At 68.6% G+C, this 115,343-nt stretch carries 99 protein-coding genes, 2 tRNA genes and 1 pseudogene (2 of these 102 cut by a window edge); 65 read left to right on the top strand and 37 right to left on the bottom strand.

Going from position 1 to position 115,343, the window contains the following annotated elements; all coding sequences use genetic code 11:
• Positions 1 to 189, bottom strand: partial view of a hypothetical protein gene (locus IT182_02490; protein ID MCC6162197.1) — the beginning only. Its footprint begins 675 nt before the window's first position; the window shows 189 of its 864 coding nt (coding positions 1–189); its start codon is at positions 187 to 189; its stop codon lies off the left edge, out of view.
• A 138-nt stretch (positions 190 to 327) separates the two neighbouring features.
• Here IT182_02490 and erpA point away from each other — a divergent pair, with 138 nt between their 5' ends.
• The 5 genes from erpA to IT182_02515 all read left to right on the top strand — a co-directional run bounded on the left by erpA (position 328) and on the right by IT182_02515 (position 3,220).
• Complete coding sequence (gene erpA, locus IT182_02495; GenBank protein ID MCC6162198.1) at positions 328 to 657, top strand: iron-sulfur cluster insertion protein ErpA; 330 nt, start codon at positions 328 to 330, stop codon at positions 655 to 657.
• A gap of 67 nt (positions 658 to 724) precedes the next feature.
• Positions 725 to 1,702: a transcriptional repressor gene (locus IT182_02500; protein MCC6162199.1), complete on the top strand. Its 978-nt coding sequence runs from the start codon at positions 725 to 727 to the stop codon at positions 1,700 to 1,702.
• Positions 1,699 to 2,397: an ATP-binding cassette domain-containing protein gene (locus tag IT182_02505; protein MCC6162200.1), complete on the top strand. Its 699-nt coding sequence runs from the start codon at positions 1,699 to 1,701 to the stop codon at positions 2,395 to 2,397. Before IT182_02500 ends, IT182_02505 begins: the two co-directional genes overlap by 4 nt.
• Positions 2,398 to 2,411: 14 nt before the next feature.
• Positions 2,412 to 3,116: a haloacid dehalogenase-like hydrolase gene (locus tag IT182_02510; protein ID MCC6162201.1), complete on the top strand. Its 705-nt coding sequence runs from the start codon at positions 2,412 to 2,414 to the stop codon at positions 3,114 to 3,116.
• Positions 3,117 to 3,124: 8 nt separating this feature from the next.
• Positions 3,125 to 3,220, top strand: a tRNA-Sec gene (locus IT182_02515).
• Between the two features lie 101 nt (positions 3,221 to 3,321).
• Here the strand turns inward: IT182_02515 and IT182_02520 are convergent.
• Entirely contained in the window at positions 3,322 to 3,528 is a 207-nt protein-coding gene (locus IT182_02520) for a cold shock domain-containing protein (GenBank protein ID MCC6162202.1), read from the bottom strand.
• A gap of 346 nt (positions 3,529 to 3,874) precedes the next feature.
• Here IT182_02520 and IT182_02525 point away from each other — a divergent pair, with 346 nt between their 5' ends.
• Positions 3,875 to 5,059 carry a S1 RNA-binding domain-containing protein gene (locus tag IT182_02525; GenBank protein MCC6162203.1) on the top strand — a complete coding sequence of 395 codons (1,185 nt, stop codon included), beginning with the start codon at positions 3,875 to 3,877 and terminating at the stop codon, positions 5,057 to 5,059.
• Here the strand turns inward: IT182_02525 and IT182_02530 are convergent, their stop codons facing one another.
• Positions 5,060 to 6,379, bottom strand: a complete 1,320-nt coding sequence (locus IT182_02530) for a trypsin-like peptidase domain-containing protein (GenBank protein ID MCC6162204.1) — start codon at positions 6,377 to 6,379, stop codon at positions 5,060 to 5,062.
• Between the two features lie 266 nt (positions 6,380 to 6,645).
• Positions 6,646 to 7,473, bottom strand: a complete 828-nt coding sequence (locus IT182_02535) for a hypothetical protein (protein MCC6162205.1) — start codon at positions 7,471 to 7,473, stop codon at positions 6,646 to 6,648.
• Positions 7,474 to 7,636: 163 nt separating this feature from the next.
• On the opposite strand from IT182_02535, the gene IT182_02540 reads away from it, so the two are divergent.
• Genes IT182_02540 through IT182_02580 form a run of 9 tightly spaced genes read left to right on the top strand, consistent with a single transcriptional unit; the run spans position 7,637 to position 17,658 of the window.
• The gene (locus tag IT182_02540) at positions 7,637 to 8,500 is read left to right on the top strand and encodes a phosphoenolpyruvate hydrolase family protein (GenBank protein ID MCC6162206.1); all 864 of its coding nucleotides are present in this window, start codon (positions 7,637 to 7,639) and stop codon (positions 8,498 to 8,500) included.
• A gap of 12 nt (positions 8,501 to 8,512) precedes the next feature.
• Complete coding sequence (locus tag IT182_02545) at positions 8,513 to 9,799, top strand: Tm-1-like ATP-binding domain-containing protein (GenBank protein ID MCC6162207.1); 1,287 nt, start codon at positions 8,513 to 8,515, stop codon at positions 9,797 to 9,799.
• The gene (locus IT182_02550; protein ID MCC6162208.1) at positions 9,796 to 10,551 is read left to right on the top strand and encodes an alpha/beta hydrolase; all 756 of its coding nucleotides are present in this window, start codon (positions 9,796 to 9,798) and stop codon (positions 10,549 to 10,551) included. Before IT182_02545 ends, IT182_02550 begins: the two co-directional genes overlap by 4 nt.
• Before the next feature lies 1 nt (position 10,552).
• Positions 10,553 to 11,869 carry a Gfo/Idh/MocA family oxidoreductase gene (locus IT182_02555; protein MCC6162209.1) on the top strand — a complete coding sequence of 439 codons (1,317 nt, stop codon included), beginning with the start codon at positions 10,553 to 10,555 and terminating at the stop codon, positions 11,867 to 11,869.
• A complete protein-coding gene (locus IT182_02560; protein ID MCC6162210.1) occupies positions 11,866 to 13,806 on the top strand; it encodes a hypothetical protein in 1,941 nt (646 codons plus the stop codon). The genes IT182_02555 and IT182_02560 overlap by 4 nt, the downstream gene beginning before the upstream one ends.
• A 14-nt stretch (positions 13,807 to 13,820) precedes the next feature.
• Complete coding sequence (locus tag IT182_02565; protein ID MCC6162211.1) at positions 13,821 to 14,984, top strand: DUF1080 domain-containing protein; 1,164 nt, start codon at positions 13,821 to 13,823, stop codon at positions 14,982 to 14,984.
• Positions 14,984 to 15,907 carry a 16S rRNA (cytosine(1402)-N(4))-methyltransferase RsmH gene (gene rsmH / locus IT182_02570; protein MCC6162212.1) on the top strand — a complete coding sequence of 308 codons (924 nt, stop codon included), beginning with the start codon at positions 14,984 to 14,986 and terminating at the stop codon, positions 15,905 to 15,907. The genes IT182_02565 and rsmH overlap by 1 nt, the downstream gene beginning before the upstream one ends.
• Before the next feature lie 55 nt (positions 15,908 to 15,962).
• Complete coding sequence (locus tag IT182_02575) at positions 15,963 to 17,123, top strand: ATP-binding protein (protein MCC6162213.1); 1,161 nt, start codon at positions 15,963 to 15,965, stop codon at positions 17,121 to 17,123.
• A 52-nt stretch (positions 17,124 to 17,175) separates the two neighbouring features.
• Positions 17,176 to 17,658 carry a GNAT family N-acetyltransferase gene (locus IT182_02580; GenBank protein ID MCC6162214.1) on the top strand — a complete coding sequence of 161 codons (483 nt, stop codon included), beginning with the start codon at positions 17,176 to 17,178 and terminating at the stop codon, positions 17,656 to 17,658.
• A gap of 25 nt (positions 17,659 to 17,683) precedes the next feature.
• Here the strand turns inward: IT182_02580 and IT182_02585 are convergent, their stop codons facing one another.
• Together IT182_02585 and IT182_02590 are read right to left on the bottom strand one after the other, a co-directional pair.
• The gene (locus tag IT182_02585; protein MCC6162215.1) at positions 17,684 to 18,913 is read right to left on the bottom strand and encodes a hypothetical protein; all 1,230 of its coding nucleotides are present in this window, start codon (positions 18,911 to 18,913) and stop codon (positions 17,684 to 17,686) included.
• The gene (locus IT182_02590; GenBank protein MCC6162216.1) at positions 18,910 to 20,385 is read right to left on the bottom strand and encodes an AMP-binding protein; all 1,476 of its coding nucleotides are present in this window, start codon (positions 20,383 to 20,385) and stop codon (positions 18,910 to 18,912) included. Before IT182_02590 ends, IT182_02585 begins: the two co-directional genes overlap by 4 nt.
• 279 nt (positions 20,386 to 20,664) lie before the next feature.
• Between IT182_02590 and IT182_02595 the strand changes: the two genes are divergently transcribed.
• The 4 genes from IT182_02595 to IT182_02610 all read left to right on the top strand — a co-directional run bounded on the left by IT182_02595 (position 20,665) and on the right by IT182_02610 (position 26,198).
• Positions 20,665 to 21,768, top strand: a complete 1,104-nt coding sequence (locus IT182_02595) for a substrate-binding domain-containing protein (protein ID MCC6162217.1) — start codon at positions 20,665 to 20,667, stop codon at positions 21,766 to 21,768.
• 194 nt (positions 21,769 to 21,962) lie between these two features.
• On the top strand, positions 21,963 to 23,207 hold the full coding sequence (locus IT182_02600; protein MCC6162218.1) for an amidohydrolase/deacetylase family metallohydrolase: 1,245 nt from the start codon (positions 21,963 to 21,965) through the stop codon (positions 23,205 to 23,207).
• Between the two features lie 161 nt (positions 23,208 to 23,368).
• A complete protein-coding gene (locus IT182_02605; GenBank protein ID MCC6162219.1) occupies positions 23,369 to 24,700 on the top strand; it encodes a response regulator in 1,332 nt (443 codons plus the stop codon).
• 250 nt (positions 24,701 to 24,950) lie between these two features.
• A complete protein-coding gene (locus IT182_02610; GenBank protein MCC6162220.1) occupies positions 24,951 to 26,198 on the top strand; it encodes a RidA family protein in 1,248 nt (415 codons plus the stop codon).
• A 41-nt stretch (positions 26,199 to 26,239) separates the two neighbouring features.
• Here the strand turns inward: IT182_02610 and IT182_02615 are convergent, their stop codons facing one another.
• On the bottom strand, positions 26,240 to 27,733 hold the full coding sequence (locus IT182_02615; protein ID MCC6162221.1) for an FAD-binding oxidoreductase: 1,494 nt from the start codon (positions 27,731 to 27,733) through the stop codon (positions 26,240 to 26,242).
• Positions 27,734 to 27,992: 259 nt separating this feature from the next.
• On the opposite strand from IT182_02615, the gene IT182_02620 reads away from it, so the two are divergent.
• Genes IT182_02620 through IT182_02630 form a run of 3 tightly spaced genes read left to right on the top strand, consistent with a single transcriptional unit; the run spans position 27,993 to position 32,139 of the window.
• Entirely contained in the window at positions 27,993 to 28,865 is an 873-nt protein-coding gene (locus tag IT182_02620) for a VWA domain-containing protein (GenBank protein ID MCC6162222.1), read from the top strand.
• A complete protein-coding gene (locus tag IT182_02625) occupies positions 28,862 to 29,644 on the top strand; it encodes a hypothetical protein (GenBank protein ID MCC6162223.1) in 783 nt (260 codons plus the stop codon). The genes IT182_02620 and IT182_02625 overlap by 4 nt, the downstream gene beginning before the upstream one ends.
• Positions 29,645 to 29,691: 47 nt before the next feature.
• Positions 29,692 to 32,139 carry a serine/threonine protein kinase gene (locus IT182_02630; GenBank protein MCC6162224.1) on the top strand — a complete coding sequence of 816 codons (2,448 nt, stop codon included), beginning with the start codon at positions 29,692 to 29,694 and terminating at the stop codon, positions 32,137 to 32,139.
• Here the strand turns inward: IT182_02630 and IT182_02635 are convergent.
• Positions 32,102 to 32,653, bottom strand: coding sequence for a sigma-70 family RNA polymerase sigma factor (locus tag IT182_02635; GenBank protein ID MCC6162225.1), 552 nt, complete (start codon positions 32,651 to 32,653; stop codon positions 32,102 to 32,104). The genes IT182_02630 and IT182_02635 overlap by 38 nt on opposite strands.
• Before the next feature lie 76 nt (positions 32,654 to 32,729).
• On the opposite strand from IT182_02635, the gene IT182_02640 reads away from it, so the two are divergent.
• Together IT182_02640 and IT182_02645 are read left to right on the top strand one after the other, a co-directional pair.
• Positions 32,730 to 34,109 (top strand): amidohydrolase family protein, encoded by a 1,380-nt coding sequence (locus IT182_02640; GenBank protein ID MCC6162226.1) that lies wholly within the window; start codon positions 32,730 to 32,732, stop codon positions 34,107 to 34,109.
• Positions 34,110 to 34,199: 90 nt separating this feature from the next.
• Positions 34,200 to 34,361, top strand: a complete 162-nt coding sequence (locus IT182_02645) for a hypothetical protein (protein ID MCC6162227.1) — start codon at positions 34,200 to 34,202, stop codon at positions 34,359 to 34,361.
• A gap of 32 nt (positions 34,362 to 34,393) precedes the next feature.
• On the opposite strand, the gene IT182_02650 is transcribed toward IT182_02645, so the two are convergent.
• The gene (locus tag IT182_02650; protein MCC6162228.1) at positions 34,394 to 35,350 is read right to left on the bottom strand and encodes a family 43 glycosylhydrolase; all 957 of its coding nucleotides are present in this window, start codon (positions 35,348 to 35,350) and stop codon (positions 34,394 to 34,396) included.
• 20 nt (positions 35,351 to 35,370) lie between these two features.
• Positions 35,371 to 36,549 (bottom strand): hypothetical protein, encoded by a 1,179-nt coding sequence (locus tag IT182_02655; GenBank protein MCC6162229.1) that lies wholly within the window; start codon positions 36,547 to 36,549, stop codon positions 35,371 to 35,373.
• A gap of 117 nt (positions 36,550 to 36,666) precedes the next feature.
• Between IT182_02655 and IT182_02660 the strand changes: the two genes are divergently transcribed.
• The 8 genes and pseudogenes from IT182_02660 (at position 36,667) to IT182_02695 (ending at position 40,487) form a co-directional block, all read left to right on the top strand.
• Positions 36,667 to 36,900, top strand: coding sequence for an AbrB/MazE/SpoVT family DNA-binding domain-containing protein (locus IT182_02660; GenBank protein ID MCC6162230.1), 234 nt, complete (start codon positions 36,667 to 36,669; stop codon positions 36,898 to 36,900).
• 1 nt (position 36,901) lies between these two features.
• Positions 36,902 to 37,309: a type II toxin-antitoxin system VapC family toxin gene (locus IT182_02665; GenBank protein ID MCC6162231.1), complete on the top strand. Its 408-nt coding sequence runs from the start codon at positions 36,902 to 36,904 to the stop codon at positions 37,307 to 37,309.
• Positions 37,310 to 37,767: 458 nt separating this feature from the next.
• Positions 37,768 to 37,995, top strand: coding sequence for an antitoxin (locus tag IT182_02670; GenBank protein MCC6162232.1), 228 nt, complete (start codon positions 37,768 to 37,770; stop codon positions 37,993 to 37,995).
• Positions 37,992 to 38,411 carry a PIN domain-containing protein gene (locus tag IT182_02675; GenBank protein MCC6162233.1) on the top strand — a complete coding sequence of 140 codons (420 nt, stop codon included), beginning with the start codon at positions 37,992 to 37,994 and terminating at the stop codon, positions 38,409 to 38,411. Before IT182_02670 ends, IT182_02675 begins: the two co-directional genes overlap by 4 nt.
• 108 nt (positions 38,412 to 38,519) lie before the next feature.
• Positions 38,520 to 38,705: an XRE family transcriptional regulator gene (locus IT182_02680; GenBank protein ID MCC6162234.1), complete on the top strand. Its 186-nt coding sequence runs from the start codon at positions 38,520 to 38,522 to the stop codon at positions 38,703 to 38,705.
• Positions 38,706 to 38,796: 91 nt separating this feature from the next.
• Positions 38,797 to 39,488: pseudogene (locus tag IT182_02685) on the top strand (PIN domain-containing protein).
• Between the two features lie 350 nt (positions 39,489 to 39,838).
• A complete protein-coding gene (locus tag IT182_02690; protein MCC6162235.1) occupies positions 39,839 to 40,192 on the top strand; it encodes a type II toxin-antitoxin system RelE/ParE family toxin in 354 nt (117 codons plus the stop codon).
• Entirely contained in the window at positions 40,170 to 40,487 is a 318-nt protein-coding gene (locus tag IT182_02695; GenBank protein MCC6162236.1) for an XRE family transcriptional regulator, read from the top strand. The genes IT182_02690 and IT182_02695 overlap by 23 nt, the downstream gene beginning before the upstream one ends.
• Before the next feature lie 260 nt (positions 40,488 to 40,747).
• Here IT182_02695 and IT182_02700 read toward each other — a convergent pair.
• Together IT182_02700 and IT182_02705 are read right to left on the bottom strand one after the other, a co-directional pair.
• Positions 40,748 to 40,823 (bottom strand) — tRNA-Ala (locus IT182_02700).
• A 22-nt stretch (positions 40,824 to 40,845) separates the two neighbouring features.
• Positions 40,846 to 41,937, bottom strand: a complete 1,092-nt coding sequence (locus tag IT182_02705; GenBank protein MCC6162237.1) for a GGDEF domain-containing protein — start codon at positions 41,935 to 41,937, stop codon at positions 40,846 to 40,848.
• A gap of 149 nt (positions 41,938 to 42,086) precedes the next feature.
• Here IT182_02705 and IT182_02710 point away from each other — a divergent pair, with 149 nt between their 5' ends.
• Together IT182_02710 and IT182_02715 are read left to right on the top strand one after the other, a co-directional pair.
• Complete coding sequence (locus tag IT182_02710; protein ID MCC6162238.1) at positions 42,087 to 46,133, top strand: hypothetical protein; 4,047 nt, start codon at positions 42,087 to 42,089, stop codon at positions 46,131 to 46,133.
• Positions 46,130 to 46,618 (top strand): hypothetical protein, encoded by a 489-nt coding sequence (locus IT182_02715; protein MCC6162239.1) that lies wholly within the window; start codon positions 46,130 to 46,132, stop codon positions 46,616 to 46,618. The genes IT182_02710 and IT182_02715 overlap by 4 nt, the downstream gene beginning before the upstream one ends.
• Here IT182_02715 and IT182_02720 read toward each other — a convergent pair.
• Together IT182_02720 and IT182_02725 are read right to left on the bottom strand one after the other, a co-directional pair.
• Complete coding sequence (locus IT182_02720) at positions 46,609 to 47,718, bottom strand: asparaginase (GenBank protein ID MCC6162240.1); 1,110 nt, start codon at positions 47,716 to 47,718, stop codon at positions 46,609 to 46,611. The two genes, IT182_02715 and IT182_02720, sit on opposite strands and share 10 nt — an antisense overlap.
• Positions 47,711 to 47,920: a hypothetical protein gene (locus tag IT182_02725; GenBank protein ID MCC6162241.1), complete on the bottom strand. Its 210-nt coding sequence runs from the start codon at positions 47,918 to 47,920 to the stop codon at positions 47,711 to 47,713. Before IT182_02725 ends, IT182_02720 begins: the two co-directional genes overlap by 8 nt.
• Before the next feature lie 314 nt (positions 47,921 to 48,234).
• On the opposite strand from IT182_02725, the gene IT182_02730 reads away from it, so the two are divergent.
• Genes IT182_02730 through IT182_02740 form a run of 3 tightly spaced genes read left to right on the top strand, consistent with a single transcriptional unit; the run spans position 48,235 to position 56,091 of the window.
• Positions 48,235 to 49,689, top strand: a complete 1,455-nt coding sequence (locus IT182_02730; protein MCC6162242.1) for a hypothetical protein — start codon at positions 48,235 to 48,237, stop codon at positions 49,687 to 49,689.
• 2 nt (positions 49,690 to 49,691) lie between these two features.
• Entirely contained in the window at positions 49,692 to 52,721 is a 3,030-nt protein-coding gene (locus IT182_02735) for a PD-(D/E)XK nuclease family protein (GenBank protein ID MCC6162243.1), read from the top strand.
• Positions 52,714 to 56,091, top strand: coding sequence for a UvrD-helicase domain-containing protein (locus IT182_02740; protein MCC6162244.1), 3,378 nt, complete (start codon positions 52,714 to 52,716; stop codon positions 56,089 to 56,091). Before IT182_02735 ends, IT182_02740 begins: the two co-directional genes overlap by 8 nt.
• 52 nt (positions 56,092 to 56,143) lie before the next feature.
• Here the strand turns inward: IT182_02740 and IT182_02745 are convergent, their stop codons facing one another.
• Positions 56,144 to 56,326, bottom strand: a complete 183-nt coding sequence (locus IT182_02745; GenBank protein MCC6162245.1) for a hypothetical protein — start codon at positions 56,324 to 56,326, stop codon at positions 56,144 to 56,146.
• Positions 56,327 to 56,446: 120 nt separating this feature from the next.
• Here IT182_02745 and IT182_02750 point away from each other — a divergent pair, with 120 nt between their 5' ends.
• The 7 genes from IT182_02750 (at position 56,447) to IT182_02780 (ending at position 62,036) form a co-directional block, all read left to right on the top strand.
• On the top strand, positions 56,447 to 56,995 hold the full coding sequence (locus IT182_02750) for a hypothetical protein (GenBank protein MCC6162246.1): 549 nt from the start codon (positions 56,447 to 56,449) through the stop codon (positions 56,993 to 56,995).
• A complete protein-coding gene (locus tag IT182_02755; protein ID MCC6162247.1) occupies positions 56,992 to 57,375 on the top strand; it encodes a hypothetical protein in 384 nt (127 codons plus the stop codon). The genes IT182_02750 and IT182_02755 overlap by 4 nt, the downstream gene beginning before the upstream one ends.
• Positions 57,376 to 57,443: 68 nt before the next feature.
• Entirely contained in the window at positions 57,444 to 57,821 is a 378-nt protein-coding gene (locus IT182_02760) for a DUF4870 domain-containing protein (protein MCC6162248.1), read from the top strand.
• 154 nt (positions 57,822 to 57,975) lie between these two features.
• Entirely contained in the window at positions 57,976 to 59,049 is a 1,074-nt protein-coding gene (locus tag IT182_02765; GenBank protein MCC6162249.1) for an Mrp/NBP35 family ATP-binding protein, read from the top strand.
• A 9-nt stretch (positions 59,050 to 59,058) separates the two neighbouring features.
• Positions 59,059 to 60,363, top strand: coding sequence for an insulinase family protein (locus IT182_02770; protein ID MCC6162250.1), 1,305 nt, complete (start codon positions 59,059 to 59,061; stop codon positions 60,361 to 60,363).
• Complete coding sequence (locus IT182_02775) at positions 60,360 to 61,727, top strand: insulinase family protein (protein MCC6162251.1); 1,368 nt, start codon at positions 60,360 to 60,362, stop codon at positions 61,725 to 61,727. Before IT182_02770 ends, IT182_02775 begins: the two co-directional genes overlap by 4 nt.
• Before the next feature lie 105 nt (positions 61,728 to 61,832).
• Complete coding sequence (locus IT182_02780; GenBank protein MCC6162252.1) at positions 61,833 to 62,036, top strand: hypothetical protein; 204 nt, start codon at positions 61,833 to 61,835, stop codon at positions 62,034 to 62,036.
• Positions 62,037 to 62,111: 75 nt separating this feature from the next.
• Here the strand turns inward: IT182_02780 and IT182_02785 are convergent, their stop codons facing one another.
• Together IT182_02785 and IT182_02790 are read right to left on the bottom strand one after the other, a co-directional pair.
• Complete coding sequence (locus IT182_02785; protein ID MCC6162253.1) at positions 62,112 to 63,140, bottom strand: alpha/beta hydrolase family protein; 1,029 nt, start codon at positions 63,138 to 63,140, stop codon at positions 62,112 to 62,114.
• The gene (locus tag IT182_02790) at positions 63,140 to 64,474 is read right to left on the bottom strand and encodes an amidase (GenBank protein ID MCC6162254.1); all 1,335 of its coding nucleotides are present in this window, start codon (positions 64,472 to 64,474) and stop codon (positions 63,140 to 63,142) included. Before IT182_02790 ends, IT182_02785 begins: the two co-directional genes overlap by 1 nt.
• Positions 64,475 to 64,559: 85 nt before the next feature.
• On the opposite strand from IT182_02790, the gene pyk reads away from it, so the two are divergent.
• Positions 64,560 to 65,978: a pyruvate kinase gene (pyk, locus tag IT182_02795; GenBank protein MCC6162255.1), complete on the top strand. Its 1,419-nt coding sequence runs from the start codon at positions 64,560 to 64,562 to the stop codon at positions 65,976 to 65,978.
• A gap of 3 nt (positions 65,979 to 65,981) precedes the next feature.
• Here the strand turns inward: pyk and IT182_02800 are convergent, their stop codons facing one another.
• Positions 65,982 to 66,485, bottom strand: a complete 504-nt coding sequence (locus tag IT182_02800; GenBank protein MCC6162256.1) for an SRPBCC domain-containing protein — start codon at positions 66,483 to 66,485, stop codon at positions 65,982 to 65,984.
• 256 nt (positions 66,486 to 66,741) lie between these two features.
• Here IT182_02800 and asd point away from each other — a divergent pair, with 256 nt between their 5' ends.
• The 7 genes from asd to IT182_02835 are packed head-to-tail and all read left to right on the top strand — an operon-like array spanning position 66,742 to position 72,872.
• Positions 66,742 to 67,788 carry an aspartate-semialdehyde dehydrogenase gene (gene asd, locus IT182_02805; GenBank protein MCC6162257.1) on the top strand — a complete coding sequence of 349 codons (1,047 nt, stop codon included), beginning with the start codon at positions 66,742 to 66,744 and terminating at the stop codon, positions 67,786 to 67,788.
• A 9-nt stretch (positions 67,789 to 67,797) separates the two neighbouring features.
• On the top strand, positions 67,798 to 69,186 hold the full coding sequence (locus IT182_02810) for an aspartate kinase (GenBank protein MCC6162258.1): 1,389 nt from the start codon (positions 67,798 to 67,800) through the stop codon (positions 69,184 to 69,186).
• On the top strand, positions 69,186 to 69,878 hold the full coding sequence (locus IT182_02815) for a dihydrodipicolinate reductase (protein MCC6162259.1): 693 nt from the start codon (positions 69,186 to 69,188) through the stop codon (positions 69,876 to 69,878). The genes IT182_02810 and IT182_02815 overlap by 1 nt, the downstream gene beginning before the upstream one ends.
• A gap of 19 nt (positions 69,879 to 69,897) precedes the next feature.
• Positions 69,898 to 70,806 (top strand): 4-hydroxy-tetrahydrodipicolinate synthase, encoded by a 909-nt coding sequence (locus IT182_02820; protein ID MCC6162260.1) that lies wholly within the window; start codon positions 69,898 to 69,900, stop codon positions 70,804 to 70,806.
• Complete coding sequence (locus IT182_02825; protein ID MCC6162261.1) at positions 70,803 to 71,654, top strand: 2,3,4,5-tetrahydropyridine-2,6-dicarboxylate N-succinyltransferase; 852 nt, start codon at positions 70,803 to 70,805, stop codon at positions 71,652 to 71,654. Before IT182_02820 ends, IT182_02825 begins: the two co-directional genes overlap by 4 nt.
• Positions 71,642 to 72,640 (top strand): M20/M25/M40 family metallo-hydrolase, encoded by a 999-nt coding sequence (locus IT182_02830; protein MCC6162262.1) that lies wholly within the window; start codon positions 71,642 to 71,644, stop codon positions 72,638 to 72,640. Before IT182_02825 ends, IT182_02830 begins: the two co-directional genes overlap by 13 nt.
• A 10-nt stretch (positions 72,641 to 72,650) precedes the next feature.
• Positions 72,651 to 72,872: a hypothetical protein gene (locus tag IT182_02835; GenBank protein ID MCC6162263.1), complete on the top strand. Its 222-nt coding sequence runs from the start codon at positions 72,651 to 72,653 to the stop codon at positions 72,870 to 72,872.
• Between the two features lie 258 nt (positions 72,873 to 73,130).
• Here the strand turns inward: IT182_02835 and IT182_02840 are convergent, their stop codons facing one another.
• The 5 genes from IT182_02840 to IT182_02860 are packed head-to-tail and all read right to left on the bottom strand — an operon-like array spanning position 73,131 to position 79,413.
• Positions 73,131 to 73,793: a DUF1080 domain-containing protein gene (locus tag IT182_02840; GenBank protein ID MCC6162264.1), complete on the bottom strand. Its 663-nt coding sequence runs from the start codon at positions 73,791 to 73,793 to the stop codon at positions 73,131 to 73,133.
• A 34-nt stretch (positions 73,794 to 73,827) separates the two neighbouring features.
• Positions 73,828 to 74,997 (bottom strand): DUF1343 domain-containing protein, encoded by a 1,170-nt coding sequence (locus IT182_02845; GenBank protein ID MCC6162265.1) that lies wholly within the window; start codon positions 74,995 to 74,997, stop codon positions 73,828 to 73,830.
• Between the two features lie 9 nt (positions 74,998 to 75,006).
• Positions 75,007 to 77,481, bottom strand: a complete 2,475-nt coding sequence (locus IT182_02850) for a fused MFS/spermidine synthase (GenBank protein MCC6162266.1) — start codon at positions 77,479 to 77,481, stop codon at positions 75,007 to 75,009.
• Between the two features lie 52 nt (positions 77,482 to 77,533).
• Positions 77,534 to 78,331, bottom strand: a complete 798-nt coding sequence (locus IT182_02855; protein ID MCC6162267.1) for a PhzF family phenazine biosynthesis protein — start codon at positions 78,329 to 78,331, stop codon at positions 77,534 to 77,536.
• Complete coding sequence (locus IT182_02860; protein ID MCC6162268.1) at positions 78,331 to 79,413, bottom strand: branched-chain amino acid aminotransferase; 1,083 nt, start codon at positions 79,411 to 79,413, stop codon at positions 78,331 to 78,333. The genes IT182_02855 and IT182_02860 overlap by 1 nt, the downstream gene beginning before the upstream one ends.
• Positions 79,414 to 79,624: 211 nt before the next feature.
• Between IT182_02860 and IT182_02865 the strand changes: the two genes are divergently transcribed.
• Entirely contained in the window at positions 79,625 to 81,595 is a 1,971-nt protein-coding gene (locus IT182_02865; GenBank protein MCC6162269.1) for an amino acid transporter, read from the top strand.
• Here the strand turns inward: IT182_02865 and IT182_02870 are convergent.
• The 3 genes from IT182_02870 to IT182_02880 all read right to left on the bottom strand — a co-directional run bounded on the left by IT182_02870 (position 81,528) and on the right by IT182_02880 (position 83,744).
• A complete protein-coding gene (locus tag IT182_02870; GenBank protein ID MCC6162270.1) occupies positions 81,528 to 82,586 on the bottom strand; it encodes an RluA family pseudouridine synthase in 1,059 nt (352 codons plus the stop codon). The genes IT182_02865 and IT182_02870 overlap by 68 nt on opposite strands.
• Before the next feature lie 241 nt (positions 82,587 to 82,827).
• A complete protein-coding gene (locus IT182_02875; GenBank protein MCC6162271.1) occupies positions 82,828 to 83,052 on the bottom strand; it encodes a DUF433 domain-containing protein in 225 nt (74 codons plus the stop codon).
• Positions 83,053 to 83,129: 77 nt separating this feature from the next.
• Positions 83,130 to 83,744, bottom strand: a complete 615-nt coding sequence (locus IT182_02880; protein ID MCC6162272.1) for a phosphatase PAP2 family protein — start codon at positions 83,742 to 83,744, stop codon at positions 83,130 to 83,132.
• A 28-nt stretch (positions 83,745 to 83,772) separates the two neighbouring features.
• On the opposite strand from IT182_02880, the gene IT182_02885 reads away from it, so the two are divergent.
• Complete coding sequence (locus IT182_02885) at positions 83,773 to 84,843, top strand: DUF2891 domain-containing protein (protein ID MCC6162273.1); 1,071 nt, start codon at positions 83,773 to 83,775, stop codon at positions 84,841 to 84,843.
• A 123-nt stretch (positions 84,844 to 84,966) separates the two neighbouring features.
• On the opposite strand, the gene IT182_02890 is transcribed toward IT182_02885, so the two are convergent.
• From IT182_02890 to IT182_02900, 3 genes are all read right to left on the bottom strand, one after another.
• A complete protein-coding gene (locus IT182_02890; protein MCC6162274.1) occupies positions 84,967 to 86,130 on the bottom strand; it encodes a DUF1501 domain-containing protein in 1,164 nt (387 codons plus the stop codon).
• A 2-nt stretch (positions 86,131 to 86,132) separates the two neighbouring features.
• Positions 86,133 to 87,545 (bottom strand): DUF1800 domain-containing protein, encoded by a 1,413-nt coding sequence (locus tag IT182_02895; protein MCC6162275.1) that lies wholly within the window; start codon positions 87,543 to 87,545, stop codon positions 86,133 to 86,135.
• 377 nt (positions 87,546 to 87,922) lie between these two features.
• Positions 87,923 to 89,680: a hypothetical protein gene (locus tag IT182_02900; protein MCC6162276.1), complete on the bottom strand. Its 1,758-nt coding sequence runs from the start codon at positions 89,678 to 89,680 to the stop codon at positions 87,923 to 87,925.
• A 323-nt stretch (positions 89,681 to 90,003) separates the two neighbouring features.
• Between IT182_02900 and IT182_02905 the strand changes: the two genes are divergently transcribed.
• The gene (locus IT182_02905) at positions 90,004 to 90,486 is read left to right on the top strand and encodes a peroxiredoxin (GenBank protein ID MCC6162277.1); all 483 of its coding nucleotides are present in this window, start codon (positions 90,004 to 90,006) and stop codon (positions 90,484 to 90,486) included.
• Positions 90,487 to 90,508: 22 nt separating this feature from the next.
• Here the strand turns inward: IT182_02905 and IT182_02910 are convergent, their stop codons facing one another.
• Both IT182_02910 and IT182_02915 read right to left on the bottom strand, forming a co-directional pair.
• Positions 90,509 to 91,666 (bottom strand): lytic murein transglycosylase, encoded by a 1,158-nt coding sequence (locus IT182_02910; GenBank protein ID MCC6162278.1) that lies wholly within the window; start codon positions 91,664 to 91,666, stop codon positions 90,509 to 90,511.
• Between the two features lie 29 nt (positions 91,667 to 91,695).
• Positions 91,696 to 92,574 carry an NAD(P)-dependent oxidoreductase gene (locus tag IT182_02915; GenBank protein MCC6162279.1) on the bottom strand — a complete coding sequence of 293 codons (879 nt, stop codon included), beginning with the start codon at positions 92,572 to 92,574 and terminating at the stop codon, positions 91,696 to 91,698.
• Between the two features lie 135 nt (positions 92,575 to 92,709).
• On the opposite strand from IT182_02915, the gene IT182_02920 reads away from it, so the two are divergent.
• From IT182_02920 to IT182_02960, 9 genes are read left to right on the top strand one after another with little or no spacing between them, the layout of a single operon-like run.
• Positions 92,710 to 94,401, top strand: a complete 1,692-nt coding sequence (locus tag IT182_02920) for a DUF4127 family protein (protein ID MCC6162280.1) — start codon at positions 92,710 to 92,712, stop codon at positions 94,399 to 94,401.
• The gene (locus tag IT182_02925) at positions 94,398 to 95,663 is read left to right on the top strand and encodes a citrate transporter (protein ID MCC6162281.1); all 1,266 of its coding nucleotides are present in this window, start codon (positions 94,398 to 94,400) and stop codon (positions 95,661 to 95,663) included. The genes IT182_02920 and IT182_02925 overlap by 4 nt, the downstream gene beginning before the upstream one ends.
• Complete coding sequence (locus tag IT182_02930; protein MCC6162282.1) at positions 95,660 to 97,822, top strand: hydantoinase/oxoprolinase; 2,163 nt, start codon at positions 95,660 to 95,662, stop codon at positions 97,820 to 97,822. The genes IT182_02925 and IT182_02930 overlap by 4 nt, the downstream gene beginning before the upstream one ends.
• Before the next feature lie 4 nt (positions 97,823 to 97,826).
• The gene (locus IT182_02935; protein ID MCC6162283.1) at positions 97,827 to 99,200 is read left to right on the top strand and encodes an FAD-dependent oxidoreductase; all 1,374 of its coding nucleotides are present in this window, start codon (positions 97,827 to 97,829) and stop codon (positions 99,198 to 99,200) included.
• Positions 99,197 to 99,496, top strand: a complete 300-nt coding sequence (locus IT182_02940) for a hypothetical protein (GenBank protein MCC6162284.1) — start codon at positions 99,197 to 99,199, stop codon at positions 99,494 to 99,496. The genes IT182_02935 and IT182_02940 overlap by 4 nt, the downstream gene beginning before the upstream one ends.
• A complete protein-coding gene (locus tag IT182_02945; protein MCC6162285.1) occupies positions 99,493 to 100,485 on the top strand; it encodes a hypothetical protein in 993 nt (330 codons plus the stop codon). The genes IT182_02940 and IT182_02945 overlap by 4 nt, the downstream gene beginning before the upstream one ends.
• The gene (locus IT182_02950; protein MCC6162286.1) at positions 100,482 to 101,189 is read left to right on the top strand and encodes an N-acetylmannosamine-6-phosphate 2-epimerase; all 708 of its coding nucleotides are present in this window, start codon (positions 100,482 to 100,484) and stop codon (positions 101,187 to 101,189) included. The genes IT182_02945 and IT182_02950 overlap by 4 nt, the downstream gene beginning before the upstream one ends.
• On the top strand, positions 101,186 to 101,740 hold the full coding sequence (locus IT182_02955; GenBank protein MCC6162287.1) for a hypothetical protein: 555 nt from the start codon (positions 101,186 to 101,188) through the stop codon (positions 101,738 to 101,740). Before IT182_02950 ends, IT182_02955 begins: the two co-directional genes overlap by 4 nt.
• Positions 101,737 to 102,039, top strand: a complete 303-nt coding sequence (locus tag IT182_02960) for a hypothetical protein (protein ID MCC6162288.1) — start codon at positions 101,737 to 101,739, stop codon at positions 102,037 to 102,039. Before IT182_02955 ends, IT182_02960 begins: the two co-directional genes overlap by 4 nt.
• A gap of 34 nt (positions 102,040 to 102,073) precedes the next feature.
• On the opposite strand, the gene IT182_02965 is transcribed toward IT182_02960, so the two are convergent.
• The 3 genes from IT182_02965 to IT182_02975 form a co-directional block, all read right to left on the bottom strand.
• A complete protein-coding gene (locus IT182_02965; protein ID MCC6162289.1) occupies positions 102,074 to 103,180 on the bottom strand; it encodes a sugar phosphate isomerase/epimerase in 1,107 nt (368 codons plus the stop codon).
• Positions 103,181 to 103,258: 78 nt separating this feature from the next.
• On the bottom strand, positions 103,259 to 104,182 hold the full coding sequence (locus IT182_02970; GenBank protein ID MCC6162290.1) for a VWA domain-containing protein: 924 nt from the start codon (positions 104,180 to 104,182) through the stop codon (positions 103,259 to 103,261).
• An 89-nt stretch (positions 104,183 to 104,271) separates the two neighbouring features.
• Positions 104,272 to 105,411 (bottom strand): tetratricopeptide repeat protein, encoded by a 1,140-nt coding sequence (locus tag IT182_02975; GenBank protein ID MCC6162291.1) that lies wholly within the window; start codon positions 105,409 to 105,411, stop codon positions 104,272 to 104,274.
• Between the two features lie 94 nt (positions 105,412 to 105,505).
• Between IT182_02975 and IT182_02980 the strand changes: the two genes are divergently transcribed.
• Positions 105,506 to 109,738: an NAD-glutamate dehydrogenase gene (locus IT182_02980; protein ID MCC6162292.1), complete on the top strand. Its 4,233-nt coding sequence runs from the start codon at positions 105,506 to 105,508 to the stop codon at positions 109,736 to 109,738.
• A 124-nt stretch (positions 109,739 to 109,862) separates the two neighbouring features.
• On the opposite strand, the gene IT182_02985 is transcribed toward IT182_02980, so the two are convergent.
• The 3 genes in view from IT182_02985 to IT182_02995 are tightly spaced (at most 4 nt apart) and all read right to left on the bottom strand, a layout consistent with a single transcriptional unit that may run on beyond the window.
• Positions 109,863 to 111,302, bottom strand: a complete 1,440-nt coding sequence (locus IT182_02985; protein ID MCC6162293.1) for a ribonuclease inhibitor — start codon at positions 111,300 to 111,302, stop codon at positions 109,863 to 109,865.
• Between the two features lie 4 nt (positions 111,303 to 111,306).
• Positions 111,307 to 112,785, bottom strand: a complete 1,479-nt coding sequence (locus IT182_02990; GenBank protein ID MCC6162294.1) for a DUF1501 domain-containing protein — start codon at positions 112,783 to 112,785, stop codon at positions 111,307 to 111,309.
• Positions 112,782 to 115,343 carry the 3' portion of a DUF1553 domain-containing protein gene (locus IT182_02995; GenBank protein MCC6162295.1) on the bottom strand. Its footprint extends 942 nt past the window's final position, so 2,562 of the gene's 3,504 nt are visible here — the last part of the coding sequence; its start codon lies beyond the right edge, outside the window; it ends in the stop codon at positions 112,782 to 112,784. The genes IT182_02990 and IT182_02995 overlap by 4 nt, the downstream gene beginning before the upstream one ends.

A 115,343-nucleotide genomic window follows, 5' to 3' on the forward strand; every position in this document is an offset into this window, starting at 1 on the left:
GGCCGACGTCGCGGGTGCCGGTGCCGCAGGATCGACGGGCACGGGATCGCCAGGTGGCAATGGCGCGTCTACTGATGGCGTTGCGGGACCTGCCGGTTCTGCCGGCGGTGCCTCCGGCGATCTGTTGCACGCCACCATCGTCACCAGCAGGACTACCGGAGCCATCACGCGCAGCACTGCGTGCATCACGAGTCTCCCCTCGATGAAGTGCCGCCGGACGGCCTCATCCGTACGAAGAGGGCGCGCCACGCGGCACCCAGTAAGGACGGCGGGACGGGACGGGCGGCCGGCGAGATTGGGCCGCGCAAAACGGTATACTGACTTGTCATGATCAACGTCACCGCCATCGCTGCCGAGAAGATCGAAGAACTGCTCGCGGAAGAGGGCAAGCCCAGCGCTGGCCTGCGCGTGTTCGTGCAGGGCGGCGGGTGCTCGGGCTTCCAGTACGGCCTGATGATCGAAGACGGCGCGCCGACGGCCGACGTCGACAAGGTCGTCGAGTCCAACGGCGTGCGCCTGTTCGTGGATCCCATCAGCGTGCGCTACCTGAAGGGGGCCGAGGTGGACTTCGTGGACAACCTCTCCGGCGGAGGTTTCACGATCAAGAACCCGAACGCCAAGTCCACGTGCGGCTGCGGCTCGTCGTTCTCCGTCTGACCCAGCGCCGGCGCGGGCGGCCTGGACGAAGCGGCGCGGGTCGTGCGGGCCCGCGCGAGCGCGAACCATGACAGAGCAGTCAACGACAGCAGCCTATATCGACAGCCTGCGCCCGCCGGGCAGCAAACGGTCGAGCAAGCGCGATCGGATCGTCGACGTGTTCCTGCGTCAGAACGGTCACCTGACGGCCGACGACCTCGTGGACCTGATCCGCAAGGAAGACCAGCGGATCAGTCGGGCCACCGTGTATCGCACGCTCGCCTGGATGGAGGCCGCCGGCATCGCCAGGAAGGTCGACTTCGGCGAGGGCCGTTTCAGGTTCGAGCACAGCTATCGCCACCCGCGCCACTTCCACCTGATCTGCAAGAACTGCAACCAGTCGATGGAGTTCCTCAGCTCCGACATCGAGCAGATGATCGAGGAGGTTGCCGAGGCGCGCGCCTTCACCGTGTCGCAGGCCGTGGTCCAGTTGTACGGCACGTGCGAGGCCTGCCGCACCGGCCGTGCGCCAACGCGACGACTGGCGTCCACCGAATCGCTCTTCGCGCGTGACGCACTGCGGATTGCCATCGCCACCGAGCGCTCGGGCCGGGAGTTCTACCTGCGAGCCGCCGCGATGACAAACGACGCGCGTGCCCGCGCCATCTTCGAGCAGTTGTCGACCGACGAGGACGACCACCTGGATCGGCTCGAGCGCCGCTATCGCCAGCTGCTTGCCGCCGAACCGGACCTCGAGGACCAGCCGCAGTTCCTCTTCTTCAAGGGGGCCGCGAACGGGCTGTTCTCGGCCGGTGTCGACGCACTGCGCAACGTGACGAGCGACAAGGAGGCGCTGATGCTCGGCATCAAGTGCGAGCGTGGCTCCCATCGGTTCTTCAAGCGGTATGGCCAGAAGTTCGAGGACTCCGAAGGCAAGCGCATCTTCCTCGAGTTCGCCGACGAGGAGCGCGACCATCTCGAGTTGCTGATCCGCGAGTACCGCATTCTCACGCGCAAGAACAAGGGCGAGAACGCAAGCACGGCCAGGGGCCAGGCCGGCGCGTGACGGCGCCGGACCCCGTCGTCCGCTGCAGCGGCGTGGTCAAGGACTACCGCGGACTGCGACCGCTGCGCCTGCTCGATCTGTCGATCGCGGCGGGCGAGCGCGTGGTGCTGAGTGGCATCGACGTCGTGGGTGCCGAGGTCGTGACGAACCTGATCAACGGCGCGACGCTACCGGACACGGGAGAAGTACGCGTCTTCGGCCAGCCGACGCAGGCGATCGTCGACGGGGACGCGTGGCTGGCCGGCCTCGATCGCTTCGGCGTGATGACGGCGCGAGCCGTGCTCCTCGAAGGCATGACGGTGCGCCAGAACATCGCCCTGCCGCTGACGATCGAGATCGATCCCGTGCCGGATGCGCTCGTGCCGCAGGTCGACGCGCTGGCCGAGGAAGCCGGCGTCGATCCCGTCTGGTTCACGAGTCTGGCGCACGCCGCGCCCATCCCGGTACGGATGCGCATCCACCTGGCTCGCGCGCTCGCGCTGGCACCGTCGCTGATGCTGCTCGAACATCCGACGGCGGCGCTCGACGCACAGGATCGGCCGTCGCTGGCCGACGATGTGCGGCGCGTGTGTGAGGCGCGCGGGATGACGGTGCTGGCGTGCAGTCAGGACCGCGAGTTCGCCAGGCGCGTGGCCACACGGCACCTGCAGTTGCACCCCGGAACGGGCGCGCTCACCTCCCTCGCCCTCGCATAACGGAACGCTCACGCATGCCTACGCTCCTGCTGTTCGACATCGACGGCACCCTCATCATGACCGGCGGTGCCGGGTTTCGCGCCATCCAGAAGGCCGTGGACCTGACGATGGGCGTGGAACGCGGTCTGGACGGCATCCCCGTGGCGGGACGCACCGACAGCATCATCCTGCGCGACGCGGTGAGGGCCCTCGACGGAAGCGACATCACCATCGACCTGCGCGATCGCATCCGCGACACGTACATGGGGACGCTGCGCGACGAGATCGACAAGGTGCAGGGCGGTCCTGGCGTGTTGCCCGGCGTACGGGCCCTGCTCGACCTCCTCGCCGGCGATCCCGCGTTCCATGTTGCGCTGCTCACGGGGAATTTCTCGCAGACGGCCGCCATCAAGCTCGGATACTTCGACCTGTGGCGCCATTTCGACTGGGGGGCGTTCGGTGAGGACGCCGTCGACAGGAACGATCTGCTGCCGGTGGCGCTCGATCGCTATCGCGCCCGTACAGGACACGACATCGCGCCAGCTGACGTCGTGGTGATCGGAGACACGCCCAACGATGTCGAAGTGGCGAAGGTCGGCCGGACCCGTTCGGTGGGCGTCTCGACAGGGCACTTCGACAGGGCGTCGCTCGAGGAGGCCGGGGCCGACGTCGTGTTCGACGACTTCAGCGACGTGGCGGCGGTGCTGCGGGTGCTGCAGGGACGGGTGCCCGGCACGTGAGTTCGCCTGGAAGCCAACGGGGCCCGGTGGCCCTCCCGGTCTTCAAAACCGGTGGTGTCCCGCCATGCGGGATGGCTGGGTTCGACTCCCAGGGGCTTCCGCCATCACGACGAAGGGCCGGCACCGTGAATGGTGCCGGCCCTCTGCGACGCCAAATGTCGAATGCTTGCCGCGCCGCAGCGGCGGCAGGCCCGGCGGCGGGCTGCTACGCGTCGAGCAGGCGGACGTCTCCCGCGCGCGGACCCTTGCCGGAGTCCTCGGCGGTGAACTCGACGCGCTGACCCTCGCGCAGCAACTCGAAAACAGCGCCGCGGACGGCGCTACGATGGAAGAAGTGTTCAACACCTGCTTCATCGCGAATGAAGCCGAAGCCCTTGTCGATGAGCAGGCGAGCAATGGTTCCCGACGGCATACCGTGACCTCCGATTGTCCGTCGCCGCGTCCAGCAGCGACAGGCTCCGCGCGACTGTGGGCAGCCCCACGAAGATGGTGGCCGGAAGACTGGCGCGTCCCGTACGCGCTCCCCGCGGTTCTCCCGGCGTGGTCGAGGCAAGACGCGCCCCGCCTGCCTTGACGATATGGATAGGACGCGCGAAGGGCAAGGACAGTTCCTCTCTATGCCATGAATCCGTCCTGCTGGGAAGGGTGGCGGCACGCTGGACGGCCCGCGGCTGGTGAACCGGGAGGGACCGTGGTAGCACGTTCTGTTCAGGAAATCGCACTTTGACGCCGCATCGTCGGCTTACCATGGTCGCGGCATGACTGAACCAGAGCAGGACGAGTTCGCGGCACTCTTCGAGGCGTCGACCCGGGCGGCGTCGTTCACCAGAGGCCAGACGATCGAGGGCACCATCGTCGGGATCGGCGCGGAGGTGGCGCTCGTGGACATCGGCGCCAAAAGCGAAGCCGTTCTCGACGTCGCCGAACTGCAAGACGAGGCCGGCGCGCTCGAGGCGGCGGTCGGCGACCGCATCCAGGCCGTGGTGATCGAGACGGCGGGTGGCATCAAGCTGTCGCGCCGTCTCGCCCGCAAGGCCGCCACCGACAAGGAACTGGAAGACGCCTTCCATGCCCGCCTCCCCGTCGAGGGGACGGTCCAGGGCGTGGTGAAGGGCGGCTACGAGGTGCGCGTCGCGCGCACGCGCGCCTTCTGCCCGTTCTCGCAGATCGACATCTTCCGCACCGAGGATCCGGAGGTCCACGTCGGGCAGACCTACACGTTCCGCATCACCGAGTTCCGCGACAGCGGCCGCAGCATCGTGCTGTCGCGCCGGCAGATCCTCGAAGTGGAGCAGCAGGCCAGGGCGGAGGAGGTCAGGCGTTCGGTTGTGCCGGGAGCGGTGCTCACCGGCCGCGTCGTGTCGGTGCCCACGTTCGGGGCCTTCGTGGATCTCGGCGGAGGCGTGCAGGGGTTGCTGCACGTGTCGGAGATGGGCTGGTCGCGCGTGGCCGCCGCGTCGGAGGCCGTGAAGGTGGGCGACACGCTCACCGTCAAGGTGCTGCGTGTTGACGAGGCGACGCAGAAGATCGCGCTCGGTCTCAAGCAACTCGCCGAGGATCCGTGGACGAAGGTGGCGGGCGAGTACGCCATCGGACAGGTGCGGCCGGGACGCGTGACGCGCATCGCGGAATTCGGGGCGTTCATCGAACTGGAACCCGGCGTGGAAGCACTGGCCCATGCGTCGACGTTCGCCCCGACGGGGCAGCGCGACGGCTGGCGCAGGACCATCAAGGTGGGCACGGCGGGCACGTTCCAGGTGCTCGCGATCGACGCCGACAAGAAGCGCATCGCCGTGCAGATGCTGCCCGAAGGCACTACCGAAGCGAGCCTCGCCGAGGAAGCCGCCGATCAGGCGGCCGCGACATCGAGAGCCACGGTCACGAAGGTCGAGGGATTCGGATCGCTCGCCGACAAGCTGCGCGGCGCGCTCGGCCCCCGCTGATCATCGCGCTGGGGGCGGCTCGCGGAACGGCGCCATGTCCTGCCAGATGCGTTCGAGCATCGGCCCCGTGAGGCGTACCGACTCCGTCTTGTCGGGTGTCTTTTCAGAGGCGATCTCCAGCGTGATCGTTCCGCAGTGCGGTCCGAAGGCGTCGGGCGCGAACACGTACAGCCCTTCCCTGATGGCGGCGGTCTCGGAGATGCGGCGCTCGACGATGAAGGGGTGGATGGGGATGATGTCGCCGGTGCCGCAGCGCGCGCGCAGGTTGGCGAACCCCGGTTCGTATCGCTTGATCGGCGGCAGCGCGATGCCCTGCGTGAGCGCCGCGCCTCTCGCCACTTTCATCCACAGGCTCTCAACCTGCCGCGGCGCCGCGCGCACCAGCAGCACGGCCGGCTTGTCGGCGACGTAGCGCGACCACTGACCGAAGTCCATCGCGTACTCGCTGGCGTAGGCCGTCACCGGCGTGATCAGGTCCACGTCGAACCCCGACGAGGAGACGCGCGGCGACGTGAGGCTGCCCGTACGCTGCTTCACGCCCTCGCGCACCACATCGTCTGTCACCACCTGCACGGGTTCCACGGGCAGCGCGATGCGGGATGGTGGCGGTGTCGGCATGGCCGCTCGCGCGGCAGTGAGCACCTCGCACAACGCGCCGATCCGCACCACGCGGATCGGTGGATCCGATTCACGTACCGTTTCGACGGGCGACGTGAGCCCGACGAGCGTGCCGTCGGTGGCAAAGGCCGGCCCGCCGGGACTGTCGAGGGGCACATCGAAATCAGCGGTGACAGCCCCCGGTTCCAGGCGGAACACGACGCCCCGCGCCGCGGTGGGCTGGCGGCGCATGGGCATGCCGATGGCGCCGAGCACCTGTCCGCGCGACACGTCGCGCGCGGGCGATGCGCAGTCGAGCGGCACCTGTCGGCGCGACAGCAGCAACTCTGGATCGACGCGGAGGATGGCGACGTCACGCTCCTCGTTCGAGGCGACCACTGTTGCCGCGACCTTCGTGAGCGGCGTGACCTGTACTTCGACCTGCGTGGCGCCCTTCAGGACGCGTTGTGACGTGGCGATGAATCCCGTGGTGTCGATCACCAGCCCCGTGGCGTGCATCAGCGGCGTCCACACCTCGACGACGCTGTCCTGCCATTCCACCAGGATGTCCCAGTGGTCCATGGTCGGCGGCGCGCCAGGCGTGCCGACCGACGGAGCCGCCGTACGTGTCTCGGCGTTGTCGGCTGTCAGCGCGATCGTGGCGGTCGCACCAGCCGTCAGATCGACTGTCTCGCGCCACTCGTACGTCCTGCCGCGCAGCACGAGCGGTTGATTCGACGATGTAGTGGCCCGCGGGAAGCGTGAGCTGACCCGTGCCGTCGAGCGCGGTGACCACGCGCCACGGCGACCGGCTTGGCGGGTCGTCGCTGACGAGCAGCGCATGGCGGCGGCCCAGCGATGGTCCGCCGTCCTCGCCCGGCAGCATGACGGTGACGCGCAGCACGCCCGTCGCCTGCGCGGAGACCGTCTGCACGGACGCGAGCAGGCACGCCACCGCGAGGAGTCCCAGCGCGAGAGCGGACGGGCGGTCAGCGGCCGTCTGCGTGTGCGGCATATGTCGGAAGCCCATGTGCGTCGGCGATGCGCGCCCACCAGGCCACGACGTCCTCGTCCGGCGCGTCGGGCCTGTGACGCTCGACGCCCCAGAGGCCGACGCGCAACGCCTCACCGATGGTACTGACGCGAATCCGGCGTGCGTGGGCGGGCACGCCGTCTGGCGCGAGGGCCATGGGCCGCCAGTTGCTTCCGGTACTGTCGGCCACCAGCTCGAACGCGATCGGTCGGCCGTCGCCGAACGCCACGGCGAGTTCGTCGAGGTACCACTCCGCGTTCAGCAGTCCGTCCGGCGGGATCAACGTATTGAATCTGTGAGCCGCCACTGACGGATCCGGGCTCGCCATCTCGTCGAGCCAGATCACGAAATACGGATCGAGCGGACGCCACGCGAGCACGCCGCTCCCGTCGAGCGGCAGTTCCAGGGCGCGCGCCGCGGCCGCATCGATCGCCGCGATCGCGTCGTGCTCCTCGCCGTCGACATCGCCGATCGAGAGAAGCCGGCTCGCCGCGCGAATCACGGAGTCCCTCGCCGGGTCGTCGGGATCGAGCGTGTGCACCAGGCGGACGAGCGGCATCAACGTGTCGCGCCTGACGGGCCGCCGTTCCAGGATCGACACGGCCAGCCCGCGCAGCGTGGCGCCACCCGGCGTGCGGTGCGCGACTTCCTTGCTGAGGAGCATGGCGGCGAGCCCGTCGACGCCGCCGGCCATGTACGCCGCACCGATCACGCCGGCGATGAGCAGGACGGCGATCGTCGTGAGCCGCCCGGGCAGCTTCGCCAGCCACGTCGTTGCCGTCATGGCAGGGATGATACAGAGAATGACGAATGACGAATGACGAATGCCGGTGCCCGGTGTCCGGAACGTGCCCTGAGCGAGCGAAGCGAGTCGAAGGGTGTCGGGAATGCGGATCCCGTAACATGCATCGCGTTGCACAGACTCGAATGGTCGAGAGGAGTAGTCAGTGATCGTCCCGCGTACGTCCCGTCACGAGATCCTGCAGAAGCTGCGCGCCAAGGTGGCGCGGCGCCTGCCCATCCACATCGCGAGCGCCGGCAGCGGCCTCGTGGCCCGACTGCTCGAATCGGCAGGCGTCGACTGCATCAACACCTTCTCCGGCGCGCGCCTGCGCGCCAACGGGATGGGAACGATGTCGATGTTGTGGCCGATCCTGGATTCGAACAGACAGACGCTCGACTACACGCGCGAGGACGTCATGCCCGCCATCAAGGGTGATGCCTTCATCTGCGCGTGCCTCAACGCCAACGATCCGCTCAAGGACATGCGCATGGTGCTCGACGACTGCCTGCGCATGGGCGTGCACTCGGTGTCCAACATCGGCCCGTCGATTTCGTACGTCGACAAGGGCAGCGAGATCCGCAAGGTGCTGACGAGCGCCGGCATCACGATGCAGAACGAGATCGATCTGCTGAAGCTCGGACGCGAGATGGACATGGTCACGATCGGCCTGGCCTTCGACGAGGAAGACTCGATGCAGCTCGTGGAAGAGGCGCAGCCCGACATCTTCTGCTTCCACGCGGGCACCACCAAGGGAGGGCTGCGCGGATACGACTCGGGCGAGACGATCGAGGAGACGGCGCGGCGCACGGAGGAGGCCAACCAGAAGCTGCGCCGGCTCAAGCCTGACATCATCCTCGTGGCGCACGGCGCCGCGATGGAGACGCCGGCCGACGCGCAGTACATCCTCGATCACACGTCGTGCGAGGGCTTCTGGACGGGGTCCTCAACCGAGCGCCTGCCGATCGAGAAAGCCGTGTCCGCCGCCGCGCGTGAGTTCCAGGCCCTGCGGTTCAGCGACAACAGGTAAGCGGAGACGATCATGGCGAAGAAGGTGATTGCCGTCCTGGCGACGCTCGACACGAAGGGACAGGAAGCCGCGTTCCTGCGTGAGCAACTCGAAGCACTGGGCAGCGGCGCGCTGCTCGTGGACATCGGCGTGATGGATGCGCCGGCCACGCGCGCAGACGTCACGCGCAGCCAGGTGGCGCGCGCGGGCGGGGCGTCGTTGAAGGCACTCCAGGCGGGCAAGTCGCGGGAGACGTCGCAACCCGTGATGGCGGCCGGAGCCACGCGGATCCTCCTGAAGCGCCTGCAGGCCGGCGAGGTCCACGGCGTCATCGGTCTGGGCGGCCTGCAGGGCACCGCGGCGTGTACCGCCGTGATGCGCGCCCTGCCGTACGGCGTCCCGAAGGTGATGGTCTCGACTGTCGCCTCGGGCGACACCTCGTCGTACGTCGGCATCTCCGACATCACGATGATGTTCTCGGTGGGCGACATCATCGGCCTGAACACCTTCATGCGGAAGGTGCTCGCCAACGCGGCCGGCGCGGCGCACGGGATGGCGCAGGTCGGCGTGTCGTTGCGCACGCGTGCACGCGGCGGCAAGCCGCTCATCGGCATCTCGAACCTCGGCGTGCTGACGCGCGGCACGCTCCATGCGCTCGAACGCTTTCGCGCACGCGGATACGAGGCCATCGTGTTCCACGCCGTGGGCACCGGCGGTCGCGCGATGGAGCTGATGATGAAGCAGGGCATCATCGGTGCCGTCTTCGATTACGCGATGGGCGAGATCAGCGACGAGTTGTTCCACGCGCTGCGCGCCGGTGGACAGGAGCGATTGACGGTGGCCGGCGCGCTCGGCCTCCCGCAGGTGCTCGTGCCTGGTGGTTCCGAGCACCTGGGCATCCTCGTGTCGACGCCGCATCAGTTGCCGGAACGCTGGAAGGACCATCGCCACGTGTGGCACAACGAGGTCGTACTCGCGCCTCGGCTGAATGCGAAGGAGCTTCGCACAGTGGCACGCGAGGTCGGCAGGCGCCTGCAGCACACGCGCGGCAACGCCGTGTTGATGATCCCCACGCTCGGCACCGGAAGCTACGCCATGCCCGGCGGTCCGCTCAACGACCCGAAGGGCGACGCCGCGTATTTCGCCGCGCTGAAGAAGGCCATGCCGTCGACGATCGAGATCGTCGAGCGTCCGCTGCACGCGGAGGATCCGATGTTCGTCGACGAGGCGGTGGATCGGCTGATTGCGCTCGTGGAACGGCAGCAGGCTGGCCGCCGTCGTCCCGTCGCGCGCGCATCGCGTAAGACGAAGCGCACATGATCACCGGAGCGCTGCCGTTCGAGATCCGCAATGCGGAGCGAGAGCGGCTCGATCACGCCTTCGTGGGCGACGCGGGTCAGGCACCCGATCTCGTCGTGGTCATCGGCCACGGCGTGACGTCGCACTGGGACCGCCCGTGGCAGACCGATCTGGCTGCCGCGCTGGCGCAGGCCGGCATCGCATCGCTGCTGGTGTCCTTCTCCGGCAACGGCGTGTCCGAGGGGGCGTTCGAGGCGAGCTGTCCCAGCAAGGAGTCAGGCGATCTGGGCAGCGTGCTCGACGCCCTCGAGGCGTGGGGCGTGCGACGGTTCGTCTATGCGGGCCACAGCATGGGCGGTGCCGTCGGCGTGCTCCGCGCGTCGGCAGACGCACGCATCGAGTGGCTGGTGTCGCTCGCGGGCATGTTTCACGTGCACGCCTTCATGGAACGCACGTTCGGCCACCTTGTGCCCGGCGAAGGACTGATGCTCGACAAGCCTGACTGCGTGTGGAACTCGACGCTCGCCGCCGACGCGCGTCGTCTCGGGTCTCTCACGTCGCAGGCAGCGGCGATCCACATCCCGTGGCTGCTGGTGCACGGCGATGCCGACGAACTCGTGCCGCTGCAGGATGCGATCGATGCACGAGCGGCGGCGGGCGGACGGCCCGATCTCGTCGTGCTGCCGGGTGTGGACCACAGGTTCACCGGCGCGATTCCCGCGATGGCGGGCGCCGTCGTGTCGTGGCTCGGAGCGGCCACTCGGAAGGAGTAGCGTGCGCAGACGGGATTTCCTCAGGTCCACGGTCGTCGCGGGGGCCTCGGCCGGCCTCGGCGTGTCCACGCGTGCGGCAGGCGCCTCTCGCGTCGCGTCCGTCGCGCCGTCCGATCGCCTGCGGGTCGGCTTCATCGGCACCGGCGCGCGCGCGCAGGAGTTGATCGAGGCGTGCAACGCCACTGGCAGCATCGACGTCGTGTCACTCTGCGATGCCTACACAGGCCGGGCCGAACGCGCGAAGGCTCGCACGGGCGGGACGGCCACAATCGTCGGCGACTACCGGACGATCCTCGACGACAAGGGTGTGGACGCCGTCTTCATCGCCACTCCGGACCACTGGCACAAGGCGATGGCGGTGGCCGCGCTCGGCGCGGGCAAGGACGTCTACATCGAGAAGCCGCTGACGTACGCGGTGGCCGAGGGCCCCGAGATCATCGCCGCCGTGGACCGGCATGCGGGCATCCTTCAGGTCGGCAGTCAGGACATCAGCACGCCGCGGCTCCACAAGGCGCGCGACATCGTGCGGAGCGGACGCCTGGGGCAGATCACGCTGGTGCGCGCGGCGTTCAACCGCAACACCGCCGGCGGCGCCTGGCTCTATCCGATTCCACCCGACGCCAGTGAACGGACGATCGACTGGCCGCGCTTCCTCGGGCCGGCGCCCGCGCGAGCGTTCAGCCCAGAGCGCTTCTTCCGCTGGCGCTGCTACTGGGACTATTCGGGCGGCCTCGCGACGGATCTCTTCGTCCACCTCGTCACGGACATCCACTTCATCATGGACGTGGAGCATCCGTCGCAGATCGTGGCCTCGGGCGCCACGCACCGATGGAAGGGCACGCACGAAGTGCCCGACACGATCGACGCCATCCTCACCTATCCGGAGGGTTTCACCGTCACCCTGAGCTGCACGCTCAACAGCACGGGCGGCGAAGAAGGCGTGCACATCTACGGCACCGAGGGGGCGCTCCACATCGTGGGCGATGGGCTGCGCGTGGCGCCGGAGCACGCGCGCAACTCGAACGGGTGGGTGGTGAGCGCCTGGCCGGAGGCCCTGGAACGCGCGTACTACGCCGATCCGGCGAACCGGGCCGACGAGCGCCCCTCGTCGCTGCCCGAGCAGGTGTTGCCGGCCGAGGAGCGATGGACCACCCGCGGCGAGGACCCGAGTGTCGCGCACGTCCGCGCGTTCGTCGCCGCCGTGAAGTCGCGAACCCAGCCCGTGGAGGACGCACGGTTCGGCCATCGCGCAGCGGCGTGTGCACACCTCATCAACCGGGCGATACGCGAGACCGCCGTCATGAAGTGGGACGCATGACCCGCCGGACCGTGCGCGTCCTGCTGCTGGTGCTCGCCTGCCTCGGCGTGTGGCCGGTTGATGCGACCGCGCAGCGGCGGGTCGTCTGGGACCGGCTCGACGTCGAGGCCCACATCGACGCCACTGGTGCACTGACGGTGACCGAAGCGCATTCGATGGTCTTCACGGGCGACTGGAACGGTGGCGAGCGTACGTTCAACATTCGCGGGCGCCAGCGGCTCGAATTGCGTGGCCTGTGGCGCGTGAACGGCAACGAGCGCATCGCGCTCACGGAAGACGCCGCCCTCGGCGACGTGGACGACTACGCGTGGGCGGACCGCCAGCGCCTCCGATGGCGCAGCCGGCTGGCGTCCGATCCGCCATTCGCCGACACACCGCTCCGGTACGAGATCACGTACGTGCTGCGCGGCATTCTGGTCGACGAGGGCGGCACGTTCCGTCTCAACCACGACTTCGCGTTTCCCGATCGTGGCGATACCATCGAGGACTTCTCGCTCGATCTCACGTTCGACCCGGAGTGGCGCGCGCCCGACGACTTCCCCGGCACGTTCACGCGCACCATGATCGGCCCAGGTCAGGGACTCGTGGTGAACGTCCCCCTTCGCTTCGTGGGTGCTGAACTGCCTGTCGCGCTACAGCCGCAACGGCAGAGTCCGCTGCTCGGCCCCGCGGCGTGGGCACTCGTCGTGCTGACACTGGCTGGCATCGGCAGGTACTTCGCGATCGAAGGCGCGAGCGGACGGTTCGCGCCGCTCGAGACCGACATCGACGAGGCGTGGCTCGAGGAGCACGTGCTGCGCTACAAGCCCGAGGTCGTGGGCGCGGCGTGGGACAACAAGGTCGGCATGCCGGAGGTGCTGGCGGTGCTCGCGCGCCTCGAACGCGAAGGCAAACTTCGCAGCGTCGTGGGTGACGGTGGGGCCAGGTTCTCGCTGCACCTGACTCAGGGACGCAATGTCTTCGTGGACTACGAGCGCGGCCTCATCGACGCCCTGTTCGCTGCTGGGCGCACGGAGATCACACCGGAGATCGTCCGCGCGCACTACCGGCACATGGGCTTCAATCCCGTCGAGTTCATCTCGTCGGGTGTGACCTTCGAGATGCGAGGGATCCTGCCTCCCGGCACGCCTCGTCCAGCGCCGCAGGGTTTCGTCTCGGCAGGTCTCATCTGCCTCGGTGTCGTCCTGCTCGGCGTCTCGGCGTGGTCGACGGGTCTGCCGCCGGCGGTGTGGCTCCTGCTCCTTCCCGCGATCGCCGCGGCCATCGGATTGTCTGTCGCGGCCTCGGTCTTCCGGCCGCGCCTCCATCTCGGGCGCATCGCCGCACTGGTGGCCCTCTTGCCGGCCGTGTTCGCGGCATGGGCGACGGCCTCGTGGCTCTGGCGTCTCGCGGGCAGGGTCCACCTCGATGAGCCGCCGCTCACGACGCTCGGCCTCGCGGGTGTCCTCGTCCTCGCGCTGGCCATGATCAACATGGCCCTCGTCGGGCCCCGATCCCTGGAAGTCCCGGAGGTCATCGCGTTCCGGCGGCGCCTGGCTGCGGCGCGGGGGTACTTCGCGCGGGAACTGCGCAAGCCCCGGCCAGCCCTGCGCGACCAATGGGCGCCGTGGCTGCTGGCGTTCGGCCTCGGTCCGCAGATGGATCGGTGGTCCACGAGCCACCCTCGCGCGACGCACACCAATGACGACGAGCGGCACGCGTCACGATCCGACGACACGTCCGAGTCGTCGAGCAGCGCGCCCGCGTGGACGGGTTTCGGCGGCGGTCGCTCCGGCGGGGCGGGTGGTGGCGCCGCGTGGGCGACGGCGGCAGCGGCCCTCGCCGCCCCCATTGCGACACCGGGCAGCAGTTCGAGCGGCTCCGACAGCAGTTCCAGCTACTCCAGCAGCGACTCGAGCAGCAGCAGTTCCGGCGGCGGCGGAGGTGGTGGCTGGTGACGTAGACTTCGCTCATGATGCGACGCGCCTCCGTGCTGGCTGCCGCGGTGCTGTGCCTCGGCGCAGCCCCGCAGGACGAGACGTTCACGCCCCTGTTCGACGGCACCACGTTGAACGGGTGGGTCAACATCAACTGCGCTGCCGACACGTTCACCGTGCGCGACGGCATGATCGCGTCGACGGGCGCGCCGATCTGCGAGATTCGCACCGAGCGCATGTACGAGAACTTCGTGCTCGAGCTCGAGTACATGCACCAGCAGCCGCGCGGCAACGCCGGCGTCTTCGTCTGGGCCGACGCGCTGCCGGCGCGCGGCCAGCCGTTCCTGCGCGCCATCGAGGTGCAGATCCTCGACGGCCGCAACTCCGAGACGTACACGAGCCACGGCGACGTCTTCGCGATCCACGGCGCCGTGCTCACGCCGGACCGCCCGCACCCGCGCGGGTCGATGCGCAGCCTCCCGAGCGAGCATCGCGCGAAGGGTGTCGGCGAGTGGAACCACTACCGGATCACCGCCAACAACGGCACGCTCAAGCTCGCCGTCAACGGCAAGGAAGTGTCGGGCGGATACGACATCTCGCCGCGCAAGGGATACATCGCGCTGGAGTCGGAGGGAGCGCCGACGCTCTTCCGCAACATCAGGATTCGAGAACTGCCCTCGTCTGGCGCGCTCGACCCGAAGCACGTCTCCACCGCGTACGACGGACACAAGGCGCGGTACGACGGCGCGAGCCTCGATGGCTGGCTGCTGCCCGCCGACAGGGCCGTGACGTGGAAGGCCACAGACTGGACGATGACGCACGAGAGCGAGCCTTCCGGCCGGCCGATGCCGTTGCTGTCGGCAGACAGCTACGGCGACGTGGAAATCGTCACGGACTGGCGGTGGGTCGACGAGGCGGAGCCTGTCGCGGGTGAGACACCGACAGCCCTGCGTGATGTCCTGCCGTCCGGCGCGCGGGCGGTGGTCGTCGCTCAGGCCGGACCCGGCGTGCAACCTGCCGGCAAGTGGAACCGCGTCGTGCAGCGCATCGTCGGCAGTCGCCTCACGATGACGGTCAACGGCACGACGGTGATCGACAACGCGGTGCAGGAGGGGCTGCCCGCGCGCGGACGGCTGGCGCTCGTGCCTGTCGGGCGGCGCGTGGAGTTCGCCAACGTCTTCGTGAAGCCGTTGCCCTGATGGCATCCGCGCGCAGTGCCGACGCGTCGCCGCACGTGCCGATCATGGTGGCGGAGGTCCTGCGCCACCTTCGTCCATCGCCCGACGACGTGGCGGTCGACTGCACGCTCGGCGGTGGCGGCCACGCGCTCGCGATTCTCGATCGAGTGATGCCGGGGGGCCGCTTCCTGGGGCTCGACGTCGACCCCGGCGCACTCGGTCTTGCGGAGGCGCGTATCCGCGCGGCAGGTCATGGCCCGGATACCGCCACGGTGGTGCACGCCGACTTCAGGCGGCTGCCGACCGTGATGGACGCGGCAGGCATGACCGCCGCGAATCTGGTCCTCGTCGATCTGGGCGTGTCGGCCATGCAGCACGACACGCCCGCACGCGGGTTCAGCTACAAGCACCCGGGCCCGCTGGATCTCCGGATGGATCAGACGACAGGCGTGCCTGCCTGGCAGCGCCTCGCGTCGTTCGATCGCGACGCCCTTGCGGCGGTGCTGACCGCCAACGCCGACGAACCACACGCCGATCTCCTCGCGCGCCTCATCGTCGAGCGGCGTCCGGAGACCACGCACGCGCTGGAGCGACTGATACGGGTCGGCCTGCGTGGCGCCCTTCCGGATCTGCCGCGCGCGGACGTCAAGATGTCGATCCGCCGCACGTTCCAGGCGCTGCGCATCTTGGTGAACGACGAGTTCGCGGCACTCGACGAACTCCTTCGCGTCCTGCCCTCGTGCCTGCGTCCCGGCGCCCGCGCGGTGTTTCTCACGTTCCATTCAGGCGAAGACAGACGCGTGAAGAATGCCTTACGCGAAGGCCTGCGTGCCGGCACCTACGCAACGATCGCCGACCCCGTCGTCAGATCGGCGAAGGCGGAGACCTTCGCGAACCGCCGCGCCGCGTCGGCGAAGCTCCGCTGGGCCGTCGTACGCGCGTGATCACGACCATGAAAATTCGGTGTGACACGCCGAATTGTCATGGTAGGGTACCGCCATGGCGATCGAACGTCGCGAGCACGCCGCGCGCGTGACCCGACTGCTGGCGCGCTTCCCCGTCGTCGCCATCCTCGGTGCCAGGCAGGTCGGCAAGACGACGCTGGCGAGGCAGGTCGCGCGGATGTCAGGCCGTCGCACCGTGTGGTTCGACCTGGAGGATCCCGCCGACAGAGCGCGCCTCACGGATCCGCGCCTCGCGCTCGCCGGGCTTCAGGGGCTCGTCGTGCTCGACGAGATCCAGTTCCGGCCCGAGCTGTTTCCGGCACTTCGGGTGCTGGCAGACAGGCGCCCGCGCCGAGTTCGCTTCCTGGTTCTCGGGAGCGCGTCGCCGTCTCTCCTGCGGCAGTCGTCCGAAACGCTGGCCGGCCGGATCGCCTACCACGAACTTCCCGGCTTCTCTCTCGACGAGGTCGGCGTCAGCCGACTCGATCGACTGTGGCTGCGCGGCGGATTCCCGCTGGCGTTCCTCGCGCGCTCCGATGCCGACAGCCTGACATGGCGACAGGCGTTCGTGAGGACGTTCGTCGAACGCGATCTGCCGTCGCTGGGTGTCGGTGTCGCCGCCGAGACGATGCGGCGATTCTGGTCGATGATCGCGCACCGCCATGCGCAGGTGTGGAACGCGTCCGAGATAGGACGTTCGTTCGGTGTCGCGGACACCACGGCGCGTGGATACCTCGACGTGCTCACCGATGCGCTCGTGGTGAGGCAACTGCGTCCGTGGTTCGAGAACATGGGCAAGCGTCAGGTGAAGGCGCCGAAGGTGTTCATCCGTGATTCGGGGCTGCTGCACACCTTGCTCAATCTCCAGACGGTGCGTGATGTCGAAGGTCATCCGTCGCTCGGCGCGTCGTGGGAGGGATTCATCATCGACCAGGTCGTCCAGCGTCTCGGAGCCGGGTCGAACGAGATCCATTTCTGGCGGACGCACACCGGCGCCGAACTCGATCTGCTCGTCGTGCGCGGCAAGCGGCGGCTGGGATTCGAGGTCAAGCGGACGTCAGCACCCGGCGTGACGCCGTCGATGCGCTCGGCGCTGAGCGATCTCGGACTGACGTCGCTCACTGTCGTACACGCTGGGGATGATTCGTTCCCGTTGATGCCGCGCATCAGAGCCGTCAGCGCATCAGCCCTGATCAGTGAACTCCACCCGTTGTAGGCAGGCGAGCCGACCAGGACGGGCGACAGGCCAAGGAGCACCCTACATCGTGATCACGATTCGTGCGGCAGGGACGCAGGATGCCCCGGCCATCTGGTCGATGCTCGAACCCGTTGTCCGTGCGGGTGAGACGTATGCGCTCGACAGGGACATGAGCGAAACTGACGCGCTCGCGTACTGGATGGGGCCTGACAAGGAGACGTTCGTCGCTGAAGACGATGGGACCGTCGTCGGCACGTACTACCCGGGACGCAATCAGGCCGGTGGCGGCAGCCACGTCTGCACCTGCGGTTACGTGACCGATCCAGCGGCGACACGACGTGGCGTGGCGCGACGGATGGGCGAGCACTCGATCGCGCATGCGCGCGCCGGGGGCTATCGCGCCATGCAGTTCGACTTCGTCGTGTCGAGCAACGAGCGAGCCGTGCGGTTGTGGCAGTCACTGGGATTCGACGTCGTCGGACGACTGCCCGGGGCTTTTCATCACCCAATGCTCGGCCCTGTCGACGCTCTCGTGATGTTCCGGTGTCTCTGAAGGAGCGGTGACGTCAGCGCATCTGTCAAAGCAGCAGCTGACAGAACAGCGCGCCGACGATGGTCATCGACATGCCCCAGGCGAACAGCGCCCTGAAGAGCCGTGTGGCATCCATTCCCTCGGGCAGGGCGGCGATGCACAGCGCGCCGAGCGTGGAGAGTGGCGACACGTCGACCAGCGCGGCGCCGACGTTGATGCTGAGTGCGATCTGTAGCGGATCGCCACCGCCGAGTCGCGTCACGAGTGCAGGAATCGTCGGCAGGAACGTCGGATAGACAACGCCCGATGTCGAGCTGTACGTCGAGATGAGCCCGGTGATGAACGCGATCGTGCCGTTGATCGAGGAAGGCGTCGCGACGGCGGCGAGCGCCGCGCTGAAGAGGTCGAGCCCGCCCGTGCCTTCGAGCACACCGACGAGTGTGCTCACGCCGCACACCAGCACGATCACCGACCATGGCACCTGCCGCAACATCGCCGCGTCGTCGGCTGCGCCGATGAGCACGAGCACGGCGGCCGTGGCGAACGCCGCGAGCCCGAGGTTCGCTCCGAACGCGACAACGGCCACGACCCACAGTGCCCCCGCGACCAGCGTGATCGCGTGACGACGCTCGAACGCCTCGGGTGGCGGCATTGCTGCTCTCTCCGTGGATCGCAACAGTCGCATGCCGCCGAACAGCCCCCATGCCAGGCCGCCGCACATGACGTGTGCCGCGAAATTGGTGGCCCACACCGTCCACCCATGACCCGCCAGCCCGATCTTCGTCATCGCGGCGTCGACGATGACGCCGACGGCGCTGAAGGGGGAGAGATTCCCGGCGTTGGCGCCGTTGCCGATCATCAGCGCCGCGAGCAGCGCCGGCACGCCGGCCCTCACGCCTGCGGCCATGCCGAGCGGGGCGAGCAGTGCCACGCTGGCGATGGCGCCGGGTCCGAGCGTGCTCACGACACAGGCGACGACGAACAGCAGCGGCGGCAGCCAGCCCGCGCGTCCGCCGCAGAGGCGGAGCGCGCGACTGGTGAGGACCGCCATCGTGCCGTTGGCCGTCATCACACCGAAGAGCAGCGTCACGCCGAGCAGCGTGAGGAAGAGCGACGACGGGAAGACGGCCATCAACGCGTCGACGCGCCAGCCCGCGGCGTACACGGCCAGCGGCCACGCCAGCGCGATGGCCAGCACGCCCACGTTCACGCGTGTGCCGAGGCTCGCCAGCATGACGAGCACCAGTGCGGCCACCGACAGCGCGGCCGGGCTCATGACTGCATCGCGATGAGGATGTGGCGCTGCACCTTGCCGAGCGCGGTCCTGGGCAGCGCGTCGACGCGGATGAAGCGGCGCGGGACCTTGAACGACGCGAGTTCGCCGCGCACGCGCGCGTCGAGTGCCGCGAGGTCGACGCCCTCGTCGCAGACGATGTAGGCCACGGGAAGTTCGCCACGAGTGTCGTCGGGCACGCCGACGACCGCCGCCTCGCGTATGCCTTCGTAGGTGGTCAGGAGATCCTCGATCTCGCGCGGGTACACGTTGAACCCGCCGCTGATGATGAGGTCGCTGCGTCGCCCCTGGAGCGTGATGTACCCATCCTTGTCACGCACGCCGATGTCGCCGGTGCGGAACCAGCCGTCGACGAACGCGGCCGCCGTGGCGTCGGGGCGGCGCCAGTATCCGGGACAGATGTTCGGCCCGCGCACCCACAGTTCGCCCGCCTCGCCATCGGCGACGACGATGCCGTCTTCCGACCGGATCTCGACGTCGATGAGAGGCAGCGGCAGGCCGACCGTTCCCGCGCGCCTATCGCCGATCAGCGGGTTGCTGACGTTCATCATCGTCTCGGTCATGCCGTAGCGCTCGAGGATCACGTGACCGAAGCGTTCCGCGAATGCCGTCAGCACATGTGCCGGGAGCGGTGCCGATCCCGAGACGAAGAGACGCATGCGTTCACCGATCGCCCGCGCGCGATCCGGCGGGGCATCGAGCAGGCGGACGTACATCGTTGGCACACCGAAGAACAGCGTGGGCCGGTAGTCGTCGAACCAGTCGAGTGCCTTGGCGTACTCGAAGCGCTCGACGAGCCGCATGTGGCATCCGCTTGCGAGCCAGCACTGCACGCCGTTGCCGAGCCCGTGTACGTGGAACAACGGGAGCGCGGCGAGGTATCGGTCGCCCGCGGTGATCCCCCACGTGGTGACGAGCGTGAGCGCGTTGGCGGCGAAGTTGCCGTGCGTGAGGATCGCGCCCTTGGCCGTCCCCGTCGTGCCTGACGTGTAGACGAGTGCCACGGGCGTGCCCGCCGTGCTGCGCACGCGTGGCGGCGTCGCGGCTGCGGCGTCGGCGTCACGCTCCAGCGCGTCGGCATCCCACACGGGCGTACCGTCCGGTACGTCCCCTGCGTGATCGGGCGTCGTGATCACGGCGACAGGAGCGGCGTCGCCGACGATGTGTCCGACCTCGCGCGCTCGATAGAGCACGTTGATCGGCACGACGATGGCGCCGAGCTTCACTGACGCGATCCAGAGATCGATGACGAGGAGACGATTGGGCAGGCAGAACGCAATCCTGTCGCCTGGGCGCAGTCCTCGCGCGTGCAGACTGGCGGCGAGGCGGTCGCTGCGGGCGTCCAGATCGCCGAAGGTGAAACTCCGGCACGTGCCGTCCTGCTGTATGACGTCGAGCGCGGGCGTCGCCGCCCGGCCGCGCAGCGAAAGGTCGTAGAGATCGAGCAATGACACGGTTCAGCGCTCCATGTAGTCCCGGTGTGCGCTCGCCTCGGCTGTCGCGGCGGCCACGTCACCCTGCAGCCGTCGAAGAGCACCGAAGAGCAAGGCACACAGAACCCAGGCTTGTCGGGTCGGCACGAGGGGTGTCGCGTTCATCGCATGAACACCAATGGGCCAGTTGTGGTTATCTGTATGCCATATTAGGCAGATGAGGCGCGATACTGCGTCTTGTGGTGACCTGTGTCAACACCAGCGAAGTTCAGAAAATGAACTTCAATAAGGTGGGTGCTGATGATTGCGAAAACGCGCGACATGCGAGGGTCGAGCACGCTGGCCAGGGGGCTCGCCGTGCTGCGTCACGTGGAAGGGATGGCGCGCCCGGCCTCGGCGACCGAGATCGCAACTGCCGTCGGCATGCATCGCGTCAGCACTCTCCGCCTCCTGCACACGCTGGAGAGCCAAGGCTTCCTGCGTCGCGATGGCGCACGACGCTACAGGCCCGTCGAGCGCCAGCGGACCGCGCGCATCGGCTATTGCGCACCACTCGCGGGCACCGCCTTCCGTCGCGCGATTGTCGAGAGTCTCCAGCGATCGGCTGCCGATGCGGGTCTCGATCTCACGACGCTCGACAACCCGGACGACGATGCGGAGACGGCGCGACACAACGCGGAACTGCTCATCGATCTTGGCGCGCGAGTCGTCATCGTGTTCCAGCCACAGCAGCGCGTGGCACACGCCCTGGCCGACGTGCTCCATCGTGCTGCCGTGCCGTTCATCTCCGTCGACTCACCCATCCCCGGTGGGTTCTACTTCGGTGCCAACAACTTCGAGGCCGGAAAGCTGGCGGGCCGTGCGCTCGGCGATTTCGCGCGGCGCACCTGGCAGGGGCGTTGTCACAGGCTCGTGCTGCTCGAAACGCATCTCGCGAGTCATGACGTCGAAGCCCGACTCAGTGGCGCGCTGGCCGGCGTGCGGGAGGTGCTGCGCGGATTCCCGGAAGAGCGTGTGCTCCACCTGGACGGCGAGGGCCAGCACGACAAGAGCCTCCAGTCGCTGCGCGCCACGCTGGAGGGATATCGGCCCGGGACGAAGACGCTCGTGTCATGTGTCAACGAGCCCGCGGCCCTGGGTGCCATCGACGCCGTGCGCGCGCTCGCGCGCGAGGCCGATGTGGCCATCGTGGGACAGAACGCGACGGCAGACGTCCATCGCGAACTGGCAGATCCTGCCAGCCCGCTGGTCGCCTCCGTGGCGTACTTCCCCGAGCGCTACGGCGGAAGACTTCTCGATCTCTGTCAACGAGTGCTCCGACGGGAGGCGGTGCCGCCCGCCGTGCTCGTCGAGCACGTCGTGCTCACGCGCGAGAACTGGCGCGAGTACTATCCGCCCGCCTGACCGACCATGGCGTCGCGGCTTGAACCGCGTGATGTCCATGGGCGCATCGGAGCGACGCGGACAGGCGATGGGCCTGGTGGCGCGGCGACACACGCCGCACAGGAACTGTCCCCATGCCTCCGACGATGCCATGTCCAGTACACCGTCCCGCAACGACTCCGATGCTTCCGATTGTCCGAAAGGTGAGGTGCTTCATGCTTCGAGCCACTCTACTCGTGCTTGTGTTCGCACCGGCGCTCCTGGCCCAGACCAGCTACGACCTGCTGCTGAAAGGCGGCCACGTCATCGATCCGAAGAATGGCATCAATGCTCTGATGGACGTGGCGGTGAAGGACGGGAGGATCGCCCGCGTGGCGGCGAACATCCCGGCCGCCGACGCCACCAGGGTGGCGGATGTGACAGGGCTGACGGTGACGCCTGGACTGATCGACATCCACGTACACGTCTATCAACGGCCCGACAACAGGGCCATGGCACGGGACAGCAACGTGCAGGCCGACGCGCACACGTTCCGCAGCGGGGTGACGACGATTGTGGACGCGGGCTCATCCGGATGGCGGGACCTGCCGGAGTTCCGCAGGCGCGTCGTGGAGAAGTCACGGACGCGGGTGCTGGCGTTCGTGAACATCTCCGGCTCCGGCATGGGACTCGACAAGGAGGATGACCTCGGCGAACTGGATGTCGAAGCGACAGTGCGCGCCGTGAAGGAACACCGTGACATCGTCGTGGGCATCAAATCGGCGCATTTCGGCGGCCCCGGCTGGGAGTCGATCGACGCGGCCGCCAGGGCGAGCCGGGCCGTCGAGATGCCGGTGATGGTGGACTTCGGCTATATGAACGACGTCCGCAACCTGACCGGTCTTCTTGCTGACAAGTTGCAGCGAGGCGATATCTACACGCACTGTTATTCCGGGCATCGTGAGGAGCTGCTTCAGGACGGCAACATCAATCCGGCGATGTTCACCGGCAGGAAGCGAGGCATCTTCTTCGACGTCGGGTTCGGCGCAGGCAGCTTCTATTGGTATGTCGCGGCTCCGGCGCTGCAGCAGGGCTTCCCACCGGACTCGATCTCCACCGATCTTCATACGGGCAGCATGAACGCCGGCATGAAGACGATGAACAACTCGATGTCTTCCGTGCTGAACCTTGGCGCCTCCCTCGCGGACGTGATCGCCATGTCCACCTGGAATCCGGCGAGACAGATCAAACGTCCCGAACTGGGCCACCTCGATGTCGGCGCCGGAGCCGACATCGCCGTGCTCCGTGTAGACGAAGGGCGGTTCGGATTCGTCGACTCCGCCGGTGCGGTGTATCCGGGCCGTCAGCGGATTGTCACCGAGCTCACGATCCGGGACGGGCGCGTGGTCTGGGATCTCAACGGCAGGACCAGCACGAGCTGGAAGGAGTTCCCGTACGACAGGAAGAAGTGGACGAAGTAGACCGTCGCCTCGCGCCGCCGCGCAGGCGAGGCCGTGAGCACGCGCGCGCTGTAGACGATGGAAACCCGACGAGCCGCCGCGAAAGTTCGTTAGGATGGACTATCGCGCGCGTGCTCCCCGGCAGCAGCGTCGCAGGGATGCCACGGTAAGCAAGGTCCTTGATGTCCGCCAAAGTCAAGCCAACGGTTCTCGTCGCCGACAACAATCTCCATACCCGCATGACCACGACGCGGGTGCTCATGCGCGACTTCGACATGGAGGTGAGCGAAGTCACCAACGGGATGGACGCCATCGAGCGTCTCAGCACGCGGGCGTTCTCGTTCCTCGTGCTCGACCTCGATCTCCCGATGATCGACGGCCTCCGCGTGCTCGAGATCCTGCGCCAGGGGCCCGACGATGCGGCGATGCCGACAGTGATCATCGCCGAATCCCCTGACGAGAGCACGGTGCGCCGCCTCATCGAGCTCGGCGTCGGGGACCTGATCCTGCGCCCGGTCGACCCGCGCGTGCTGAGCCAGCGGCTCGCCACGTTCATCCAGCGGCATCGACATGCGCTCGGGCGCGACGAGTACAAGGATGGTGGCAAGCTTGCCAAGCCCGGCGCCACGCGCGTGCTCATCGCCGACGGCGACGCGAACTTCCGCGAGTTCGTCGTGTCGACGCTTCGAGAGAAGGTGACGACCACGGAAGCCGAGACGGGCGTGGCCGCACTCAAGGCCTGTCTCGAGTCGCCACCGGATGTCGCCCTCATCGGACACGATCTCGGCCTTCTCAAGAGCGACCTGCTCGTGGCGGAGCTCCGACGCGTGCCCGCATTGCGGGGCACGCGCGTCGTGGCCATCGCTCCGCAGAATCATCTCGAGAGCGTGGTGAAGTCGGCCGCCTACGACGGCGTGCTCGTGCGGACGTACATTCCGAAGCTGTTCGGCGATCAGTTCGATCGCCTGCTCCAGCGGGCGGACGGCCTGAATCGCGCCCTGGCCCTGTATCCCGCGCTGCAGGCGCGGTTGACGAGCGCCGTCGAGCAGGTCTTCGGCATGATGCTCGGCGTCGACGTCACGCCGCTCGACGCGTCGCCGGGCAAGGAACGCGACGGAGACGCGATCTCGTGCCTGGTCGAGATCGAGGAGCTCAGCGAGCAGCTGGTCCTGCAGTTCCAGCTCACCATGCCGTTGGAACACGCGCGATTTGCGGCTGCCAGGATGCTCGGGACCTCGGACGCCGTGATCACGCCCACCGAACCAGACGCAGCTGTCAGCGAGATCGCCAATATCATCACGGGCCGCCTGCGGACGGCGTTGAACGAGCGCGGCATCAGCGTCCGCTGCGGATTGCCGACGATCCGTCATCACGCCGTGCGCGGCTGGGCGCCACCCGCCGACGGCGACGCCATCGTCGTCTTCTTCGAGGCGCACGCGCACGACCTCTGTATCTGCACGACCCTGTCCGGCAGCAACGCCGCCGGCGACAGCTCGCCCGACACGCCCGCCTGATCGTCGTTCGTCCGCTTGACGCGGCGATCGCGCCGTGCCACTGTCTCCACTATGTCAGCCAGTGGAGAGACAGGGCGTCTCGATCTGAAGTGCCTTGGGAGCAGGATCTCACCACGTCGGCTGCCGAGATCGAGATCGCAAGGTTACCTGCTGCCGCTGGACGGGTGGAACTCTGGTATCCGGGACCGATCAAGCGGCATTTACGTGCACCCGAAGACGGGCGTGATTGGCCAACAGCGCCGGCCGCGCCATGAACGCTGACGCCCTCGCCGCCATGCTGGCCGGTGCGCTGTCGGTCACGAGCGCGGCCGTGCTCGTCGCGCAGGCTCAGGTGCCGATACGAGTCATCTCGCCGCCGGGCACAACGGTTGCCGGGCCGTACAGTCCCGGCGTGTTCGCGGGTGGCTTCCTGTACGTGTCGGGGCAGGGTGGACGCGATGCGGACGGCCGGCTGCCGGACACCATCGAAGGCCAGGTGCGCCAGGCGCTGCAGCACGTGAAGGCCATCGTGGAGGCCGGCGGGCTCACGATGGCGCATGTGGTGTACAGCCAGGTCTATCTGACAGACATGGCCGACCACGACGTGATGGACCGCGTGTGGCGCGAGTTCTTCCCCACGGCGCCGCCGGCGCGCGCGGTTCTCGGCGTGTACAGCCTGCCGGCCGGCATCGCCGTCGAGATCAACGCCGTCGCGTATCGGGACCTCGAAGGCAGGCGACCGATCGTCCCACCCGGATACCCGCCGTCGTGCTCGTGGTCGCCGGGCGTGATGGCCGGCACCCGGTTGTTCCTGTCGGGATCGCCTGGCGCCGACGTGGCGACGGGGCGCGTGCCGCCGGACCCCGACGACCAGGTGCAGCTCGCGCTCGACAACATGCGGCAGATCCTGGTCGCCGCCGGACTCGACTTCCGTCACGTCGTGTTCGTGAACCCTTACATGACGAGCGCCGCCTCGCGCCGGATGAATCCCATCTACGCGAAGCACTTCGAGTTCGGCAACACGCCGGCGCGCGCGACCATCAACGTGACGAGCCTGCCAGGCGGCAACACGATCCAGTTCACGGGCGTGGCGATCGCCGACCTCTCGCGCCGCCGCGCGTTCAGGCCGAAGAACATGGCACCCAGTCCGACGGCGAGTCCGTGCGTGCTGGCCGACGACACCTACTATTGTTCGGCCAAGGGCCCGTTCACGCCTGGCCCCGCCAGACTTCAGGGCATCTGGGTGGGCAGCGTCGATGCGCAGATCCGCCAGACGATGAGGAACCTGCTCGACGGGCTTGAAGAGGCAGGGCTGGCGCTCCCGAACGTCGTCGCGACGAACGTGTATCTGGACGACATGGACGACTACGCGCGCATGAATCGCGTCTATGCCCAGTACTTCCCGGACAATCCGCCGACGCGGACGACCATCGCGCAGGTGGCCCCGACCGACCGCACGTCCAGTAGCGGCGACACGTATCCAGGCCTCGAGCAGATTTCGCTGATTGGGGTGAAATGACGTACGCCCCGAGATGCGGATCGCCCGCGCGGTTCCAGCGATCAGGCGGGCAGCACGTTCGCGTTGAGGCGGAACAGGTTGTCCGGGTCGTACTGCTTCTTGACCGCGACCATGCGGGGAAAGTTCTCTCGATAGTTCGCGTTCAGGACGGCGCGTGTCTCGTCGTTGACTTCGTTGATGTAGAAGCCGCTGGTCAAGGGCTCGATGGCTCCCCAGTACTTGCGCGCCCACCCCATGTGCGGCGCGCCATCGTCGCCGACCTTCCATGACACGGCGGCCATCAAGGCGTGTTGAGCATGGCGGTGCGGAAAAGCCGCCGCGCCGACCGGCTGCCTGCCGATGGCACCGCCGGCGTGCTGGGTGAAGACGGCGGTGGAGCGGACCGGATGTCCCTCGAACCCGTCGATGATGCCGGAGATCAGTTGCTCGCTGATGCCGGTCGTGAACCCGCTCTTCATGTACTCGCCCATCCCGCGCACGTCGGTGTCGTCGCCCGAACGCTGGACGTCCACGTAGCGCTGCGCCTTGATCGTGTCGGCGATGGGCGTCCCGAGCGTGCGCAACGGCGCGAGGTCGCGATCGGCGTTGTCGCCGCAGTAGCAGACGTGCAGCAGTGCGATGCCGTCCTTGCCGCCGGGAGGCTGCGCCATGACGAAGTCCACGTAGACCTCGTCGGACGCCCTGGCGGAGAACTCGGCGTAGAAGCGCAGCACCTCGCGCGCCTTCGCGATCGGAAAGACCAGGTCGCCGGCCGTGACGGTGCCGCCGAACGGATGCAACTGGAACTCGAAGCTGGTGACGACGCCGAAGTTGCCGCCGCCGCCGCGTACACCCCAGTAGAGGTCGGCGTTCTCATCCTTGTCTGCGTGACGGACAGAGCCGTCGGCGCAGACCACGTCCACACCGACAACGTTGTCGACAGCGAGGCCGTACCTGCGCGCCAGCCGGCCGAACCCGCCGCCCGTCGTGAGGCCGCCGACGCCGGTATGCGAGACCGTGCCGAGCGGCGTCACCATGCCGTCTGCCGCTGCTTCGTGATCGACGAGACCGAGCAGCGAACCACCCTCGACGTACGCACGCCTGGTCCTGGTGTCCACCCTGACGCCACGCATGCCGGACAGGTCGATCATCATGCCCTTGTCGCACGTGGACAGACCCGAGAAGCTGTGGCCACCGCACTTCACGGCCACGAGCAGGCCGTGCGCGGCAGCAAAACTCACGGCCGTGCGGACGTCGGCGGTTCCAGTCGGCCGGACGATGAGCGCCGGACGCCTGTCGATCGCCGGGTTCAGCACGCGCCGGGCGGCCTCGTACCCGGGAGACGACGACAGCAGCGTCGGGCCACGGAGGCTTGCGGCCAGATCCTTGATGGCTGCCGCCGGCAACGTGACGGCACGACCGTCACCACGCACCGCATCGAGATCGGCCATCGTCGCCGGTGCGGCCTGATATGCACGGCTGAACGCAAGGCGTGGGGCGAGCGGAACGAACCCGGCGACAGCCGCGGCCGACTGAAGGAATGCGCGTCGATGCATGGTGGGGCTCCCGATGAGTCAACGCTGCGACCCAGGCAACCGAACGGCTGAGCTGCGGACCTTGTCCGGCGAGGGGCGCATGTCCGGATCGCGCCGTGCTTTGCGTATCCACCGATAGAGGAGGGCTGTCACGGAGACGGCCCCGCCGGAGACCGGAATGCCTTACGTACGAACCACTGCGGCGGGCCTGCTGACTGCAGTCACGCTGATTGTCTCGACCGTGAGCCTGACAGGCTCACAGCAGGATACGTCCAGCACCATGCTGGTCCTCGATGCCTCGGGTTCCATGTGGGCCCAGGTCGGGGGCCGCACGAAGATCGCGATCGCACGCGACGCCGTCGATACGATGGTCTCGACGTGGCGGGGCGGTGACCTCGGCCTCATGGCGTACGGTCACAATCGCAAGGGCGACTGCAACGACATCGAAGTCCTGCACCCGATCGGCCGTGCGGACGCGGCCGCCATGCGCCGCACCGTCGGGGGCCTGAATCCCAGGGGCATGACACCCATCTCCGCCTCGGTCCGCCAGGCGGCAAACCTGCTGCGCTTGTCCGAACGGAAGGCGACAGTGATCCTGATCAGCGACGGCGAAGAGACATGCGGCGCCGATCCCTGCGCCGTCGGCAAGGAACTGGAAGCCATCGGTGTCGATTTCACCGCCCACGTCGTCGGCTTCGACATCGCCCGCGGCAGTCGCGCACGCCAGCAGCTCGAATGCCTGGCGGCAAGCACGGGCGGGCGCTATCTTGACGCGCGCGACGCGCGTGAGCTCTCCGAGGCCCTCGCTGACGTCGCCGCCGCGTCGAGTGGCCCGCTGACCGGCGCACAGGAGTGGTTGCCCGGGTATTCACTGGGGTGGGTGGCGGGCACGGTCGTCGACGGCGTCGAGGACAACCACGCGACGCGCAGCGTAGCGTTCAGCGTCGAACAGACCGCCAGGGACTGCCAGACGCTGTGCAACGGCGAGGCAGGTTGCGCCGGCTGGCACTATGAGCCCACCGGGAGCTATTTCATCGACCATCCGCGCTGCTTTCTCAAGGGGTACACGGCCCCTCTGCGATTGGAGAAGCAGGACGACAACTGGATCGCGGGCGTCAAGCCGGGCGCCAGGATCGTGATGGAGCAGCCATGAACCTGTGGCGGTGCTTTCCGATCGCGCGTCGTGCCGTGCTCGTCGTGGCGTTGACGGGCGTTGCGTGCGGAGCAACGGGATCGGATGCAGGCAGTGTCACCGACGCCGGTGTGGCCGATGCAGCGGCAAGGGTCGCGGCGCCAGTCGAGGCCGCACTGCAACCCGGCCAGCGCGTGCAGGGAACCCTCGTCGTGGACTGGGGGGCTGGTGACGTCATGTATCGGTCCGTTGCGACGGTCATCGATGCCGATCTCGGCCGCAAGACAGCGGAGCGATTGCAGACCGCGGAGGGACAGCGCGATCTGGACCGCGCGAAGGAACGGGTGGGTGGCGGCGTGCGCGTGGGTGCCGATGACGTGCAGGCCATTGCCGAACAGTTCGCCGGGACGACGCGATACACCTCCGAGATTCGCGCTGTGTCGATCATCAAGATGCGTCAGGTGACGCTCAACGGCACGGCAGTAGACGGGACGCAGGTCACCCTGACGTTCAGCGTCGGCCTGACTGACGCGACGGTACGCGCCGCGGCACTCGACTACACTCCGGACGCACGACGCCTGACGCAGTCGCTCACGAGCACCGTCGACGGTGGTGGACCCGTGACCGTGGAGATCGACCGATTCGAGCGGGTGAGCGACGATACGTGGTCGATCGCGGGGCGATTCACGAGCGGTGTCCTGCTGCCCGGCGTGCTGGCACGCGACCTGGCAGGCCGGCGCATCGAAGGTGTGCGCGGCAGGTTCGACGTGACGGAGGTGCACGTTCGCGCCGGTTTGTAGCGCGCGTGCGGCCCGTGCCGCGGGTCCGTGAGGCGGCGACCAAGACCATGCAAGAGAGCGACGTGCGAGACGAGACGTGGGTGCGAATCGAGGCGCTGTTGGACGCGGCCCTCGATGTGCCCACCGACATGCGTGAGGCGTGGTTGCGAGGGCAATCCGCGCCATCGGGCATCGTCGCCGAGGTCGCTCGGCTGCTGCAGGCCGTCGAGCTCGGACGCGACTTCCTGGAAGCACCCTCGTCCGGGCAGGCCTCCAGCGATGCACGGCCGTACAGCCTCGACCCAGGCGACAGGGCGGGCGTCTGGCGCGTCGTGCGCGCGATCGGGCGCGGTGGCATGGGCGAGGTCTACGAAGTGGCGCGCGACGACGGCCAGTTCGCGCAGCGCGCCGCGCTCAAACTGCTCGGCCACGTCGCGCCAGGTGCCTGGGAACGCTTCGAGACCGAGCGTCGCATCCTCGCCAGGCTGGAGCACCCCGGCATCGCCCGTCTGATCGACGGCGGACATCTCGACGCCGGGCGGCCGTACATGGTGATGGAGTACGTGGACGGCGTCGCCGTCCACGAGTGGTGCACGGTGCATCGCGCGTCGGTCGACGATGCCGTGGCGGTCGTGCTCGACGCGTGCGACGCGCTGGCGTACGCGCACAGTCGACTGGTCGTGCACCGCGATCTCAAGCCCTCGAATCTGCTCGTGGACGAGCGCGGGCGTGTCCGGCTCATCGACTTCGGGGTTGCGTTGCTGACCGACGCGGTCGATGGCGACGACCGTCGTGCGCCGCTGAGTCTGGGCTACGCGGCTCCCGAACAGTTGGCGGGGCGTCCCGTCGGCACGGCAGCCGATGTCTACGGGATCGCCGCCGTGCTCCATCGACTGCTCACCGGCCAGGCGCCGTACGGCAGCGGCCTGCCGTCCGCGCTGGCCGCCATGCAGGGCGCGGACCTGCGCGTCGCGCCGCTGCGTGAGCGAGCCGTGGCGCGGCCGGACTCGCGTCGCGCGCGCCGTCTGCTCGACGACCTCGACGCGATCCTCGCGCGGGCGATCCAGCCGGACCCGGCCGATCGGTATCCGACACTGGAGGCGTTGGCCGGCGATCTGCGGCGCGCCCAGCGAGGCGCCGTGGTCGACGCCCGGTCAGGCGAGTCAGGCTATCGGCTTCGGCGGGTGGCCTATCAGTATCGGTGGCGATTCACGACGCTGGCAGCCGTCATCGGCAGTCTTGGTGTGGGACTGGGCGTGGCCGTGTGGCAGGCACGAGAGGCCGCGCATCAGCGCGACGCGGCACTGCGCGAGCAGGCGCGCCTCGAGGCCGTGCAGCAGGCGGTGTTCCACATGTTCCGCAGCGCTGGTGCACTCAAGGGCAGCGATGCGAGCGCCGCCGATGTGCTCGACAACGCGGCGCAGCGCATCGTCCACGAGTTTGCGCGCGAGCCGGGCGACGCCGCGCCGGTGCTGCACACGCTTGGTGAACTGTACTTCCTCATCACCGACTACGAAGCGGCCGAACCGCTGCTGCGGCGTCTGGCCGACGCGGATCCTGCCGAGGTGGACCCGGCGTTGATCGCCGCTGGCCGCTACGACCTGGCGCAGGTACGCCTGCAGCAGGGACGTGCGGATGACGCGCACGCGCTGCTTGCCGAGGCGCAGGCGTTCTGGTCGGCCGACTCCCGTCGCTGGCGATCGCGGCTCGTCGACAGTCGCCTGCTCGAAGCGCAGTTGCTGCGCCAGGCCGGTCGGGCCGACGAAGCGGTGCAGTTGCTGCGTGATGGCCTGATCGAGCGCATCGCGCTGAGTGGAGCCCATCATCGGGAGACAGGTGTGTTCCACAACAACATCGGCGTCGCGTTGTTCGGCCAGGGACGGCTCGACGAGGCCCGGGAGGCATTCGTCGCGGCTGGTGGCGTGTGGCAGGCGAGCGGACTCGATCAGTCGCCGGACGCCCTGAACACGCTGAACAACTGGGGCGCTGTCGAAGTGGCGTCAGGACACCCGGCCGCCGCCGAGCCGCTGCTGGCACGCGCGGTGGACCTGCGCCGCCGCCAGTACGGACCCTCGGCAGCCACGGCGGCCCTGCTCAGCAATTACGGCAAGACGCGCCTGCAGCGCGGCGACGCGGTGGGCGCGCTGCCGCTGTTGCGTGAAGCCGAGACGATGGGCGCGCAGTACGCCGGCGTCGGCAGTCTGCATCATGCGGCTGCCGCCGCAGGCGTTGTCGAGGCGTCACTGGCCGTGGGAGACGTTGCCGGGGCCGAACGCACCGCACGTGCGGCACATGCCGCGGCCCGGAGTACGCTCGGTGCCGAGCATCCCGGCGCTGTGATGGCGACGCTCGCGCTCGCGCGCGTGAGGGCCGCCCAGGGACACGTCGGGGAAGCGACGCGACGTCTCGCCGACGCCGAGCGCGCGTCAGCCGGTCTCGGTGCGCAGGGGCAGCGCTTCATCGCGCAGGCGGCCGACATCAGGACGCGCTACCGTCTGACGGCGACAGCGCCGTGAACAGCCACGCCTTGGCCTTGACCCAGTCGCGACGGACGGTCCGTTCCGTGACGCCGAGGACGCGCGCGGTTTCGGCATCGGAATAGCCGCCGAAGAACCGGCACTCGACCACGCGGGTCAGGCGCGGATTCAATGCGGACAATCGAACGAGCGCGTCATCGAGCTCCACCAGCCGCTCGTCGCTCTCCCAGAATGGTTCGGCGTCGGGATGGTCCTCGAGTGCGTCGACCATGCCGGCGCCGCGCTTGTGCGCCAGCTTGCGCCGTGCGTGATCGACCAGCGCCTGGCGCATGGCCAGGGCCGCCGCGTGCAGGAAGTGCCGCTCGTCACGCCAGCCCGGACCCGCCTGCAGACGCAGATAGGCTTCATGGACGAGCGCCGTCGTGCGGAGCGTCTCGCCGGCGCCAACCCGACGACGCTCGCGCCGAGCGGACGTCCGAAGGGCGTCGATGAGCATCGGCATCAACTCCGCGGCAATCGCCAGCACCTCCGGTGGATGGGTCACAGCCGGCATGCGGATGGGATTCTACGTCGTGCCCCGGTCGTGCCTGGTCAGATAGACTGGCGCCTTCGATCCGTGAGGAGGTGTCATGCACTCGACCGACAATCGTGGCCGTGTGGCCGCGCTATTTCTTTCTGCCGCTCTCGCCACCGCGGCGTGCGGCGGCACGCCCACCCCATCCACCCCGCGCAGCGCGGATCTCGCGCTCGTGAACGTGAACGTCCTGCCCATGGACGAGGAACGCGTCCTCACCGGACAGACGCTCCTCATCGAGGCCGGCCGCATCGTCGAGATGGGCCCGGCGGCGGATGTCGTCGTGCCTGATGGCGCCCGGGTCGTGCAACTCGACGGCAAGTACGTCCTGCCCGGGCTCGGCGAGATGCACGGGCACCTGGCAGGGCCGAATGCCGAGATGAACGACCGCATCGTGCGCCTCAACGTGGCGCACGGCATCCTCACCGTGCGGAGCATGCTCGGCCACCCGGCGCAACTCGAATTGCGTGACCGCATTGCGCGCGGTGAGGTGCCGGGGCCGCGGATCTACACGTCGGGGCCGTCTGCCAACGGCAACACGGCGACCACCGCCGAACAGGGCGCGCAGCTCGCCCGCGAGCAGCACGCCGCCGGCTACGACCTCATCAAAATCCATCCCGGCGTCACGCGCGAAGCGTTCGACGCGATGGCAACGACCGCGAAGAGCGTCGGCATTCCGTTCGCCGGACACGTACCCGCTGCCGTCGGCGTCCACCATGCGATAGCATCTGGTTACAGATCCATCGATCACCTCGACGGCTACGCGGAGGCCGCCGTTCGCGATGGTGTGCCGCTCGAGGGCGTGCCTGTCGGGTTCTTCGGCAGTCAGATCGCCCAGCATCTGGACGATGCGAAGATCCCGGCGCTTGTCGAGAAGACCAAGGCGGCCGGCGTGTGGGTGGTGCCGACCGAGACGCTCCTCATCCGCTTTCTCGACGAGCGCTCACCCGAGGAGTCGGTGTCGCGGCCCGAGATGGCGTGGCTGCCCGCGGAGATGGCGACCAACTGGGCCAACGCGCGACGCAGCTTCCAGGCGGGGCCGCAGTTCTCGACGCGCGAGAACCGTGCGCGCCTCATGGCGTTCCGCTCGACATTGATCAAGGCGTTGCAGGCGCAGGGTGTCGGCATCCTGCTCGGCGCCGACGCGCCGCAGGTCAACAACATTCCCGGGCTCGCGACGCACGAGGAACTGCACGCGGTGGTGCGCGCCGGGCTGACGCCCTATCAGGCGCTGGTGTCGGGCACCCGCAACGTCGCTGTGTACTTCGGCACCCAGGCCGACAGCGGTACCGTGGCGACGGGCAAGCTCGCCAACCTGCTGGTGCTCGACGCGAACCCGCTCGACGACATCACCAACTCGCTCCGCCGCACGGGCGTCGTGTTGAACGGCACATGGCACGACCGCGACGCGCTGGACCGCCTGCTCGAGCCGTAGCGCATCGGCCGGCGTCCCTCGCGCACGAGGACGCCGGCTCTCATCCTGCATGATGTCGACTGGCGTCCCGTCTGCGTCACCGTCGGGCGCGTGCGGTCGCGCCAGACGCCACTCACGCAGTCGCACCGCACGCTCCGCCGGCGGAACGCCCTCGCGGATGAGCCGCAGCTCGACGAGCTGTTGGCCGACGTCGAAGAGCTCCAGCGCCAGGCGAAGGCGCGCGGCGGGGGAGCCACTCATGGCGCCATGTAGTGGCCGGAGGCCTGGTCACGTGGCTGGGCGAACTATCGCATCGTGACGGGCACTATCGAGCGATCCGCTCGATACTCCAGCGGCTGAATGGCGATCTGCCGCTGTCCGCGATAGGGGCCGTCTCCGTCATGGCCTTCCCAGCGGTGATAGGCGATGTGCCAGTGTCCGTCCGCAGGGTCCTTCAAGAAAGCGTGATGGCCAGGTCCCTTGTAACGGACGTCACTGACGAGGATCGGTCCTTGATATGTCCACGGGCCGATCGGTGAGGCGGCGGTGGCGTAGTGGACCGAGTAGGAAGCGTGCCGCCACGAGCCTGACGAATAGGACAGGTAGTAGAGCCCACCGCGTTCGTGCATGAACGCGCCCTCGGTGAACCGGGGCGGGGTTGCCACCGGCACCTCGCGGTCGATGGTGACCATGTCCGGCTTCAGCACCCAGACGCGCAGCGTCGCACCCGCGCTGCCGCCGGCGTACAGATAGCGGACGCCGTCTCGGGGATCGATGAAGACCGCCGGGTCTATCGCTTCGAATCCATCGCCGCCGGTGACGAGCGGTCTGCCGCTGTCCGAGCAGGGACCACCAGGTCCGTCGCAGACCGCGACGCCGATCCGACTGGGCGTCGGGTTCTGCGGGCCGACCGAGAAGTAGAGATAGTGGCGGCCGTTGGCGGCGATCATGTCTGGCGCCCACAGCCAGTGCCGCTCCGCGCCATCGTCCCTGATCCAGCGAATGGCGTCGAGCCGAAGCAGCTCCGGCCCCCGCCGCCACTCCTTCATGTCGGTGGAGGTCCAGGTGTACAGGCGTTCCGCGCCGCCTTCGCCGCTGTTGGTCGGGTATATCCAGTAGCGGCCGTCCGCGACCTCGATATCCGGATCGGCGCCGGCGAACAAGGCGGGCACGGCTTGTCCCCCGAAGCCCGGAGGGCGAAGGGGGATCTGCGCCACCCCAATCCCCACCGCACCGGCGAGCGTGGCCGCGACGACGGCCATCCGTGTGCCGCCGCAGTTTCTCAGCGATCCAGCCATTGCTCGAGCAACGTTGACAGTCGCGTACCCGCGTGGTCGACCGCATCCGGGAACGACCGGCGCGTTTGGTCGGCGAGGCGGAGGGCATCGTCGCGCTGGCCGGACTCGGCGTAGTGGCGTGCGAGGAGCGCGCGGGCGAGCGCGCCGGTCTGGACGCCGTCGCCATACCAGGATTCATTGAAGTCGGCGATGACACGCTTCAGGAGGGCTTCACGTTCGGCGCCGCGTGACGATTGGGCAAGATAGAGCAGGGCGCAGCCCGCGCGGTTGGAGGCGGGATACTTCTCGACGAGATCGAGCAGGCTGGTGCGCGCCTCTGGTGATCCCGGGCTGCGGCTGGCGCCCTGATACAGCCTCTCGATCTGACGGAGTTCGTCGGTCGTGAACCGCTTCGTGTCCAGGCGCATCCGCGTCTGCGCCTGTTCGTGCAGGCGTGTCAGATTCGCGATGTCGGCCGAGGAGAACCCCGTGAGCCGCGATTCGAACTCGGTGACCATGCGGTCGAAGTCGTCGCCGTAGATCGCACGCGCCTCCTCCGGAGTCTGCCGTGCGAGCAGACGCAGGAAGCGCTCGCGTCCGCCACCCCGCACGAGGTGCTCGACGAATGCGCCAGCGATCGGATACACGACGTCCTCCGGCAACGACCCGCCCCGCGACCACAGGGACGCGATCACCGGAGGCCGTGCGCCCACACGTTTCGCGGCGGCCTGTGCGGCGGCGACGCGATCGCGTCCCGAGAGGTCGAAGGCGACCGCGGTGCCTTCCTCGAGAAAGCGCGACGTCTGCGCAGGCTTCGCCGCGTGGTAGGCGAGCACGTGGGCGAGCTCGTGTCCGCGTGTCTGGTTCACTGCGGCGTGGATGAGCAGTTGCTCCGGTTCTGCGAAGCCGACCGGCCGGCCGAGGATGCGGCGAACGTCGGCGCCTTCATTCCAGGCATAGAACTCGATCCTGCCGGGCAGGGTGACCGCGAAGAACCGCTGCAGTTCGTCGAATGCCTCCTGCAGGCGCTTGGCGAATGCCTGCGGTTCGACGCTCGTGTCCGGCGGGACATGGAGACGGACGTGTTCCGTCTCGACCGTGGACCAGCCGGTGAACGTCTGCTCGGCTGCGGCATCGGCGCGCGCGGTCACCAAGGTGAGGAGCAACAGAGCGGCGACGCGCATCGCGGAGAGTATAGCCACAGAGCCGAGATGCACTTCCTCGAGCCGGACGGGCCCTTGATGAGGTCGCGCGAGCGCTGTAGCCTATGTAAGGCATATGCTCACGCGAAGGAGGACGTCATGACCATCGAACGTCACGTTCGCCTGTTCCGGAACGGTCGCAATCAGGCGTTGCGCATTCCGCGCGACCTGGAGCTGCCCGGTCGAGTCGCCACGCTTCGGAAGGAAGGGGACCGGCTGATCGTGGAGCCGGTGGCCGGGCCATCGCTGCTGGCGGTGCTGGCCGCGCTCAAGCCTCTGCGCGAGGACCTCCCACGCGTCGCACGTCCGGAAGCCGAGCCTGTCGACCTCTGACATGGCGCGCCTTTATCTGCTCGACACCAACATCCTCTCGCATCTGATCCGGCTACCGCAGGGACCTGTGGCTCGGAGGATTGCCGACGTCGGCGAGGCCAACGTCGTGACGAGCGTGATTGTCGCGTGCGAGCTGCGCTATGGCGCGGCCAAGCGTGGCAGCCGCAGATTGACGCGTCAGGTCGAGGCCGTGCTCGGTGCCTTGACGATTCGACCGCTCGAGTCCGACGTCGAGGCCGTCTACGCCGCGATTCGGGTCGCCCTGGAGAAGAAGGGGACGCCCATCGGTGCCCACGACATGCTGATCGCTGCGCACGCCCGTGCCATCGACGCGGTGTGTGTCACGGACAACATCGCCGAGTTCGAGCGAATCCCGGCGCTCGAGGTCGAGAACTGGCTGAGAGAGTGATGGCGACGTCCACCCTCGAACAATCGCGGGAATCAGCGACCCGCGACGATCCCTGATTTTCACGATCGAACTGGGGGTGTGAGGCCCACCTTCGCTCCTGCGGAGCTACGGAGGGCGTCCCTTCACGTGAGGGCGACTCGTTCGAAAGGCTCGCCACTGATCACGTGGCTCGCCATCCGAAGCTCGGCGAAGCCGAGCGAAGGATGGTGGACCAGATTTTCCCCAGTTGGACCCGGATGTCCGATTGGCTGCTCGAAGCGGAGGGCTACGCTGCTGCAGCCTGAAGGTCCAAAGTCGCGCGTCCGCTGCGGTTTGCGCGCGATGTGGCCCCCTCCCTCGATGAACGCTGACCAACGGTAGAACCTTACAGGCGTCCGGTAAGGGACCGCGAACCCCAAGCCCCGTCGCTCGCAGCCCAGCAGTTTCGATACGTATCAATTCAGTGTTGCGATACGTATATGTCGAAGCTGACGCTGAGCGTTGACGAAGAAGTCGTCCGGGACGCCAAGCGGTATGCCGCAGCCCGAGGGACCTCGATCTCCAGACTCGTCGAGCGGTACGTCGGCTTGCTGTCCAGGCTCCCCAAGTCCGAGGATCAGACGCCGGTCTTGAGAATGCTCCGAGGAGCGGCGCGCGGCGCATCCGCTGACGCCTACCGCGAGCACCTCGACCGGAGGTATCGGTGAAGCGGTTCCTGCTCGACCTCAACGTCTTCCTCGACGTCATCCTCGACCGGCAACCCGAGGCTGATGCCTCGGCGGCGCTGTGGGCAGCCATCGAGCAGGGGCATGGGCAGGGGCTGGTTCCGGCCCACGGCGTGACCACCATCTTCTACATCCTGGAGAAGGCCCGCGGAGCGTCTTTTGCTCGCCAAGGCGTCGAGCGGCTTGTCGGCGTATTCAGCATCGCGCCCGTCAACGACGATGTCGTCAAGAGGGCACTGACCTTGGCTTGGCCGGACTTCCAGGATGCCGTCTGCGCCGCCGCCGCAGAGACGAGCAACTGTGACGCGCTCGTCACACGCGATCCCGATGGCTACCCTGATCCGCCACTGCCGGTAATCGATCCAGTTGCCGCCCTCAGCTTGTTGATAGAGGGATAGGCCCATCGTCAGCATGTTCGACCACTCGAACTTCAAGCACTACGCGTTCTCTGAAGTCCCGGCGGGTCTGGATCTGTACCTGATCGACGTGAAGGACATGCCAGAGTTTTGAGCGGGAGTGGCTGGAGCTCTTGGGTGGCCAAGGTGCTGCGGGTCACGCAGCCTCGCGTCAGCGATCTGCTCAGCGGTCGCATCGACCTGTTCAGCCCGGACACCCTGATCGACATGTTGGCCAGGCTTGGTCTTGGCGTGCGACTGGTGGTGAAGACTCCTCGCTCCCGCAACGTGGCATGAGTATCCCACTGAGTTCGGTCCAGGATTGTTGCCAAGAAGTCACGACCTCTGCCGCTGTGGACTGCACGTATAAATACGTGCAGAGGCTCCGATGGCAACACCCGGGTCCGCGACCCAGAACATCACCGTCCGCCTGAACCGGCGCACCCTGCGAAGGCCAAGATTCTCGCAGCCAAGCGGAACACTTCGATCAGTGGCCTGCTGGCCGAGCAGATCGAGGCGCTGGTCGGTGAGGACGACGCCTACGAGCAGGCGCAGCGGCGGGCGCTCGCGCTCCTTGACCAGGGGTTCCATCTTGGCGGCCGGATCGAATCCACGCGCGACGAGTGGCACGAGCGATAAGGCGTTCGTCGACTCGAACGTCCTGATCTACGCCCACGACGTGGACGCCGGGCGGAAGCGCGAGGTGGCCAGGGCGCTGCTTCGTGAGCTGTGGCTCGCGCGAACCGGCGTCCTGAGCGTTCAAGTCCTTCACGAGTTCTACGTCAACGTCACGCGCAAGATCCGGACGCCCCTGTCGAAGGCGGAGGCGCGGCGGGTTGTCGCGACATACATCCCGTGGTGCCTCCAACCGGAGACCAGCGACGTCAACGAGGCGTTCCGGATCGAGGACGAGGCCAGCATCAGCTTCTGGGACGCCCTCATCGTTGCCACGGCGGCGCGCGGCGGTGCCACGCGCGTGCTGTCTAGGACCTGGACCCTGGGCAGATCATCTCTGGCGTAACTGTGATCAACCCGTTCACGGACTCACCGGAAGCGCTCCCGCGGGCCGATGACCACTGACCATCGTCCCCCGATCACCTCGGCTGGCCTGCATCTCCGGTTGCGGCATGAACTGCTTCATCCACACGTCTCTCGAATCGAACCGCGCAACCTGTGCGTGTTCAAGCACTTACAGAGAGTTGTGAGGAATCGGAAATGTGGTGGCCCAGATTTTCCCCAGATGGAACCGGCTCGAGGATTGGCTCGGCGAGGCGCACGCCTATTCGAGGGCGGCGTGATGACGGACTCCGCGATCCCGCCCGTCCGTAAGACGTTGACAGACAGGCGCTTGTTGGGCCGTCCAGCGGCCCGTCCACAGTGGCCCGCTGCGCTGCGATACAAAAATTTGTATAATCGGCAGGCGTAAACGGATGGTGGACAAGACGCTGGTCTGGCTCGGCAGCTCTCTCAAGGACCTGCAGGACTTCCCCGCGCTGGTGCGGCGCCTGGCGGGCTTCCAGTTGCGGCGGGTGCAGCAGGGGCTCGATCCCGACGACTGGAAGCCGATGAAGACGGTCGGACCAGGAGTCCGAGAGATTCGGATTCACGTCGAGGGCGCCCACCGCGTCTTCTACGTGACGACGCGACCAGAGGCCATCTACGTGCTCCATACATTCGAGAAGAAGACGCAGAAGACGAGTGCGGCGGACCTGAAGATCGGTCGCGAGCGGTTTCGGGGTTTGGAGAAGTCGAGGCAACAGGATGGCAAAGAACGACGCGCTTGAGGTCACTCCGTCCACTGGGAACGTCTTTGGGGACCTCGGGTTTCCGAAGGCGGAGGCCGAGCACCTCCTGATCCGGGCTGACCTCCTCATTCAGTTGCAGAAGGCGATCGCCTCTCGAGGGCTCAGGCAGGCGGAGGTGGCCAAGGTGCTGCGGGTCACGCAGCCGCGCGTCAGCGACCTTCTGCGCGGCCGCATCGACCTGTTCAGCACGGACACTCTGATCGACATGTTGGCCAGGCTTGGTATTGGCGTGCGACTGGTGGTGAAGATTCCTCGCTCCCGCAACGTCGCATGAGTATCCGACTGAGTTCGGTCCAGGATGTCACGGCTCCAAACTCGAAGCCCTTGACGTCGAGGGCACGCTGAACTTCGCGGAGCGCATCCTGCCGCGCGCGGCCGACCTCTGGGTGCAGTCGTCACTCGACCAGCGCCAGCGGTTCCAACAGCTGTTCTTTCCCGAAGGAATCGCGTTCGACGGTTCCACGTTCGCTGGAGCCGCCGCAACCGCCACGGCTTTCAGCTACTTGCGGGGAGTTGGGACGGGAAATGAAGGTGTGGTGGACCTGACCGGGATCGAACCGGTGACCTCCTGAATGCCATTCAGGCGCGCTCCCAGCTGCGCCACAGGCCCACGCAAGAAGTAGAAGTATAGCCTAGCCAGCTGACGAAAGCCAGTTGACGAGGCGGCCGAAACCACTCGATTCGGCTTCGAGTTGCGCGAGGCCGTGCATCTCCGAGGCCTGACGCTCGGCACGGGCCAGAGCGTCCAGCGCCTCATCGTTGCCCTTGCCGTGCGTGTGGCTGACGGCGGCCGAGAAGGTGAACACCACTCGCCGTGTCACACCCTGACGCTCGTACTCGTACTCCGCTGCGACGCGGGCCTGCACCTTCCTGATGACCTGCGCCACCTGCTTCGGCTGAGCACCCGGCAGGAACATTGCGACATGGTGCGTATCAGTCCGATACACCTTCGCATCGTCGCCGAACGTCCCGCGCAGCAGCTGTCCCAGAGCCAGCACCACGCGCTCGAACACCACCAAGCCATGACCGTCCACGATGGCTTTCGGCTCGTCGACGCGGCACACCACGACGCTTGCCGGCCCCAGCGGAGACATGGCCATGTCGCGCAGCAACGCCGCACGCGTCAGCGTATCGGCCGACGACGATGACTCCCGCGTGGCGGTCGCCTGAGCGAGGGTTTCGTCGGCTCTCTTGAGGTCCGTCGCCACCTGCGCCAGTCGTGACGCCTCCTGGCGCTCGACCTGTTTCACGGAATGCCGGAGCTGGTCGACCTCCCGGTTCAACTCGCGCCGCAGCGTCCGGATGTCCTCGATCCGCGTGAGGTCGGCCACGCGCGTGCTGCTGGCCATGAGATCCTGGCGGAACGCCGCCGCATCGCCGCGGAGGCCGTCAACGAGTTCCCGCAGCAGCCGAATCACGCCGCCGAACTCGGCTTCACGGGCCGAGACATGGCCGGCCAGTCTCGCGTACGCTTGCGAGGCGTCGCCGACGAGACGAAGTCCGGCGTTGGACACCTCCTTGGCGGGACCGCTGCCGCGGAGCCGCTCGCGTGCCTGCATGAGGCGGGTGCGCAGCGCCTCGGAGGGGAACTCGGGTGCCGCGGGGAACTGCGCTTCGAGCAGCACGACCAGGTCCTCGACGACACCGAGCAGGGCGTCTCGCTGATTGGCACCGTCGGTCGCGTCGTCCTGGGAAAGTCCTAGGGAGATGGGCCTGTCTGTCATCAGGGTCAGATGTCCTGCCGGGAATCGGCGCGATCGCACCGGACCTTGAAACATGCCGGGAGCGGCCCGCCGATTGCATGACGTGCAGTGGGGTCTCAGAGACAACGCAGGTTCAGGAGAGCGCCTACACCGGCGCTCGGAGGGGCAGCATGCACGGGTGGCGAGCAACAGGGGGCGCGATGGTCATCGCGGTCCTCGCGGCGACTGGGAGTGCGTCAGGGCAGACGACCGAGCGCGTGAGTCTCTCCGCGGCAGGGGCGCAGGCCATTGGTGGTCGGTACGCGCCGAGGCCGTCCATCGGTGCCGAGGGAACCACTGTCGCGTTCGAGAGTCCCATCGCGACGCTCGTGACAGGCGACACCAACGACGCGGTCGACATCTTCGTCGCCGCCGGCGGTGTACTGACGCGTGTCATGGGCACCGGCAACGTCCAGCCCAACTGCACGTCGCAGCGGCCCTCCGTCTCGGCAGACGGGCGCTACGTCTCGTTCGACTCCTGCGCCACCAACATGGTGGCGGGTGACACGAACAACCTCAGTGACGTCTTCGTGCTCGATCGCAGCACGAACATCGTCACGCGCGTGTCCGTGTCGACAGCCGGGACGCAGGCCACCGGCGGGCCGAGCTACGCGAGCGCCATCAGCCCGAACGGGCGGTACGTCGCGTTTCTCAGCCAGGCGAGCAACCTCGATGGGGCCGTCTTCGGAACGTACGCCTATCTGCGCGACACCGTCGGCGGTACCACGCACCTGGTCTCCCGGATGCCCGCGGGCAACCTGATGACGTCCGACGTGCGTCCGAGCGTGGCCGACAACGGGACCGTTGCCTTCGCGTCGGCCACCAACGTTCCAGCACTGGACGATTCGAACGGCGTCTCCGACGTCTACCTTCGCGTGGGGGCGACAGGCGGATCGCCGACCACCGTGCGTGCCAGCGTGTCGGCGACCGGCGCGTCGCTGGCGGCACTCTCCACGCGTCCATCCATCAGCGCCGACGGCCAACTCGTGGCCTTCGAAACGGCGGCGCCCGCCGTGCCGGCCGATACGAACGGGCTCACCGACATCTATGTCCGCGACATCACGCAGGCGACCACTGTCCTGGTGTCGCGTACGGCAGGAGGCAATGGCGGCAACGGCAACAGCATGGAGGCCTTCATCGCCGCAGGCGCAGGCAGCGGTCACGTGTCCTTCACGTCCAATGCCAACGACCTCGCCGGAGCCGCTGACGCCGTGACGGATGTCTTCAGGGCCAGCCTCTCTCGCGCGCCACTCGCGGTGACGGGCGTGACGCGCGCAAGCGTGCCGGTCGGCTCGGCCACCGGCTCGTCCAGCGCGTCTGGCGTCGCGCTCGGAGGCCGCGTGGCGTTCGCGTCGGATGAGCCCCTGGTGGCCAATGATGTCAACGGCGACACCGACGTCTACACCTTCGACGGCACGGCAACCCGCATCAGCGTGACAGCGCCCGGATCCGACCCCACGTACTCCGGCAGAAGCCTTCGCCCGTCGCCCAGCTACGCGGGGACCTTCGTGGCCTTCCTTTCGTCGGCGACCAACCTCGTCGATGGCGACAGGAACGGACGGACCGACGTCTTCGTGCGCAATCGCACCACGGGGGAGACCGAACGCGTGCCCGTGCCGCTCGGTCATGAATCCACCGACGCCGACTGGGTGACCATCAGCCATGACGGCCGGTTCGTCGCCTTCAGCCGCGGTGCGGCGTTTCTGTACGACAGGTTCGATCGCGTGCTCACGCCCGTCAGCACCGCCACTCCGGGCGGCACGGCCGTGGCCGCGGCCCAGCCGCGCGTGAGCGCCAGCGGCCGCTACGTGGTGTTCCTGACCCCTGCCCAACTGGAGCCGGCCGACACCAACGCCGTGGTCGACGTCTATCGGTTCGACCGCCTCTCGGGTACCAACCTTCTCGTCAGTCGTGGCGCGACGGCGGCCAACGGCGGCTCGTCGGCTCCGACCATCTCGGGTGACGGCTCGCGTGTCGCGTTCTCGTCGCTGGCCAACAATCTCGTGGCCGGGGATACCAACGCGCGGTCGGACGTGTTCGTCAGAGACATCGCGGCCGGTACGACGATGCGCATCAGCACGAACGTCGACGCCCAGCCCACGACGATCGACGCCCGCGATCCGTTCATCAGCACGGACGGCCTGCACGTGGGCTACCTGCTCTCGAGCAACGTCCTCACGAGTGAGGCGACGGCGTCCTCCGACGTGTATGTCGCGCGTACCGACGGCAGCGTGATTCGGGGGCCGCTGAACGGGATCAGTGAGGGCACCGGCACCACGGAAGGCGCCTACGATCCGACACTCAGCATGTTCGGGCGTTTTCTCGTGTTCCGCTCGTACGCGCCGACGCTCGCGGCGGGCGACACGAACGGCGCCGCCGATGTGTTCGGCCGTCAGATCATGGCGGACCCCCTCACGCCGGCGTTCGGCGCGGCCCAGCTCCTCACGACGCCCTCGGCAGGAGGGACGGCCACGGGTGGCACGGGCTTCGACTCCGAGAACCCCGAGATCGCCGGCACCGGCACATTCGGCACCTACCAGTCAGGGTTCACCAACCTCGTGCCTGGTGATACCAACGGGATGGTCGACGTATTCGCGCGAGCCGGAATCTTCGGCAACGGCGAGTGCGACTACATCGAGGCCACGCTGTCGGGCTATGCCGCCTGGCTTGCCCAGTTCGGCGTCGATTCGTGCTCGGATAGCGGATCGCCATACGCCGACCCCGACGGTGACGGTGCGACCAACGAGCAGGAACGACAGGGCGGTGGCGACGGCAATCCCGTGCACGGCGTGTTCACGCGCTACTTCGCGGAGGGGGCGACCAAGACTGCGGCGCTCGACTTCGACACGCGGATTGCGCTCGCCAACCCGAGCGGCGCGACGGTGACCGGAGAGATCACGTACCAGCTGCCGTCGGGGACGGCGGTGCCTCCGACGCCTTTCACGCTCCTGCCGTACGAGCGCAAGACGGTGCTGCTCGACGAGCAGCCCGGCATCGCCGAGACGGGCCCCGACGTCGCCTACGAGTTCTCGACCACGGTGAAGGCGAGCGCGCCCATCGGGGTCGATCGCACGATGACGTGGGACAAGTCCACGTACGGCGCGCATGCCGAGACCGGCGTGGTCAGCCCGTCGCGCAAGTGGTACTTCGCCGAAGGAGCGACGATTTCGGGATTCAACCTGTTCTACCTGCTGCAGAACCCGTCCAATGCCCCCGTCACGGTGGAGGCGCGGTATCTGCTCGGCACCGGAGTGGTCCACAGCAAGTCCTACGAACTCGAGCCCAACAGCCGCTTCAACGTCTGGGCGAATGTGGAGGTGATCAACGGCGATCGGCCGTTGCAATCGGCGGAACTGTCTGCCGAGTTCACTGTGACGGCCGGCGCCGCGATCATCGCGGAACGCGCCATGTACCGGGGCAGCAGTCCGCTCTTCAAGGCCGGTCACGAGAGCGCCGGCATCACCGCGCCGGCGACGGAGTGGTTCCTCGCCGAGGGCAATGCCGGCGAGTTCTTCGACGATTTCGTGCTGATCGGCAACACCATGCCGCGCGCCGCGCTCGTCCAGGCCGACTTCATCGTCGGGAACACGGGCACGATCTACTCGAAGCAGTACACGGTGGACGGGAACTCGCGGTTCAACATCTGGGTGGATCAGCAGGAGGTGGCGCCCGGTCAGTTCCCGTTCAGGACGGGCAATACGGACGTGTCGGTGCGCATCCGTTCGCTCAACGACGTGCCGATCATCGTGGAGCGTGCGATGTGGTGGCCTGGCAGTTCGAGTACCTGGTACGAAGCCCACAATTCACCCGGGTCCACGCAGACGGCCTCGCGCTGGGTCCTGGCTGAAGGTGAGCACGGAGGGGCGATCGGTTGGCGCACGTACATCCTGGTGGCCAACACGGGGGCGTCCCCCGGCACGATTCGTGTGCGGCTGCTGCTCCCCGGCGGACAGACGTCTGTGCTCGCGGGGCTGTCGCTCGCGGCACAGTCGCGCACCACGTACTTCCTCGGCGACCTCCTCGAGGAGGCAGGTCTTCCCACCGACTCGCAGGCAGGCGTCCTGATCGAATCGGAGGGAACCCCGCTGCCCCTCGTCGTGGAACGCGCGATGTACCGCAACGCCAACGGGGTCAGCTTCCGGGTGGGGACCAACGCGCTAGGTACGCCGCTGCCGTGATCGAGCCTGACGCACGAGGAACCGGCGGCACGCTGCGCACGCGTGCCGCAGCGGCGCCGGTCTGGCGCTATCTGCTCGGTGGCGTGGTTGCCGCGGTCGCGGCCGTGGCGACCAACCTGGCGTGGCGTGGCGCATACGCCGCGTCGAGTGGACAGCCGCTGCCAGACGCCGTCAGCGAACCGGCGGTGACGGTGGCGACCGCGAGCGCCGTCCTGCTGGCGGCAGCTGTGTACCTGCTGCTGTCGCGCGCGTTCACGATTGCCACGCCGTTGTACATGCTGGGGTGCGTGCTCGCGGCGGGCGTGTCGTGCATCGCGCCGTTCGCACCCTTCATGCCCGACGGCGCGCCGCCACCGCCCGACTTCCCGCAACTCGCGGTGCCGATGCACGTCGCGGCAGGTCTGCTCGCGGCGAGCATCGTGCCGCTGGTGGTTCTGTTCGGCGTGAAGAAGCCCCGCCAGGCGGGTGCCGACGATCAGTACTGATCGAAGATGCGTTGCAGTTGCGCCGGGTCGGTGGTCTTGGTCAGCGCCACCATCAACAGGATGCGTGCCTTGACCGGCGCGAGGTCGTTGGCGGCGATGCGGGGCGCCTCAACCGGACGCAGTCCTGCTGCCTGGCCCGCGCCTCCGGCGCGCGGGGGTGCGATGCGTCCGCTGCCGGTGCGCGTCGTCGCCACGACGGCGACCTGCTTGTCGCGCGCGTAGGCAACGCCCTCGCCCTGCGTTCCCGATGTCGCGCCTGCGCCTGCCGTGGCGAGCACCACACCCCTGGCGCCGAGGTCGATGGCGGCCTTGATCAGGTCGCCAGACGCACCCTGGTACACGAGGAAGACGTCGACGCGCGGCAGTGACGTCACGGCGCTGATGTCGAACTCCGAGTCGGCCGTGTGCCGGCCTTCTGCGCGTCGGCGGAACACGACGCGGTCCGCGTCCACCACGCCGAGTGCGCCGAACCCGCGCGACGCGAACGTGTGCAGGCGGAGCGCGTCGGTCTTGGTGACGTCGCGCGCGCCGTTGATCTCGTCGTTCAGCACCACGAGCACGCCGCGTCCGGCCGCTTCCGGATCGGCAGCCACGCGGAACGACGCGAGCAGATTGGCCTGCCCCTCGTAGCCGGTCTGGCTCGGGTTGCGCATCGAGCCCGTCACCACGATGGGCCTGCTGTCGTGCACGGTGAGGTGCAGGAAGTACGCGAGCTCTTCGAGCGTGTCCGTACCGCTCGTGACCACGACGCCCGCCAGCCCGGCATCGTCGCGGAACACCGCTTCGACGCGCTTCGCGAGGCGGACCCACTCGTCCAGCGGGATTGCCGAACTGCCCGTGTTGGCGAACTGCTCGGACTGCACCGTGGCGACGTCAGCGAGGCCGGGCACCGACGCGACGAGCTCGTCAGCCGTCAGGCGTCCCCCGCGCCGATTGCTGATCGTGCCGCCTGTCGCGATGAACCTGACACGCGGTCGATCCCGATCGGTCGCTACCGCCCGCCGCGCGTCCGTGGCCACCGGGGCTGGCGCCTGCGCGACGGCCGTGGCTGCGCCGGCTGCGATGACGCACAGCAGGACGGCAATGAATCGCTTACGCATGCGCTTCGCTCTGGCGTGTGAGCCGGGTGAGCCAGTCGGCCAGCCGCTGCTGCGCCGCATCGGCAGTGTCGTCGTAGAACGGCATCAGCGCGGTCGGTGCGCCCTGTGCCGTCACGACGTGCGCGCGCCATCGCTGACGCTGCACCTGCGACAACTCGATGTGGTACAGCCGGCCGTTGATCAGTTGCTCGATTCTGTGCACGCGAGGGCCCACCGATGGCAAGGATGCGAACGGACGCGGGTTGCTCCGGCCAATCCGGAGCGACGGTCATTGTAGAGAACTGCCAGACGCGCGCAAGCGAAGACGGCCGCGAAACGACGTGCACATGGTGAGAGCCCCATTCGAAACGACGTGATTGCAGTGACTTGCGCGCGACGCCCAACGCACGTCCACACGAAATCCACCGTCCGTCCGCAGGTTTTCCACAGGGCGTCTCGCCGTGCGTCGCGGTGCCGTGGCGCGACGGCTCGCGAAGCCTCGACACCGACAGCGGAAGCAGCGAAGATCGACAGATTGTGGCGACGCGGCGATGGGGGAGCCTGGCGTGCGTGATTGCGGTGGGTCTGGCGGTGCCGGCATGGGCATCGCAGGAGACCCGTCGCGGCACGGCGCCGTCTGCTGCCGGTGTTGCCGATGTGCCGACGGCACTCGCGTGGCATCGTCTGTTCCTCCTCGACGGACAGGTCGTGAGCATCGTCGGCGAGTTCACGCGCGTGGACGACATGGTGATGGCGCAGCTCCCGGTGGGGGCGGTGGGTTCGGACGGCGTGCCGCAGGCGCGCACCGTCTCCATCCCCTCGGCCACCGTCGACTGGACGCGCACCGATGCGTATCGCGACACGCTCCGCCGCGCGCAGTTCGAACGTGCGGGCGGTGAGCGCGCCTACGCAGCGTTCACCGAAGAAGTCGCGGCGATGCTGCGCGACATCGCGCTGCTCCAGGATCCTCTCGAGCGAATCAGCCGCCTCGAACGCGCGCGTGCTCACCTTGCTCAGTGGCCGATCGCGCACCATGGCCATCGCGCCGACGATGTGGCCAAGACGCTGTCGGTGGTGGACGACCTTATCGCGGGCATGCGTGCGGCGGCCGGCGAGCAGACGTTCTCGCTCGCGCTCACCGCCGGTGCCGCATCGGCGGCGCCGCCGCCAGCGGCGGTGCTGGCGCCGCCCACGCTGCACGACATGGTCGCGCAGGCCCTCGCCCTCGCGCCGCGCGTGTCCGCCGCCGCCGAGCGCATGGTGCTCCTGCGTGCCGCCGAGTCGCTGCTGGCCGAAGCGCCCGCAGGCGAAGACTGGACATCTCTCGCGCACGCACAGGTGCGCCGTCAGATCGCGGACGAGACGCGCGTCACCAGTCGATATGCCCGCCTTGGATCGTGGATGCTCGATCGCACCGCACGACTGCTCGCCGCCGCCGATGTCAGAGGCCTGTTGCGTACGCGAGACATCCTCGTGAAGCGAGACGCGGCGATGGGACGACAGCGCCCTGCGGAGATGGCCTCGCTCCTGGCCACGCTGGACGTCCGTCTCGATGCCGCCCGCCGGCACCGCCTGCGGCTCGAACGCTGGCAGGAACGCCGGGTCGCCCTGCAGGCCTACGCCTCGGTCGTCTCGCCCTGGCTGTCGCCGAAGGAGGCGCTGGCGCGTGCTCTCGAGGACATCAAGGCTCTCAGCGGTCCGGAGGCAGCCTTGCTCGCACAGGCGGAGAGTCAGCTCGCGGCGGCGCGGTCGGCGAGCGCGACGGTCGCGGTGCCCGACGAGGCCCGCGCGATTCAGCAGGTGTGGGCGTCGACGCAACAGTTCGCTGCGCGTGCGATCGACGGTCGGCGTGCGGCCATCCGCAGCGGCGACATGCAGCAGGCCTGGGATGCGTCTGCGGCGGCGGCCGGCGCGCTGATGCTGCTGCAGCAACTGCGGACCGACGTGCCGGTGCTCCTGCGTCCTCCCGCGCCGCCCGCACCGGGGTCCTGATCGTGCCTCCTGTCGTTCGCCTCGTGGAGGGCGAGGACATCGACGCCTGGCAGCGCGCCCTGCTCGTCCTCTGCCTGCCGTCTCGCGCGTCCGGCGATTCGCCCACCGTCGACCTCGATGCGCCGACGGTCATCGTGCCCAACAGCGCCGCGGCCGAACAGTGGCATCGCACGCTGGAGCGACGCGTGCTGCTCGACGAGTGGACCGCGCCGCGTGCGCTCCAGGACGCGCTGGAGCATGAGGTCGATGCGCGGCCGCGCCGCGCCCTGACGATGCCGCGGCTGCTGACGCGCGATCAGGTGTACGACGCGTGCCATCGCACTGCCCGCATCGACGCGCGCCGCCTGCCGCCACTCGAACGCGAAGTGCTGATGGGTGCGAGCGCACGCGACGCCGCGCGCGTGTCACCGCCGCCGTTCCTGCTCCGGCCGGGTCTTGTCGCGGAGATGCTGCGATTCCACGATCACGTCGATCGACTCGGACACGACGTCGGCACGTGGCTCGCGAGCGCCATCGCGCAACTGCAGGACGAGGCCGACACGGATCGCGGCGCCGCGCGCCTCCTGCAACAGTCGCGGTTCCTCCAGGCTGCCTTCGCGCGCCTGGCCACGAAAGTCGCCGCTGCCGACGGGCTCGACGACCGCGCGCTGCGCGAGGCGCTCCATGCGTGCGACAGGCCGTGGGGACCCGCGCACCTGGTCATCGCGGTTGGCGATCACCACGCGGACGCCAACGGCCTCTGGCCCGTCGACCTGCGCCTGCTGGCGGGCGCGCCGGCCGCCAGGCGCATCGACGTGCTGGCCACGCGTCGTGTCGCGAACGGCCTGTTCGGCAGACTGCGGCGACTCTGGCCAGACGCCGTGGACGTGAGGATTCCCCGTCAGCGTCCCACCGTGACGATGCTGGAGGTGTCGTCGCCGGAACATCGATGGCTGGCGTGCCGCGACAGAAATGAGGAAGTACTCGCTTACGCACGTCGCGTGAAGGTTCGTCGCGATCGCGATGCAGCGGCGAGTGCGCTCGTCTTCCGCCGTCCGCTGCCGTACCTCTATGCGGCGCAGTCCGTACTGGGCGGCGCCGGTATCCCGTTCCAGTCGTCGGGCACGCTGCCGCTGGCTGCCGAGCCCTGGGCAGCCGGACTCGACCTGCTGATGGACGCGGCGCTCGCGGGGTACACGCGCGCGGCGCTCGTCACGCTGCTGCGCTCTCCGCATGTACGGCTCCGCCGTGCTGATGGGACGCCGATTGACGGCGCGGACATCGCCGCGTTCGACACATGGCTGTCGGGGCATCGATACCTCGGGACGCTCGCGCGGCTCGATGAACTGCTGAATCGGCCATTGCCGGCGGAGCGAGGCGGCACGTCAGCGCCATCGCAGTCGCAGGGGCGTGGACAGATCGACATCCAGCGCGGGGAACGCGTGGCGCGCGACGTCGGTCGCGCCGCATGCGGCTGGCTCTCGCGCATGGCCCCGTTCGATGGCGCGGGCCCCGGCGCAGCGCACGTGCGTGCGCTGCGCGAGACGTGGCAGGCTGCCGAACGCCTGCCCGAGGACGATGAGCCGGAGGCGAGCCGCACCAGGCGTACGCGTGCCGCATTGAACCTGTTGCTGGGGCAGCTCGAAGCGGCGCTGGCGGCGCACGATCCCGCGCCGGTGCCGGCGCGCGACACGTGCATCCTGATCCGTCGCTGGATCGAGGAGCGGACGTTCGCGCTGCCGCGCCGAGACGACGGCGTGCAGGTGATCGACGCCGATGCCGCGCCGTTCGGCACCTTCGACCACGCGCGCATCGTCGGACTGCTCGAAGGCGAATGGCCGGAGCCGTCGGCTCGCGAGATCTTCTATCCCGCGTTCATGCTCGAGCGTCTCGGCTGGGCGGAGGAACGCACGAGGACCGCGGCGCTGCGCGCGCGCTTCGCCGATCTCCTGTTGCTGCCGGCGCAGGCCGTCGGCGTATCGGTCCCCGAACTCGATCAGGACGCGGTGGTGCGTCCCTCGTCGTTGCTCGACGAACTGCTGGCATTCGGCGCCGAGCGTTGCGTACCGATCCCCGACGACGAGCGCGACATGCCGGTGACCGCCGACGATGCGCTGCTCGCGACGCCGGCGTATCCGCGTGCGCCTGTGCTCGACGGCGAGGCGCAGGCCTGGGCGTGCTGGCGCGTCGCTCGTCCCGCGCCTCCCGAACCTGGGAGGACTGCGTCGCTGCCGGGGGATCGTTACGGCGTCACGTCGGTGGAGACGTACGTGCAGTGCCCGTTCAAGTACTTCGCCAGCCGTGTCCTGTCGCTCGAAGGCGAGGCGGAAGACGAGCCGGGCCTGCCCGCGCGCGACGCGGGCATCCTGCTGCACGACGTGCTCCGTGCCTGCTTCGAGGAATGGCAGCGTCAGGGGAGAACCGCGATCGGTCCCGACGACCTGCCGGCCGCGCGCGAGGTGTTCGCGACGGTCGCCGAGCGGGCGCTCCGTCATCTGCCACCTGCCGATCGCGCCGTCGAACGCGTGCGTCTGCTCGGGTCGGCTGTGGCGCCCGGCGTGATCGAGAAGATGCTGCGCGTGGAGGCAGAGCACTTCGGTGACGTTGGCGCGCGCGCGCTCGAGCATCCGATCGATCAGCCCGTGACCCTGCCGTCGGCGCAAGGCCCGCGGACGGTGCACGTTCGGGGACGCGTGGATCGCGTCGACTGGACTGACGGACATGCCATTCGCGTCGTGGACTACAAGACGGGCCGTCGTCCGACGCAGGCGCTGCAACCGGGGGTGTATGCACACGCACTCGTCCAGCAGGAAGCGGCAGCGGGCCGCACCGTGACGATCGCACCGAGCGGCTTCGTGGCGTTCCGCGAAGAGGTGCCCTGGATCGAGTCGGTTCGCACGAGCGACGATGCCGACGGGCAGGCACGGGCGTTCGTGGAGGCCGTCGACGCCATCGAGTCGGGCGCGTTTCCCGTGAAGCCGCAGAATCCGTTCCGCTGCCAGTTCTGCGAGTACCCGGGCGTGTGCCGGAAGGACTACGTCGGCGATGAGTGAGATCGCCACGACGCCCGTCGATCAGGCGGCGCGATCCTATGCCACCGATCCGCTGCATCACGTGGTGCTCGAGGCATCGGCAGGCACGGGAAAGACGCGGGTGCTGGTCGAGCGGTATCTCGCACTGCTCACGGCAGGTGTCGACCCGCGGCACGTGCTGGCGATCACGTTCACGCGCAAGGCCGCCGCCGAGATGCGTGAGCGGATCGTCGCCGAACTGCAACGGTCGCATCCGGGTGTGTGGCAGACGTTGCGCGATCGCGCCGACGAGATCGCCGTCTCCACCATCGACGCGTTCTGCTTCTCGCTGCTCCGCGAGTTCCCGCTCGAAGCGGGGCTCGACCCTGGCTTCTCCCTGGCCGACGAGACGGAAGTGGCCCGCCTCGTGGAGACGTCGCTCGATCGGACGCTGCGCGAGTGCCGCGAACGCGCGCCGTACGACGAGGGCATTCGGCTCGTGCTCGCGCAGATGGCGCTGCCGCGACTGGCGGAAGGCCTGCGCGCGCTGCTCGCGCGCCGGTTCGTGGCGCCGGCCGCATTGCGGCACTATCTCGGTCGGCAGGCACGGCACGTCCGCTCCGAAGCATCGGCGGCCGAAGGCGCGCGCGACGCACTCCGTGCCGCGCTGCCAGCGGTGCCTGGCGGACTCCAGGCGTGGATGGCGTCCGGACCGCAGGACGTCGCCCACTGGACGTTGACGCGGATCGACATCGAGCGGCTCATCGCGCCATCCGAGCGAGTGCCCATGACGCCGGCCGATGTCCGTGCCGCGCTCGATGGCTTCTCGCGCTGGGTGCTGACGCAGACAGGCGCGGCGCGCCGCAAGCCCGCCAGTGCCAGACCGACGTTCGCGTCATCGTCTGCGTACGAGGTGCATCGCGATGGGCTGGAGGCCGTGGCGCAGGCGGTCATCGCCACGCGTCGAGGATTCGAGGCGTCGCTCAACGTGCTCCTGGCGCGCGCGATCCGGCGTGTGTTCCGGCTCGCGCACAGACGCTACCTGCAGACGCTGATGCTGCACGATGCGCTCGATTTCTCCGAGGTGCTCCATCGCGCGGTGCAACTGCTCGGCCAGATGGACGAGTTCTCGCGCAGCCGCTTCCGCCTCGAAGCCCGTTATCAGCACGTACTCGTCGACGAGTTCCAGGACACGAGCCGGCTGCAGTGGCAACTCGTGGCGTCGCTCGTGCACGCATGGGGCGATGGTGTCGGCCTGGGGCACGAGGGACCGCTGCCACCATCGCTGTTCCTCGTCGGCGATCGCAAGCAGTCGATCTACGGCTTCCGTGACGCGGACGTCGGTCTCCTCGACGAGGCGGTGGCGTTCGTCCAGGGCCTCGCCGCCGACAGCGCGCCGCGCCAGGCGATCTCGCAGAGTTTCCGTTCGCATCCGGACCTGCTCGCGTTCGCCAACGACCTCGCCGCGGGCATGGTGACATCCCGCGCGCCCGCCGCCGTGGCGTTCCGGTACGAGGAGGACGACAGGTTCCCCCTGCCAGCCGGACACGTTGTCGGACGCGAGCCGGAACCACGGCTCGGCCTGCTCGTCGGCGAGGACGTTGACGCGTGCGCCTCGGGGGTCGCGGCGGAGATCGTGCGCCTGCTCGACGAGGGCACGATCACGGAACGTGGTGCCGACGCGCCACGGCGAGTCCGTCCAGGCGACATCGCCGTGCTCTTCCGATCGCGTGAGAGTCACCGCGAATTCGAGAAGGCGCTGTCCGCACGTGCGATCCCCAGCTACGTGTACAAGGGGCTCGGTTTCTACGATTCAGACGAGATCAAGGATCTCGTGGCGCTGGTGCGGGCATTGGCGGCGCCCGAATCGAACCTGCGTGCTGCGGCCTTCCTGCGCTCCGGTTTCGTCGGGCTTTCCGATGACGCGTTGAGGCGATTGGCTCCCGAACTCGCGGCGCGTGTGTGGGCGCCAGGCGCAGACGAGGGCGAATTCTCGGAAGACGATCGTCTGGCGCTGGCGAAGGTGCGTGCGGCATGGCCGCAATGGGTCGCTCTCGTCGATCGCTTGCCGCCGGTAGACGTGCTGGACCACGTGCTGTCGGCGTCGGCGCATGCCGTGACGCTTCGCGGCCACAGGCAGGCGCAGGCGCGCGAGAACGTCAAGAAGTTCCGGGGGCTGGTGCGCCGTATCCAGAACCGCGGCTACGCCACGATGGCGCGAATCGCAGCGCACATCGATCGTCTGTCGGCAGGCGATGAGTCCAACGCGGCCGTCGACGCGGTCGGTGCCGTCACACTGATGACCGTACACGCGTCCAAGGGACTCGAGTTCCCGATCGTCTTCCTCGTCAACATGACGCGCGGCACCGGTGGTTTTCCGCCGCCCCTGCGCGTGTTGGCCGGCGACAGCGGCGAGGATCCGATCGTGGGCGTGGCGCGCTACGAGCCCGGAGCCACGGCAGCCGAGCAGGTGCGCGCCAGGGAGGAGAGCAAGCGACTCATGTACGTGGCGGTGACGCGCGCGCGCGAGCGGCTGTATCTGAGTGCGCCAGCACAGAAGCGCGGCCGCATCGTCGCTGGTCCGGGCAGCCTTGCGAGCGTGTGCCCGCCGTCGTTGCTCGAATCGTTCTCGATGGCCCTCGCGGGTGCCGAGGACGTCACGTGGGCCGGCGGGGCGCACCTTCACCGCATGCGCGTGTGTCCCGATGGTGGTGCGGTGGTCGCCAGCGTGGAACCACGAGACGTGCCGGTGCCGGTGTCCGATGAGGTCCCCGCATCCCTGCAGCCGCGTGCAAGCGGTGGCGGCACCCCTCGCACGCGCGTCACGGAGTTGGCGGCACGCGACGGGGCCTCGTCGCCCGACACCGGGCATCGGGCACCGGGCACCGGACAGCCGCATTGCGGAAGCGCGAGACCTGTCCTCGACGCCGATCTGGTCACGGGACGTGCGGTGCATCGGCTGCTCGCGCACGCTGACGCGCACGATCACGTGTCGATGCTGCTCGCGCGCATCAGGGCCGATCTCGGGGCGGACGAACAGATGGCTGTTGGCGACGTCGAGGCGTTCGCACGCGACGTCGTCGCTCTCGTTCAGAACGTGTGGCGTGAGGACTGGCTGCGACTGGCACTGGCGTCGCCGCGAGCGCGCTTCGAGTTCGCGATCGCGTACCGGATCGACGATGGCGATGTCGTGCGCGTGGTGCGCGGAACCGTGGACTGCCTGGTGCCTGTGGAAGAGGGGCTGCTGGTCCTGGAGTTCAAGACCGGACAGCGGCGACCGTCGCATCAGCGCCAGCTCGACCTGTACGTCGACGCCGTGCGTACGATATACCCCGGCACCGGCGTGCGCGGGCATCTCGTGTATGCGACGCGAGAGCCAGCGCCGATGACGGCACAGACGCTCCCGATCTAGAAATGCCGAATGCCGCGATGCCGGGGCCGCAGGCGGTGCGCGAGCCCTCGGGTCACTCCCTGTCGATCCACGCCTGGAGCTCCGGCGAGAGGTTCTCCAGTTCGCCTTCGACTTCTTCGAAGTAGTCGCAGTCGGGGCAGCGCCACTCGAGGATGTGGCGCATCGACGTTTGCATCGTACCGGCGATGCGATTGATCTGTTCGACGGGCTCGAGGCGCATCGAGTCTCCGCACATCGGGCATTCCTGGGTCACGACACGTGTCTCCCTCCCGTCAATCGGCACGCGGGACCACGCCTTGACAACCGGTGAAGGCGCTCTCCACACTACGCTGTGCCGCGCGGCACCGCACTTCACATGCACGACTACTACCGCATCGCGGAGATCTCGGGATCGTCACGATCCGGGCGGGCACGGGCCGTGCCCGGATGGGCGGTGATCGCGCACGCGCTGCCCTACGTGCCGCCGCGTGCGCCCGTCGCGTCGCTGCACCTGGTACGGGCCCTCGAACCCGAACGTCCGGCCGAGAGGCTCCTGCGGGATGAAGTCGCCTTCGACTTCCCGTCGGGCCGCCACGCGCTCGATCGCGTGCGGCGCGACTTCGCCGATACCGACGCACCCGTTCCCGTTGCCGTTCCCATCACGCTGTCGTCGCGCGACGCGAGGCGCAGCGCGCGTGTGCCCCTGTGTCTGCAGGTGCCATCGGTGTGCGAGAGCTGCGGCGGGCGCGGCGAGGTGTGGGACGAACCGTGCGGCACGTGTGCCGGCGCGGGGACCGCACGTGCCGCGCGCTACGTCGTCGTGCGCGTGCCCGCCAACTCCGTCGATGGCACCACGTTGCGCTATCGCCTGGCGCTGCCGTACGGCCCCCGCGTCAACCTCGACGTGCGGCTGACCGTCCGTTGACCCGCATCCTCCTCCACGTGCAGCTGCTCGGCCGGCTCTACGTGGTCGCCGGATGGCTTGCGGTCCTCGCCTCCATCTCCCTGCTGTTGCTCGGTATCGGTGCCGTCAGCCTGGCGATGCAGAAGGGGCCGGAGGTGGCGGCCAGTCTGGCGGCGGCCATCTTTTTCGCGTGCGCGGCGACGGCGCTGGTGTGGGGTAGCGTGCAGATCGGCGTCGGGTGGGCGCTGCCGCTGCACCAGCCGTGGGCGCGGCCGGCGGCGCTCATCGTCGCGATCATCAACGTGTTCGTGATCCCGTTCGGGACCGCGTTGTCGCTGTATGCGTTCTGGGTTCTGCTCCAGGAGGCAGGCAAGCGCCTGTTCGAACGTCCCCATTCCTGACGTTGAAGAGTATGATTCCCCCGTCCCTCTCGAGACACGGTGCATGGGGGACAAGGAGCGCAGCACGAATGAATGTCGTTGCCGACAAGTCATCCACGGGCCTTGACGCGAACATCGCGGGCGCCCTCGCCTATATCCCGATCGTCGCGATCGTCTTCCTCGTCATCGAGAAGGGCAGCCGGTTCGTCAAGTTCCACGCGGTGCAATCGCTGTTACTGTGTCTGGCCTGGATCGTGCTCTGGTTCGGCCTGACGATGGTCGGCCTCGTGGCGAGTCGTCTCCCGTTCGGGTTCATCATCAACATCCTGCTGCTGTTTGTGAACCTCGCGGTGATGTTCGGTGGGTTCGCTCTGTGGATCATCGCGGTCATCAAGGCGTTCCAGGGACAGCAGTGGAAGATGCCCTACATCGGCGACATCGCCGAGCAGCAGAGCGCGAACCTCTGACGCGGTAGCCCATGTCGCGCACGGGCGTCAGCCTGTCCGACCGACATCGTTCCGGGCGCGACGGTCACTGGCTGTCGCGCCCGTCGTGTTTTCGCGCCGTACGCGCGTCTCGCGACCCACGCCCGCCGAACGCCGGTAGAATCGAGGGGTGAACGTGCCGACCCCCGCCCAGATCCTCGACGCGCTTCGTGTGGTTCAGGATCCCGACCTCCGCCGCGACATCGTGGCGCTCGATTTCGTCAAGCGCGTTGCCGTCGCCGACGACGGGCGTGTGTCGTTCGCCATCGAACTCACCACGCCTGCCTGCCCGGTCAAGGACCTGTTGAAATCGCAGGCGCACGATGCCGTCGCGGCGCTGCCCGGCGTGACGGCCGTGGACATCGAGATGACGTCGAGCGTCCGAACGAGCAGCGTGCCCACGGGACAGCGTCAGGCGCTCCCGGGCGTGAAGAACATCATCGCGGTCGGCGCAGGGAAGGGCGGCGTCGGCAAGACGACGATGGCGGTCAACCTGGCGCTGGCACTGGCGCAGCGCGGCGGCCGCGTCGGCCTGCTCGACGCCGACATCTACGGCCCGAACGTCCCGATCATGCTCGGCGTGCACGCACCGCTCGAGACCGACGGCCAGCGGATCATCCCGATCGAGAAGCACGGCATCTGGACGGTGTCGATGGGATTTCTCGCCGGGGATTCGGATCCCGTGATCTGGCGAGGACCGATGCTGCACGGCGTCCTCAGGCAATTCCTCCAGGACGTGGCGTGGCCGGAGCTCGACTACCTGATCGTCGACATGCCGCCGGGCACGGGCGACGTGGCGCTCAGCCTGAGCCAGCACACGGCCGTCTCCGGTGCCGTTGTCGTCACCACGCCGCAGACGGTGTCTGTGGCCGATTCGCGGCGAGCCATCCAGATGTACCGGAAGCTCAACATCCCCGTGCTCGGCCTCATCGAGAACATGAGCTATTTCACCTGCCCGTCGTGCCGGCACGAGACGGACCTGTTCGGACGTGGCGGCGGTGAGCGACTGGCCGAGGAACTCCAGGTGCCATTCCTCGGAGCCGTCCCGATCGCGGAGCCGATCCGGTATGCGGGCGACGTGGGCGTCCCCATCGTCCTGAGCGCGCCGGACCACGTCGTCGCCGCGGCGATTGGCACCGTGGCCGAGCAGGTCGCGGCACAGGCGTCGGTCCAGGCGTTCCGCACCATCCCGCTCACTCCGGTGTCCTGAGCCCGCCCGATGCAGATTCCATACACGCGGCGCACGCTCGACAACGGTCTCGATGTCATCGTGCACGAGGATCACGATCTGCCGATCGTGGCCGTCAATCTCTGGTATCACGTCGGCTCGAAGAACGAACGGCGCGGGCGGACCGGGTTCGCGCACCTGTTCGAGCACCTGATGTTCGAAGGATCCGCGCACCACGACCACGGGTTCTTCGCGCCGCTGCAGCGTGCCGGGGCGTCGCTCAACGGGTCGACCAGCTCGGATCGCACCAACTACTGGGAAGTGGTACCCGACGGCGCGCTCGACCTCGCGCTGTGGCTCGAGTCGGATCGCATGGGGCACCTGCTGCCCGCGCTCACGCAGGCCAAGTTCGACAACCAGCGCGACGTGGTGCTCAACGAGCGTCGGCAGAACTACGAGAACCGGCCGTACGGTATGGCCAGCATCGCGCTGGCCGAGGCGCTCTACGACAGGGACCATCCGTACAGCTGGCCGACCATCGGCTACCCGGAGGACCTGCGCGCCGCGTCCCTCGACGATGTCCACGCGTTCTTCCGTGCGTACTACCACCCGGGCAACGCCTCGCTCGTGCTGGCAGGCAACATCACGGCGGCGCAGGCGTTCGCGCAGGCGGAGCGCTACTTCGGCGACATCCCGGCCGGGCCCGCCGTACCGGCTGTCGCGGCGGGCGTGCCGACATTGACGTCCGGCGTGCGGCTGCAACTCGAGGATCGCGTCGAACTCCCGCGTCTGTATCTGGCGTGGCACGCGCCGGCGTTGTTCGCCGACGGCGATGCCGAATGCGACCTGCTCGCGGACATCCTCGGCGGTGGCAAGACCAGCCGCCTCTATCGCGCGCTCGTCGTGGAGCAGCAGATCGCGACGGAGGCGGCGGCCATGCAGTACTCTCGCGAGTTGACGGGCATGTTCCAGGTCGTCGCGACAGCGGCACCAGGCGTCTCGCTCGACCAGTTGTCGGCCGCCATCCACGCGTGTCTCGACCAGGTGCGCACGACGCGTGTCACCGACGCGGAACTCCGCCGGAGCCAGGTCCAGGCCGAGGCGCACTTCATCTACCGCCTGCAGACCATCGGCGGTTTCTCCGGCAAATCCGATCAGTTGAACGCCTACAACATCTATCGCAAGGATCCCGGGTTCGTGACCGAAGACCTCGCGCGCTACGGGCGTGTGACGCCCGCCGGCGTGCGGGATGCGGCGTGTCGCTGGCTCTCGCAGCCGTTCGTCGCACTCGGCGTCGTGCCAGCCGGGCTGGCGTCAGCCGGGCTCACCGACGCCACGTCGGCGGTGGTCGCGTGAGCGTCGATCGCCGGCTCCTTCCCATTCCAGCACCGCCCCCCGGGATCACGTTCCCGCCGCTGACGTACAGCGAACTGACGCCCGGCGTCAGGCTTGCCACCGTCGAGCGCCGCGAACTGCCGCTCGTCTCCATGCTGTGGCTCTGGCACGCGGGCACGTCTGCCGATCGCGACGACGCGGCAGGTCTCGCCGCGCTCACGGCCGACCTGCTCGACGAGGGTACCGCGGCGCTGACGATGGCGGAGCTGCACGACGAGCTGGCGGGCATCGGGGGGCAGCTCGACACCGACATCGGTCACGACGCCACGGTGATCTCGATGCTCGCGTTGTCGAAGCACCGCGAGCGTGCCGTCGAGCTCTTCGTGGACATGGCGGAACGACCCCGCCTCGCGGCGGCTGATGTCGCACGCGTGCAGGGATTGCGGCTGAACCGCCTGCGTCAGCTTCGCCACTCCGCGTCGGCACTGGCCGACCTGCTGTTCATGCGCAAGCTGTACGGTACGCATCCATACGGCCGTCCGGGCATCGGAACCGAGGCGTCGCTCGCGGCGTTCACGCCCGATCAGGTGCGCGCGTACCACGATCGGCTTGCTACCACGCCCGCCACGGTCGTCGTCATCGGAGACATCGGTCACGAGGAGGCCGTACGCCTGGTGTCGAGGCATGTGTCGGATCGGCCGCGCGTGTCGCAACCCGATCCGGCCGTACCGCTGCCGGCGTCTGGCACGCGACTGGCGTTCGTGCCGCGCGAGGGCGCCGCGCAGTCGGAGATCCGGATCGGCCGCGTGGCACTGCCGCGGAAGACGGCCGAGTATCACGCCGCCGTCGTCACGAACATGCTGCTCGGCGGCGCGTTCGTGAGTCGCATCAACATGCGCCTGCGGGAGGAGAAGGGCGTGACCTACGGGGCGCGTTCCTCGTTCCAGTTCCTTCGGTTGGCCGGGCCGTTCTCCGTGCAGGCCAGCATCCAGTCGGAGGCGACGGCCGCGTCGGTGCGCGACGTCCTCGATGAGCTCGACGCTCTCGGTGGCAGCCGTCCGGTGACCGACGAGGAACTGGCATCGGCCCGCGATGCGCTGACGCGTGGATACGCGCGGGGATTCGAGACGGCCGAGCAGATTGCCAGGGCCGCCGCCCAGTTGGCGTTGTACGACCTGCCCGCCGACACGTTCGATCGCTTCTCCGAGAGCGTTTCAGCAGTGACGACCGCCGACGTCACGGCCCTGGCTCGTCGATGGCTGGAGAGCGGGCAGATGCGGGCCGTGGTGGTCGGGGAACCGACGACGGCCCGCGCGGGTCTCGACGCCGTCGGACTCGACCAGCCGGAGTCGCTGTCATCCGACGAGGTACTGGCGGGCGTCTGACGGGGCCGATGCGCGTGCGGTCAGACGCGTTAGGATCCGTGCGTCATCAATGAACCCGGTCGGACCGGGGGCCGTCTCACCCCTCGTCGTGGAAGGATCGCCCCGATGAGTCTCGCGAGGACCACACTCAGTCTCGCGGGCGTCGTGCTCGCCATTGCGACGACGCTCGCCGTGGCCACGCTGTGGCTGCTGCTCACCGAACCGGTGACGGTGGCCGACGCCGTGGCCCGGGGCGACGTGTCTCCGCTGATGTCGGCGCTCGCCGGCGTCCTCGCGAACGCCGTCCGCGGACTGCTGGATTACCTCTAGTGTGCAGGGGCGACGCATGCGTCGCCCCTGCACCGTGTTTCGATGGAGCGAGCGGGCTTCAGCCCGTTCGACGATTCACAGCGCGCGCATCAGGAAGCGCGTCAGCCAGTAGCCATCGAGGTACTTGAACGGCGTCTTGCCCGTGCTGTAGTGGCCGCACGGCAGGACCGCGACCTGGTGCGGAATCCCGCGGTCGCGGAACTCCTTGACGAATGCCTTGGACAGCCGCAACGGAAACGTGGTGTCGTACCGCGCGTACACCAGCAGCGTCTTCAGGTGCCGCATGCGATCCATGTAGGGCTGCGGGCTGATCGGGGCCCAGATGCGGCGCAGCGTGTCGAGGTCCACATGACCGTCGAGTCCCTGGCGCACGTGCTGTGTGGACAACCCTTCCCACACGACGTCAGCAAAGTGCGGCGAGACGTGATTGAGCGCCGCCGCCTTGATCCGCGGTTCGTGCGCCGCCGTCAGCATGGACAGGCACGACCCGAGGCTCGTGCCGCAGATGCCGATCGACGAATACCCCTGCGCGTGCAGCCAGCCCACCGCACGCCTGGCGTCGAGCACGGCCTGCCGGCACACCTGAAGCGTCCGTCCCACGTTGCTGCTGACGATGTAGTCGGCGCGCAGCAGTTCGGGGGGCATGCGCCAGTCGTGATACGGCTTGCTCAGACGCAGCGCCGTCAGGCCCGCCCTGTTGAACAGGCGGCACAGGCCCACGTGCCCGTCCGCGTCCGCGTTCCACTGCGGCAGCACCACCACCGCGCGCCCGCGATCCTCGCGTGCCTTGTACAACCGCGCATGGACGATGTTGTTCTCGGCGTGCGGCGTGACGACTTCGCTCGGGAAGCGCAGGTGGCCCTGCGCGTCGATGGTGCAGTCGACCGGGTCGGCATCGGTGCTCGCGAAGAACTGCTCGCTGTGCGCAACAGCCCACGCCGCATACCGTTCCAGCGCCTCCGCCGTGGCGCTCGCGTGAGGCGTCTCCGGCGCGTGCGGGAGGTCACGCGCCCAGTCACGACCCCAGTCGAACTCGCGAACGATACGCGTGGTCGTGCGGTTATGGAGAGACCGCTCCCACCGATCGAAGGTCCAGCGCAGCATCACGCGCGATCCTGCGTCAGCAAGGCTTCGACGCCGCGTGCCGCGGCCACGAGCGATGCCGTGTCGCGGCCGACCAGTTGCAGGCTGGCGGGCCACCCATCCGGCGTGGTCCCCACCGGCAGCACGATGGCCGGGTGCCGGGACATGTTGAACGGTTGCGTGAGGCGCAGCATCGCCACGCGCGTTGGTTCATCGTCGCGGTCCGGCCACGTGACGTGCGTCTGCCCGAGTCGCGGCGGGGTGATCGCCATGCCGGGAAGGGCGAGGACGTCGACGCGTGTCAGCAACGCCGATACCTCCTCTTCGATGCGGCGACGGACGTCGAGCGCCTCCGCATACGTATCGTCGGATGGCCGCTCCGCTGTCGACAGGCGATGGCGAACGGCCGGGGTGTAGGCCGCGCCGTGCTCGGCGAGTCGGGGCGTGTGAAAATCGAGCGCCTCTCGAATCACGATCGTGCCGTATGCGGGCGCGACGAGTGGGGCGGTGACCAGGGACATGTCGGTACGAGAAGCGCCTGCCGCGTGCAGGGCGTCGAGTGCCGCATCGATGCGACCGCCGATGGCTGCATCGACAGCCTGCCAGCCGACCGTGCGGAGGACGCCGATGGCGAGGCCTCGCACGTCGCGCGGCGGCGGGCAGGGGGGGATCGCGCGCGATCGGATGGCCTGGAGCATCAGCCACGCGTCCTCGACGCTCGTGGCAAGTGGACCCACGCAATCCAGCGTCGGGCTGAGCGGTACGACGCCTGTCAGCGACACCTCACTCCACGCGGGCTTCAGGCCGACGAGACCGCACGCGGCAGACGGGATGCGGATCGAGCCCCCCGTGTCGGAACCGATGGCCGCGTGACTCATGCCCGTGGCTACCGCCACCGCCGCGCCGCCGCTCGACCCGCCCGCCGAATGCGCTGCATCACGCGGGTGTCGTACCGGACCGAATCCCGAGTCCTCGCTGGTCGTGCCCAGCGCGAACTCGTGCATGTTGGTACGCCCGAGGAGCACGGGTCCGTGCTCACGCAGATACGCCACCGCCGGCGCATCCGTCGTGGCGACGGCCGTCATGGATTGCGATCCGGCCGTGGTGACACACCCCTGCTGGTCGAGGAGGTCCTTCAGCGAGATCGGTACGCCGTGCAGGACACCGCGATCGTGGCCGGCACGCAATGCCGAGTCGGCGGCGTCGGCGTCTCGACGCGCCCCGGCAGGGTCGACGAACGTGAACGCGTTGGTGACCGGCTGCCACTGTTCGATACGCTCGAGGCATCGTTCGACGAGGTCACGTGCGCGCACGCGACCCTCTCGCATGTCGCGTGCTGTCGTCGCCAGGGCCATCGAACCACGATACCCCAACGACCTCGCCGTGTGGCAGCCCCGATGCCGACACGATAGACTCGCCCCCCAACGTGCTCCTGAGACCATGAGACAGACTCGCATCATCGCCACGCTCGGTCCGTCGAGTGCCACGCCAGAGATGATTCCCGCGCTCGTGGCGGCAGGCGTCGACATCTTCAGGTTGAACTTCTCGCACGGCACGCACGATCAACACGCCCTGGCCATGCGGATGGTCCGTGAGTCGGCGGCGGCCGCCGCTCGGCACGTCGCCGTGCTGCAGGATCTCAGCGGCCCGAAGATCAGGACCGGACGACTCCCGGGCGGATCGCCGATCGCTCTCCCGAAGGGCTCGCGTCTCAGAATTACCACCGGCGACGACGAGGGGCGCGACGGACACGTGTTCACCACGTTCGCGGGCCTGGCGTCCTCGGTCGCCGCCGGCATGCGGCTGTTGCTGGACGATGGTGCGCTGGAACTGCGCGTGGATGGGACCGACGGGACGACGATCGACACCACGGTGCTCGTCGGCGGCATGCTCGGGCAGCACAAGGGCATCAACGCACCCGACGTGCAGCTGCCCGCATCGGCGCTCACCGACAAGGATCTCGCGGACCTGCGGTTCGGTGTCTCGATCGGTGTCGACATCGTCGCCTTGAGCTTCGTGCAGACGGTCGACGACCTCACCCGCACGCGCGATGCGCTGCGCGACGCGGGGGGCGACGAGATCGCGCTCATCGCCAAGATCGAGCGGCCGCAGGCGGTGGAGAACCTCGCGTCTCTGCTCGATGCGTGCGACGGCGTGATGGTGGCGCGAGGCGATCTCGGCAACGAGATGCCGTTGCACAGCGTGCCACGTGCCCAGAAGGTGATCACGCAGCTCGCCCAGGAAGCGGGCAAGCCCGTGATCGTGGCCACGCAGGTGCTCGAGTCGATGCGCGCCAACCCCAGGCCGACCCGCGCCGAGGTGAGCGACGCGGCCAACGCCGTCGACGACTCGGTGGATGCCGTCATGCTGTCGGGGGAGACGGCGAGCGGCCTCTATCCCGTCGAGGCCGTGCGCGTGCTCGACGCCGTCATCCGCGACGCCGAGTCGCTCGGCCCGCGCCCGCGTGCGTCCTTCAACGCGGGCATCCTGGGCGTGCCGCACAACCGAGCGCTCTGCGAGGCCGCCGTCACGCTCGCGCACGCCGGTCGCGCCGAGGCCATCGTCGCCGTCACGCGCCATGGCAAGACCGCACGCGTGCTCGCGGCCCTGCGGCCCGGGCTGCCGATCCACGCCGTCACGGCCGACGACCGCGTGGCGCGGCGGCTGATCCTGTATCGAGGTGTCTGGTCGATCGTGGTGGACAGGGCCGTGCTGGACACCCCGGATGGCATCGAGGTGGAACGGCGGCTCGTGGCGATGGGCGTGCTGCGCAGCGGTGAGCCGATCGTCTTCGTGAGCATCCATGCCGACCTCACGCGGCCGGACGCCAACTTCCTGCGGATTCGTCGCGTCGGCTGACGCTCACGCGTCGGGCGTGTCGCGCGTGGGTGCGTCTTCGAGATGCGCTTTCAGCGCCGCCAGCGCCGCCAGCCAGCGCGTGCCCATCACGCGGTAGTAGCGTTGCCAGCGCGGACTGTCGTCGCAGCCGTTCTGGTGCACGCGCAGTCGCGTGCCGGTGTCGATCGGTTCGCACGTGACGTCCAGCGCCATCGGCCCGACCGGATCGCCCTTGGGCGGAATCCAGTACGCGTCGGCGAGGAAGAACTCGCGGCCGGGGCGTACGTCGATGACCATGCCGTAGAACGTGCCGCCGAACGGACCGATCAGGGGATCGGCGCCGGCGTCGACCGGCCACTCCACGGCGAAGACACCGAGCGGCGTCGGCGTGGTGACCGAGCCGCATGTGCCCCACCACGCCCGCAGCGCCGACGCATCGAAGAAGGCCGCGTGGACGGCCTCCGGCGGCGCGCCTATCTCGATGGATGCGTCGAACGTCGATGGGTCGGGCGACGCGGCGGCGCTCATGGCGCCGGAGTATGACACGCGGCGGCTCTTGCCAGGCGGCCGGCGTCGCGGCTACGCTATATGACCGTGACGCGCCGCACCACCATCATTACCGTGACCACTCGAAAGCGGGAACTCGATTCCGCGCGCGGGTGGCTCGTGTACGCGTCCTGAGCTCGACAAGCTCTCATTCACAAGCGTACGTGCACCACGAGAACCCGCCGCGCGGCCCGCGCTGGCGGGTTTTGTCGTTGATGGCGGACGAAACGAGGATTCGATGTCGTCTCGAGTAGAAGTGGGCGTGCTCGGTGCCACGGGCACCGTGGGCCAACAGTTCGTGAGGTTGCTGGCGCGGCATCCGTGGTTCGACGCCACCTGGCTGGCCGGCAGCGACAGGTCGGCGGGCCGGCCGTATGGTGAGGCCGCGAACTGGAAGCTCTCCACGCCGATGCCTGACGCCGCGGCGGCGCGCGTCGTACAGTCGCCGGTGCCGGGTACCGGCCCGAAGCTGGTGTTCTCGGCGCTCGACGCCAACGTGGCTGGCGAGATCGAACGCGCCTTCGCCGAAGCCGGACACATCGTGGTGAGCAACGCGCGCAACCACCGGATGGATCCGCTGGTGCCGCTGCTCATCCCGGAGATCAACCCGGATCATCTCCAGTTGCTCGCACGGCAGCGCACCGACTACGGCTGGAAGGGCGGCATCGTCACCAACTCCAACTGCTCGACGATGTTTCTGGCCATGGCACTGGCGCCGTTGCGGACGTTCGGCCTGACGTCGTGCAACGTCGTGACGTTGCAGGCCGTGTCTGGCGCCGGCTATCCCGGCGTGCCGTCGCTGGACATCCTCGGCAACGTCGTCCCGTTCATCGGCGGCGAGGAAGAGAAGCTCGAAATCGAGCCGCAGAAGATCCTCGGCGGCCTCGCCGGCGATCATGTCGAGCCGCATCCCGTAGTCATCAGCGCGCACACCACCCGCGTCCCCGTCATCGACGGCCACACGGAGATGATCTCGATCGACTTTGCCAACGCTGTTGCGGCGGCCGACATCCGTGCGGCGTTCGCCGCGTTCCGGGGAATTCCGCAGGAACTTGCGTTGCCGTCGGCGCCCGCGCAGCCGCTGGTCTATCTCGAAGCCGACAATCGCCCGCAGCCGCGCCTCGACGTCGAACGCGACAACGGGATGGCCGTGTTCCTCGGCCGTCTCCGACCCTGTCCCGTACTGCAGCACAAGTTCGTGGCGCTCGGCCACAACACGGTGCGCGGCGCGGCCGGCGCCGCGCTGCTCAACGCCGAGTTGATGCAGGCGCAAGGCCTGCTCTGAGGTGTCGCCATGGTCGTGATGAAGTTCGGCGGCACGTCGGTCAAGGATGCCGATGCCATCAGGCGCCTCGCCGGCATCGTCTCGCGCGAAAGCCGGGTGAGCGGCGCGCCAGTGGTAGTGGTGTCGGCGATGTCGGGCATCACGGATCAACTGCTGGATGCCGTGGCGGCGGTGGAGCGCGGTGATGCGGCGGGCGCGTCACTGAAGGTGAACGCGATGCGCGACAGACATCGCGCGGCGGCCGAAACCCTGCTCGGTGCCGGTGAGGAGCGCGACATCGTCATCGACGCGCTCGAACGGCAGTGGCGCGACACGGCGTCGCTGCTGCACGCGATGGCGGTCCTGCGCGAGGTCTCGCCGCGATCGCGCGACGCCGTTGTCGCGATGGGCGAACTGGCCAGTTCGCGACTGGTCGCGGCGGCACTCACCGATCTCGGCGTGCCGGCGCAGTTGGTCGACGCGCGTGAGGTGCTCGTCACGAGCGATGAGCACGGACAGGCGCGACCGGATCAGGCGTCGACCGCGGCGCGCCTCCGCGATCTCGTGCTGCCGCTCTCGCGTACCGGCGTGGCAGCGGTGCTCGGCGGCTTCATCGGCGCCACGCGCGAAGGCGTGACGACGACGCTGGGGCGTGGCGGTTCGGACTACTCGGCATCGCTGTTCGGTGCAGGGATTGGCGCGGCAGAGATCCAGATCTGGACCGACGTCGACGGCATGCTCACGGCGGATCCCCGCGTGGTGCAGGGCGCGCGTCCGCTCCTCGCGCTGTCGTTCGCGGAGGCATCCGAGCTTGCGTACTTCGGCGCCAAGGTGCTGCATCCGAGCACGATCGCGCCGGCGGTCACCGACGGCATTCCGGTGCGCATCCTCAACTCGCACAGGCCCGACGTGGCGGGCACCACCATCACGGCGAACCCGCCGCTGCCCGACGCGCCGCTCACGGGCCTTGCGTGCAAGCGCGACATCACCGTCATCGACATCCGATCGTCGATGATGCTCGCGGCCTACGGCTTCATGCGCCGAGTGTTCGAGGTGTTCGAACGCTATCGCACATCCGTCGACGTCATCACCACGTCGGAAGTGAGCGTGTCGATCACGATCGAAGACCGTCGCGCCCTCGACGACATCGTGAGCGACCTCTCCGCGTTCGCGGAGGTTGGCGTCGAATCGGAAATGGCGCTGCTCTGCGCCGTCGGCGAGCGGCTGCGTCTGGAACCCGGCCTTGCCGCGCGCGTGCTCGGTGCGCTCGACGAGTTCCCGCTGCGGATGGTGTCGCAGGCGGGTGCCCGTCGCAACCTCACGGTGGTGTTGCCGCAGTCGCATCTGCAGGCGGCGATGGCGTGCGTTCACGCACGCTTCTGCCTCGAACCCGACGTCGTTCCCGAGGTCGTGGCCTGATGCGCCTCGTCCTGTTCGGGTATGGGCGGATGGGCCGCCTCGTCGAGGCGCACGCCGCGCAGCACGGCGCTCAGGTGGCTGGCGTGCTGACGCGAACGAGCAGCGCCGCAGAATGGGACGCGGCCGCTGCCGCGCGTCCAGACGTGGTCATCGACTTCGCGACAGGCGATGCGCTGCAGGCGCACCTGGATCGACTGTGTACGCTGACACCGGCGATCGTGGTCGGCAGCACCGGCTGGGCGGCGTTCGAGGGGGCCGCGCGCGCGATCGTCGCGCGGCACGGCGTTGGCGCCGTCGTGGCGTCGAACTTCTCGGTGGGAGCCTACCTGCTCGATGCAGCCGTGCGCGCCGTCGCGGCAGGCGTGGAAGGGCTCGACGACTACGAGGCGTTCCTGCACGAGGCGCACCACTCGAAGAAGATCGATGCGCCGTCCGGCACGGCCCTGTTGCTGCTCGACGCGATGCGTCAGGCGCGATTCACGCGGCATGTCGACGTATCGAGCACGCGCGCGGGTCACATCCCCGGTACGCATACGGTCGGGTTCGACGGACCAGCCGAGACGGTGACCCTCACGCACACCGTGCGCGATCGCTCGACGTTCGCGCATGGCGCGCTGCGCGCCGCGCAGTGGGTTCGCGGCCGAGCCGGCTGGTATTCCATGCGCGACGTGCTCGGCCTTTCCTCCCTTTGAAACTATCCTGTACACCACCATGACTGCTCGACGTCACTTCACCGGCTGCGGTACCGCCCTGGTCACGCCTTTCACTGCGGATGGACGCGTGGACGAGGCCGCCCTGCGTCGCCTGGCCCGCCGCCAGGTGGACGCCGGCATGCACTTCCTCGTGCCGGTGGGCACGACGGGCGAGGCTCCGACGCTCACGGCTGACGAGAAGCGTCGCGTCGTGGCGGTCGTCGTCGAGGAGGCCGCCGGTCGCGTGCCCGTGCTGGCGGGCGCCGGTGGGTACGATACGGCGGACGTGATCGAGGCCGCTCACATGGCGGCGGACGCAGGTGCCAACGGCATCCTCTCGGTGTCGCCGTACTACAGCAAGCCCACGCAGGACGGCATCTTCGCGCACTACCAGGCGATCGCGGCGGAAACGAGCCTGCCGATCGTGTTGTACAACGTGCCTGGCCGCACCGGAAGCAACATCGAGCCGGCCACCACCGAACGGCTCGCGCAGGTACCGCGCATCGTCGGCATCAAGGAAGCGTCCGGTAACGTGTTCCAGATGGCCGACGTCCGCCGGCGCGTACCGCGCGACTTTCTCGTGCTCTCCGGCGACGACACGCTGACGCTGCCGCTGATGGCGCTCGGCGGCGAAGGCGTGATCTCGGTGGCTGGCAACGAAGTGCCGGCGGAGATGGCGCAGATGGTCGAAGCGTGCGAGCGCGGCGACTTCGGCGCCGCGCGGCAGATCCACGAGCGGCTGCTGCCGCTGCTGCAGGCCAACTTCATCGAATCCAATCCCGGTCCCGTCAAGGCCGTGATGGCGCTGGCGGGACTTCTCGAACCCGTCTATCGCCTGCCGCTCGTCGCGCCGTCGAGCCATACCCTCGAGACCCTGCGCCGCATCGCCCTCGACATGGGCCTGCTGGCCGAGACCGCATCGGCATGAGCATCGAGATTCTGCGCCAGGACGTCGAGCGGCTGTGGGCCGCCGGCGCCGACGCGTCCCGCGAAGAAGGCCGCGACGTGTTCGCACGTCTGCGTGCCGCGTTGTCAGACGGTCGCGTGCGCGCGGCGGCGCCCTCTGCCGATTCCCCGACTGGCTGGGCCGTCAACAGCTGGGTCAAGCAGGGCATCCTGCTCGGCTTCCGGTTCGGCGACCTCACCAACGTGTCGATGGATCACGGCAGGTGGCCGTTCTTCGACAAGGACACGCTTCCGCTCCGCCGCTTCGAGTCGTCGAGTGGCGTGCGCATCGTTCCAGGCGGATCGTCGGTGCGCGATGGTGCGTATCTCGCGCCTGGCGTCATCGCGATGCCGCCGATGTACGTCAACATCGGCGCGTACGTGGGCGAGGGCTCGATGATCGACTCGCACGCCCTGGTGGGATCGTGCGCGCAGGTGGGTGCGCGCGTCCACGTGAGCGCCGCCGCGCAGATCGGCGGCGTGATCGAACCTGTCGGCGCGCTGCCGGTGATCGTCGAAGACGAGGTGCTGGTCGGCGGGAACACCGGCATCTACGAAGGTGCGGTGGTGAAGGCGCGGGCGGTGATTGGCGCCGGCACGATCATCACGGGATCGACGCCCGTGTACGACCTCCCGAACGGTCGCATCATCAAGCCGGAGAACGGTCAGCCGCTCGTGATTCCCGAAGGCGCCGTGGTGGTGCCTGGTGCGCGTGCCGTCTCCGATGGTCCAGGCGTCGACTGGAAGCTCTCGCTCGCCACGCCGGTCATCGTCAAGTACCGCGACAGCCGCACCGACACCCGTACCGAGCTCGAACGATGGATCCGGTAGACGTCGTCGCGCTCACGCGCCGGCTGGTGGACGTCGAGAGCACCACTGGGCAGGAGGCCGTGGTGTGCGCCATGGTCGGCGACGAGCTCGAACAGCGCGGCTACACGGTCACGCGGCAGACGGTCACCGAACGTCGCGTCAACCTGCTGGCCACCGTGGGCACGCCGGAAGTCGTGTTCTCCACGCACATGGACTGCGTGCCGCCCTTCATCCCGAGCCGCGTGGAGGACGACCGCATCCACGGGCGCGGCAGTTGCGACGCCAAAGGCATCCTCGTGAGTCAGCTCGCGGCGTGTGAGGCGCTGCGCGCCGCCGGCGAGACGCGCGTCGGCCTGCTCTTCGTTGTCGGCGAAGAGCGCGGCAGCGACGGCGCGATGGCGGCCGATGAACTGTCGACAGGCGTCACGCGGTATCTCGTGAACGGTGAGCCCACGGAAGGCAAGCTGGCGCTCGGCCATCGCGGCGTGGTGCGCGTGAAGCTGCACGCGACGGGGCGCGCGGCGCATTCGGGCTATCCGCATCTGGGCGAGTCGGCTGTCGAGAAACTCCTCGACGCCCTGCAGCAGGTGCGGACGATGCGGCTACCTGTCGACGCCGTGCTGGGACCCACGCAGGTGAACATCGGTGCCATCAGCGGAGGACTCGCGCCGAACGTCGTGGCGCCGTCGGCGTCTGCCGACCTCCTGTTCCGGATCGTGACGCCGTACGAAGAGGTGATGGCGGCGCTCGAGTCACTGCGGCCGCTCGTCGACGTGGAGTACGTGTATCACGTCCCGTACCTCCACATGTCGACGCTCGACGGTTTCGATACGGAAGTGATGGGTTACACGACTGACGCGCCGCTGCTGAATGCGTGGGGGACGCGGCTGATGTACGGGCCGGGATCGATCCATGTGGCGCACACCGATCACGAATCGGTGGCGATCGCCGATCTGCACCGCGCCGTCGACGACTACCAGCGCATCGCCCGGATGCTCCTGGCTTGAGTGTCTGCCGATGAGCGACGACGCCCCGGACGTTCCCGAGTTCGAGTGCCCCGAGTGCGGTGAACCGCTCACGCACGCCGGCACCGAGATCTCGTCGGGCGCCTTCAGGACGCAGGCGGCGTCGATGCCGCAGATGCCCATCCATTTCTACGACTGCGAGCAGTGCCGCACGTGCTGGAAGTTCGGCACGCGCCTGCTGCCCGATCCCATCAGGCAGATGCTGCGCAACTGAGCCGCCGATTGCGCTTGTGCGCGCGGGCGGACGCTCTCCGAATTCACGAAAGGCCCCGTCGAACTCCACCTTCGTCGCGACGCGGTTGTCGTCCGCCCCGGCGATGTAGTGGATCGTCACCTGCGCACCGGCCTTGAAGGGATAGCAACTGAACGCCGGTGGCACTTCGCCCGTCGGCGCTGCTGGGCTGAAATCGCGTCCCGGCGCGGGTGGCGCCGGACGGGGCCGCCCCTACGCTGGCCGAGGACGGGCGCGACGTCAGAGTTCCTTGATGCGGATGTTGCGGAACTCGATGAAGTCGTTGTGGCCGAGGAAGCCGATGTGGCCAGACGTACGGGCCAGGCCGGGGTGTTTGGCGAGGACGTCGGGGTCCTTGACCGAGTCGAGGTCGGCGTCGAGGATCGTCTGGCCGTTCAGGACCACCGTGATGCGGCGGCCCTTCGCCGTCACCTCCTGCACGTTCCATTCGCCGGCGGGCTTCTGCGCGCCCTTCTTCGCGGCGATCACGTCGTAGACGCTGCCGTGATACTGCGAGTCCTTCAGCGTGCCCCACTTGCCGCCGAGCGCGGCTTTCTCGTCGAGGATCTGCAGTTCCATCCCCTGATAGGCGGCGTCACCTTCGCGCGGCGCGCGGATCCCGAGACCGTTGTTCGATCCTTCGGCTGGCATGCGGAACTCGAAGCGCAGCACGAAGTCGCCGTACTCCTTGTCGGTGATCAGCTTCCCGCCGCCGCCCCTGGCGCAATAGAGCACGCCGTCCTTCACGCCGTAGCCTTCACCCCTGCCGCCGACGAGCGTCCAGCCGTTCAGCGTCCTGCCATCGAAGAGCGACGTGAATCCGGGCTCGGCCTGCCGGGCCACGAGCACCGGGGCGAGAGCCAGTGAAGCAACGAGAGCGGCGGCGATGGTGGTCAGGCGCATGAAAGAGCTCCTCGGAGGGGAATGATGGCTGCGATCAATACAACAGGCAGGACGCGCGCATGACGTCGAACGACCCGGCGTCGAGCCGGCACGTCACGCTGACGTCCTGCTGCGAGGCACCGGCGTCCACGGCACGCCGCAGCGCGTCAGACCCGGCGAGGATGTCGATGGGCATCTTCTCGTACTCGTACTCGTACGGCGGCGGGCGCCACGGCAGGCGACGCTCCGGCAGCGCGTCCCTGAAAGCGCACAGCAGCGCGATCGCCGCGTCGACAGACCTGAAGCGTTCGCGATCGGTGACATGAATCTGGCAGCCACCGCACGTCACGCGCGCGTGTTTCTGGAACGTGGGCTCGAAGTACGCCGGCCTGAACCACACGCCGTGCAGGCCCAGGGCGTTGAGTCCCGCGGCGAACGCGTCGGCATCGCGCACGTCAGGGTGCCCCACGAGTTCGAACGGCCGCGTCGTCCCGCGTCCTTCGGAGATGAGCGTGCCTTCGAAGAGCACCATCCCGGGATAGACGATCGCGGTGTCGAGCGTCGGCATGTTGGGCGATGGCATCACCCAGGGCAGGCCTGTCTCGTCCCACCAGTCGCCGCGCGCCCAGCCTTCCATCGGCCACGTCTCGAGGTTCGCGCCGAGGCCGAAGTGCGTGTTGAAGAGTCGCGCCAGTTCCGCGATCGTCAGACCGTGTCGCAGCGCGATGGGGTAGAGCCCGACGAACGACTCGTAGCCCGGCGTCAACATCGGACCTTCGACCACGCGTCCGCCGATCGGATTCGGGCGGTCGCACACGATGACGGGGATGCCCTTGCGCGCGGCGGCCTTCAGGCAGTACGCCATCGTGTAGATGAACGTGTAGACTCGCGTCCCCACGTCCTGCAGGTCCACCACGAGCACGTCGAGACCGTCGAGCATCGCGTCGGTGGGCTCACGCGTCTCGCTGTACAGCGAGTACACGGGCACGCGACGCCCGGCATCCTCGGCGTGCGGCGTCTCGATCATGTTGTCCTGCAGCGTCGAGTGGAACCCGTGCTGCGGACCGAAGATGGCCGCGAGCGTGACGTCCTCGGCCGCCGTCACCATGTCGACGGCGTGCGCGAACCGGCCATCGACCGACGAAGGGTTGGCGACGAGGCCCACGCGGGCGCCCTTCAGGCGACCGGAAGCCAGGAGACGCGAGAGACCGAGCGTGACAGACACGGCGGGATTCTATCGAATCGCGCGCGCGGGTGGCTCGAACGCCACTGGTCGTGACGACCTGACGAACGGCCTGACGTCGCCGTAGGTGTCGCTCAGGTCCATCGCGGCTTCGCCCTGCGGTCGCGACAGGAAGTATTCGACGAGCGGATGGTCATCCGTCGTGACGGGCCCATCACCCACGAGCGCGCGCACGTCGTCCGGCGCGGCGACGAACTGTCCCAGCAACTTGTTCTCCGAATCGAGGTTGTAGCCTGCCAGCACCTTGCGCAGTTCCGGATCCTCGAGCTTGCGGCGGAACGCGTCGAGATCGACGACGAGCGGGCTCTTCGTGCCGATCATCAGGCTGCCGTCGCCCCACAGCGTCATGTCGGGGAACACCTGCCGGAACGTGCGCAGGATGAGCGCGTACTCGCTGGCCGTGTCGCCGCCGTTCCACTGCAGCACGATCCCATCGTCTTTCAACGCGCGCTTGACGAGTTCGAAGTACTGCACGGAGTAGACGTTGGCCGCGCCCGCATGGCGCGGGAGAATCACGTCGGCCGTGATGATGTCGTACTGCTTGGGCGGACTCAGGAGCAGGAAGTTGCGCCCATCGTCCACGCGCAGGTGGACGTTCGGCCGCGCAAGGACGTCCTGATTGGCCATCCTGAAGTAGTGCGCGCCCTTCACCACGGTGCCCGAGAGCTCGACGACGTCGACCTGGACGCCGGGGAACGTGGCGATGGCACCAGGCGTAGTACCGGCACCCAATCCGACGACGAGCGCGCGGGTGGGATGCGGATGGAGCGCGGTCGGCAGGAACCCGATGCGACTGTGCCCGAACACCGTCGAGCGCGCATCGTTGGACTGGTGCATGCCATCGAGGTACATGATGCGCATGCGGTCCTGCACGCGTCGCCCCGTGCGCCGTTCGTGGATGGCCACGCTCGTCTGAACGCCTTCCTCACGCCAGATACGTCGCTCGCCGTGATGGAAGTGCGTGAGTGCGACGTCGAACGGATCCGTCTCCACCATGGCGAGCAGGCCGAACGTCGCCAGCGCCACGCCTGTCATCGTCAGGGCCGCGCGTCGCATCGTGCGCCAGAGCGGCACCACCAGCAACAGGGCGCCGGCGAGCGTGACGCTGGCGAGCGCGAGCAGCGTGCCCGCGCTGCCGAGCCGCGGGATCAACAGGAAGCCCGCACCCGCCGCGCCGACGATGGCCCCGCACACGTTGACCGAGTAGAAGATGCCGGCGAGCTTCGCGGCGCGTCCATCGTCGGCGGCGGTACCCGCCCACACGCGCAGGCCGACCGGGAAGGCCATGCCGAGCAGTAGCGCCGTCGGCAGGATGGCGAGCAGGCTTGCAACGACGAGCGGTGAGAGATACGCGGCGGTCGGCGCGTCGGTGAGCGTGCGACGCAGCCAGTTCATCGAATAGACGGTGAGCGTGAGGCCCTGGAACGACGAGAGCGCCATCACGGCGATGCCGAGTTCGAGCGCGGCCAGCCACGCAAGCAGGTGGCGCCCGCGTCTCAGGATCGGCGACGCGAGGTAGCTCCCGATCGCGATGCCCGCCAGCACCGTGCCGAGCATCAGCGTGAAGGAGTACGTCGTGGGACGCAGGAAGATCACCAGCACCCTGAACCACAGCACTTCGAGCGCGAGGGACACGGCTCCGGAGAGTGCGAAGACGACGAGTACGGACCGTCGCGTCCACGCCGACGACTCCACGTCGGCCGGTGGCGTTGCCGTCGCTGTCTGCGCGTCTGCCGGCGATGGCGCTTGGACGGCCGTGCCGACGTCGCCGGACGAGCGAAGCGCCGCGTGCGCCACGGCGGCATCGGCGCGCCTGCTGGCCACGAGCGCCGTGAGGCCGATGACGACGTTGATCGCCGCGGCGAGCGTGAACGACGCGCTGAGTCCGATCACGGGGATCAGGACGAAGCCCGCAAGCAGCGCGCCGACGATGGCGCCGGTGGTGTTGATCCCGTACAGGACTCCGATGCGCTGTCCGACGTCGCGGTTGCCGCCGAGCGCCGACTTGAGAACCAGCGGCAGCGTCGCCCCCATCAGGACGGTCGGGATCAGCAGCACCGCGAACGACAGCAGGAACCTGACGAGCGTGAGCGATCCGAGATGCCCGGCCAGCGACGGGTACCAGCCCATGTACAGACGCGTCACCGTGTCGAGCGCCCACGGCGTCAGCAGGGCCGTCACACCCACCAGCAATTCGGCGATCCCGAACAGCCGCAGTGGCCTCGTGGTCCGCTCGGCGACCAGGCCGGCGAGGAGGCTCCCGATGGCGAGCCCGCTCATGAAGCTCGCGAGCACGGTGCTTGCCGCGTACACGGTCACGCCGAAGACCAGTGCGAGCATGCGCAGCCACAGCGTCTGGTAGATGAGCGCGCAGAATCCTGACAGGAAGAACAGCGATAGCAGCACTGGCAGGAGCCACGAGGGTGAGGCGACGTGGGCCTGCGCGCCACGAGTGGGCACGGACATCGCGCGATCCTAGCAGAGCCGTTGCGACACGAAACGCGACCGGCGGGTCGCGTCAGACGGTGATCGTGCCTTCGAGGTAGAACACCGCGCGGCCGGTGAGACGCACGCGATCGCCGTCGATCGTGCACCGGATGACGCCACCGCGCCGCGACACCTGGCGGGCCTCCAGCGTGGTCTTCGCCAACCTGTCTGCCCAGTACGGGACGAGCGTGCAGTGCGCGGACCCCGTCACGGGATCCTCCGCGACGCCGGCGCTCGGCGCGAAGAAGCGCGACACGAAGTCGGCGCCCGGCGAGAGCGCGGGATCGGCAGGAGCGGTGGCGATGAACCCGAAGACGCCGAGAGCCTTCACCCTGGCCATGTCTGGTGCGAGGGCGCGTACGTCGGCTTCCGTGTCGTACACGGCCATGCAGTCGCGCGCCAGCCACAACTCGCGCGGTTCGGCGCCGAGCGCAACGGACACCTGCCTGTCGAGCGGCAGTGGGCGGGGTTGCCGGACCGGGAGGTCCAGCGTGTACGTCTCGCCGTCGCGCGCCACGTGCAGCACACCGCTGCGCGTGTCGAAGGCCACGGCCGTCGACGCCTCGCCGCGTTTCTCGAACAGCACGGCCGCCGCGGCGAGCGTGGCGTGTCCGCAGAGGTCCACTTCGACTTCGGGCGTGAACCAGCGCAGGTGGTACTGCGCAGGTCCTGTCTGTACGAAGAACGCCGTCTCGGCGAGGTTGTTCTCCGTGGCGATGGCCTGCATCGTGGCGTCTGGCAGCCACGTCTCGAGCGGACACACGGCGGCCGGATTGCCGCGGAACACCTCCGACGCGAACGCGTCGACCTGGTAGATCGGCAGGCGCATCAGACGATCACGCGCCAGCCGCGCGTATCCGGGTCGAGGCCGTACTGGATGCGCGTGATCGTGTCGTACAGCTTCTGCGCGACGGGGCCCGGCTGTCCGCCGTTGATCACCATGTCGCCCTCCTCACTGGCGAGCGTGCCCACCGCGGACACGACGGCCGCCGTGCCCACGCCGAACACCTCCTGGAGACGACCCGCGGCGTGCGCGTCGCGCACTTCGGTCAGCGAGACGAGCCGCTCTTGGACGGGCATACCCCAGTCGCGCGCGATCTCCAGCACGGATTCGCGCGTGATGCCTGGCAGGATGCTGCCGCTCAGCGATGGCGTGACGAGCGTGCCGTCGATCACGAGGCACAGGTTCATCGTGCCGACTTCCTCGAGATACTCGTGATGGATGGCGTCGAGCCAGAGCACCTGATCGCAGCCGCGCGCCTGCGCCTGTTCGGCCACCTGCAGACTGGCGACGTAGTTGGCGGCGCCCTTGGCAGCGCCGATCCCGCCTCGTACCGCGCGCACGCGCTCACGTTCGATCCAGATGCGCACGGGCTTCAGTCCGCCGGCGTAGTACGCGCCCACGGGACCCGTGATCACGAAGAACGTGTACGTCTTCGATGCGCGAACGCCGAGAAAGGCTTCCGTGGCGATGATGGTCGGCCTGACGTACAGCGCGGTCCCCGGTGCAGACGGCACCCAGTCGGCATCGATCGACACGAGTTGGCGGATGCCCTGCACGAAGAGGTGTTCGTCGATGGCCGGAATCGAGAGGCGAGCGGCAGCCGACGCCATGCGGTGGGCGTTGCGACCGGGACGGAAGAGCGCGATGGCGCCGTCGTGGAGGCGATAGGCCTTGAGTCCTTCGAACATCGCCTGGCCGTAGTGCAGCACCGATGCGGCGGGATCCAGTTCCAGCGGGCCGTACGGGACGATGCGCGCGTCGTGCCAGCCGGTGCCGTGCGTGTAGTCGACGAGCAGCATGTGGTCGGCGAAGTACTTGCCGAACCCGAGGGCATCCTCCGCCGGACGCGGGCGGGGAGTCGTGGTTCGGGTGACCGGGATCGCTGACGCTGACGCGCTGACAGACATGTGGCCTCCTCGACGCCGGGGCCCGTGTATGGGGTGTTGGGCCGGCGACGCCGGTTCGGCCATTGTACCGGGGAACGGGCACCGGGCAGCGGGCACCGGTCACCGGAATTCGGCTACCGACGACGCGGAGCCCCGTTGGTCAGCTTGCCGTCGGCGTCGGGTCGGCGTAACGTTGGTGGCTGCCGCTGCGGCCACGTGCCGGGCGGCGACTGTGTCTTCTTCTCGCGCGACCTCGTCCCCCCTGCGGTCGTGGCTCCTGGCGGATCTCGACGCCGAACGGAGCCACGGTCATGTGCCCGTCCACACGGCTCCGTGGTGGAAGGTCATGTGCCTCACCGGCGTCGACTACTTCTCGACGCTCGGCTACCAGCCCGGCATCGCCGTCCTCGCGGCAGGCATCCTGTCGCCGATCGCCACGCTCGTCCTCATCGCGCTGACGCTCTTCGGTGCCCTGCCCGTGTACCGGCGGATCGCCGCACTCAGTCCGCACGGACAGGGCAGCATTTCGCTGCTGGAGGAGCTGCTCCCGCGGTGGCGCGGCAAGGCGCTCGTCCTCGTCCTGCTCGGATTTGCCGCCACGGACTTCGTGATCACGATCACGCTGTCTGCCGCCGACGCGACCGAGCACATCATCCACAACCCGTTCGCGCCGCGGGCGATCGACCACCCCGTCGGCGTCACGCTCGTCCTGCTCGTTGCGCTCGCCGCCGTCTTCCTCAAGGGGTTTCGCGAAGCCCTCGGCCTCGCCGTCGTCATCGTCGCGGGCTATCTGGCGTGCAACGTCATCGTGCTGGCCGTCGAGCTCTGGACGGTGCTGCACCATCCCGAGTACTTCGCCAACTGGCGCAGCGCGATGTTCGCCACGCACGGCGAGCCACTCACGATGGTGGCCGTCGCGCTGTTGGTGTTCCCCAAACTCGCGCTCGGGCTATCGGGCTTCGAGACGGGCGTGGCCGTGATGCCGCTGGTGTCGGGCGGTCCCGGCGAGACCGATGCCGTCCCGGCCGGCCGCATTCGCAACACCGGCCGCCTGCTCACGACGGCCGCCGTCATCATGAGCGTGCTGCTGCTGGCCAGCAGCGTCGCCGTCACGCTCAACATCCCGGCGGAGGCCTTCGCGGAAGGCGGCGCCGCGCGAGGGCGTGCGATCGCCTATCTCGCGCATCGCGACCTGGGCGTGGCGTTCGGGACGACGTATGACCTGCTGACGATCGCCATCCTGTGGTTCGCTGGAGCGTCGGCGATGGCGGGCCTGCTCACGCTCATCCCGAAGTACCTGCCGCGCTACGGCATGGCGCCAGACTGGGTCCGCGCGTCGCGACCGCTCGTGCTCATCATCCTGCTGGTGACCTGCGTGGTGACGCTGGCGTTCGACGCGAGCGTCGAGGCGCAGGGCGGTGCATACGCCACGGGCGTGCTGGTGCTGATGACGTCGGCGGCGCTCGCGACCACCATCGACGCGGCCCGCCGCCGGGGTCACGCATGGGCGTTCGCGATCATCACGTTGGTCTTCGCCTACACGACGATCGACAACGTCATCGAGCGTCCCGACGGCATCAGGATCGCGAGCCTCTTCATCGCGGCGATCGTCGTGCTGTCGCTGACGTCGCGGGTGCTGAGGAGCACGGAACTGCGGATCGCGCGCGTGCGGTTCGACGAGACGGCCACCGAGTGGCTGACGTCGACAACGGCTCCGACGATGCGCGTGATCGCGCATCGTCCTGACATGGTCGACGAGGCAGGCGCGCCGGCGAGCCCGGAGGTCGCTGCCGGTGCTGCGACCGGCCTGGTCAGGCAGTACGACGCGAAGTGGCGCGAGGCGCGGGCCACGCACAATCTCGAGAGTCTGAACAACGTCCTGTTCCTCGAGGTGCAGCCCGGCGACGCGTCGCGCTTCGTTGACGATGTGCTCGACGTGCATGGCGTGCAGGTGGGGCCGTATCGCGTGCTGCGGTGCCGGAGCGCCGCCGTGCCCAACGCGATTGCCGCGCTGCTGCTGCACATCCGCGACGCGACGGGCCGCGTGCCGCACGCCTACTTCGGTTGGACGGAGGGCAACCCCGTCGCCTATCTGCTGAAGTTCGTGGCGCTCGGAGAAGGCGACACGGCGCCGGTCACGCGTGAGGTATTGCGGCAGGCCGAGGCCGACCCGCAGTGGCGTCCCAGGATCCACCTGGGTTGACGCCGAGACCCTGCAGGCGCGCGGGGACGGGAGCTGTGACGTCGAGGACGTCGCCCGTCATCGGATGCGGCATGACGAGCCGCCACGCGTGCAGCGCCTGGCCCTCGAGCGCGTCGACCTGTGCGGACGTCATGGCCGACAACCTGGCTTCGGCCTTCGCGCTGCGATAGATCGGGTCGCCGGCGATCGGCCATCCGGCTTCGAGCAGGTGCGCGCGGATCTGGTGGAGGCGTCCCGTCCCCAGCGTGCATTCGAGCAGGGCAAGACCGTCTGGCATCGGCCATGTCGATTGCAGGCGCTGTACCCACGTCACGCTCGGCCAGCCGTCCTCCACGACGCCCACGCGCGGTGGCTTCTCGGAGATCTTGCCGAGCGGATACGTGATCGTGGCCTGCTCGGGCGGCTTGCCGAGCACCACGGCGAGATAGGTCTTGCTCGCGTGCTCGGTGCCGAGCAGGCGCGCCGCCCGTGCGTGGACCTGGCGCGACTTGGCGACGAGCAGGACACCCGACGTATCACGATCGAGCCGGTGTACGAGCCCCGGACGCGCCGTCGTGTCGTACCAGGCGCGCGCCTTGTGGAGCAGGGCGTTGACGAGCGTGCCCGACTGATGGCGTCCCGTCGGATGGCTCACCATGCCGGCGGGCTTGTCGACCACCATGAGCCACTCGTCCTCGTACAGCACGGGTACGTGCAGCGCCTCTGGTGCGTGGACCTTGCGCACGCGCGGTTTGGGGAGCGTGACGATGACCTCGTCGCCAAGGCGGAGAGACGATGAGGCGCGACGGCCTTCGATGCCGTTGACGGCGATGAGACCGGCGTCGAGCCAGCGCTGGACGCGCGTGCGCGAGAGGCCGGGCTCGTCGGCGAGATGGCGCATCACCGCCTGGTCCAGCCTGAGCCGCTCGTCGCCCCTGTCGGCCACGAACTGCCGCGCGGTGATCGGCGCATCGCTGCGAGACGCGTCGCTGTGAGGCGCGGCGCGCTTCACGAGAGCCTCATGCCTCCTGCCATCCGGCCATTGTAGCCGCCGCCCCTCTCCTTCAGGGTCGTCGGCAAGCTCGAGCTGTCACACCCGAGGGTTCGGTCCATTTCAGACCGACGGCACGAGTGCCGGGTCCACCAACGCGGTGTCTAAGACCTGCATGCTTGCACTTGTCGCCATCGTCACTCTCGCGCTGACGCCATCGGCCGGCGGGCAACAGCCAACGCCGGACACCACGCCGCACGCGTCACGCCGCGACGATCGGGTGAGCCAGGCGACGGCTCGCGAACCGGAGGCAGGCAGACACGTCCTCGAGTTCGAGATCCGGCAGTTCCGAGATGACGGCCTCCGGTGTCAGACCCGCTGCCAGCAGGTCGAGGACGTCCGTGACCCGGATGCGAAGGCCACGAACGCAGGGACGGCCGCCGCACTGAGCAGGATCAACGGTGATGCGATCGGCAAGCGTGGTCATGGCGTCCACTCAGACTACCACTGGACGGGTGGCACGAACGCAGTCGGGTGCCTCACCCGCCGGTGGTTGCTGAAGGGTTACGAATCGAGCCGCTGGACAGCCGTTTCCAGCAGGGCGAACGTCGCCCACACGAGTCCCAGCGTCATCAGGACGTCGCTCGGCCAGTGCGCGCCCATGCGGATGCGCGCCCAGGCGCCGGCAATCACGAGCAGCCAGGCCACGAGCGAGACGGCGAGGCCGGCCTCGCGCTGGCGCGTGCGCCATGCGTAGATGGCCACGGGCAGCCACGCGCTGAACCACGCCGTGGCGAAGGTGGACGGGAACGAGAAGCCGCTCGACTGGCGCACGACCTCCACAAGGTCGGCCGTGGGGCGCGGACGCTGCACGAGGTGCTTGAGCGGTTCGCCGGCGTACCACCAGACCAGCATCAGCAGGGCCGTCACCACGAACGCGCGCAGGCGACCGCGCCAGGTGGCGAGCGCCAGTCCGAGCCCGAGCACGCCGAAGACCACCGGTTGTCCGGCGAGAGACGTGATCCAGGCTGCGGGGGCGGCGGGAAGACCAAGACCCTGTATGGCACGGGTGACCTGCGGGTCGCCGGGCAGCCGTGACGTCAGCATGGCGAGGGGCAGGATGACGGCGATGAGCAGCAGAGGCAGCCACCAGGGCCGGCGAGACGTGGACTTTGGCACGCGCAGATTCTAAATGCAGTGACTTATCATGCGCGGCATGTGGCCCGTGCTGCTGTCGCTGCAACTCGCCACGCCGCCCATGGAACTCGCGCAGGCAGAGACGCTGGCCGCGCTCGCGCTGGCGTGCGTACACCAGGAATACCCGAACAAGATCGCGCACACGATGGCCGGCGACGCCGACGCGAAGCCGCCGCGCGTACTGACGCCCGTGTTCTACGGGTGCTTCGACTGGCATTCCGCCGTACACGGCCATTGGTTGCTCGCGCGCGTCGCGCGGCTCTACCCGGGGACGCCGCTTGCCGCCCGCGCCGAAGCGGCGCTCGCAAAGAACATCACCGCGGCGGGCGTGGCAGGCGAACTGGCGTATCTGTCGGTGCCCGGACGTCAGGAGTTCGAGCGGCCGTACGGTCTCGCGTGGCTATTGCAACTCACGATGGAGCTGCGCGAGTGGGAGAGTCCGCCGGCGCGCGAGTGGGCGGCGCACCTCGCACCGCTCGAAACCGAAGCGGTGGCGCGGTTCACCGACTGGTTGCCGAAGCTCACGAAGCCGATTCGCACGGGCGAACACTCGCAGACGGCCTTCGCGTTCGGCCTGCTGCTCGACTGGGCGCGCGCCACGCGGCACGAGGCGTTCGAGCGGCTGATCGTCGATCGGTCGAAGGCGTTCTATCTGCAGGACACGGCGTGTCCGCTGGCGTACGAGCCGTCGGGCCAGGACTTCGTGTCGCCGTGCCTGGCGGAAGCCGACCTGATGCGGCGCGTGCTGTCACGCGACGCGTTCTCCACATGGCTGACGGCGTTCCTGCCCGGCATCCCGCGCGAGTCGGCTGATGCATCGTGGCTCGAACCAGGCGTCGTGCTCGACGCCACGGACGGCAAGCTCGCGCACCTCGACGGCCTCAACCTGAGCCGCGCATGGATGCTCGACGGCATCCTGTCTGCCCTCCCGCCTGACGATGGGCGCCGGCCCGCGCTGCAGGCGGCGGCCGTGAAGCACCGCGAGCTCGGCCTCGCCGCCGTGACCGGCGCCCACTATGCCGGCGGCCACTGGCTCGGCACGTTCGCCGTGTACCTCACGAGTCAGCGGGGGCTGCGGTGACAGGGAAATGCCTGGAATGCCGCGATGCCGGGAATGAGGGGGGAACGCCGAAAGCTGAATGACGAATACTCAATGCGTTGCCCGTTGCCCGTTGCCCGGTCCGTCATTCGGCTTCCCCTGCATTCACGCCATCACGTGATACGTCCCCGGCGCAGCGGCCGACGAGGGGAACACGCGGTCTGCCTGCGCGGGGGTCAGATCCAGCGTGCCGGCGATCGCGGCCTTGAGAACCGCGCGGGTGTCGAGCGTCGGCTTCAGATCGCGTCCCTCGAACAGCGCTCGGCCTGACAGCCCGGGCCAATCGGCCAGAACGACGGACCTGGCCACGCGGGGCCCGAGCATGAAACCCGCCCCGGCCGTGCCGTGGTCGGTCCCGCGCGTGCCGTTGAGACGTGCCGTGCGCCCGAACTCGGTCATGACGACGACAGTCGTGTCGTTCCAGGCCGCGCCCATCTCCGTCCGGAAGGTCGCGAGGCCCTCGGCGAGTTGACCGAGCAGGCGATCGAGTGCGCCGCCTGCCAGGCCCTGGTTCGCGTGGGTGTCCCATCCGCTGAACTCGAGTGCCGCGACGTTGGGGCCGGTCTCGGTTCGCATGATGCGCGCCGTGGCCTGCAACAGCGGCGCGATCGCGCCGCGTCGCGTCCCGCCGCGTGCCATCGGTTCTTCGCCGATGACGTCCTGCTGCTGGAGTGCGGCCTCGAAGGGGCCCTGGAGCCGGGGGTCGTGCCGATAGAGTGAGGCGAGCCGCTGGAGATACTCGTCTTCGACTGCACCAAGTTGCGCGGGCGACCACGTCTGGACGCTGAACGGGCCGGTCATCGACCTCGGGACCCCCGACGCGATGGCGATGCCCGCACGCGTGCCCGACATGCCCTGCAACAGACGATTGAGCCAGCCGTCGGAGGACCCGATCGGCTTGTCGAGGCCGGTCTCGAGGACCGCCTGTCCGTCGAAGTGACTGCGCGTGCGGTAAGGAATCGCCATCGCGTGGACCGCGACGAGTTCGTTGCGGTCCCAGAATTCGCGCAGCGGCGCAAGACCGGGCGCCAGTCCGAACAGGCCGTCGAGCACGACGAGATCGGCCGGGGCGAACGAGGCCCCCGGACGCAGCGACCCGTAGTCCGGATCCCCGTACGGTACGACCGCCGCCAGACCATCGAAGCCGCCACGCAGCAGGACGAAGACGAGCCGTCCCTTGCTGGGGACCCGGGCGAAGTTGACGGTGGGGCGCCCGAACGTGGCGAGGCCGCCGAGACACATGGTGCGGACGAAGGCGCGGCGATTCATGGCTATCTCCACTGGAACACCGGCGATGCGAGGGTCAAGGCGAGTCGTTCGGGGGCAGAAATGGTCGTGTCGGCGACGAGTGGTCGCAGCGGGTCATCGTCAGCCACATCGACGACGTCGACGAGGACGCGCGGATCGGGAGGCGCCGCTTGCAGGCGGCGCGCGACCGAACGCGACAGCTCGGCGCGATTGAGCAGCGCATCAGGGTCTGCCCACTCCTGCGTGGTGTCGCCGAACCCCTTCGGCGCCTGCGGCGACCACAGGGGGTGGCGCAGCTGCCGCAGGAGCGACACTTGACGATCCGTCACGTCATTGGCGCCGAATGCACGCAGCACGGCAACGAGCCAGTCCTGCGGCGTGCGGAACTTGCGTGCGTCGGACGTCCACGCCTCCGGCAGATCGACGAGCGCGGCCGACACGGCACGCAGGTCGCCGTGCGTGTCACTGAAGACGCGTGCGAGCCGGTCGACGGCCGACTGCGGCGGCGTGTCCGACACGAAGTGCGCCACGAGCTTTCGCGCGACGAATCGCGCCGTCGAGGCATGCCGGCACAGCGCCCGAATGGCGTGCACGCCTTCGTCAGCGCCGGCCTCTCGGTACCGCGTGCCGAGAAGGACCTTGTCTCCGGGCTCATGCTGCTGTTCCCGAAACACGAAGGCCAGGTGCTCGGATTCGGTCACGTCACGGGTCACTGACGGTCGGCGTCCACCGTTGGGCCGCGGCCGTCGCGGCGGAGCCGTTCGCGTAGCCAGGCCGCCGACCGTCCAGCCGGTGAGCATCCTTGCGAGTTCCTGAACGTCGGCCTGCGTGTAGTCGCCGTCCACACCGAGCGTGTGCAGTTCCAGCAGCTCACGGGCGTAGTTCTCGTTGAGCCCCCGCGGCATGCGTGGCCGGCCAGCCTGCGCTGCTCGCGACCGGGGGCCGATCGACTGGTAGTTGTCCAGGTACATCAGCATCGCGGGATGCCGTGCCGAGGCGAGCACCATGTCCTCGAAGCGGCCGAGGACGAACGGCCGGATGGCTTCGCGCTCGTAGCTGCCCGAGAGTGGAGCGACGAGTGCCTTGGAGGAGGCTGACACACACAGGTGATTCGACCAGAACGCCACGAGCCGCTCGACCAATGGCCGATCGGTCGTGGCGCGCGCCGTGAGCGCGGCGCGGCTTTCGGCCAATGCGATCTCGACCAGCTGCTGGCGCTGCATCCGGCGCACGTCCGGATCGCGCGGCTCGTCGCCCCGATATGCGCGAATGGCTGCGGTGATGCGCTCGGGCGATGAGGCGGCGGGAGCGGCCAGCAATGGCGCCTCGCCGTCGAGCTGTCGGCGAAGCCAGTTGCGCGGGTCGGTCATGCGCCGACGTTCGCCGGGACGCGCACCCAGCCCGAATCCGTTCAACGCGCGAATCGCGGCGTTCATCGACGTACCTCCGCATCTCTCGAGCGAGTGGAACAGATGGCCGTCACGCGACTCTCCTTCCAGTTCGCTGTCACGCGTTCTATCGTCGGACCGCGTACCTCCGGACGCCAATGAAAATTCCGTGGCAATTCTGTGGCGCAGCCATTGTGGGATGCCGCGATGCCGAATGCCGAATGCCGGGGAATGCCGAGAATGACGGAGAGCAATGCTGAATGGCGAATGACGAATGACGAATGAAGGAAACGCCGGTGTCACGAGCACCTGAGATCCTGAGGTCGGGCCCGGAGGGCCGACCCTACCGTGTCCGATCCGTCATTCGGCATTCAGCATTCGTCATTCCCCCTGCATTCCCGGCATTCTCGGCATCGCGGCATTCCTCAGTACCTCCAGCTTTTCAGGTCCGCTCCGGCCGGGGCTGTCTTCTCCATGCGGGCGACGGCTTTGGGGATGAACATCTGGTGGTAGCGCAGGCGTGATTCGTGGTTGGGGCGCGTCGGGTCGCCGTTCCAGCAGTGTTCGGCGCGATCGCCGTAGGTGATCTCGCCGCCGAAGGCCGGCGTGGCGTTTCGCAGGAAGGTTTCGGCGAGATAGACGGCGTTGTTCAGGTAGTAGTTGTCCATGTCGCCGACGTACAGATTGACCTTCCCGGCCAGCTTCGCGCCGAGGCCGCTGTTCCAGTCGCGCTGCATGATGTGGACGAGGTCGTAGCGCTCGCGCCAGTACGCCGCGACGTCCTTGTCGATCGTGCCCGTGACCTTGTCCCAGATGCGCTTCGGATAGCCATCGCTGCCGACGGGTGAGTACGTCGCCTCCCACACGTCCCACTGCTGTCCCGATCGCGTCTTCGTGCCGAGCGCGAGCTCGCGCAGGTTCATGTCTTCGAGCGTCGTGCTCACGTGTCCGAGCCAGTTGCGCTGGCCTGGGCGCGGTGTCTTCTTCCACCGGCTGTCGACGTAGTACGCGTTCGCGTCCTCGTACAGGTTCACCACCGTGTACGCGCGGAAGTCGATCGGATCGGGACACGCCGCGTACGCGCCGTTGAAGGCATCGGGGTAGAACACCTGCGCTGCGAGCGCTTCCCAGCCGCCGGTCGATCCGCCGTACATGAAGCGCGCCCAGCCCTGGCCGATGCCGCGATACTTCTGCTCGATGTACGGGATCAATTCGTCGACGATCGCATCGCCCCACGGTCCGGCGTTGGCGGAGTTGACCGCGTACGAGTCGTCGTAGAACGGCGTCGGATGCTGGATCTTGATGATCAGCACGCGCGGGAAGTCCGGGCCGGTCCACAGCTTGAAGAAGTCGTGGTTCGCCTGCTGCTGATAGCGGTTGTAGCCGGTGACGTTGAAGCGCGCGTTGAAGTCCGGCTTCAGGTCCGGATCCGGCGGCTCTTCGCGGAAGCCATCGAAGGTGTACGGGAAGTGGCCATGGTCGATCATCAGCGGGTATCGCGCATCGGGATGCGCGTCGAAACCCTCGGGCACGAGCACGTGCGCGCCGAGGTACATGTCGCGACCCCAGAAACGCGAGAGCTTCTCGCTGCGGATCCGTTCGTGCCTGATGTACTTGGTCGTCGGTGGCTCCGGGATGGGCGCGATGGCCTTGTCGAGGACGATGGCGATGGTGGCGTTGGGGCCGAGCGTGATCTGCGCCGGCGTGCTGTACAGATTGCCCGGCGCGAGGTTCCACTGCTGGCCCTCGCCGCGGTCCATCGGCAGCTTGACCACATGGCCGTCGGCGCGCCTGAACGTCTCGTAGCGGTGGAGCAGCGCCTGTGCCGTGTAGGTGCCAGCCGGCACGTCGCGCAGGCTGCGAATCGGGTGACCGAACGCCGCGGCATCGACGACGGCAGGCGTGCCCGGCGCGAGGCCGTCCACATCCACGCCGAACACGAGCTGCGTATCAGCGCTGTCCGTGATCTGGAAGCGCGGCTCGGCGCCAGACCTAGTCGACAGCATCACCAGCAGCCGCCCGTCGAGACGATTGGTCTCGAGCGACGCGGGGAAGGTGACGCTGATGCGCGCGCCTGTCGACTGCGCGGCCTCCGGCGTCACGCGTGCAGTCAGGATGGCCACGGCCACGACGACGCAGATGCTGCAGATCAGGCGGACGGTTCGGAGAACGGAACTGGACATGGGGCTCTCGCAGGAAGACAGGAGTTCAGGAACGCCAAGAGCTTAGTGAAGCTCGCGGGCCCGCGCCAGGGGCTGAAGCCCCTGGCCTCCATCTGAAGAGTGAGTCCGTGGCCTCCATCGGAAGAGAGGAACACTGACGCAGGTGGAGCGAACGGGCTCAGACTCTGTGAAGACGTCGCATCTCGGCGCGGGTGGCGCCGGACGGGGCTGCCCCGCCCGCCCGCAGGCGCGTCAGCCGTACAAGGGCTGTTCGCGCCGAGGACGGGTGGGGCTGTCCGGCGACAGGACCCGCGCCTGCCGGTGCCCGGGATAAGATTGTCCTCATGTCCTTGAACATCGGAGATCGACTGCCAGACGCGACCTTCCGCACGGTGACGCCGGAAGGTGTGAAGGAACTCAGTACCGCTGACGTGTTTGCCGGCAAGAAGGTGGTGCTCTTCGGCGTGCCCGGCGCGTTCACCGGGGTGTGCCACAAGATGCACATGCCGACCTACGTGGCCAACCACGACGCCATCAAGTCCAAGGGTGTCGACACGATCGCCTGCGTGGCCGTGAACGACCAGTTCGTGCTCGACGCGTGGGCTCAGGCGTCCGGCGCGACGGACAAGATCCTGATGCTGGCCGACGGCAACGGCACGTTCACGAAGGCGGTGGGCCTCGAATTCGACGGGTCGGGCTTCGGCCTCGGCACGCGCAGCAGGCGCTACGCCGCCGTCGTCGAAGACGGCGTGGTCACCGACCTGAAGGTCGAGGACAGCCCCGGCACGGTGTCGGTGTCGTCGGCCGAGTCCATCTGCGGCCTCTGACGGCTCGACGGCCCCGTACCTCTCAGCGCTTCTTCTTCGCAGGCGGCTTCCGGGCCGCCTGCTTCGGTGCGGCCTTTCGAGCCGGCCGCGCCGTGGGCAACGGATCGCTGTCGCCGATGCGATCGGCGAGCCGCGCGACAGCCATGGCGTAGGCGTTCGCGCAGTTGTAGGTGAGGAGTACCTCGTAGTTGGTGTATACGAGATACGTCCCCGAGTCCGTGCGCAGGAGCGAGCCCGCCATCTCGACCTTCGGCAGCGCGCCTCCGTCGATCGTCCGCACGCCGAGTGACTGCCACGTCGTCAACGGACGTGGCTCCGTGAGGCCTTTCACGGCGCGGCATCCCGTGGTTCTGAGCGGCGCTTGGCTATCGAGCGCGGCAACATCCTTCGGCAGCGTGACGGGCCGCCCCCACGTCTGTCCTGTCACCCATCCATTGGTAGCAAGGTAGTTACCAATCGACGCGAAGACGTCTGCCGGCGACGACCAGATGTCGCGGCGTCCGTCTCCGTCGAAGTCAACGGCGTACTTCAGGTAACTCGACGGCATGAACTGCGGCTGTCCCATGGCGCCGGCCCACGAGCCCTTCAGCCGCGGCAGGTCGATGTAACCCGCGTCGAGGATGGTCAGCGCATCGAACAGCTGCCCGCGGAAGAGGGCGCTGCGGCGCGTGTCGTACGCCAGCGTCGTCAGCGTGGGGATGAGCGGGCGCACGCCGCTGAAGCGCCCGAAGTTGGACTCGAGGCCCCACACCGCCAGGATCACGTCCGCCGGCACGGCGTAGCGCGCACCGACCTTCTCCAGCAGCGACGCGTGGGTCTGCCGCATCTGGCGCCCGCTCCTGATCGTCGGCGTGCCGACGCGTCGCGCGAGGTACTGCTGGAGCGTCTCGGTGAACTCGGCCTGCGTCCTGTCGCGCTCCAGGATCTGCATCACCGGCGCAACGTCGCGCAGGGCGGCCTCGATCGTCGCGGCGGAGACGCCGCGACCGAGCGCCTCTTCACGTACCCCCTGCAGCCACTCGGGGAACGGCAGCGGATTGGGGAGCGGTGCGGCAGGCGGCGCTGCTGGCGCGGTCGGGCCCAGAGGACCGACGCTACCTGCGGAAGGCTGGGCGCGCGTTGTGAGCGGTGCGCAGAGCAGGCACGACAGGATCGCGAGATTTCGCGCGACGCGGGACATCCTGACCATCATGCCCGATGCACGCCGGATCACGAACCCGCGGTCGGCTTGTCGAGGAGCGCGATCAGGCTCGACGTGTCCCACCGGCTTCCGCCGCGCGCCTGCACCTGCGCGTAGAACTGATCCACGAGCGCGGCCACGGGCAGGCGCGACCCGTTGCGGCGCGCCTCGTCGAGGACGATGCCGAGGTCCTTGCGCATCCAGTCGACGGCGAACCCGAAGTCGAACTCGCCGGCGACCATCGTCTTCCAGCGGTTCTCCATCTGCCACGACTGCGCCGCGCCCTTCGAGATCACCGACATCACGGCCTCGATGTCGAGATCGGCGCGCCCCGCGAAGTGCAGCGCCTCGGCCAACCCCTGCACGAGCCCGGCGATACACAACTGGTTGCACATCTTGCAGAGTTGTCCGGCACCGCTCTCGCCGATGCGCGCCACCATGCGCCCGTAGGCCTTCAGTACCGGCTCGACGCGCGCGTACGGCTCGGCGTCGCCGCCGCACATCACGCTGAGCTGACCCTTCTGCGCGCCCGCCTGTCCGCCCGACACGGGCGCGTCGACGAAGTGCAGGCCGCGATCGCGCGCCGCGGCGTGCAGTTCGCGCGCGACCGCCGCGGAGGCGGTCGTGTGATCGACGAACACCGCGTCTGGCGACATCCCGTGGAAGGCCCCGTCTTCACCGATCGTCACGGCCCTGACGTCATGGTCCGCGCCGACACACGCGCAGACGATCGCGGCGCCCGCCGCTGCCTCGCGTGGGGTGGCTGCCGCGCTGCCGCCGTACTCGGCGACCCACGCATCGGCGCGACTGGCGGTGCGATTGAAGACGCAGACGTCGTGGCCCGCGCGCTGGAGGTGTCCGGCCATGGGTCCGCCCATGACGCCGAGGCCGATGAAGGCGATACGCATAGGGGGGATCGTAGCAGGCGGCGGCAACCGGCAACCGGCAACCGGCAACCGGCAACCGGCAACCGATCGCGAAACTCGCGATCGGTCGCAGCAGTCGCTGCCCGGTGCCCGGCGACGTGTCGCTAGAATGCCCACGTGCGCAGGCGAACATGGGTGGCTGGCGTGGCGTGGGTGTTGACGACAGGCGCGGCAGTCGCCGTGTGTGCGCAGGTGGCTGCGCCGGTGACCAACGTCGAACGCCTGCGCATCGTGCTGGTGCCGCTCGACGATAGGCCCGTGTGCGTGCAGTACCCGCTGATGCTGGCGCCCATCGCTCACGCGGATGTCATCGCACCGCCGGAGGCCATGCTGGGTCGCTTCACGACGCCCGGCGACACCTCGGCGATCGCGACGTGGCTTCGCGCGCAGGACTGGCGATCGGTGGACGCGTTGATCGTCTCGACCGACATGCTGGCGTACGGCGGGCTCGTGGCGTCGCGCGCCAATGCCGTCGACGCCGACAACGCCATGCGGCGGCTCGATGTGCTCGACGAGATCCGGCGGGCGAACCCGTCGTTGCGCGTCTACGGATTCAGTGTGTTGATGCGGCTGGCACCTACGGCGACGTTGTCGAACGCGACGTTCCGCGAGTCCCTGGCGCGCTACGCGGAGCTCGCGGCGGACCCAGCCAATGACGATGAGCGCCGCGAACTGACGTCGCTCGAGACGTCGATTCCTCGTGCGGCCCTCGACGACTACAAGACCGCACGCGAGCGGAATCGTCGCGTGAACCTCGCCGCAGTGGATCTCGTCAGGCGGGGCGTCTTCGATTTCCTCGTCGTTTCGCAAGACGATGCGAAGCCGCGGGGGCTGCACCTGGCGGATCGTGCCGCTGTGACGAAGGCGGTGGCCGACGCGCGGCTCCAGGACCGCGTGGGCATCCAGCCAGGTGCAGACGAAGTGGCGATGCTGCTGCTCGCCCGCGCGGTGATGCACGCTCGCGGTCTCGCGCCGACGATGAGCGCCGCGTATTCGAGTGAACGTGCACGCACGATGGTGGCGCCGTTCGAGGATCGACAGCTCCACGAGACCGTCGACTTCCAGATCGCCGCCGCGGGCGCGTCGGTCGTGGCACGTGGTCGCGCGGGTGACCTGACGCTGTACGTATTCGCCGATCGCCACGACACGGGCGCGCCTGCGGCATTCGCATCGACAGTCGCGCGCGACGTCAAGGCAGGCGGACGTGCAATCGTCGCCGACGTGGATCCGCGAGGCGACGTGCAGGGCGCCTCGCCGGCATTCACCGACGCACTCCTGGCAGCCGGCGTCGTTCCGTCACTCTACGGTTACGCGTCGTGGAACACGGCTGGCAACACCATCGGCACGGCCATCCCGCACGGCCTGCTGGCGTGGGCAGGCGCGCGTCTCGCGATGACGTGTACGAGCCCGGCCTTCGCCGCGATGGCCGACGCGCAGGCCACCTTCATGGTGCACAGGCTCGCCAACGACCTCGCGTATCAGGGCGTGCTCCGGCCGCGCCTCAACGCGCGGCTTCGCGGAGAGGGCCTCGACACGTTGCACCTCGGCGGGAAGGCCGACGATGTCGCTGCCGAGATCCGCCGCGAGCTGGCACCATCGCTCTCCACGTACGTGCGGTCGTTCGGGACCGAGTTCGTGCCGCCATCGCCTGAGCCGGCAGACGTTGCCGTCGGCATCGGCGACCCGCGTGACTTCGACGTCACACTGCCGTGGGGGCGCACCTTCGAAGCCGCGATCGCGTTCGACATCCCCACGCGCGGCCTCACATGGCCCGCGCGCCATCGTCCCCTCTGCGTGGACGCGAAGTGACGGCGGTATTGCTGCTCGCCGTGCTGGCGGTCTTCGCGGCGCTGATGTTCCTGCGCCGACTGCCGGCGTTGCTCGCGTTGCCAGCCATGGCCGCGTCGATCGCCATCGTGGTGGGCGAACCGCACGCGCAATGGCTCTCGACAGTCGTCGCCGACGGCGCGATCCGGTTGGCGCCGGCGTACATCGCCGTGTGCGCGGGTGCCCTGCTCGGTCGCGTCATGATGACGACGGGGATCGCGGAGGATGTGATCAGGCACGCCGCGGAGTTCGGCGGCGAGAGACCGCTGGTCGTGACGACGGTCCTGATGGTTGCGACAGCCGTGCTCTTCACGTCGCTCACGGGCCTCGGCGCGATCATCATGGTCGGTTCGCTGGTCCTGCCGATCGTGATGAGCCTCGGCGTGCCGCGACGGCTCGCGGCGATCCTCTTCCTGCTGGCATTCGCCACGGGCTTCATCTTCAACATCGCGCTGTGGCGCCTCTATCGCGAGCTGCTGCAGATGCCGGCCGCCGCACCGCTCCCTCCGGAGCTCGTGCAGTTCGCCGTTGGCCTGGCCGTCGTGATGACGGCCGTGGTCGCGGGCTACGTCTGGTGGGCGGTGCGCCGTGTGCCGGACCTGCGTCTCTGGGCCGCGCCGGTCCGGGAAGGCCGCCGTCCTGCGACACCGTGGCCCGCCTACCTCACTCCGCTCGTCCCGCTGGTGCTGTACGTCGGATTCGGCTGGCGCGAAGTGCCGGCATTCCTCGCAGGTGCCGTGTACGGCACGTGCGTCACGCGGCCTCGCGACATCGTCAGAACGCTCGTCTCGTCGGCGATTCGCGGCGTGGAAGACGCGGCACCTGCCGCGATCCTGCTCGTGGGCATCGGCATGCTGCTCAACGCGCTGACGCTGCCGGCGGTCCGCGACGCGCTCGCACCGATCGTCGCGCAGGTGCCCGTCAGGTCACCGGTGTCGTACGTGCTGTTCTTCACGCTGCTGGCGCCGCTCGCGCTCTATCGAGGGCCGTTCAACGTGTTCGGTGTCGGCGCGGGCGTGTTCAGCCTGATGCTCGCCGCGGGCATTCTCCCGCCGTTCGCCCTGCTCGCCGCCATCATGTCGATCGTGCAGGTGCAGAACGTCTGCGATCCCACCAACACGCACAACGTCTGGGTGGCGTCGTACACGGGCGTGCGCGTCGAGGACATCTCGATGGCGACGCTGCCCGCGATGATGCTCGTGTGCTTCGGGGGCCTGCTCCTCGGCGCGTGGTTGTTCCTGTGACACGCGGACGTCTGCGCATCGGCATCGACGTGGGTGGCACGTTCACGGACGTCGTCGCCGTGGACGCCGAGACGTTCACGCTCGTCGCACAGCTCAAGGTGCCCACCACGCATCGCGCGGCCGACGGCGTCGCGCGCGGCATCATCGACGGCCTGCACCGGATGCTGGCGCAGCTCGGTGCCAGCGGAGGGGAGGTCGCGTTCATCGCGCACTCCACGACGCAGGCGACCAATGCGTTGCTCGAAGGCGACGTCTCGCGCGTCGGCGTCGTCGGCGCGGGCCGGCGAGGTGAACGGTGGAAGGCACGGCTCGACACGCGTGTGCCCCCGGTGACGCTGGCGCCAGGGAAAGTATTGCGTGCCGGGCACGCGTTCGTGCCGATCGACGATCCGTCACAGGCCGACGCGGCGATCGAGCAGGCGGTCGCGGTGCTCGCACGCGCGGGCGCCGAGGTGGTCGTCGCGAGCGCCGCGTTCGCCGTGGACGACCCGCGCGTCGAAGAGGCGATCGTGCGGATCGCGCGATCGCGGGGCCTGCAGGCGACGGCCGGGCACGACGTGTCGTCGCGCTACGGCCTGCGCACGCGCACGCGGACGGCGCTGGTCAACGCCGCCATCCTGCCAACGATGGTCGCGACATCGACGATGACCCGGCGCGCAGTGGAGGAGACCGGTATCACCGCGCCGCTGATGATCATGCGGTCCGACGGAGGCGTGATGACCGTCGACGAGGTCGCCAGACGGCCGATCCAGACGATGCTGTCGGGACCTGCGGCCGGGATCGCCGGCGCGCTGATGCACGAGCAGGTGTCCGACGGCATCTTCATCGAAGTCGGTGGAACCAGCGCCGACATCTCCGTGATCCGCGACGGGGCGCCGCAGATGCGTCCCGCGCGCGTCGGCGGCCATCGCACGTTCCTCGACACACTCGACGTGCGCACGATCGCGATCGCCGGCGGCAGCATGGTGCGCATGCGCGAGGGGCGCCTCGTGGACGTGGGACCGCGCTCCGCGCACATCGCCGGCGTCGCGTACGCGTGCTTTGCGCCGGCGGGCACGTTCGATGGAGCCGTCGACGTGACGTTCGAGCAGCCACGACCTGGCGATCCTGACGATCATGTCGTGCTCGTCGCTTGCGGTGCCCGCTTCGCCGTCACGCCGACGTGCGCGGCCAACGCGCTCGATCTGGTACCAGAGGTGGCCTTCGCGCGCGCCGACGGCGACACCGCCCGTCAGGCATTCGTCGCGCTCGCGCGCATCGTTGGACAGGATGCCCGCGCGCTGGCGCAGGTCGTGCTCGACTGCGCCTGCGGCAAGGTGGTCGCGCAGGTGCGCGCGCTCGTCGATGAGTATCGGTTGCCGGCCGCGACAGTCGAACTCGTCGGCGGTGGCGGCGGCGCCGCCGCACTCGTGCCGCATGCGGGCGCGTTGCTGCACGTGCCCTGGCGGCTCGCGCGGCAAGCCGAGGTCATCTCGCCGATCGGTGTGGCGCTGGCCATGGTGCGCGACGTTGTCGAACGGACGATCGTCGATCCCACGCCGCCAGACGTCCTGCGCGTGCGTGAGGAGGCCGTCGCCGCGGCGGTCCGCAACGGCGCGCTGGCAGAGACCGTCACGGTCCACGTGGAGGTCGATCCGCGTCGCCATGTCGTCAGGGCGGCGGCCGCGGGCTCGGTCGAATTGCGGCGAGGCAGCGGGCCCGATCTGTCGGTCGACGAGGAGGCACGGCGCGCGGCGGCAGCCCGATCGGCGCAGCGAGACGCGGCGTCGATGGCGCGCGTGGCGGGCACTCCGGAGCTCGACGTGTTCATGTGCACGCCGCGACAGGGCATGTGGTGGCAACCGTGGCGTCGCGACGCGGCACAACTCCGTGTCGTCGATCGCGGCGGCGTGGTGCGGTTGCAGCGGCAGGACGCCGTCGTCCGGGAATGCACGGCCGCCGACCTGGAGCAGACGCTGCGTGCCGTCGCCGACGCCATGGCGGAGTACGGCGACGCGGGACGCGTGCTGCCGGACGTCCATCTGCTGTGCGGGGCGCGGCTCGTCAATCTCTCGGGACTGGCCGACGAGGGGCACCTGCTCGGCCTTGCCGGCGTCGAGATGCGGACCCTGCCCGGAGACGCGCAGGTTGTCATCATCGCGACAGCCAGAGCACAGTAGTGGCGTGACGCCGTTCGACGTCCTCGTCGTGGGAGGCGGTAACGCCGGGTGTACGGCCGCCATCACGGCGGCGCGACTCGGCGCGCGCGTGTGTCTCGTGGAGCGCTACGGGTTCCTCGGTGGCACGGCCACGGCGGCCATGGTCGCACCGTGGATGACGTACCACGCAGGGTCGGCAGACGAGTCCGGCCGCATCACGGGCGGGCTCGCGCAGGAGTTCGTCGAGCGCCTCGTCGCGATGGGCGCGTCGCCCGGCCACCTGCCAGACGCATCGGACTACGTGCCCACCATCACGCCGTTCGACCCGGAGGCGCACAAGTGGCTGCTGATGGCCATGTGTGAAGAGGCTGGCGTCCATCTGCTGCTGCACGCGACGTTCCTCGCCACGATCGTCGAGGGCGATCGCGTGGCGGGCGTGCGCGTGCAGACGGTGTCGGGTCAGCGCGAGGTCCACGCACGCCGTACCATCGACTGCTCGGCGGACGCGCTCGTTGCGCACGCGGCGGGCGTTCCGTGCGAGCTGGGCAACGCCGACGGACTCGTGCAGCCGATGACGATGATGTTCCGGTTGAGCCATGTGGATCTCGATCGCACCGCGGCGTGGCTGCGCGAGCACCCCGATCAGATCCGCACGAGCCTGCCGCCGGAACGCTTCTCCGCCGACACGCTCACGGCCATCGCGGGACTCTGGCGGATCTGGCAGGAGGCGCGTGCGGCGGGCGACGTCGACATCCCGCGGGAGATCGTGAGCCTGTTCCGCGGCGCGTATCGCGACGAGGTGACGGTCAACATGACGCGCGTGACGGGCCTGAACCCGCTCGACGCCGACGATCTCACGCGCGCCGAGATCGAGACGCGCCGGCAGACGATGGCGCTGGTGGCGTTCTTCAGGACGCGCGTGCCTGGATTCGAGTCGTGTCGCCTTGCCGCCACGCCAGCCCAGGTCGGCGTCCGCGAGAGCCGCCGCATCCTCGGTGAGTACATACTGACTGGCGACGATCTGCTCGAGGGGCGCGCGTTCCCTGATGCCGTCGCACGGAGTGCGTATCCCATCGACATCCACAACCCGGCTGGCGAAGGTACGACCACGGTGCGGCTCCCCGAAGGCAGGACGTACGAGATTCCCTATCGGTGTCTCGTGCCGCTCGTCGCGGACGACCTGCTCGTGGCGGGACGCTGCATCTCCGTGACGCACGAGGCCCTCGCCTCGACGCGCCTCACACCAACCATCATGACGCTCGGCCAGGCTGCCGCGACGGCCGTCGTCCAGAGCCTGCATGCCGGCGTCCCACCGCGGCACGTCGACACCGGCGTGCTGCGAGCCTCACTCGTGGCGCAGGGCGTGGACCTGCGCCGCCCGGAGCCCGTTCGCCCGTGACCGATGTCGTGATCGAAGAAGGGCGCTGGGCGCCCGTGTCTGCCGGCGAGTACGATCGCCGCACCGGTGTCATCTCCGTGAACCTGACGGTGGTCGAGCAGGTTCGCGACCTGTTCGGGCACGATCCCGACCTGGTCAAGGCGGCCATCATCGCGCACGAGCGTGTGCACGTGCTGTCCACGCCTGACGCGCTGCCGCACGAAGAGGAAGCCCGCGCGCGGGACGCGGCGTCGGCCGTTGGTGGTGCCGACCTCGTGGCGCACATCGACGAGGTGCTGGCGGGAGCGTGGGTATGACGTCATCGCCGTCGCCCGCGGCAGTGTACCTGGGCATCGACGGCGGCCAGACCGGCACGCAGGCCGTCGTGATAGACGATGCGGGGCGGGTGCTCGGACGCGGATCGGCGGGTCCCTCGAATCACGTCGAGATGCCTGGTGGTCGTGAGCGATTGCGGCGGGCGATCGTCGAGAGCACCGATGCTGCGCTCGGTGAGGCGGGCCTCGGTTCGTCGGATACGACGTCATTCGCTGCCGTGTACTGCGCGATGACGGGTGACGCGGATTTCAAGACCGAGGTGATCGCGCCATTGCTGATGACCGCCGTGTTGTGCGTGGAGCACGACGCGCCCGCGGCACTGGCAGGCGGCACGCTCGGCGCCCCGGGCATCATCGCCGTTGCCGGGACCGGGTCGGTGGTCTATGGCGAGCATGGTGATGGTCGCAGCGCCCGCACCGGCGGCTGGGGCTACGTGTTCGGCGACGAAGGGAGCGCTTTCGGCCTGGCGCGCGATGGTGTACGTGCCGCGCTCGATGCACTCGATGGCGTCGGGCCAGACACCGAACTGGTGCCCGTGCTGACGAAACGGTTCGACGTGACGGATCTGCGGAACCTGCCCATGGTGATGTACAACGGTCACGTCAGCCGCGATGGGGTTGCCGCGGCATCGCGCGAGGTGATCGACACATGGCTGCGTGGCGACGTGGTGGCCGCGCAGGTCGTCGCGAACGGGCTCGACGCGCTGGCTCGCCGCGTCGCGTCGGTCGCGACCCGGATCGCCCTCGACGCGCCGCTCGTGTGCATGACAGGCGGCGTGTTCCGCTCGAAACCGTATGCTGACGCGTTCGCGGCTGCCGTGTCGGCGCGTGTCCTCGACGCCACTGTCAGGCATGCGCGGTGCAGTCCCGCCGTCGGCGCAGCGCTGCTCGCACTGCGTGCCGGTGGCGTGCACGTGACCGACGCGATTCGTGCCACGCTCGTGGCGTCGGCTGGAGGGACGGACCGATGACGCAGGACCTTGAATCGTCACTTGCCGCGCTCAGGCATCGCCTCATCGTGTCGTGTCAGGCCCCTGCGGGTTCGCCGCTGCACGATCCGTACGTGATCGCCCGCCTCGCGCTCACGGCGGAGCAGCGGGGCGCGGCCGCCGTGCGCATCGACTCGCCGTCGCACATCGACGCCACGCGCGTGCTGGTCACGGTGCCCATCATCGGTTTGTACAAGCAGGCGTTCGAGGGATCGCCGGTGTACATCACGCCCACGCGTCATGCTGCCAGCGCGGTCATCGCGGCAGGTGCGGACATCGTCGCCATCGACGCCACGGATCGCACGCGTCCCTTCGGCGAACGGACGAGCGACATCGTGCGCGTGATTCACGCCCATGGCCGTCTCGTGATGGCCGATGTGGCGACGGAGGTTCAGGGGCTCGCGGCTGCCGATCTCGGCGTGGACGTGATCGGCACGACGTTGTCGGGCTACACCGACGACAGCCCGCGCCTGCCGGGGCCTGACCTGGCGCTCGTCGAGCGACTCGCCGCGCGCACGCACGTCCCGGTGATCGCCGAAGGACGCATCCGCACGCCCGACGATGCGCGACAGGCGTTCGACGCCGGCGCGTACGCCATCGTCGTCGGCGGCGCGATCACGGGTGTCGACGAGCTCGTCAGGCAGTTCGTCGCTGTCACCCCGACTCAGGGACAGGTGCAGGCATGAGCCGCGCTCGATGGTCGTGGCTCGCACTTGCGCTGGCCATCGGCGGGTGTTCCGCTTCGCCCCGTCAGGAGTCGGCGGCATCGGTGCCACCTGTCGCGAAGGCACCGCCCGCGTCGCCTGCAGCGGAGGCGGTCCGTCAGGAGACCGCGCCAACGGCGCCAGACCGTTGGAACGTCGATCTTCGCCGCGACGAGAAGGGTGGCGGCCACACGATCGCGAGGCACGTGGGCAGGACCGACGCACAATTGCGCGCGCGGCTCGAGCGGGAGTCGATCGCCGCCGCGTCGAGCTATCCCGATCTTGCGACTGCCGAAGACGTGGTGCGACGCACGCTCGACCAACACGCGCGCACGGTAGAGGCGTGGATCGACAGACGGACACCGAAGCCGAATCTCGCAATCCGGCATCGCGCACGCGACACCCTGCCGACAGGCAGGATCCTGCGGCGGGGCTGGACGGCCTCGCGTGAGGTGACCGGCGCCGTGGTGGTGCTGCGAGCGCGCGGCCAGGACTGGTACGTGTTGACGAGCTATCCGGAGAATCCGCGATGACAGGCAGGACATCGACACAGTTGCTCGCGTCGCTGTGCGGCGGCTACCTGCACGAGGACTTCACGCCCGAGTACGGATCCGCCGTCGCCGCCGTCCAGGCATGGCTCGCCGACGCGAGCGCCCACGATGCAGTGGCGTTGTCGGCGGAGTGGCGTTCATTCCTCAACGTCACGTACGGCATGAGCGCGGCCGAACGCGCACGGGCCTTGCGCGCGATGGCCGGTGGCGCGTGGGCGCCCGCCAACAGCGAGGAGTTCGACGCCGTATCGGCGCTGCTCATCGCCGCTGGCCGCGTCTGAATCGGTATCACCAGAGCCGGCGCGCGATGTGGTGCTACGCGGGGCCGACGTTGGATGTGCGCAGGCCGAGGCCGAGCGTCTGGCGGCAGTAGGCGAGGCTGCGTTCGAGTTCGCGGCGCTGGTCGGCGGCATCGTCGGCCTTGGTCGCGGCAGGGGCGAGCGGCGTTTTCCGACGGCCTATCCGCAGGAACTTCGCAAAGCTCTGACCTTCGAGACGCGGCCACGCCGTCCAGAACTCGTCTTCCAGATACGGGAGGTCGCGGCCCACGCCCGAGATCGTCTCGATGTGGATGGGTACGCCTGGACAGAGCTCGGCGAACCGCGGCATGAAGCGCGCGAAGTCCACCTGACCCTCGCCCATGGCGGTCCACTTCACTCGGCATCCCGTGGGGATCTCGGTGACCACGCCGTCGCGCAGGCTCGTGGTGACGATGTAGGGAGCGAGGATTTCGAGCGCGTCGAGCGGGTTCTCGAGCGTCCAGAGCGAGTTGCCCGAGTCGTAGTTCACGCCCACGAAATCGCGGCCCGACATCTCGACGAGCGCGCCGAGCTCGTCGGCCCGCATGTCTCCGGCGTGGTTCTCCACGGCCACCTTGATGCCGGCATCGAGCGCCTGCGAACGGGCCGTCTTCAGGACGGCGACGAGCGCGTCGATGTGCCGACCGATGCCGCCCGGCGTGAGGCGGTCCTCCCACGTGCCGAGCACGATTCGCACGACCGGCGATCCCACGAGGTGCGCGACACGGATCGCGCGGGCGAGCTGCTCGTCGGCCGTCCCGCCCGCCGGTCGGAATGCCTTGCTCGTCGGGCACACGCTCCACGTCCCGACGTTGATCGCCACGTGGCGCGCCGCCGCATCGTCGCGCACCTTGCGGAGGGCGGGTTCCCCGAGCGACTCGAATGCATCGAGGTCGCTGATGAACACGGAGTCGGCGCCGATGGTCGTGGCGTACTCGAGCAGGCGCGCCGCCTTCCAGTGGCTGCCGCGCACGGAAAAGTTGTCGAACCCGAGCGCTACCGGCCGCGGGAGCACCACGCGCGTCGCCGGTTTCGCGGATCCACCCTGACCGTGGAGGGTCGCAGCGGCGACCAAGGCAGCTGAGGACGACAGGAACGCACGACGGCTCGACGAAGAAGACACGGCTCGGAACTCCTGGCTGAAGCCGGACAACAGCATAACCGCCGGCAACGGGCAACCGGCAACGGGCAACCGGTTTTCCTACCTCGCCATGTACCCTTCGCGGGCCACGACGGTGCCGGGACGGGAGCGGAGGCGCACGTCGAGCCGGTGCCAGCCCGGAGTGGCGGCGCCCGTCGGCGTGTACGTGAGCAGATACCGCTGGCGATACTGCGCGAGGATGGCGGCGAACGTCGACGCGAATCGCGCGCGCCTGTTGACGCGCAGGAACTCACCGCCGGTCATGTCGGCCACCTGTTGCAGCATGCGCAGGCCCTCTCCGAGCGTCGGCACCATCCAGCTGCGGGTGGTGAAGGCATCGGATTGCGAGGCTGCGATGGGAGCCGATGGCAGGCCGGCGCCGATCGGATAGATCACTACGTTCGTGTGACGGACCGCGTCGAGCGTGAGACTCGCCGACGACCAGCTTCCCGTGTCCATGCCGTCGGTGAGGAGCACGAACACCGACGGCCGGCTGTCTGCCGAGGCCAGCGCGCTGCCGAACACGATGGCGTCGTGCAGCACCGTGGCGCCACCGGCGGTCATGTTCGCCAGCGTGCTGTCCAGCGCGCCCCCGGGCGTCTCCGCGCGCATCAGCAGACGCACACGGTCCGAGAACGTGAAGAGCGAGAGCCTGTCGTTGCCCGTCAGCGCGCCGGCCAGTGCCCGCACGGCGGCGCGCAGTTGGTCGAGCGTCCTGCCATCCACGCTGCTACTGAGATCCAGCCCGACGATCACATGCGCGCTGTCGGTGGTGCCGATCGAGTCGACGGCCTGTTCCACGCCGTTGTCGCGCACCACGAAATCGCGCCCCGTGAGTCCGGCGAGAGGTTGACGCTCGTGATGGGCGAACGCGTCGATTGTCACCGCGTCGACAACGGCACGGAACATCGGTTGCGGATCCTGCGCGCGCACCGGCGATTGCACCGCCAGCATCGCCGCGACGACCGCGACGCAGGCCGCCACCGCCGCGAGTGGCCGGGCTCGGAGAGCCGGCCCTGCCACTCGGAGAGCCGGCCCTACCGACTGCGGCGCCGGGCAGGGTCGGCCCGTCGTCACCGCACCACCTCGGCACGGAGGGGCGGGAGCCCACGCCCCGGGTCGAGCGGGTGCCCACCCGTGTAGGCCAGCCAGGCATTGGGCAGGTGACCTGCGGCCCGCGTGTTCACGGCCGTGAACTGCGTGGTCAGCGCATAGGCGGCCGCCGTGTCGCCGCGACGGAGGTTGCCCTGTACCAAGGCCATGAGTGCTGCCGCACGCACTGACGGCACGCTCGACGCGCGCGCGAACGCCGCGGACGCCTGCGCCGGATCCCGCCGCGCTTCGTGCAGGTCGCCGGCGAAGAGCCAGGCCAGGCCACAGATCACGTCCGGACATGGCGTCTGCAACAGCGGCGTGAGCAGCGAGGCGGCCTCGTCGAATCGCTCGCGTTCGATGGCCACACGCGCGAGACGGAGCGTGGCCTCCCGGTCGCCGGGCACCTGCGCGAGGACCTTCCGGTAGGAGTCGGCGGCCACGGCCAGCGCGTTCCTGACGAGCCACACCCGCGTACCCTGAGCCGGCCGCCGCGCCATGTAAGACGCCTGCTCCGGGCTGACATGCGCCGTCAGGCGTGCCCGGGTCTCGGCATCGATTCCGCGCAGCATGTCGAACATCACGCGCGCGTCCGTGTCGTCGGCAGGCACGCGCGTCTTCGCGATCTCGCGCGTGCACTCGGCATAGCGCGCATTGGCGAGCAGATGCGCGATCAGCGCGAATCGCCACCGCACGCGGAACCGCCGCACCGCTGCCGCCTCCGGATCGTTGCGCTCGGACTCGAACGCGGCAAGCCGCCGCCACGCCTCGGTGGCAACATCCTCCAGCGCGACGACGGCCGGCTCCGGGAGGTCGAGCCGGCCGGTCAGGTAGAGCAGTTCGATGGGAAGCAGCGCGGACACCTGCAACCGCTTGATGACCTGTGTCCGCGCGCCGTCGAGCAGGCGCGTTCCGCCTGGACGCCACTCGTCGAACGCGCGCGTCGCATCGGCGCGCAGACCGTCAGCGGGGATCGTCACCGCGGCCGAGACAGCCTCGTTCACGTCGCCGGCGATGTACCGCTCGACGACGGTCCGCCATGTCGCATCGGGCTGGTCCTGCGCGAAAGCGCCGGTCACGGAGACGGCGGCCGCAACCAGGACGGCCACTGCCCACCGCATCGCTGCACCCGCACGCCCGCATGTCACGCGCCTTGTCTCCCTCGCGGGAGCGCGATAGCATCCGCGATCGGCATAGAGGCCATCCGTACTCGTCATGATTACAGCAGACCCCACCAAGCGTGCCCACCTGCTCGACGAAATCCAACGCCTCGTCACCGAGGCCGCGCCAGAGGGTGACAGAGAACTGCTCCGGGAGTTCGCCACGGTCGTGACGGGTGAACTTCCCGACGCCGTCATCTTCCGCCTGCCGCCCGCTGCACTGGCCGCGAGAATCGAAGAGTACTTCAGGTTCATCGCCCGGACGATGCCGCCTGATGTCCAGTTGTATCGGGGATTGCCAGGGCTCCACGTCTCGGTGCGCAACGCCGACGAGGCCGAGGACCGGGCGATGGCGGGACACGACGGCGGCCCGCACGAAGTGACCATCGTCGAGACGCACACGCCGGACGCGCCGTTCATCTTCGAGAGCCTCACGAACTTCTTCAAGAACGAGGGGCTGCGCGTCTTCTCGGCGGTCCATCCGCGGCTCACCGTGCGGCGCCAGTGGGAGCGCGTGGTCCATGTGGGCACGCTCGCCGACGAAGGATCGCGCGAGCTCTTCTGTCAGTTCCGCATCGAGCGCGTGGATCGCACCGATCGGATGCGGCGCCTCGAGCACCAGATCTTCAGCCTGCTGAAGAGCGTGTTCCTCGCCGTGGAGGACTTCGCCGCGATGAAGGCGTCGCTGCAGGCGGCGGGAGGGCGGCTGCGCGCGCGTGAAGGACGGGAGGCGGTCGAGTCCGTCGACGCGGCTCGTGCGCTCCTCCAGTGGATCTGCGACGACAACTTCGTCCTCCTCGGTGTGATGCGCTACGTACCCGGCGCCGACGGGCACCTGCAGCCGCAGGACGACAGCGCACTCGGCGCCTTCAAGGACCGATCGCTCCTCGAAACCGTGTTCCCCGGATTGCCGGCAGACATCGCCCGCAATGTCGCGCCGGCACCTGACGACGCGCGCATCCTGGACATCGACTACTGCGTGGATGGTCGGGCGATTCACCATCGCGGTCCGCTCGAAGACATCTTCATCCGCGAGTGGAACGCTGACGGCTCGCTCGCGGGCATGACGCTGGCCATCGGCCGCTTCGCCAAGAGCGCGTTCGCCACGAGGGCCGCGGACATTCCGGTCCTGCATGACAAGCTCGCCTATGTGCTCGCGAACCTCGACGTGGCGAAGAACTCGCACGCGTGGCGCGAGGCCAGGGCGTCGTTCAACTACTTCCCGAAGCGGGAACTGCTCTACGCGCGGCGCGAGGATCTGCGCGCCATCATCCAGCAGATGGTGAACCTGGTCGGCGACGACGAGATCGCCGTCTCCGCGCGCCAGGGGTCCGGATACGCAGCCGTGACCGTGGCGTTCTCGGACGTCCGCTACTCGCCGTCCGTCGAAGCGGCGCTCGGTGCCGCGCTCCAGCAGGCATTCGGCCGCATCCTCTTCAGCGAGTGGGCCGATCTCGGCACCACGGCGGTGATCGTCTTCTACTTCGATGCGTCGGCGCTCGAGAGCCCCATCGACACCGACACCGTACGCGCGCTCACGCGCCAGGTGGTGACGACGTGGGAGGACCATGTCGCGCAACGCCTGGAGGAGGCGCACGGCACGATCGAAGGCCGTCGTCTCTTCGACAAGTACATCAGGACCGACACGCGCAGCGGCCTGTATCGCGTGTCGACGGCACCCGGGGAGGTGCCCGCCGATCTCGCGCGCCTCGAAGCCCTCGAAGGGCGTCTCGAGATGCACGTCCTTCCCGAGTCGTCCGACCACGCGACGATCAAGCTCTACGCGCCCAAACCGCTCGGCCTCTCGGACACCCTGCGCACCCTCGCCCACCTGGGCCTGCCCGTTGTCGAGGAACTGGCGCTGCCGCTGGTCCTGCCAGACAACCGCACGGGCTTTCTCGAGCGCCTGCGCGTCCACGCGTCGCCGAACATCATCGCGGCGGTACTGGGGGCGCCCGAGCGCCTGCTCGACGCGCTCCGCGCCCTGCACGAACGGCGTGCGACAGACGATGCCCTCAACGGTCTCGTGACGAGCGAAGGCCTCACGTGGCGCCAGGTGGAAGTGCTGCGGACCCTGCGCAACCACTTGATCCAGGTGCGTCCGAGCTACAACGCCGACACGATCACCAGCGTGCTGCTGCGCAACAGTGCCGCCGCCGCGGCGCTGTTGCGGCTCTTCGACGCGCGCTTCAACCCCGTCCTGGACGGCGATCGCGATCAGGCCGTCGATCACGCGGATCGGGCCCTCCGGCGCGCGCTCCAGCAGGTCGGCAGCCTGCTCGACGACGAGATCCTGCGCGGCGTCGAGAACCTGCTGCTCGCCGTCGTGCGCACCAATGCGTACCAGAAGCCCGAGCGCCCCGTGTGCTCGATGAAGGTGGAGTGCGCGAAGGTGGCCGGCATGGTGTCGCCGCGCCCGCTCTTCGAGATCTACGTGCACTCGCCGCACCTCGAAGGCATCCATCTGCGCGGCGGGCGCGTGGCCCGCGGCGGTCTGCGCTGGAGCGACCGCCACGACGACTTCCGGACCGAAGTGCTCGGCCTGATGAAGACGCAGATGGCCAAGAACTCCATCATCGTGCCCGTCGGGTCCAAGGGGGGCTTCGTACTGAAGGGCGTGTTGCCGGCGCGCCCGGCGCTCGATCAGTACCTCGTCGATCGGTATCGCCAGTTCATCGCCGGACTGCTCGACGTCACAGACAACATCGTCGACGGCGCCGTCGTGCATCCGCCGGATGTGGTGCGGTACGACATGCCTGATCCGTACCTCGTGGTGGCGGCCGACAAGGGCACCGCGCACCTGTCGGACACGGCCAACGCGGTGTCGGCGCAGTACGGCTTCTGGCTGGGAGACGCGTTCGCCTCGGGTGGAAGCCATGGCTACGACCACAAGGTGGAGGGCATCACGGCGCGGGGCGCGTGGGAATGCGTGCGCCATCACTTCCGCAATCTCGGGCGCGACATCCAGGTCGAGCCGTTCACGATGGCCGGCATCGGCGACATGTCGGGCGACGTGTTCGGCAACGGGTCGCTGCGCAGCCGTGTGACGAGGCTCGTGGCGGCCTTCAACCACCAGCACATCTTCCTCGACCCCGATCCCGACATGGAGCGGTCGTTCGTCGAGCGCGAGCGGTTGTTCAAGCTGCCGCGATCGACGTGGCGCGACTACGACGCCTCGATCATCAGCGAGGGCGGCGGCATCTTCGACAGGTCGGCCAAGGCGATCCCCGTCTCGCCGCAGGTCAAGGCGCTGCTCGACATCGACGCCGATGAGGTCACGGGCGAGGAGATGATCCGGCGCATCCTCACGTCGCGCGTCGACCTGCTCTACAACGGCGGGATCGGGACGTACGTGAAGGCGAGCGCCGAGGACGACTCGCAGGTCGGCGACCGCGCGAACGACCGCGTGCGCGTCGACGCGTGCGAGGTGCGGGCGCTGGTGGTGGGTGAGGGCGGCAACCTCGGACTCACGCAGAAGGCGCGCATCGAGTACTGGGATCGCGGCGGGTTGTGCAACACGGACGCGATCGACAATTCAGGCGGCGTGGACATGTCGGACCACGAGGTCAACATCAAGATCCTGCTCGACATCCTCGTGCGCGAGAAGGTCATTGCCAGCAAGGACGACCGCAACGTCGTGCTGAAGGAGATGACCGACAACGTCTCCGAACTGGTGCTCGACGACAACAGGAACCAGGCGCGCGCGTTGTCGCTCGACGGCGTGCGCAGCGTGGTGGAGTACGACGCGTTCGTCGACGCGATCGATCAGATGATCGTCAATCGCGTCTTCAGCCGCGAGGACCACGACGTGCCGACGCGCGATGCGTTGCTGTCGAGTCCTCAGCGCCTGCGCGGCCTGCCGCGTCCGCTGCTGGCCGTGGTGCTGGCGCAGGCCAAGATGCAGGCCTACGACATCACGCTTGCCTCGTCGGTGCCGGACAGCGACGCGGGCCTGCCGCTGCTCACACGCTATTTCCCGGATCTGATGCAGGCGCGGTACGCCGATGCCTTCACGAAGCATCCGCTCAAGCGCGAGATCGTCGCGACGGTGGCGATCAACCACGTGATCAACCACGCGGGCATCACGTTCCTGCCGGCCGTGGCGGCGCAGACGGGCAGCGCGTACGGACCGATCGTCCAGGCGTACATCGAGGCCGACGCGGCGAGCGATGCGTCGGGCCGCCGCGCCGCGATCCTCGCGGCCAACGGCGGCGCGGAGTCGGAGCGTCGCGAGTTGCTGGCGATCGAAGCCGAACTCGAAGCCGCGGTCGTCTCGCGCCTCTCGTAGGGAGCATCACCGATGGAGCGCACGGGCTTCGGCCCGTAGGTGTGCCTTCGCCCTGACGGCGTTACGCGCGGCGAGATCCCCGCCTCGACGATCCGGTTGCCTGTTGCCGATTGCCGGTTGCCGGTCAGGGAACCGTGGTGGCTGGGTCGCCGAGGTTCACCTGGACGCGGGGGAGGGCTTGCCGCAGCGCGTCGGCACCCTGCGGCGTGACACGCGTCTGCCACGCGTACACGGCGCGAAGGCGGGGGAGGCTGTCGAGCGATCGCAATCCCGCGTCGGTGATCGACGTCGCGTAGAGGTTGACGGCTTCGAGGCGCTGCAGCGACCGGAGCGGCGCAAGGCCCGCGTCGGTGACTGCCGTACGCGCGAGCGTGAGGCGCCAGAGGTTCACGAGTTTCGGGAGCACGCGCGTGAGTCCCTCGTCTGTCACCTGCGTGCCGCCGAGATCGAGCCACGCGATCTGCTCGGCCAGCGGTTCCAGCGTCGCCAACGCCCCATCGTCGAACGCTCGTGCGGCAGGCGGTGCTTCCACCATCAGCAGCGACGAGCCTGCACGCAGCGGTTCCACCTTCAATGCGATGGCGCGCAAGGCCTCGATGGCTGCCGGCGAAGCCGCCGGGACGCTGACAGACAGGATGGCCGGCGCCGTGAAGTCGATGGGACCCGTGCGGTCGGCGATGGCGGGCTCGAGGTCGGGCGTGACGTCGACCTCGGCCAGCGAGGCGTCGAACGACGCCCCCTGATCGATCCACCAGCGCAGCAGCGACATCTCCGCGTGCGACGGTGCCTGATGGCCGCGCGGCGGCATCACCTTCCCGTCCGAGAGCGGCAGGAAGACGCGCTTGACGAGCAGGCTGTCCACCGCACGCCCGGGCACGAGCACCGCGCCCGACTCGCCGCCCGCGTGTATCGACTCTGGTGAATCGAGCCGCAGTTTGCCTGCCTGGCGCGACGGCCCATGGCACGTCACGCAACGCGCGGTGAACGTCGGCGCGACGAGCGTCTCGTACACGTTGGTTGCGCTCAGGTCGACGGGCCCTGTCGGAGCCTCGGCTGGCGGCGCGCCGAAGAAGGGCAGCGCCGGCATGTGCTCGGTGAGATAGCCGTCGCCGTGCGTGAGTGCGCCGCCGAAGTGTCCGGTGCCCGCGACGAGCACGAGCACCACCACCAGCGACGCGGGATAGAGGCGCGCCACGCCGGCAGGCGGCGCCGGTGCGACGTCATCGTCGGTTCCACCCTGCGCCCGCCGCGCGCGCGCCCACGCGGCCACACATGCCACGCCCAGCGCGAACGCCAGCATGAAGGCCCATCGCTGGTGCCGCCCGACGAGCGCCTCGTCGTACCCGCCATCCGATGCCAGCATCAGGCCCGTGGCGATCGCGGCCAGCGTGCTGGCCGCACCGAGGCCGAGCAGGACGGGCATGACCCTGTGCAGGCCGGCACCGGCGAACCGGCGCGTGCGCGAGAGGAGTTCCACGGCGGCGATCAGCAGGAGGAAGCCGATCGGCAGGTGGACGATCAGGGGATGGAACCGCCCCAGGAACGGCTGCAAATCCGTGAGCACTCGCTTACGCCAACAGCGCCTTCACGACGTGGCCTTCCACGTCGGTGAGGCGGTAGCGCCGGCCCTGGTGCTTGAACGTGAGCTGCTCGTGATCCACGCCGAGCAGGTACATGAGCGTCGCCTGGAAGTCGTGGACGTGCACCGCGTCGCGCACGACGTTGTAGCCGAACTCGTCGGTCTCTCCGTACGTGATGCCTGGCTTGATGCCGCCCCCCGCCATCCACACCGTGAACGCGCGCGGGTGGTGATCGCGGCCGTAGTCGTCCTTTGTGAGCTTGCCCTGCGAGTAGTTCGTGCGGCCGAACTCGCCGCCCCAGATGACGAGCGTGTCTTCGAGCAGCCCCCGCTGGTCGAGATCCTTCACCAGCGCCGCCGACGCCTGATCCACGGACTGCGCCATCACACGGATGTCCTTCGGCAGCGTGCCGTGCTGGTCCCAGCCCTGGTGATAGAGCTGGATGAAGCGGACGTCGCGCTCGGCGAGCCGGCGCGCGAGCAGGCAGTTGGCGGCGTACGTACCCGGCTTCCTGACATCCGGCCCGTACATGTCGATGACGTGCTGCGGCTCGTCCGAGAAGTCCATCACTTCGGGCACCGACGTCTGCATGCGGTACGCCATCTCGTACTGCACGATGCGGGCGTTGATCTCGGGGTCGAGCACGCGTGCGTGCTGCTCTTCCTCGAGCTGCCGGAACGTGTCGAGCATGTGACGACGGGTCTGGGCGTCGAGACCGTCGGGGTTGCCGAGATAGAGCACCGGATCCCTGCCGCTCCTGAACTGCACGCCCTGGTGCTGCGACGGCAGGAAGCCGCTGCCCCAGAGCCGCGAGTACAGCGGCTGATCGCCTTGCCGTCCGCGCGACAGCAGCACGATGAACGCGGGCAGGTTGGCGTTGTCGGACCCGAGTCCGTACGACAGCCACGATCCCATCGACGGCCGGCCCGCCTGCTGCGATCCCGTCTGCACGAACGTGACGGCGGGGTCGTGGTTGATCGCTTCGGTGTGCATCGACTTCACGAAGCACAGGCGATCGACGATCGACGCGGTGTGCGGCATGAGATCGCTGACCATCGCCCCGCTCTGCCCGTGACGCGCGAACGTGAACTGCGATCCCGCGAGCGGGAACTGCTTCTGGTGCGCCGTCATGCCCGTGAGGCGCTGGCCCTTGCGCACCGAGTCGGGCAGTTCCTCGCCGTTCATCGTCCGCAGCAGCGGTTTCTCGTCGAAGAGATCGAGCTGCGACGGGCCGCCGCTCTGGAACAGGTAGATCACGCGACGTGCGCGGGGGACGTGGTGCGTCGCCCCGAGCACCACGCCGCTCGCCGGCGCACCCGGCATCGCCACGGCCGCCGGCGCCTGGCCACCGAACAGGCGCGCCGGCTCCAGCAGCGATCCGAGGGCCACCGATCCGATGCCGAGGCTGGCCGCCGACAGGAAATGCCGGCGCGTGGCGTTGAACTTCAGATCCTCGAGGGCTTTCATCGCTTGGTCACCGCTTCGTCGGTGTTCATGATGGTACTCGCGACGACGGTCCACGCGGCCACCTCCGCGGGGACCAATCCGTCGGCCGGCGGCCGTTCGCCCCTGGCCGACAACCGGCGCGCCGCGAACCTGTCTGCGTCGAACCTCGCACGCTCGCGTTCGTAGAGCGTCCTCACGGCGGCCAGTTCAGTGGGCTGCGGGTCGCGGCTCGTGACGAGGCGATACGCCCGGCGAATGCGGTCGTCTGGCGACGGTCCACCGTCGACGATCAGACGCTCGGCGAGCACCCGCGCCGCCTCCACGTACTGCACGTCGTTGAGCAACACCAACGCCTGGAGCGGCGTGCTCGTGCGCTGCCGTGTGACGGAGCAGAGCAGACGCTCGGCCGCGTCGAAGCCGATTGCCGATGGCGGCGGCGTGCTGCGTTTCCACACGGTGTACAGGCTGCGGCGGTAGAGGTCGTCGCCCGTGCCCTGCTTGTACGTCGTGGCGTTGCGCGTCGCGAGTTCCTCCCACAGGCCCGGCGGCTGATACGGGTAGACGCTCTCGCCGCCGATGGTGCGCACGAGCAGGCCGCTGGCGGCCAGCGCGCCGTCGCGGATCTGCTCGGCAGACAGGCGATAGGCGGGACCGCGCGCCAGTTTCGCATTGGCGGGATCGATCTCGCGGGCCTTCGCCGTGGCGGCCGACGACTGGCGATACGTCCGAGACATGACGATCTCGCGCAGCAGTGTCTTGAGGTCCCATCCGCTCTCGCGGAACGTGACGGCGAGGTGGTCGAGCAGTTCTGGGTGCGTGGGCAGCGTGCCCTGGTTGCCGAAGTCTCCGGGTGTTGCGACAAGGCCCGTGCCGAACAGCATCGCCCACGCGCGATTGACGACCACGCGTGCCGCCAGCGGGTTCTCGGGCGCCACGAGCCACTGTGCCAAGCCGAGCCGCGTGCGCGGAAGCGAGGGATCCAGCGCCGGTAACACCGACGGCGTGTCTGCCTCGACGCGGTCGGTCGGCGCGTCGTAGGCACCGCGCGCGAGGATGAACGTCGGGCGCTGGCGTTCCGGCGGCAGTTCGCGCATCACCATCACCTGCGGCAGGTGCGTGATGAGGCGGTTCTCTTCTCCGCGCATTGCGCGCAGACGCGCGCGATCGGGCTCTCCGAGCTTCGCCACGCGACGGACCCAGTGATCCTGCAGCGCCGCCGTGCCGTCCGGCCGTTGCGACACGGCTCCCAGCGGATCGTCAATGCCAGCCACCGCCGCGACCTCGACGGCGGTCAGTTGATCCGGGAACACCTTGAACTCGTCGACCGAGACCTCCGACAGGTTCTCGTCGCCGCGCCTGCCGATGCGAATCGCGGAGATGCCGCCCCAGTCGCCCTTCGGCTCGCTGATGATGCTGCGCGTGAGGTTGTCGGTCATCAGGCGCGTGTTGGCGGCCGTGCCGTCGAGGAACAGCCGGAGACCCGGAGCCCGGCTCGAGCCGTCGTAGGTGACCGCCACGTGGTACCAGGTGCCCACCTGCAACGGCGTCAGCGTCTCGATCTCGAGCGAGTTGTCGGGCGCCACGTGGTGCAGGCCCGCCGTGAGCGTGCCGTCGGGTCGCAGGATCAACTCGTAGCCGCGATGGCCGTTCATCACGGCGCCTGACCGCGTGATCACGGGACCGCCGATCCCGTCGGCGTCGCGCCGCATCCACAGCGCGAAGGAGAACGGCTCGTTACGTTCGAAGAAGCCGAATTTCTGGTCGCGTCCACCGAGGTCGATCTGGCTGTCGCCCACGAGATGGACGGCGTTGCCGACTTTGCCCGGCACCACGTCAGGCACGCGCGCCGTCTTCTTCTTCCGCTCCTCCTCGTTGCCCACCACGCCGGGCCGCTTCGGCGAGGCCAGGTTCGCGAACGTGTACTGCTTCATCGCATCGAGCGGCAGATGGACGATGGGCCGTGGGAGTGTGACGGGACCGCGCGGATGCGCGAGCCACGCGTCGAACACCGGTCCCGTGGCGAGCCGATCGACGCGCGTCGCGTCTTCGAGCGGCGCCATCGCCGCGCGCAGCGTCGCGAGCGCCTCGTCGGCCGCCGGCGTGGTGATCGTGACTGTCGGACTCGGCATGCCCGAGTACGGGATCTGACCCGTCTCGTTCACGTTGTTGAAGAACGCGAAGAGCTTGAAGTAGTCCTTCTGGAGAATCGGATCGTACTTGTGGTCGTGGCAGCGGGCGCACTGCACGGTCAGCCCGAGAAACGCGGTCCCGAACGTGTCCACGCGGTCGGCCACGTACTCGACCCTGTACTCCTCCGAGACGATGCCGCCTTCCTGGCTCTGCATGTGGTTGCGGTTGAAGGCCGTGGCGAGGCGCTGTTCGGTGGTGGCGTTCGGCAGCAGGTCGCCCGCCAGTTGCCACGTGATGAACTGGTCGAACGGCATGTTGCGATTGAAGGCCGCAATCACCCAGTCACGCCACGGCGACATCGACCGCATCCCATCGTCCTGGTAGCCGTGCGAGTCGGCGTAGCGGGCCAGGTCGAGCCAGTCGACGGCCATGCGCTCGCCGTAGGCCGG

This window comes from Acidobacteriota bacterium, from assembly GCA_020845575.1.
GTDB lineage: Bacteria > Acidobacteriota > Vicinamibacteria > Vicinamibacterales > Vicinamibacteraceae > Luteitalea.

What these genes read in the sequence shown, in the direction of transcription:
- IT182_02945 (MCC6162285.1), top strand. Translation starts at nt 99,493, where the DNA reads ATGACGTCATCGCCGTCGCCCGCGGCAGTGTACCTGGGCATCGACGGC.
- IT182_02565 (MCC6162211.1), top strand. Translation starts at nt 13,821, where the DNA reads ATGATGCGACGCGCCTCCGTGCTGGCTGCCGCGGTGCTGTGCCTCGGC.
- IT182_02810 (MCC6162258.1), top strand. Translation starts at nt 67,798, where the DNA reads ATGGTCGTGATGAAGTTCGGCGGCACGTCGGTCAAGGATGCCGATGCC.
- IT182_02910 (MCC6162278.1), bottom strand. Translation starts at nt 91,666, where the DNA reads ATGTCCCGCGTCGCGCGAAATCTCGCGATCCTGTCGTGCCTGCTCTGC.
- IT182_02900 (MCC6162276.1), bottom strand. Translation starts at nt 89,680, where the DNA reads ATGTCCAGTTCCGTTCTCCGAACCGTCCGCCTGATCTGCAGCATCTGC.
- IT182_02820 (MCC6162260.1), top strand. Translation starts at nt 69,898, where the DNA reads ATGACTGCTCGACGTCACTTCACCGGCTGCGGTACCGCCCTGGTCACG.
- IT182_02640 (MCC6162226.1), top strand. Translation starts at nt 32,730, where the DNA reads ATGCACTCGACCGACAATCGTGGCCGTGTGGCCGCGCTATTTCTTTCT.
- IT182_02740 (MCC6162244.1), top strand. Translation starts at nt 52,714, where the DNA reads ATGAGTGAGATCGCCACGACGCCCGTCGATCAGGCGGCGCGATCCTAT.
- IT182_02500 (MCC6162199.1), top strand. Translation starts at nt 725, where the DNA reads ATGACAGAGCAGTCAACGACAGCAGCCTATATCGACAGCCTGCGCCCG.
- IT182_02705 (MCC6162237.1), bottom strand. Translation starts at nt 41,937, where the DNA reads ATGACAGACAGGCCCATCTCCCTAGGACTTTCCCAGGACGACGCGACC.
- IT182_02615 (MCC6162221.1), bottom strand. Translation starts at nt 27,733, where the DNA reads ATGCATCGACGCGCATTCCTTCAGTCGGCCGCGGCTGTCGCCGGGTTC.
- IT182_02585 (MCC6162215.1), bottom strand. Translation starts at nt 18,913, where the DNA reads ATGAGCCCGGCCGCGCTGTCGGTGGCCGCACTGGTGCTCGTCATGCTG.
- pyk (MCC6162255.1), top strand. Translation starts at nt 64,560, where the DNA reads ATGAGACAGACTCGCATCATCGCCACGCTCGGTCCGTCGAGTGCCACG.
- IT182_02650 (MCC6162228.1), bottom strand. Translation starts at nt 35,350, where the DNA reads ATGGCCGTCGTCGCGGCCACGCTCGCCGGTGCGGTGGGGATTGGGGTG.
- IT182_02745 (MCC6162245.1), bottom strand. Translation starts at nt 56,326, where the DNA reads ATGTGCGGAGACTCGATGCGCCTCGAGCCCGTCGAACAGATCAATCGC.
- IT182_02915 (MCC6162279.1), bottom strand. Translation starts at nt 92,574, where the DNA reads ATGCGTATCGCCTTCATCGGCCTCGGCGTCATGGGCGGACCCATGGCC.
- IT182_02545 (MCC6162207.1), top strand. Translation starts at nt 8,513, where the DNA reads ATGGCGAAGAAGGTGATTGCCGTCCTGGCGACGCTCGACACGAAGGGA.
- IT182_02620 (MCC6162222.1), top strand. Translation starts at nt 27,993, where the DNA reads ATGCTGGTCCTCGATGCCTCGGGTTCCATGTGGGCCCAGGTCGGGGGC.
- IT182_02690 (MCC6162235.1), top strand. Translation starts at nt 39,839, where the DNA reads ATGGTGGACAAGACGCTGGTCTGGCTCGGCAGCTCTCTCAAGGACCTG.
- IT182_02600 (MCC6162218.1), top strand. Translation starts at nt 21,963, where the DNA reads ATGCTTCGAGCCACTCTACTCGTGCTTGTGTTCGCACCGGCGCTCCTG.
- IT182_02710 (MCC6162238.1), top strand. Translation starts at nt 42,087, where the DNA reads ATGCACGGGTGGCGAGCAACAGGGGGCGCGATGGTCATCGCGGTCCTC.
- rsmH (MCC6162212.1), top strand. Translation starts at nt 14,984, where the DNA reads ATGGCATCCGCGCGCAGTGCCGACGCGTCGCCGCACGTGCCGATCATG.
- IT182_02605 (MCC6162219.1), top strand. Translation starts at nt 23,369, where the DNA reads ATGTCCGCCAAAGTCAAGCCAACGGTTCTCGTCGCCGACAACAATCTC.
- IT182_02780 (MCC6162252.1), top strand. Translation starts at nt 61,833, where the DNA reads ATGAGTCTCGCGAGGACCACACTCAGTCTCGCGGGCGTCGTGCTCGCC.
- IT182_02860 (MCC6162268.1), bottom strand. Translation starts at nt 79,413, where the DNA reads ATGTCTGTCAGCGCGTCAGCGTCAGCGATCCCGGTCACCCGAACCACG.
- IT182_02905 (MCC6162277.1), top strand. Translation starts at nt 90,004, where the DNA reads ATGTCCTTGAACATCGGAGATCGACTGCCAGACGCGACCTTCCGCACG.
- IT182_02875 (MCC6162271.1), bottom strand. Translation starts at nt 83,052, where the DNA reads ATGACCACGCTTGCCGATCGCATCACCGTTGATCCTGCTCAGTGCGGC.
- IT182_02960 (MCC6162288.1), top strand. Translation starts at nt 101,737, where the DNA reads ATGACAGGCAGGACATCGACACAGTTGCTCGCGTCGCTGTGCGGCGGC.
- IT182_02660 (MCC6162230.1), top strand. Translation starts at nt 36,667, where the DNA reads ATGACCATCGAACGTCACGTTCGCCTGTTCCGGAACGGTCGCAATCAG.
- asd (MCC6162257.1), top strand. Translation starts at nt 66,742, where the DNA reads ATGTCGTCTCGAGTAGAAGTGGGCGTGCTCGGTGCCACGGGCACCGTG.
- IT182_02885 (MCC6162273.1), top strand. Translation starts at nt 83,773, where the DNA reads ATGCGCGGCATGTGGCCCGTGCTGCTGTCGCTGCAACTCGCCACGCCG.
- IT182_02800 (MCC6162256.1), bottom strand. Translation starts at nt 66,485, where the DNA reads ATGAGCGCCGCCGCGTCGCCCGACCCATCGACGTTCGACGCATCCATC.
- IT182_02520 (MCC6162202.1), bottom strand. Translation starts at nt 3,528, where the DNA reads ATGCCGTCGGGAACCATTGCTCGCCTGCTCATCGACAAGGGCTTCGGC.
- IT182_02955 (MCC6162287.1), top strand. Translation starts at nt 101,186, where the DNA reads ATGAGCCGCGCTCGATGGTCGTGGCTCGCACTTGCGCTGGCCATCGGC.
- IT182_02975 (MCC6162291.1), bottom strand. Translation starts at nt 105,411, where the DNA reads ATGCGGTGGGCAGTGGCCGTCCTGGTTGCGGCCGCCGTCTCCGTGACC.
- IT182_02785 (MCC6162253.1), bottom strand. Translation starts at nt 63,140, where the DNA reads ATGCTGCGCTGGACCTTCGATCGGTGGGAGCGGTCTCTCCATAACCGC.
- IT182_02670 (MCC6162232.1), top strand. Translation starts at nt 37,768, where the DNA reads ATGTCGAAGCTGACGCTGAGCGTTGACGAAGAAGTCGTCCGGGACGCC.
- IT182_02595 (MCC6162217.1), top strand. Translation starts at nt 20,665, where the DNA reads ATGATTGCGAAAACGCGCGACATGCGAGGGTCGAGCACGCTGGCCAGG.
- IT182_02535 (MCC6162205.1), bottom strand. Translation starts at nt 7,473, where the DNA reads ATGACGGCAACGACGTGGCTGGCGAAGCTGCCCGGGCGGCTCACGACG.
- IT182_02655 (MCC6162229.1), bottom strand. Translation starts at nt 36,549, where the DNA reads ATGCGCGTCGCCGCTCTGTTGCTCCTCACCTTGGTGACCGCGCGCGCC.
- IT182_02720 (MCC6162240.1), bottom strand. Translation starts at nt 47,718, where the DNA reads ATGCGTAAGCGATTCATTGCCGTCCTGCTGTGCGTCATCGCAGCCGGC.
- IT182_02695 (MCC6162236.1), top strand. Translation starts at nt 40,170, where the DNA reads ATGGCAAAGAACGACGCGCTTGAGGTCACTCCGTCCACTGGGAACGTC.
- IT182_02550 (MCC6162208.1), top strand. Translation starts at nt 9,796, where the DNA reads ATGATCACCGGAGCGCTGCCGTTCGAGATCCGCAATGCGGAGCGAGAG.
- IT182_02825 (MCC6162261.1), top strand. Translation starts at nt 70,803, where the DNA reads ATGAGCATCGAGATTCTGCGCCAGGACGTCGAGCGGCTGTGGGCCGCC.
- IT182_02855 (MCC6162267.1), bottom strand. Translation starts at nt 78,331, where the DNA reads ATGCGCCTGCCGATCTACCAGGTCGACGCGTTCGCGTCGGAGGTGTTC.
- IT182_02575 (MCC6162213.1), top strand. Translation starts at nt 15,963, where the DNA reads ATGGCGATCGAACGTCGCGAGCACGCCGCGCGCGTGACCCGACTGCTG.
- IT182_02895 (MCC6162275.1), bottom strand. Translation starts at nt 87,545, where the DNA reads ATGAACGCCGCGATTCGCGCGTTGAACGGATTCGGGCTGGGTGCGCGT.
- IT182_02665 (MCC6162231.1), top strand. Translation starts at nt 36,902, where the DNA reads ATGGCGCGCCTTTATCTGCTCGACACCAACATCCTCTCGCATCTGATC.
- IT182_02950 (MCC6162286.1), top strand. Translation starts at nt 100,482, where the DNA reads ATGACGCAGGACCTTGAATCGTCACTTGCCGCGCTCAGGCATCGCCTC.
- IT182_02840 (MCC6162264.1), bottom strand. Translation starts at nt 73,793, where the DNA reads ATGCGCCTGACCACCATCGCCGCCGCTCTCGTTGCTTCACTGGCTCTC.
- erpA (MCC6162198.1), top strand. Translation starts at nt 328, where the DNA reads ATGATCAACGTCACCGCCATCGCTGCCGAGAAGATCGAAGAACTGCTC.
- IT182_02610 (MCC6162220.1), top strand. Translation starts at nt 24,951, where the DNA reads ATGAACGCTGACGCCCTCGCCGCCATGCTGGCCGGTGCGCTGTCGGTC.
- IT182_02760 (MCC6162248.1), top strand. Translation starts at nt 57,444, where the DNA reads ATGAATGTCGTTGCCGACAAGTCATCCACGGGCCTTGACGCGAACATC.
- IT182_02510 (MCC6162201.1), top strand. Translation starts at nt 2,412, where the DNA reads ATGCCTACGCTCCTGCTGTTCGACATCGACGGCACCCTCATCATGACC.
- IT182_02835 (MCC6162263.1), top strand. Translation starts at nt 72,651, where the DNA reads ATGAGCGACGACGCCCCGGACGTTCCCGAGTTCGAGTGCCCCGAGTGC.
- IT182_02525 (MCC6162203.1), top strand. Translation starts at nt 3,875, where the DNA reads ATGACTGAACCAGAGCAGGACGAGTTCGCGGCACTCTTCGAGGCGTCG.
- IT182_02770 (MCC6162250.1), top strand. Translation starts at nt 59,059, where the DNA reads ATGCAGATTCCATACACGCGGCGCACGCTCGACAACGGTCTCGATGTC.
- IT182_02980 (MCC6162292.1), top strand. Translation starts at nt 105,506, where the DNA reads ATGATTACAGCAGACCCCACCAAGCGTGCCCACCTGCTCGACGAAATC.
- IT182_02750 (MCC6162246.1), top strand. Translation starts at nt 56,447, where the DNA reads ATGCACGACTACTACCGCATCGCGGAGATCTCGGGATCGTCACGATCC.
- IT182_02830 (MCC6162262.1), top strand. Translation starts at nt 71,642, where the DNA reads ATGGATCCGGTAGACGTCGTCGCGCTCACGCGCCGGCTGGTGGACGTC.
- IT182_02815 (MCC6162259.1), top strand. Translation starts at nt 69,186, where the DNA reads ATGCGCCTCGTCCTGTTCGGGTATGGGCGGATGGGCCGCCTCGTCGAG.
- IT182_02790 (MCC6162254.1), bottom strand. Translation starts at nt 64,474, where the DNA reads ATGGCCCTGGCGACGACAGCACGCGACATGCGAGAGGGTCGCGTGCGC.
- IT182_02635 (MCC6162225.1), bottom strand. Translation starts at nt 32,653, where the DNA reads ATGCCGGCTGTGACCCATCCACCGGAGGTGCTGGCGATTGCCGCGGAG.
- IT182_02890 (MCC6162274.1), bottom strand. Translation starts at nt 86,130, where the DNA reads ATGAATCGCCGCGCCTTCGTCCGCACCATGTGTCTCGGCGGCCTCGCC.
- IT182_02990 (MCC6162294.1), bottom strand. Translation starts at nt 112,785, where the DNA reads ATGAAAGCCCTCGAGGATCTGAAGTTCAACGCCACGCGCCGGCATTTC.
- IT182_02560 (MCC6162210.1), top strand. Translation starts at nt 11,866, where the DNA reads ATGACCCGCCGGACCGTGCGCGTCCTGCTGCTGGTGCTCGCCTGCCTC.
- IT182_02850 (MCC6162266.1), bottom strand. Translation starts at nt 77,481, where the DNA reads ATGTCCGTGCCCACTCGTGGCGCGCAGGCCCACGTCGCCTCACCCTCG.
- IT182_02625 (MCC6162223.1), top strand. Translation starts at nt 28,862, where the DNA reads ATGAACCTGTGGCGGTGCTTTCCGATCGCGCGTCGTGCCGTGCTCGTC.
- IT182_02630 (MCC6162224.1), top strand. Translation starts at nt 29,692, where the DNA reads ATGCAAGAGAGCGACGTGCGAGACGAGACGTGGGTGCGAATCGAGGCG.